This is a genomic window from Chloroflexota bacterium (assembly GCA_026706485.1).
Taxonomy (GTDB): Bacteria; Chloroflexota; UBA11872; order UBA11872; family UBA11872; genus JAJECS01.
Map to the genome: position 1 here is coordinate 1 of JAPOYR010000003.1, position 115,343 is coordinate 115,343.

Consider the following 115,343-nt stretch of genomic DNA (forward strand, 5'->3'; position numbering starts at 1 on the left):
GGCAGCCCGTGGCCTTCCGCCCCACGGCAATCGACGGTCGCTGGACCATCCACTTCCTGACCGATGAACTGGACGTCGTGGACCTGCGGGATCCCGCCTAAATGTGTAAACGATGTCTCCGAACACCCGTAAACCATCTACCCGGTCTAAACAGGAGAGGGAGTCAGACGTTGCTCGTTCGGCGCCGGTCCGGTCCCTTCTCCCCTGGTGGCAGAAGGCTACGATGAGGGGGATTCGGGAACGGCCGAAGGGATTCGCACAGGCTTCCCTTTCTGGGATTGACGAAAGGATCCGGCCGCCCACAGATGAACTGCGAATCCCCGCCGAGCAACCACTCCGCGCGGACCATCATGCTGGTGATGGCGGACCAGCTGTCGGCGCGCTGGGTGGAGGCGTGTCTGGCTGACGCGGCGCAATCTACGCGACCGGCTGCTCGAAATGCTGATCGAGCAGGACTACCTACACTCGCCGCGAGGGAGTTCTGCCTATGGCGTGCTCTGACGGATCGTCCGTGATCGAGTACCGCGAGACCGCGGAGGGCCTGGAGCCTCGCCAACTGGTGGGATTCTTCGTCGATTGGCTGCGGATGCCGACGCCCGAGGCGCATCTCGAAATTCTGCACGGGAGCGCGAACGTCGTGGTGGCGATCGACCAGGAGTCGGATCAGGTGGTCGGGTTCGTCACGGCCATCAGCGACGGGATCCTGAGCGCCTACATCTCGCTGCTGGAGGTGCTGCTGGACTATCAGGGTCGCGGCATCGGCTCGGAGTTGATGCGGCGGCTCCTGGACCAAACCAAGGATCTGTACATGGTGGACACGCTCTGCGATGTGGACGTGCAGCCCTACTACGAGCGCTTCGGGATGAAACGGGCGACGGGGATGCGGATTCGGCGGTATGACCGGATTCCGAGTGGGGAGACGGGCGGGTAGGTCGGACGGGCCGGTTTGAAACCGGCCCTTACAGTCAAGCAGGGCGCGTCACGACGTGGCGTAGCCCTAGTCTCGAATTGCGGACTCGGGTAGGGGCGGGTCTAAACCCGCCCGCAGGTTTCAATCGTGCGCGGCGAAGCACGGGGCCAACACACTGCCGTCCGACAGTTGAGGCCTGGATTCCGGCTCCCCGCCTGCGCGGGGACAGGCTCCGCCGGAATGACAGACAGGTCCGTTCGCCCTGAGCGACGTCGAAGGGCGCCTCACGAACAGGCCGTGTCGGTCGTGGTTCGACAGGCTCACCACGAACGGACGTCGGTGTGCCATTCCTGAAGAGATTGGCAGCAATCCAGGTGGGGCGCTCAGGCTAGGCCGGCGCTCCGAGGATCACGGGCAGCGTGAGGCCCACGACAAGCACGAGCGCCCAGAGGGCCGGGGCGGCGCTTTGCAGGGCCTCGCGGCGGCGTTGCAGGCGGGCTTCGTCGGCCTGGCGGCGGGCGATCCACCAGGGGTTGTGGCGCGTTTCAAACCAGTGATAGGTCAGCCCGAGCCCGGCGCCGTAGGCGAGGTGACCGACCAGGCTCGCCGTCAATGAGGCGGCGCCGGCCGCGGACCACGCCGGCGTGGCGCCGAGCAGCATGGGCATGAGGATCTGCGGGCCGAGAATCCACAGGAAGAAGCCGTAGGAGACGCCCCAGCCCACGGCTGAGCCTGCGTCGTAGCTCTGGCGGCGAAACAGCAGGCCGTAGGCCGCGCCGAAGAGCATGGCGATGACGAGATGGATCGCGAGTCCCGCAATGTCCGACTCGCCGCCCATGAGGCCGGCCACGCCGCGCAGCGCCCCGACCTGGACCATGACAAAGGTAAAGAGCAGGCCGCCGACCACCCCGGCGGCGATGCCGCGGCCAAGGGCGCGCAGACCGCGCGTCCCCACGCCTTCCTCGTCGTCCGCGCCGCCCACCTCGTCGAACAGCACGCGCCAGAACCCGCGCAGCCACTGATAGCCCACGCCGAGAAACCCGCCAAAGACGAGATAGGCCAGCAGCGCGGGGTAGGCGTCCGCGGCGGCGGCTACCGACCAGGCGAGATCCCCGTCCAGGACGAGCGGCAGGATCGTGAGCCGCACCACGACCCAGAGTAGGAATCCGTACATCGCGCCGCGCACCAGTCCGGCCCCGGCGCTGTCGCTGGGGCGCTGGGCCAACGCCGCAAATCCCGCCCCGGCGACCGCGCCGATGAGCAGCGCGGCCAGCCAGGCCAGCAGACCGGCGGAGTCGGAAGGCAGCGCGGCGAACGTGGGCGTCTGGCCCTGATCGTTCAGCAGACCGGCCGCGATGGCGCCCGCCGCGAGTCCCGCCGCAGCCCCGAGACCCAGGCCGGTCAGCGAGGGCCGGCGCACGACCGGCCGGCTGAGGACCAACAACGCCAAGCCCGTCGTCGCGCCAAACAGCAGGAAGCCGAGCAGCAAGTCGAACGACGATTGCGCCGCGGCCAGCGACCAGGTGACCGGCTGGCCGGACGTGAGCGGGTAGAGCGTGAGGGGGTCGAGGAACCACACGACCGCGCCGTAGGCCAAGCCCCAGAAGACCAGGGCGTCGTTGCGGCGCGCCTGGTTGCGCACGAGGGCCGCGAACAGCACGCCGAAGACCGCCGACAGCGCGAAGTGCACCACTAGCCCGACACCCAGCGACTCGCGGGCGGTGACGATCAGCGCCATCGAGGCCATCATCCCGAGCTTCAGCATGGCGAGGGCCAGCACCACGCCGCCCACCAGCCCGGCCACCGCGCCGGTCAGCAGCCACGCGGCGAGGCGCTCGGAGCGGATCATCGGGCGGATTCTCCTGGCGCGACCGGCTTGGGTTTCGGGCGGGAGCTTGGCTCGGCAGCCTCGAACGGTCCGGGCAGCAGCACGATGTCACGCGGGAACAGCAGGTCGATGGCCCAGTCCAGCGCCACCCGCACCTTGCGGTCCATGCCCGGCAGCTTGGTGAAGTAGATCGTGCGCCACATGACCCAGGCGACGAAGCCGGAGAATTTGCGGCCGGCCACTTCGGCGGCGGCGGTGCGCGATCCGAGCGCGACCAGCGAGCCGATGGCGCGGTAGCTGAACGGCTTGGGCGCCTGCCCGCGCGCGACGGCCACCACGTTGTCGGCCACGGCCTTGCCCTGGCGGATCGCGTGCTGCGCGGTGGGCGGGTGAAAGGCGCCGGGCCGGTGCACGTCGGGCACCTGCGCGCCGTCGCCCAGGGCCCACACGCCATCGAGCCCCGGCACTTGCAGGGTGGTTTCAACGACGAGCTGGCCGCGCCGGTTGCGCTCGCAGGGCATCCCGCGCAACAGCGGGCTCGGCTGGTTGCCGGCGGTCCATACCAGCGTGCGCGTCGGAATCCGGGAGTCGTCGTCCAGGGTCACGCTCATGGCGTCGGCGGCAGCCACGCGCTGGCCGAGCACGAACTCGATGCCGCGGCGCTCTAGCCTTTCGCGCGCGTAGTCGCCCAGCTCCCGGCTCAGCTCGGGGATGATGCGGTCGCTGGAGTGCACCAGCACGAACCGCGGCTCCTCGCGCCCGATACCGGGGTAGTAGCGCCGCACGCTGCGCACGAGGTCGAAGAGCTCGGCGATAGCCTCGGTGCCGGCGAACCCGCCTCCCGCCACGGCGAACGTCAGCAGCGCCTCGCGCGCGGGACCGTCGGCCTGCTGCTCCGCGGTCTCCAGCGCCGTGATGACGTGGTTGCGCAGGCGGGCCGCGTCTTCGAGGGTCTTGAGGGTGAAGGCGTGCTCGGCGAGCCCCGGGAGGCCGTAAAACGCGGGCACGGAACCGACCGCCACGATCAAGTGGTCGTAGGCGATCCGCTCGGTCCGATCGGAGCCGATGGGGACGGCGGTGATGCACCTGGCGTCGGCGTCGACCGCCTGGACATCGGCGTGGCGAAATCGCGTGTGCGGGCAGGCGACGCGGATCGGGGCGGAGATGGCCTGGGCGTCCAATCCGCTCGACGCCACCTCCGCGAGCATCGGGGTAAAGAGCAGGAAGTTGCTGCGGCTCACCAGGGTCACGTCGAGCGGCACGTCCCTGCGATGCAGCTCTTCGAAGCGCTGCGCGGCCCCCAGGCCGGCAAACCCGCCGCCCACAATCACGACGCGGACGGGCTGGTCGGACACTCGGGAGGCGGCTGGAGCTTCAGCGCCCTGGCCGACCCCCACGCGAGTCGCCAACGCCAGCAGCACGCCAAGTCCCCCGCCGAACATCAGGTGCGCGATGAGGCTGGGAAAGTGCCGCGACGCGGCCTCGACCGACCAGGTGGGGGCGTCGCCGTCGAGCGCCGGACCGATGGTGAGCGGACCGACGACCCAGAGGATCAGCCCCGTCATGAGGGCCAGCGTGATGCGCGAGGCGTGCTCGCCGCGCCGGCGCAGCGGAATCACGCGCGCATAAATCGCCCCCGTCGCGGCCCCGATGACTAGGTGCACGGCCAGCAACGCGTCGTCGACCGGCGAACCCAGCAGTCCGTCGAACCCGCCCATGGGCGACGCCGGAACCAGGAACACGAGCGCCGCCGCGGCGCCCGCCAGGGCGCCGATCAGCACAGGCTCACGCGCGAGGCGCGTCACCAGGCGACCGGCGCGCCGGCGGCGCACGTTACGCGGGGAGGGTCGCGGTCGCGAACACGACGTGGAACGGCACGCAGTAGATGACGACGCTGTTGTACGTCGACAGGTCGGTGCCGGCCGGGATCTCGTAGTTCTGGTTGCCGATGTTGCCCTTCAACGCACCCACGTCGATGTAGTCGCCCAGCTGCTGGCTAGACGCCGGCGCGGGCGCCGACGACAGCAGCACGCTCAGCGCCGGACCGTTGGTGACCATAAAGTCGGTGAGGCGCAGCACCAGCTTGTCGTCGGGCGTGCGGAAGATGGTGGCGGTTCCGGAGCCGCGGTGAAAGTCGTCGGCGCCGCGGAACTGGCCCTCGCGCAAGAGCTCAGGCTGCGGCGCGGCTTCCGCCTGCGGCGTGGCCTCGGGCTTCGGCGTGGCCGCCGGCTCTGGCATGGCGGGCATCGGCTCGTCCATCATGGTGTCGGGCATGGCGGCGGCCGCCTCCATCACCCGCTCCTGGACCACCATGCGGTCCGCTTCGGCCAGCTCCTCGATCTCCATCAGCGTGGGGACGGCGGCCTCGAATTCGGCGGCCATCTCCTGCTTCTCTTCCTCGGTCATGGTCTCCATGGCGGCGGGTTCCGGAAGCTCGAAGGGGAACGCCTCGTCAACCACGGTGTCACGAAAGAGCGGCGAGATCAGCCACCAGGCAATCGCCACCGCAACGATGATTCCGACTAGTCCACCGCCGATCAGCACTCGTCGTCGAGTCATGTCAGCCTCCTTCGTACCGCCCTACGTTCGGCTGCCGCGGGCAGATTCCGTTGGACGTAGTGTGTACCTCCGACACCATACGCTGCCAGCCGCTAGGCGACGGTGTCTCCCACCACACTCAGCGCCAGATCGAGGCGCGACGTCGTGAATTGGTCCACATCGCATTCGATGGCTCGTGCGATGGCTGTCGCGTCGTTCACATTGGCGCCGTGCACCTGCATGCCCGCACCGTGCAACCGTCCGACGAAGTCCGCGTCGATCATGCCGATGGGCAGATGCGCGATTCGAGCGCCGGCCAACGACATCAGCTCCATGACCTGTCGGTGGCCCAACTCCGGTCCCATCCACTTCGGCCACGGGTCAACGAAAAACATGCCGGTGGGAATGCGCGGCTCGCGGCAATGCATGTGCCACAAGAGCGGCCGGTGCCCGGTCGTCAACTCCACCGAGCCAACGGCGTCGGCGGCTCGGATGGCTTCGAGCACCCGCTCCAGGAACGCCAGCGTGGTCCCCTTGAGCTCGATCTCAAGGCGCACGCGCCCGGCGGCGAGGCTGAGCACCTCCTCGAGCGTGGGAAGGCGCTCGCCGGCAAACGCCTCGCCGAACCACGCGCCGGCGTCCAGCGCCCGCAGCTCCGCGAGGGTGTGGTCAGTGACGAGCCCCGCGCCGTTGGTGGTGCGCGCGAGGTAGTAGTCGTGGTGGACCACCGGCGCTCCGTCGCGGCTCGGGTGGACGTCCAGCTCGATGCCGTCCGCCCCGGCGTCGATCGCGGCGGCGAAGGCCGGCAGCGTGTTCTCGGGACCCGCCGCCGTGTCGCCGCGATGCGCGATGACCAGCGGCTTGCGGGGCGCCATGCGCTTGCCGCCCTCGGATCCCGGTACGACTAACGGTTGCCGGCCGCCTCAGCCCCCGCCTTGCGCGGACGGCGTCGGCGTCGGTTGGACCGGGGTGCGCGGCCGTTTGCGCCGTTGGCTTTCGCCTTGCCGCCGCTCAGGCGTTCGCCGGGCATCACGCGGCGACCGTTGGCAGCCGCGGGTGTTTCGGCGGGTTCGTCGTCAGCCGGCAGAAACTCGGTCTTGATTTCGTCCCAGTAGCGACGCGGGATACGGCGCTCGAGCGAGTACTCGATCGAGGCCAGCCGGTCGAGTCCGGCGCCGCTGACGAGGGTGACGGAACGACCCGCGCGGCCCATGCGGCCGGTGCGGCCGGTGCGGTGGGTGAACATGTCGGGGTGATCGGGAATGTCGTAGTTGATCACCTGGGCCAGACCCATGATGTCCAGGCCGCGGGCGGCGACGTCGGTGGCAATCAGCACATCGATCTCTTCTTGGCGGAACCGATCCATCACGCGCTGCCGCGAGGGCTGGGGCATACCGCCCTGAATGGCGTCCACCCTAAGACCGCGGCGGCGCAAACGGTCGCGCAGAAGGTCGACGCCGCGGCGGGTGCGACCAAACACAATTGTGGGCACGCCGGGCGACTGCTGAAGGATGCCCTCAACTGCCGTGGCTTTTTCCATCTCGGGCACGACCCAGATCTCGTGGTCGATTTCGGGCAGATCTTCGGGCCGGGTGTCCAGCGCCACGTGCTCGGGGTCGCGCAGGTGGCGCAGGGTGAGCCGCGCAACCCAGCCCGGCACGGTGGCCGAGAACAGCGCCGTCTGCCGCGAGGCCGGCGAATAGCGCAGGATCGACTCGACCTGGGGCGCCATGCCGATGTCGAACATGCGGTCGGCCTCGTCGATCACGAGCACGCGCAGATCGTCGACATTCAGGTCGCGGCTTTCGATCAGGTCCAGCACGCGTCCCGGCGTGCCCACCACGACCTGCGCGCCCTGGGCGAGCGCGCGGCGCTGTGGGGTGTAGCTGAGCCCACCGACGATGCGCACCGACGGCGGGGCGCTCGGACCGAGCAAGGGATCGATGACGGTGCCGATTTGCTCGGCAAGCTCGCGGGTCGGCGCCAGCACCAGGGCCTGGACGCGCGGCAAATCGGGGTCAAGGCCTTCGACGAGCGGGATGGCGTAGGCCAGGGTCTTGCCGGAGCCGGTTCGGGCTTGCCCGACGACGTCGCGGCCTTCGAGCAAGTGCGGAATGCAGGCGGCTTGGATGGGGGTGGGACTGGTGATCTCGTCGGCCGCCAGCGCGTCGACGAGATCGGGTCGAACGCGCAGCGCGGTAAAACTCTCGATAGCGGGGGCCCTTCTGCTGCAACTGGCGCCCGCGGTGGGCCGATCGTTATCTGCGGCCCGCGCCCTACGTGGTGCGCTGGGCGCCTCTAGCTTTCTCAACCATACACAATCGCCAGCCCGCCGCGCAGTAGTATCGTGGCACCGGCGCGCCACCCGACGGACACGAGGGCCCTGCGATGACCGTGCCGCCAATGCCCGCCGCGGATGTCGAAGCGCTGTTCAAGGCCTCGATGGCGGCCCTGGCCTCCGGCGTCGCGGTGGTGACGGGCGCGACCGCCGACGGCTCGCCGCGCGGGCTCACCGTCACGTCGATCGCGTCGTACTCCGCCCATCCGCCCTCGGTGATTGTCTGCGTCGACGAGACCTGCAACAGCTATACCGCGCTCACGACGGGGAGCCATTTCGCGGCGCATCTGCTGCAGGCGGAGCAGGCCGACGTGGCCGCGCTGTTCGCCTCCAGCGCCATCGATAAGTTCGACCGCGTGTCGTGGAGGCTCTGGGACGACCGGCTGCCCGTCCTGCGCGACGTGCTGGCGGTGGTGATCTGCCGCCGCATCAGCACCACGGTGCTCGGGGACCACGCGATCCTGGTGGGCGAGGTGGTGGACGGGTCGATGCAGGACGCGCAGCCGCTGGTCTACTGGCGCCGCGGGTTCTACGAGGGGCCGGGCACGCCGATGGACGGCGGCTAGGGGGATTCGCACGGGCAGCCAAAAGGCTGCCCCTACAGGGACTTCAGCGGGGAGCGGGAGCAATGGCTGCAACAGCGCGTGATCTTTTGGCCGACCGAGGCTATGCGGCGGATCCCATCTATCTGACCGATCTGGACCGCGTCACGCCGGCCTCGGCGCTGGCGACCGAGCTGCGTCCACGCACCTGGCAAACGCTGCCCTACGAGACCGAACATTTGCGCGGCGTGCTGCTGTGGGCGGGATTCGAGTCACAGGCGCCCGCGGTCAGCTATCCGCTCGATCGGCGCGGCTGGCACGCCATCAGCGTGGGATTTCACCCGACCACTGAGGACCAGGGCTGGCTGGAGCAGGTGCTGGTGAAGCTGAGCGGCGATGACACCTACTCGATGCTGCGCTGGGAGCCGCCGCGGGGGCTGGACGGGCATGAGCGCCGGCTCCGGTTCGAGGAGCTCTTCTGGCGCGTAGCCAAGCTCGACGGCCAGGACCTGGTGTTCGAGCAGATCACCCGGCGCCTGGCGGCGGGCGACGGCCCGGGGACGGTTCAGGGCGAGTCGACCAAGATCGCCTACGTCAAGCTCGTGCCGCTCTCGGACGCCGAGGCGGCGGCGCACGAGCGGGACCTGCGCGACGCCTCCACCCGCCGGCTGTTTGGACACAACGACGCGTTCTATCCCTACACCTATCGCACGACGACCGCCGAGGAGATCCGGCGCGAGGTGGAGCCCTACCGCGAGACGGACTTCGGGCGCATCTATTGGGAGGTCGGCGGCGGCGACAAGCTCTACTACGACACCGCCGTGGGGCGCAATCCGGCCGATCTCGACCTGCAGGGCTACAGCCGGCTGGGCGAGCGCTTGCTGGTGGAGAGCTTTCGCGAGTTCAGGCGCAAGGGCATCGATCCGGTGGACGTGGCGCTGCGGCACACCCACGACCTGGGGATGGAGTTCCACGCCAGCTACCGGCTGGCGGCGTGGACCTATCCGCCGACCACCATGGAGGGGTATTTCACCGGCGGGTATTTCGAGCGTCACCCGGAGCTGCACTGCATCGACCGGCAGGGACGAATCCTGCCGCGGCTGTCATACGCGTTTCCGGAAACCCAGGAGTTTTGCCTGGCCGTGCTGCGCGAGATGGCGGCCTATCCGGTCGACGGCGTTGCGCTGCTGTTCAACCGGAGGCCGCCGTACCTGGACTACGAGGCGCCGCTGGTCGAGAGCTTCACGCGCGAGTTCGGCGAGGACCCGCACGACCTGGACGAGCGCGATCCCCGCTGGCTGGCCCACCGCGCCGCCGTGCTCACGGCGTTCATGCGGCGGCTGCGCGCCGAGATGGACGCCGCCAGCGCCGCGCGCCAGGGCAAGCGGATCGGCATTTCCGTGTGCGTGCTGGGCACCCAGGCCGACAACGACTTCTTTGGCCTGGACGTGGCCACCTGGGCGCGCGAGGGCCTGATCGACACGCTGATTCCCTACAGCCCCGCGCCGCTGGCCCTGCCGGTGGCCGAAGACACGTGGAATTCGGGCGAGCAGATCCAGCCGTTCGTCGAGGCGGTGCGCGGGACTCCCTGCCTCATGGCGCCCAACCTGATGCCGCGCGACCTGAGCGCCGAGGACTACCGCCGCATGGCCTCCATGCTCTACGGCGCCGGGGCCGAGCATCTGTTCGTGTGGGACTGCGCGGGCTCGTGGTTCCGCGCCAACCACCAGTCGCACTGGAACGCGCTGCGCCGGCTGGGTCACCGGGACGAGATCGAGGCCTGGCGGCAAGGAGGCGAGCCCAGCCTGGCGAACCCCACCATTCCCCTCCGCACCCTGGGCGGCTGGGACATGACCACCATCGCCCCGGGCTAAACGGTGTAGGGGCTGAGTGGTGTAGGGGCGGTTCGCGAACCGCCCGTCCTATCCGTCATTCCGGCGGAAGCCGGAATCCAGGTCGGGACTTGTTAGCGGCCACAATGCGTCGGCAGAGGATGTCGGCGAATTCCGGTGGCAGAGCTCTAAGCGGGCTGCTGGCTCCGCCCCAATCCGTTCGCCCTGAGCTTGTCGAAGGGCCGGTCATGGTTCGACAGGCTCACCACGAACGGGATGCGTAGCCCTCCGACGCAGGCTCCAACTGCCGCTACTCACCCCGCTCCGGATGCAGCGCGAGCTCCCGCCCGCGGTCGTCGATCGCGCGCAGCGCGAAGACCCAGGATCCCCACGCGTGCCGGGCCAGCCCGTCATCGGGGTTGTCGAGCTTCACCTGGAGCCGATTCCAGCCGGCCCGCAACGCCAGCCGACGCTCGCGATTGCGGAAGTAATCGTTTCGGCCCAGCGACGCCCAGGGGCCGTTGCCGATGCGCAGGCGCAAGTCGTTGACCCAACCGGCTTGCAGCGTGACGGCGGCGTCAGCCTCGACGTACAGCCAGGTTTGCGCCAGCCCGATCGCCGGATAGGTGAGCGAGTTCTCGGGTCCAATGGGGCGGAAGGTCAGCGAGAAGTCCACGAAGCCGTTGATGTCGGCGGCCGGCGCCCAGCGCGCGACGTGCCGATCGCCCCGGCGCCAGGGTGAGTCGGGCGAGTAGCCCATCTCGGCGAAGCGCTCGGCGGCATCGGCACGGTCGGCGGCAGCGTCCAACGCCGCTTCGTGATCCGGATGGAACGGGCCCATCAGCTGCCAGCGCGGTTCCGGCTCCGCGGCGCCGGTGGCGTCGTACGGCAGCTCCGATCCGAGCAGGAGTTGGTGCCAGTCCGGCATGCGGACGAACGGCCGGTGCGGCGGTTCCTGGTACCAGTACGCCGTGCTGCAAATGTCGTTGGCCATGGAGCCGAAGCGCACCTGGAGCGATTGGCCGAAGGGGATGGCGTCCGCCTCGAAGAAGCGGTAGGCCGCCAGCGTGTGCCGGGCGAGGGCGGGACCGAGGTCCTCCTGGGCGTAGTAGGGCACGCCCTGATCGAAATGCGTGGAGGGCCGGTGCAGCACGCCGCCGTTGGAGGCGCCAAACGCGTCCTCGCCGCCCGCGCCGCGCAGATGGGCGAATGGCCCCTCGGGCGCGTCGGCGGAATTCGTGACATAGATGTTCTCGGCGCCCGCGTGGGACCAGCGCGCCCGGTCGTCGCGCACGGCCACGCCGTAGTTGAAGCCCAGGAAACGACCGCGGCCGACCGCATCCAGCACCAGGTAGTTCCGTCCGAAGGCCTCGCAGGGGTTCTCGCGCCGGAACTGCGCGTGGAAGCGCAGCGGCTCCGTGAAGGATTCCGGCGGGTAGGCGTGCCAATCGGTCTGCAGCAGAATCCCGTCGTCACCCACGTCCGGGCCTGCCACGGCCTCGATGCGCGCCCCCTCCTGAAAGGGCATGGGAAACGTGGCCGTGTATCCGGCGTGGGCCTGCATGGTGAGGTAGCGCGAGTCGAGCGAGTAGGGCGGCAAGCCGTGGAGTTGGCCGAAGAAGTCGCCGAGCGGCGCCTCGACGGCAGGCGCGTCCGCGCCGTCCCAGAACATGCGCAGCACAATCTGGCGCTGGTGCGCCGGCGTCGGATGGCGCACGCTGGCGGCCCAGATGCGGCGGATGCAGCCGGGGCCGTCGAGCCGGGCCAACGTGACGGGAGTGTCGGGCGGCAGGGCCTGGTACGTGGTGACGCGCGAGGGTACGAAGTGGTCGGGCAGCGTTAGCCACGCCGGTTCCATCGACGGCATCACGGCGCCTCGGCAAAGGGGCCTTTGTGGCTAGCGTATATGGCCTCGCACAGCCGCATGGTCACCAGGGCGTCCTCCAGCGTGCTCCAGGGGCGGCGGCCATTGAGGATGCAGTCGGCGAAGTGGCGCGTCTCGTTGAAGTGCGGGCCGCCCTCGGGCGCGAGGTCGAGCGGCGCTTCGTAAGGATCGCCGTCGGCGAAGAGCTCAAAGGTGTCGGGCCGGTGCGCCTCTTCGGGCGGGCTCATGCGGGTGAGGTCCATGTAGGCCGAGAAGTCCTCGGCGTGCAGCTCGGCCCGCTGGATGCGGGTGCCCACGCCAAAGTGCGACATCAGCACGGCGCGCGCGCCGTTGGCGAAGGTGATCACGGCGTTGTGCCGCTCGCGCGCGGGGCTGGAGCGGTAGGTCTCGGCGTGGACATGGGTGACGACGCCGGTCGTCTCCATCGTGTCGCCCGCCAGCCAGCGCAGCAGGTCGACGTGGTGGATCGAGTCGCAGATCAACGCCGGCGGCATCAGGCCGCGACGCATGTTCTCGACTACGCGATCGCTCGGGTTCTTGTTGTAGGTCGCGGCGGCGTGCACGGGGCCGCCGCGGGCAAGCGTGAGTCGCTTCACGGCGAGGATCTGCGGAAAGTAGCGCCGGTTGAAGGAGGCGATGGCCATGGCGCTGCTGGCGGTCTCGGCCTCGATCATGGCCGCCGTGTCCGCGCTGGTGTTGCCCGGAGATTTTTCGACGGACGTGTGAATACCGCGCTCCAGGCACTCGCGCACGATGGGTAGCAGCTGTCCGGGCAGGGTGACCACGTAGACCACGTCGGGGCGCGCGCGGTCGAGCATCTCGCGGTAGTCGGTGACGGCGACTTCGGGTTTGTGTACAGCCGCCGCGGCCAGTCGCTGCTCGTCGAGGTCCGCCACGCCGACGAGTCGCATCTCGGGTTCGTCGGCAATCATCTGGAGGTGACCGCTGCCGTGATTGCCGGCCCCGATCACCGCCGCCTTGAGGGAGGCCATGGCGCTCGCTCCTCATATCTACAGGCCGTAGTGAAAGGCCATTGACGCATAATGGCGCGATTTGCGCCGCCGCGGGGAGCCTCCGTGTAGGGGCGTCCTTCCCGGCCCTGCGGTGATACCGTTCGCCCTGAGCTTGTCAAAGGGCCGTTCATGGTTCGACTGAGCCTGTCCTGAGCCTGCCGAAGGGCTCACCACGAACGGCTTGCGTGGGCGCCCGGCCGCAACCGACGCCGGGGAGGTAAAACCGATGACCGACTCCGATCGCGAACGCCTGCGCCTCCGTGTAGGGGCGTCCCTTGTGGGCGCCCCGCCGTACTCGGCGTCTGGGGGGTGAGACTCATGGCCGACTCCGATCGCGAACGCCTGCGCCGGATGCTCCAGGAACGCTCCTTCATCTCGGGCACGTTCAAGCTCTCGTCCGGCCAAACCAGCTCCTACTTCTTCGACGGCAAGCAGGTCGTGCTGGACCCTGTCGGCGCGCACCTGGCCGGCAACGCCGTGCTCGAGCTGATTCGAGAGCGGGCGCCCGAGGCCAACGCCGTGGCGGGCCCCACCGTGGGCGCGGACCCCATCGTGACCGCGGCCATGCTCCTGAGCGCCGGCACCGACCAGCCGCTGGCGGGGCTGTTCGTCCGGAGCGAGCGCAAGGACCACGGCACGGAGCGCATCATCGAAGGCCCGCTCCAGCGCGGCATGCGGGTGGTCATCGTCGACGACGCCGCAACCACCGGCGGGTCGCTGGTTCACACAACCCGCTGCCTGCGCGAAGCCGGCCTGGACCTCGAAGTCGTCCTCGCCATCGCGCTCGTCGACCGCCTGGCCGGCTACGAGGCCGCCATGAACGAAATCGGCGTCCCCGCGGCAAGCGTGTTCACCCTCGACGACTTCACGCCGCCGGAGGCCGCGAACTCGCCAGAGCCCGCGGAAACCAGTCGTTAGGTAGGCAACGGAACTATGGCCAGGCGAGCCGAGGCGGAAAAAGCCGGCGTATACGCGGCTGCACAGCAGTGGGTTGACGCCGCCCTTCGTAGCGACGACTCGCTCTTTACGCCCGGTGAACCGGTCTGGACACTTCAAAACATCGATGACATTGGTCACCGATTCTCCGCTCCTGATGCCGGGCAAGGTGGATTCTGGTATCGCCTTGAACAGCAGCTCAAAGACGCACCACCGAGAGCCGTCCAATTGGTCGCTGAGTCATTTTACGTCCGTCTCCTAATCGACGACGCAAGACTCAAGAGCACCACTAAGCGAGACCAGATCAAGCGGATTCTAGGTTGGGCTGACGCAGGAATCGTTCTTCCTGACCAACTTAGTCAGGTGCTTGATGTGGGCATTTGCGATCCTGGCACAGCATTTAATATGCGTGTCCATCACGGTTTGCAACTGATAGTACATCTATCCCAAAACCTCAAGCAGACGTCACAAGATCACCGAGATAGTGTGCTTGCCGGTCCGTGGGAGTTCCAGAATGCACTGCTCAAGATCACAACCTCTGCGTATTACAATCAAGCATCGGCACTGTTGCACCTCGTATATCCAGATACATTCGAGCGCATCGTCTCAAGAGACCACAAGGATCGAATCGTAAATGCCTTCGCCGATCACCTGAACAAGAAAACCAACGATCACGACCGCGATTTGCTTGCGATCCGCGGGGTGCTATCGGAGATCTATGGACGAGATTTCGACTTCTACGACGATGACGTTTGGCCTGTGTGGGATCACAGTCGTCAACCTGACACATCAAAGTGGGCACCAATCATTCGCTGGGCTAAGCCATTCGTCGAGCATCCTGACTTCGACCGACGAGAGCGCGACTACAAGCTCACAATTGCAGACAATCTTAAGAGAGCTCGATCAGCAGTTGAAGACAAATTGGATCATTGGCCGCGTGTGCTGCAACAGGCATTGCGACCTTCCAGCATCACCCCTGATCGGTCAGTCGAGGAACGGGTGCGCACAACAGCACAGCTCTATCGTGAAGAACAGAATCGCCTCACAGCGCTTGGACGGCGTCGAGAGGCCAAAGAATATGCCAGCCGAGCCAGTTTGCTTGAGACTACGATCGCTCCAATGGAATCGAGAGGCACGTTCCGGCGGGCGGCAGGCGGGCGCTGGCAATGCCGTGTGTGGTCACAGCGGCTGGGGCGGCAGATTGGCGCGACGGCCGATACACGCGAAGAGGCGCAAAGCCTAGCCCACAGACGCCGAGCGGAGCTTGAAGCCGACACAATTGCGGAGGGTGTATCTCCTGACAATGACCTGGTCCACCTTGCAGTAGTTGACCCCTTTCTCTTGTGGAGCGACGAACATCCGTCAGAGGCAAGAACCGCGCTGCTCGAGCTCTGGAGCGAGCCGAAAGATTTTGAAGAAGCAGTGCGCGGCTTTCTCCATCGTCTTCCGGCAGATGTTGTTGGTGAATCCGGTGCGAGGACAAATCTTGCCTCATTCTTGGCAATGGCCGTCGATCCCCGCCGCTACCCTCCATACCGAGAAATGCCGTACGCCACTGGATACAAGCTGACCGGGCATCCAACGTTGGGCGAAGGTGCCGATGAAGCCGCTACTTACCGCCACGCTCTGGGGTTCTTGGATAGCCTCATCGCGGAAGCATCGGCTCGCGGACTCGCGCTCCGGGATCGGCTGGACGCGGAGTCTGTGCTCTGGTCAATGTTTGCTTCAGGTGACTGGTACAAGGAAGTCCTTTCCAGAGATGAGCACGAAGCCTTCGCCGACCTTCTGAAGCGGGGTCGCGTGATGGATCCTGAGGAAGGAGTTGAGCCGCCGCCCATAACTCTTCACGACCTCGCTAGCGAGTTGCTCTGGGACGTCAGCTACCTCGAAGAAATCGAGCGGTTGCTGGAGGACAAGCACCAAGTGGTCTTCTACGGCCCGCCGGGTACGGGCAAGACCTACGTGGCGCAAGAGCTCGCGGAGTATTTCGCCGGCGAGCACGGCTCACTCGATCTGGTGCAGTTCCACCCGTCCTACGCCTATGAGGATTTCATCGAAGGCTTTCGCCCGGCCCTAGTCGACGACCAGCCGGGCTTCGAGCTCAAAGACGGACCTTTGAAGCGGATCGCTGACCGCGCGCGAAGCGAGCCGAACGCGAAGCACGTGTTGGTGATCGACGAGATCAATCGCGGCAATCTCGCCAAGGTCTTCGGCGAGCTGTATTTCCTGCTTGAGTACCGCGACCGTGAGATTTCGCTCCAATACGCCGATGAGCCGTTCACGCTGCCCGAGAACCTGTGGATCATCGCGACGATGAACACGGCCGACCGCTCGATCGCGCTGGTGGACGCGGCGCTGCGGCGGCGCTTCTTCTTCGTGCCGTTCTTTCCCGACGAGCCGCCAGTGGAGGGCCTCCTTCGCCGCTGGCTCTTGGAAGAAAAGCCCACAATGCTCTGGGTCGCCGACGTAGTGGACGCGGCAAACCAGATTCTCAAGGACTTGGACAAGCGGGACATGGCCGTCGGTCCCAGCCACTTCATGAACAAGAAGCTAGACGAGGAGTGGGTGAGACGAATCTGGAAGCACTCAATCCTGCCCTACGTCGAGGAACAGCTCTTTGGGCAAACCGATCGCATCGGGGAGTTCGAGCTCGACAAGCTCCGCGCCGCAGTTCAACGGCCGACTGCCGCCGAGGAAGAAGCGGCTACTGCCAACGGGCAAGCCGATGCAGCGCCTGAGCCTGCCGACGCCTAGATTCCCGCCTTCGCGGGAATGACGGATGGGGCAATGCAGCCAATGGCGCGACTTTTTCTCACCGAGTACGAGCGAAGGGAGCGCGTCCGGCTAACGCGCGATCAACTCGACGCGCTGCAAGGCATGGACCCGTCGCCCTCGATCGACGTGCGGCCCACGCCGGGCGAGCAGGGCGTGTACGACCTGACGCCGGGATCGATGGTGGGGGTGGTGCGCCTGCCGGACCTCACGATTGAGATCGCACCCAAGGTATCCGTCCAGCAGGTGATCTTCCTGATCTCTTACGCGCTCGGACAGTTGCACCTGCTTCCCACGCGCGTTGACGTCGGGATTGCCGATCTGGTGGAGGCCATGGTCCGCCTGTTCCACGACCGAGTGCATCGGGCCACGCACCGCGGACTCTTGCACGGCTACGAGACCCGCGAGGAAGCGCTGCACGTCGTGCGCGGGCGCATCCGCATCGACGACCAGCTGCGCCAGCGATTTGGCGTGGCGGTGCCAATCGAGGTGAGCTACGACGAATTCACCCCCGATATTCCGGCCAATCAGCTGCTCAAGGCGGCGGTGCGCCGTCTGGCGCGCCTGCCCCTGCGCTCGCGAGAGTCCCGTCGGCTGCTCGGCGCCATGCGGGCCGTGTTCGTCAACGTCTCGGACATCGAGTATCGGCGCTCGGACACCCTCCCCGATCCACCGCTCAACCCGCTGAATGCGCATTACCAGCCCGCGTTGGGCCTGGCCCGGCTGATCCTCAAATCGACGAGCTTCGAGTTGGCTCAGGGCAAGGTACGCGCGGCGTCGTTTCTCATCGACATGAACAGGGTCTTCGAGGACTTCGTGGTCGTTGCCCTGCGCGAGGCGCTGGAACTGACGGCGGGCGTATTCCCCCAAGGAGCGCAGAATCGCAGGCTGTGCCTCGACCGGGAGGAGCGCGTGAGGTTGGAGCCCGACATTTCGTGGTGGGAGAACAGCCGCTGCACCTTCGTCGGCGACACGAAGTACAAGCGCGCGTTTGGGAACGACGCGCGCAACGCCGACATCTATCAAGTCCTGGCCTACGCCATGGCCGCCAGACTCCCCAGCGCGTTGCTGATTTACGCCGCCGCCGATGACGCGGACGAGGAGGCAGGCGCCGTCTACCGCCTCGTGGACGGACGACTCGTGGAGCAGGCGGTGCTGGACTTGCGAGGCGATTCGGATCAGGTGCTCAATCGCGTCACGGCGCTGGCCGCCAAAGTCCGCGAGCATCGGGCGCGGGCCAGTCTCGTGAATCGTGCGGCCTGACGGCGGCTGAATCGCTCCGGCGGCGCTGGTTCGTTTTGCCCGAGGCTGGACGCCGAGACAAACGCGCAATCCAAGCAAACTGTTTGTTTGACGGAGGAAAGTTCATCTGACAATTTAACTGTTGTCAGGCAGATTCTCCTCAAATCCGGGAGCCTTGCTGATGGCGACGCACGCCTACGACTACGAACGGCAGCCTGCGGAGCAGGTCGTTGTCGGCCTGACGACCAAGTCCGACAAGATCCGCGCGCTGTTTCGCGCCGGTTACAGCCGGTCGGAGATTGCCCGCAGCCTCGGCATCCGCTACCAGCATGTCCGCAACGTGCTGGTGCAGTCGGGCTATATGGAAACCCAGTTGAGCCGACCCTTGCCGGACGAAGACGCGGCAGCCGCGGCTTCGGCGCCTGAGCAAGTCCTAGCCACGATCGGAGCGGGAGGGAGGGTGGTGATCCCGGCGGCATACCGCGCGTCCCTCGGAATCAAGGACGGCGACGCTGTGATCTTGCGGTTGGAAGGCGAAGAGCTGCGCCTCGTGAGCTACGACACCGAAACCCGTCTGATTCGCGAGATGATCGCCCGTTATGTGCCCGAGGGTGTGAGCCTGGTGGACGAGTTAATCAAAGAGCGCCGCCGTGAGGCCGCCGCCGAGGAGTCCATGTGAGCCGCGCCGTGCTGGATGCGTCGGCGATGGTGGCCTTCATACGCGGCGAACCGGGCGATGAAATCGTGAACGGATATGTGGGCGACGCGCTGGCCTCGGCGGTGAACGTCGCCGAGACCGCCGCCCGGCTCGTCGATCTTGGCCTTTCGCTCACCGAAGTCGAACGCTCCATCGCCCACCTGTTCTTGGACATCGTCCCTTTCGACGAGGAACAGGCCCTTGCCACCGCCGCCACCCGCCGCACCACTCGCCACCGCGGGCTCTCGCTTGGCGACCGGGCCTGTCTGGAATTGGCGGCGCGCCGGCGGCTGCCGGCGGTGACGGCGGATCGGGCTTGGGCGGAGCTCGACGTGGATGTCGAGGTGCGGCTGATTCGCGGGGCATAGGCCGGGCACAAGGCCCGCCCCTACACGGATCTTGCGTTCCGCGGCCGAGATCGAACGGCTGGGATTCCTCGCTGGCGCTCGGAATGCCAAAGAGGGGGCGCTCGGAGTGACGGAATGCGCGCGCGGGTGCCACGATGGGGCCGTGCCTGGCGCAGCTCGGGGGTGAGGCCGATGTCGTCGAGCAATCGCGCGCAGCTGATGCGCGATGGATATCTGGTCAAGCGCGACGTGATCCCAGAGGACCAGCTGGCGTCGCTGCGCGTGACCTTCGAGACGCTGCTCGATCGTCAGCGCGCGGTGTGGCGGCGCGAGCGCGGGCCCGACGACCCGCCGGGCGGCATCTGGGACAGCGCGATGCAGCCGCGGCTGAGCAATACCGAAACGTTCATCGACGCGGATACGGCCGAGGCGGTGGAGATTTGGGTCTCGGAGCCGATTCGCGGTCTGGCCGCGGAGTTGCTCGACGACGAGCACGCCGGAATCAGCGCGATGCAGATGATGTGCAACCCCACCTTTGACTACGGTCCGGCGCCGTGGCATCGCGACATTCACCCCATCGACATGGGGCCCATGCAGTCGATGCAGGACAGCCTGGTGGAAGACGGGCCCAACTACATGCAGTGGAACATTCCGCTGTACGACGACAGCGTCTTCTGGATCGTCCCCGGCAGCCACACGCGGATCAATACCGAGGCCGAGAATCGCAGCCTGTTGGAAAACGCCCGCGTGCCGATTCCCGGCGGCGAGCAGGTCGAACTGCGCGCCGGCGACGTGCTGGTCTATGTCAACTATTTGATCCACTGGGGCAGCCGCTACATGAGCGAGCCCACGCGCCGCACCCTGCACGGCGGACACACCATCTATCCGCACTGGGAGGACCTGGACTTCACGCAGCATCTCTCGGCCGAGGCGCGCGGCTGGTTCGAGCTGTGGGCCGCGCGCACGGCCAGGCTGAAGGACGACACCGAGCGCGCACTGCGGGCGGTGCTGGACCGCGACGGGGATTCCTATTCGAAGGCGCTGGAGGCGCTGCGGCCCGGCGCGGGCGCCGCCACCAAGCTGCAGCTGACGATCTGGCTCTGCAAGGCCGCCATGCACATCCACAACCTCAAGCGGCCGGACTACGCCAGCCTGCCGGCCGAGTTCCGCCGCCGCGCTGAATACAGTCACGGCATCTCGCTCAACTGGGGGCCGGCGTTTGCGGAGCGGTTCACCAAACCCGAGGCGGACGCGATTTGGCAGCGGTTCGGCGCGCTCGAGGACCATCTGCTGGCGCCGGGCGGCGAGGACTACGTGCCCGGCTACCAGTCGGGTCCGATTCCCTATTCCCTCGAGCGGATGCACGCCGGCATCACCGTCGGCGAGTTCATCGCCAGTTGGGGGCACGCGGCGTAGGAAGGGCCGAGCACCCTCACCTCAATCCTCTCCCATCAAGGGAGAGGAGGCCGGACGGGGCGGGGTGATCCATCGGGCGGCCACGAGGGCCGCCCCTACGCGGAATCAGAGCCGTTTCCGTACTCTGCAACACATCCGTGCCGGGGTGGCGGAATGGCAGACGCACGGGACTTAAAATCCCGGGACTTCGGTCGTGTGGGTTCGACTCCCACCCCCGGCACCGGCGTTGTCGCGGCGAAGCCCCCGCTCGGTCGATCCCAAATCGGCCGGCCCACGGCTGCGCGCGTCCAATGCGTCCCTGGCAATGTTCCGGCAGGTGGATCGACCGTCCCTACAAGGGGTCAGTCTGGGTCGGCTGGGGTAGGGTAACGGAGACCAACTTGGCGGCCCAAGAGGCGGCCGAGGGAGTTCAGCGGATCGCAATACGGATGAACTACCGATGACGATGCCGTACAGCGACGACCTGATCCGGCGCCAATTGCGCTTGGGTGAGGACAACGGGTGGGAGTTCAAGGAGGTCGACTTCAGTAGCGCCCGACGGATCCGACAGCGGCGGGACGACTGGGCCGATGAGATTGCCGCATTCGCAAATGCCCGTGGCGGTGTGCTCCTGCTCGGCGTCACCGATGGCGGTGAGGTTCCGGGAATGTCCCGCGAGCGTCTGGACGAATTGGAACGACTCGTAGGAGACATTTGCAGGGATTCCATAACGCCGGCGATCCGAGTCGAGGCCTACCGTCGCGAGCTGGATCAGCGGTCGTTCCTGCTGGTCTCGGTTCCCGAGGGCCATTCCCAGCACGACAGCCCCGGCGGGAGCTATGTGCGCGTTGGCAGTTCGAAGCTCCCAATGACGCCCGACGAACGGATGCGTCTCGCGCAACGGCGAGGCCAAGCCCGCTACGCCGGCGTCGACAAGCAGACGGTTGCCGCCACCGGGTTTGCCACGCTTGATGAGCGGCTGTGGAAACCATTGCTCAGTGCCGAGAGCTTGGCTGCTCCGGAGGTGGGACTGGAGAAGCTCGCGCTGCTTGGCACAGACGTGCATGGCGCTACCCGGGCCACGGTAGCCGGTGTGCTGCTCTGCACCGAGAACCCTGCACAGTTTCTCCCAAACGCCGTCATCACGGCCGTGCGTTACCGAGGCACAGACCGCGCATCTGGGCAGATCGACGCGCAGGAGATCAGCGGGCCGATCAACCGCCAGATCACGCAGGCACTCGCATTCGCTACACGCAACATGCGCGTCGGTGCGCGCAAGGCTCCCGCCCGTGAAGACTTGCCCGAATACAGCGCCCGTGCGCTGTTCGAGGGCTTAGTGAACGCGGTCGTGCACCGCGACTATTCGATCAGAGGGAGCCGAATCCGGCTGTCGATCTTCGCCGACCGCCTCGAACTCCGCTCTCCAGGCGCTCTCCCAAACAACCTGACGATCGAGAGCATGGGCGAACGGCAATCGACCCGAAACGAGGTGCTGACGTCGGTGCTCGGCAGAATGGACGCCAGCGGAGTCGAAGGCGCGGGAGGCAGGCAGTATTTCATGGAACGGCGCGGCGACGGCGTCCCTATCATTCGCCGCGAGACGAAGGCACTCACCGGGAAAGAACCGACGTTCCGGCTGATTGACGACGCGGAACTCTGCCTCACGTTACCGGCTGCCGAGCTTGACTCCGGACCTGCGACCGTCACGATCACGGTGCGCCGGGACAGTCGACCGCTCGCAGGCGCGGACGTGCTGGCGCTGTTTCCAAACAAGACATGGAAGCGAACGTCCACGGACAGCCACGGCGAAGCGCGCCTCGAACTGCATTCAACTCATCTGCCTATGACAGTGTTCGCGGCCGCCGACGGTTCCGTCGCATACGTCGAGCGGGAATGGGTCCCGGCGGAACGAGCGCTCGCCATTGAACTAACCCCGCTGCCTGGCGGCGGTTCGGTCGTGTTCGCTGAAGAGACAGGTTGCGTCCCCGGACTTGTGGGCCGCCTGAATCCAATCCTCGATACGAGCAACAGAACGTATCTCTACGCATCCAACATCGCCATAAACGGAGGGCGCCAACAGCCGGTCTCGTTCGTCCCAGGCGTGGAAGACCTGCACTTGATGGACGCCAACGGCAACGATTTGCTCGTGCGCGTGGCAGCGATTGTCGGACGGTCATCGCTCCTCGAGTACCGCCCGATCGAGGTGAAGCCGGGGTAGAAGAGAGCCGCCGGCGTCGCGATCAACTCGAATGTCGCAGGCGGAACGTGCTACCCGCCCTTACGCAATTCAGACCGCTTCACCTCCGAATTCGCGATTGACGCGCTCGTACTCGTCGGGGCTGCCGATGTCGAACCAGCGCCCGTGAAACGCCTGGCCGATCACCCGGCGCCGGGTGTGGAGCCACTCCATGACCGACCCGAACTTGTCGGTGCTGCCGCCGTCGGCCAGGTAGGCGTCGAAGTCGGCCAGGTTGGCGCGCGGGAAGCCGTAGATGCCGGTCGCGGCAAGCGTCGAACGCGGCGCCTCCGGCTTTTCGACGAACGAGACGATCCGATCATCGTCGTCCAGTTCGACGATGCCGTAGCGCGTCGCCAATTCCAACGACTCGACGTCGTACAGCCCCACCACGATGTCGCTGACGGCTCGCGCCGCCAGCGGCCGCAGGTCGAAGTCGAACACGTTGTCGCCCAGCACGATGATGAGATCGTCGTCGGGGTGCGCGGTGTCCAGGAAGTATTTGATGTCGCCGATGGAGCCCAGCTTGGTCGCTTCGGTGGTGGTCTGATCGTTGTGCAGCGTCAGGCGCGGGGCCAGGTCGTGCGCCGCGGCCCAGTCGACGAACTGGGGGAAAAAGACATCGTGGGTAATGACGTGGACCTGCTGCATGTCGTCGACGGCGGCCAGTCGCTCGACCACGAAATCCAAGCTGCAGCGCGTGCCGATGGGCAACAAGTGCTTGGGCGTGGCGCGGGCGAGATCGCCCATGCGCGTGGCCCAGCCGGCGGCGAGGATCAACGCTTGCATGCCGCCGATGATAGCGCCGGCCGCAAGCGCGGACGCGTGCGCCGCTATACTCGGCGACACCGCGAACGAGACTCCGCGCCGACATCCCGCTGCGGATGGGCTACGGGGATGAGCCGCCAGCCGGGAGAGTGGCGCGCGTGACCGATGCACGCCGTGAATTGATCTTCGGAGCGCTCGGTCTCGCCATTCTCGCGGTCGTGGCCGTGGTCCTGGTCACACAGGCTTCCGATAGCTTCCCCGGAACGGGCGGCGAGTCGCCTTCAGACGAAACTTCCCCTGGGGTGACGGTGCCGCCGCTGCCTTCGCCGACGCCCACGCCCACCCGTGTCCCAACCCCCACGCCCACGCCCCTGCCGCAGACCTACACCGTGCAAAGCGGGGACACGCTGGCGCTGATCGCCGAGCGTTTCAACGTCACGATCGAGGATCTGGCCGCGAAGAACGGGATTCTGGATCCGAACAACATCTTCGCGGGGCAGAAGCTCGAGCTTCCCCAGCCGGACGAGCGGGTGACGCCCGCGGCGCCAACGGGATCCGACGACGAGGTCTACGTCGTGAAGGCCGGCGACACGCTGTTCGCCATTGCGCAGGAGCTGGGGGTGACCGTGGAAGACCTGGCTGATATCAACGAGATCGCCGACCCGTCGCAGCTCTTCGTCGGCCGGCCGCTCAGGATCCCCGAGCGCCAGATCACGCCCCCCACACCCCGTCCATCGCCCTAGTCGCCCCGGGGGCGATGACGGTTGGAGCGCAGCGCCGATGTCCGGATGACCGAGAGAGCGCGACCCCGGACTGAACCGGGCCGCCTACCGAGGCTGAACCGCCGCTCTCTATAATCGGGCGTCGCCAGATTCGCGCTACCGGAACCATGTCAATCACGTCAACGGTCATCAAGCGCGCCGTCCGCCAAGCTCCGACGGAGGCGTTGACGCTCGTCGAGCGCGCGGTCAAGCGGCCGCTATTCGGCTGCCAGATGTGCGGGCACTGCATCCTGCAGGACACGGCCTTCATCTGTCCGATGGCTTGCCCGAAGGGGCTGCGCGACGGGCCATGCGGCGGGACCGACATGCACGGCATGTGCGAAACCGATCCCTCGATGCCCTGCGTGTGGCTGCGGATTTATGAACGCGCGGAGCGCCTGGGGCGCGTCGACCGGCTGATGAAGCTGCAGGACGATTTGGACTGGCGCGGCCAGGGCACGTCGTCGTGGATCAGCCTCGTGAAGCGGGCCGCCGATCGCATGCATCCGGCGGCGCGGGAGAAGTCCTAGCGAGCAGATTCGCGGCGGCGGAAGATGCGCCGCCGGAGTCGGAAGATCGCGAAAGCCAAGAGCACAACGCCGGCGACTACCGCGAGGCTGACCCCAATGCTCACGTTCTCCTCGATGGCCTCGACCAGAAGCTCGTATTCATCGCCGAGCGCCCATCCGAGGCCCACGAATATGCAGGCCCAGATGGTGGCTGAGATGGCCACCGACGGCACGAACAGCCGAAAGTCAACGCGCGACACGCCGCACACCAGCGTCAAAATGACGCGGAATCCCGGGACCAGGCGAAGCAAGATCACCGCCCAGAACTGGTAACGGCGGAGCCAGACCTCGATTCGCTCCTGGCGTTCGTGGCTGAGGCGAAAGATGCCCCGCAGCCGGTTGATGAGCCGAGTGCCGAAATATCGTCCGAGCCAGTATTGAATGGACGCCCCGAGGGTGGCCGATCCGACGGTGACCAGCAGCACGAGCAGCGGGTGCGCCTCGCCGCGGGATATCTGATAGCCCATGAGCACCAGCAAGGTATCGGCCGGCACTGGAAAGGGAATGCCGACCTCTTCGATGCCCACATACAGGGCTAAGCCCAGGTACTGGCTGACACCCAGAAAGGCCGACAGGGCCTCGCGGAAGGCATCGAACCCTTCACCCATTCAAGGCCCCAACCCGGCGAACGGACGTCTCGATCAGCATGCGCGCGCCTGGCGCCGACCCACCCTGGGTGAGGGCGCCTGGCCGGCGCCAACCGGCCGGAACGCGATTCGATCTGATGGGTCACGGGCGACGCCCCGCTCTCTCGACTTCCGCCACACCACGGGCGATCTCCTGCCGTTGCGCGCGTGCATGGCGTCCGGGACGCACGCTGCTGGGGTGAGGCCGCTTAGTCTACGCGCGGCCGCCGCGACGGGGACATTCTAGGCGGCGCGTCCGGCCGCTCCATACCTGCCGAGGGTAAACCGGATCCGAATGCGCACCAGGTCCCGCAGGACACCGAAGGCAACGAGCGTGGGCCGGAGACGCGATCCGGGATGGTCCCGCCAGGCGACGGGGATCTGCGCCACGCGGTAGCCGCGGTGCACGGCGAGCCGCAGCACCTCGACATCGAACACCCAGCGCTCGATCAGCGTGCCGCCGAACAGATCCTTGGCCGCTTCCCGACGAAAGAACTTGAATCCGCACTGACTATCGGGGAATCCGCGCAGCCCGGCGATCGTCGGCGTAATGGCGCGAAACATCCGGGCGCCGACCCGCCGGGCCGCGGTCTGGGCGCGGAGGGTGCGACTGCGAGGCATCGCGCGCGAACCGATGACGACGTCGTAGCCGCGGTCGAAGGCTTCCAGCGCCCGGGGCAGTTCATCGAGCGGGGTTGACAGGTCCGCATCCACGAAACCGATGACGTCCGCGTCTGCGGCCAGCATCCCCGCACGCACGGCCGCACCCTTGCCCCGCTGTCCCGGAAGAGTGATGACATCCACGGGGCGGTCTGACACCGCGTGGCTCAGGGCGACGTCGGCGGTGGCGTCGGCGCTGCCGTCATCCACCACGATGACGTTGGCGTCGATTCCGGCCTGCGACAGGTAAGCCGCCATCGTGTCGAGGGTGTCGCCCAGGCGCCGCGCCTCGTTGTACGCCGGGATGACGAGGGTCAGCGTGGGCATCAGCGACACGCCAAGGCGAAGCGCGTCCGGCTCGCAGCGGCCAGCAACGCGAAAGCGGTGGACATTAAGACCCTGCCTCAAGACGCGGCGCGACCGCGATCACTGTATCGAGCCGAACAACCGTTCCTCGGGCGTGCGTGCGGACTCCGGGTCAGCCGCCTCGAGCGAGCGATCGACGGGCGGCAATTGTGACCGCGCCCGCCGCCATGCGTCCACCACGTCGGGCGACTCGCCGCCGTGGGGCGTGAGCCGCGGACGCACGCGACACAGCACCGTCGTGTTGACCGCCGCCCCCGCCACGATGGCCTGTCCTTTGCTCAGCGCCGGCAGCTCGGCCAGCAGCTCGCGTCCGGCGCTCTCGACCGCGCCCGCAATGGCCTGCTGATCGACGGGATTCACCACGCGCAGGATGCACTGGGTCATGCACTGGCTCAGCACATCCTGGTCGAGCTTGCCGGGACGCTGCGAAATCAGTCCCACGGCAAACCCGAACTTGCGGCCCTCGGCCAGGATCTGCTTGAGCAGGTTGGTGGTGGGCACCTCCTCGCTAGCCGGCGCGAAGTGGTGGGCTTCCTCGACGAGGGTGAACACCGGCGCCGGGAGGTGCTGCTCCTCGCCCGAGCCGATGCGCCCCTTGGCGGTGCCCACGCGACCGTCGAACGAGCGCCGCAGCAACGTGGCGGCGATGACTTGCTGCTCCTCGCGCGGCACTTCGTTGAGTTGCACCACGGTGCACTGTCCGGGGCGAATCAGCTCCTGCAGCGACGTGTGCTCGTAGTCGTCGAAGATGCCGTCCTGGCGGCCCAGGGTGGCGTTGAGGCGCCACATCAACGCGCGCTTGACGAGCATGTAGTCGGCGCCCTCGTCGCCGGCGTTGCGCGGGCCGCCGCTCAGCTCGACGTCGTTGACGGCTTCCGTGAGCTGCCGATACGTCCAGCGGAGTCCGCGGTCGATGCCAACGGCTCGCAGCGCCAGCCTGAGGACCTCGCGCTGCGGTCCGGACAGGCCGTGGGTCGAGCCGACAAGCTGATAGATGTCGCTCGGGTGCAGGAGGTCGCGGCGGATCTTGATCTGCTCCGGGCGCACCACCAGCGTCCGCGCGCGATAGCCCTCACCGCGGAAGCCCGGGTGGTTGGCAATCTCCTCGAGCGTGCCGTACTCCCCGTGGGGGTCGACGATGACAACCGCCGCGCCCACCGATGGCTGCATCAACTCCTCGACGATCACGCCCGCGAGGTAGCTCTTGCCGGCGCCGGTGCCCGCGATGATGGCCAGGTGCGTGCTGGCGAACTCGTTCATGTCGAGCGTGATGGGCACGCGATCCCTGGCGCGCGTGAGCAGACTGCCGACATGTGCCGCGCCAGGCTTTCCATGCGGATTCCGGGAGAGCGCGTGCGCCAGGTCGTCGTCCGGCACCAGATAGACGGGCCGTCCGGCGCGGGGCGCGACCCGCGGATTCACAAAGCCCAGCGCGTCGTCGAAGTAGCCCAGGACGGCGACGTCGAACTCATACAGCTCCGGCGTCGCGTGATCGAACCCGATAAGCTCCGCCACCCGGCTGGGCGGCACCTGCGGATCGGCCATGAAGGCGTCGGGATAGAGCTTGAGCGGGCGGCGCGCGTCGATGCGTCCGAGCACGGAGCGCAACTCTCCATCGACACGAGCGTCGTATGCCACGAACTCACCGATCTTGAGCTGGTCGTCGGCGTCAGGGGCGACCAGGGTGTAGGTATGCGGGGACTCACCCGGTCCCTTGGTGGTGCCGACGGGCACGGCGCCGCTCATCCGGCCGCCTCGATGCGCGTGCGCCAGGCGATGGAATCCCGCAGCACGGCCACCGCGCCCGCGTGAGCCGGAAACGCTTCGACCAGGCGCTGGGTGATCGCCAGGGCCAGCTCCGAGGTCAGCGGGTGTCCGTGGGCCAGCAGCAGCGGCAGATAGGCCGCCCGCAACCCGTTGTCCGCGCTATGGAAGGCCTCGAACTCGGCATCGTCCAACCGGTGAACCGCATCCCCGACGCTGAGGGCATGGGCCACCACGCCCTGGGTGACCTCGCCGGCGGCGGACCGCGAGCCGAGGAGCAGCACCCCGATCAGGGTTGCGGTTTCGGGCAACTGGTCGGGGGCGAGCGTTTGCAGCTCGGTGCTGGTGGTCAACCGGGGCCCGAGCGCGCCAAACTCGGGGTTGACCAGCGTGGCGTCGAACACGACGCCGATGGCCGAGTCGCCGGCGGACCGCGGAACGGCCACGAAGGTGCCGAAGGCGTAGTCGCCGGGCTCGGGTGCGACATCGACCTCGCCGGGGCGATCAACCTGCGCCACGTACTCCACGTGCGAGTTGGATTTCACGATCCTCGCGAGCTTCATCGGCGCCGCCGCTTGCTCGCCGATTTCCCGGACAGATAGGCGTCCAGGCCGTTGCGGTCGGCGAACTCCTGGAACAGCGCGTGGAACCGGTCGCGGTCGGCCTGGGTCAGCACCGCCAGCGCGTCGGCAGTCTCGGCGGCATAGGGGTAGCCGTCGGCCTGGGCCACGATCTCGGCGCGGACGACGTCGGTCATCCATTCAGTGCGGTCGGCCTCGACCACCCAGCGGGGAAACTCGAGCCGCGCGGGGCGGCGGCGGGACGAGGCGCGCAGGTAGAGAAAAGCCACCGACCGCTCGTGCTCGCCATAGCCTTCCAAGCCCGTGTCGCGCGCGCTGATGAACGCCGGCGTGCGCGCGCCCCACGGGGCGTGCGGCAGCCAGACACCGTCGGTGACGCGGCGCGGCGGCTCGATGTTGCGCGCCGCCGCCACCATGGCGCCCAGGTCCCGCGCGCGGCTGGCGTCGATATATCCCACCACCGGCACCGCAAACGTTTCGGAGGCTTCCAGCAAGCGCACCACCGCCGCCACGTAACGCCGGCGCAGGTCAGGGTTCCTGACGAACGAGGCGATCAGACTGCCGTCGAAAATCGCTACCCGCTCCGACTCCGCGCCGGAGTCTTCGATCCACTCGGTCAGGGCCGCGCACTCGGCCTCGAACCGGCGCAGGTCCACGAGCTCGCGCGGATGGCTCTCCTGGTTGTCGGCGCCGTAGAGGTCCGTGGCCGGGATGGCCTCGAAGTGCAGGTCCTTGGAGTAGGCGTCCTTGGCGTGACCGTTCACGAAACGGCCGATCTGCACCGCGCCCACGTCGATCGACCACTCAGAGGATGGGTAGATCTGGCTCCCGTCCACGGCGCAGGTGGTGACGCCGGTGAGCGTGCGCATGGCCCAGGCGCGCCAGGATTCATGGGTGTCGCCGGCGTTGGCGGTGAATGGCCGCCACCACGCGCCGCCGGGCGTCGTGTCCCATTCATGGGTGGGATAGGCGCCCTCGGCCTCATCAAGGCCCCCGAGCGCATCGCCAAGCGCCTGGGCCGTGAGGCCGCGCACAACTCCCGCGCTGCGGCGCAGGCCGCCAAGCTCGTGCGCAAACGCCTGGTCGAGGGTGAGGAAGTCATCGCGCCGGCTCTCCAGCGCCTCGATCACTTTGGTCCGCGACAGCGTCATGCGACTTCGACCCGACTCTCGCCGTTGACCTTGCGCACGTGAATCACGTGGTCGAGCATCCGCTCGAAGCTGTCGTCGTGGGTGATGACCACGAGCTGCTTGAAGCCGCGCACGCGGAGGATCTGCTCGGCCAGGTTGGTGCGGCGGGTGTCGTCGAGATTTTGCGTCGGCTCGTCGAAGAAGGCGACGTCAATGTGGAGCAGCTCGCGCAGCAGCGCCAGCCGCACCGCCAGTGCGGCGGTCATCTGCTCGCCCCCGGAAAGCTGGGTGAAGCCGCGGGTGTGCCCGCCGCGCTCCAAGACGATGTCGTAGTCGGGGGTCCAGCGAAGGCGTCCGGCACGGTCGCCGAGCACTTCGCCGAAGATCTCGTCCGCCGCCTCGCTCACGTCGGCCAGCAACGCCTCGGTGACCAAAGGGCCGGCAGTCCGCAGCACGCCGCGCATAAGCTCCGTGCGCTCGCGCAAGGCCTTCGCTCGGGCGACCGCACGGTTCTCGACATCCAGCCGGCGCGCGACTTCCAAGAGTTTGTCCAGTACCTCTTGGCGCTCGGCTATCCGATCGGCGAGGGTCTTGGATTGGCGGTTGAGGTCCGCCACGTATTCAATGGCCGCCTTGTGAGCTTCGCGCGCCGACTCCCGCGCCGCGGGATCGGCCAAGGCGCCCAGCCTGGCCGCCACGCCCCAGGCGTCCGCCGTGCTGGTCACAGCGTCGCGGACCTGCGCCTGGATTTGCCGGAGGCGCTCGGCGCGCCGCTCGGTCTCACCCGCCAGGCGCTCGTGCTGGAGATAGCGCTCGTGGCCGGCGCGAGATGCGTGCAACTTCCGTTGGGCAGCCTGGACCTCCGCGAGGCGCGGTTCGAGCTCGCGCAGCGCCGCGTCGGCGGCGACCCGCGCCGCACTGGCTAGCTCGGCCGCTGCGTCCGCTTGCTGCGCGGCCTGCGCTCTGGCGTCCCGCTCGCCAGCCAGCGCCTGGGCCTGGACCAACCTGCCCTGAGCGCCGACATGGGGCTGGAGGGCTTGCTCCGCGTCCGCCAGCTCGCCGGTCAGCCGCGCGGCCTCGTCGGCGGCTTGCCGGAATTCCGCCAGCGATTCAAGCGCGCCGAGCAGTCGCCGAGCCGCGCCGAGCAGGTGATCGGGCCGCACCTCGGGCGGCAACTTGATTTCAGCCGATTCGGTGGCCGCGGCGAGCGCCTCCGCGTCCTCCCCCTGGGCCGCCGTCGACACCGGGCCCAGGGCCTCGAGCACGGCCTGCGCCGCGGCACGGTTGCGCTGCGCGGCTTCCAGGGCATCGTGGCGCGCCGGCAAATCGCCCATGCGCCGCTCGGCATCCTCGGCGTCGCGCACCGCCGTCTGCGCGGCAGCCTCACCGTTCGCCAACTGCTCGAGGCGGCGCTGGTGGCTCGAGGCGCGCTGCCGGAAGACCAGCGCCACATCCGGAACATCCGCCAGATTGCGGCATTCGGAGTCGAAGAAGGGACAGACGCGCGTTTGTTCCAGCAGCGCCGCCGCCTCGTCGTCAGCCTCCATGACCGCCGTCACGCTGGCGCGTTGGGCTCGCACCTGCTGCAGGGCCTCATGCCGCGTGGCGAGCTGATCGACGAGCGGCTTCAACCCGGACGCCTCGTCCCACTCGGCTTCGAGTCGTCGGACCTGCGCTTGCGCTGTCTCGACGTCCGCGGCGAAGCGCCTGAACCCCTCATCGAAATCGACTCGCGCTTCTGCAACCTGCGCTTGTGCGCGGTCGGCGCTAGCCGCGGTCGCTCGCGCCACCGCGAGGCGACCGTTCAGTTCTTGGACGGTTGCCGCCGCTTCCGTCTCCGCGGCGGCGGCATCGGCAAGCGCCCCTAGCCCATCGGCGGCCGCCTTGGCCTCTAGCAGCGACTGCCGCGCCTGATCGCGGGCAACCGAGGCGCGGGTTTCGTCCGCCTGCAGCGACGAGAGCCATTCGCGCAGGACATCGCGCTCGCCGCCCACGTCCCCCAGCTTCCTGATCTCGTCCTGCGCCGCGGCATAGGCCGCATGGTCGGTGCGGGACGCGTCGACCTCGTCCGCCGCGCGTCGCGCCTCGGCCACCTGGCGCTCGGCGTCGCGCGCGGCCTGCTGAAGCATCAGGAGCTGCGAGTCGGCAAGCTCGGCCGCTGCGAATCCGGCCTTGGCCGCGTCCGCATCCGCGTCATGTCGCTGCGCGGCCGCTTGGGCCTGGTCCAGCTTGCCCTGGGCTTCAGTGCGCTGCTGTGCGACGTCCCGGCCCTCGCGCTGCGCTTCGGCCAGCGCCGATTCCGCCTCGGGCCGGCGCTGCAATTGGAGCTCGAGTTCGTTGGCCGTGGTTTCGTGCGCGACGCGCCGCTTGTCGAAGTGGTTGAGCAGCGGGCGAAGGTCATCGACCGCCCGCTTGAACTCGTCGACGCGCAGGATCGGGTCGAAGCGCTCGCGGCGCAGGCTCGGGGTATCCAGGAAGTCCGCGGTGAGCCGGCCCTGCGGCACGCCGACGACGCGGTCGAACACCTCGTCCGGCCCGGTGAATCCCGCCACGCCCAGATGCTGCGCCAGGAACGCCTCCACGTCGTCGGCGCGTTCCTCGAACACGCGTCGCTGCTCGACGTCGAAAATCTCCGAGTCCATCGACGCGTGGGGCGACAGCGCCCCGGTGCCGCGGGCGCGCGTGCGGTGCAGACTGCGGGTCACGCGGTAGCGCCGCTCGTCCAGCCCCGAGGTGAACTCGATCGCTATCGAGGCATCCGTCGCGCCATGTCGCATGACGCTGGCAAGGGGGCGTGGGCGGGCATCGAACACGCCGAGTCCAATGGCCTGGAGAATCGCCGTCTTACCCGCGCCGTTGTCGCCCACGATGGCGGTGAGGCCGGACGCCATGTCGATGACCGCCGAGGCGAAGCTCTTGAAGTTGGTGAGTTCGATGCGGTGGATCAGCATGTCAGGGCAGCGTGGCCTCCACGATCGACGCCAGGGCCTCCTCGTCTTGCCCCTCGAGGACCGTGCGCTTGAGCTCCAGCGTGCGCTCGGCCAGCGTCTCGGCCTGGGCCGCCACAGCCGGCTCTTGGGCCAGCAGCTCGCGCACGACGTCACGCTCAATCTGTTCCCGCGACCCGCTGCCGACGCGCACCCCGGCGCCCAGCGTGCGCTCAACGTCCAGGGTCACGCGGGCGTGCAGCGGATCGAAGTGCTCCTGGACGAGCTCTAGCAGCGCCGCCTGATCCAGCGCCGCCCGCTCAAACCCCAGCTCCCCGCGCAGCACAATTTCGACCATCGGACGAGGTCCCGAGGTCGCCGACGGCGGATCGAGGGCCACGGCGACTCTCTCCCGCAGCGCCGCAGAGCTTTCGGCGCCGGTGACGTCGATGGCGAGACGCACGAACGGCCGGCGCTCGACCACGTCGTCGCGAAACCGCGCGTCGACTCGCGGGCGATCCCCAAATTCCACCGTGACGTCGTACAGCCCGCGCTCGCGTCCCGCGCCGGCCAAGCCTGGCTCGCCCATCAGCCCTTCCGTGACGCTGTGGGCCTCGAGCGCGCCGGGGTTGAAGATCCAGGGATCCGCGACGGGAACCTCGTAGCGGTAGTGGATGTGCCCCAGGGCCAGGTGGTCGGCGACGCCGCGCAGTTTCAGCACGTCGGCGGCGCCGACGCCTCCCTGACCGCCTGGCGACTCTTCATCCACCCCCGTGTGCAGCACGCCGACGCGGAACTGCACGCCGTCCGCGGGCGCCGCCTGCGCCGCCTCGATCACCCGGGGCAGGTGGTCGGCCAAACGCGCGCCCAGGTATTCCACGCCGAAGATGCGCACCGGCCCGATGTCCGTATAGGCCCCGTGACCGCGCTCGGCGGTCCAGGGCCGCCACTTCAGCCCTTCGCGCTCCGGATCGACCTGCTGCAGCAAGCGGAGCCGGTTGCTCCGGCTGAGTTGCCAGAGCCAGGAGCGCTCGCCGCGGCGAAACCAGCGCTCGTGGTTGCCCTCGACGGCGACCACCGGGATCCCGTCGTGCGCGAGCAGGGCCAGGCCGGCGTCGGCGTCGGCATAGGTTCGCGGATCGATGGACTTGGAGTCGAACAGGTCGCCGGCCAGGATCACGAAGTCCGGCCGCACCTCACGGCAATACGCAATGACGCTGCCAAAGGCGCGGGTGAAATCCTCGGCGCGCTCGGCCAGGCCGTATTGCCGAAAGCCCAGGTGCACGTCGGCGAAATGGACGAATCGAACCTGCATCCCGCGCTACGGTATCACGCCGAACATAAAACGAACGCCACGCCGCCGGGAGCACGCCGACAGCCGGCTGGTCGCCCCGCGAAGGCCGGACCCGCGGCTCTAGCCGCGGTCGATGACACCGCAGGCGACGCGGTCGCCGGCGCCTGGGTCTTCGCCATAGCTGTCCGGCTTGGCGTGAACGATGATGGCCGAACCGTCGTCGTCCAAGATGGACTTCAGCGACGCCTGGGTGTTGAAGACGTTGGCGCGCGCGGTTCCGTCGGCCCCCGCGTAGATGTTGGGCATGTCACCGGGATGGTTGGGGCCGTGGAGAAAGCCGTGCCCCTTGTCGTCGGGATTCAGGTGCCCGCCCGCCGCCGAGAAGTCCGGCGCGCAACTGCCGGTCTCGTGAATGTGGAAGCCGTGCCAGCCCTCGGTCAAGCCGCTCAGGTCCGCCGAGACCAACATGCCGTTTGGCCCCTGGGTCAGCGCGACGGAGCCCATGGAGGCGCCGTCCGGCCCGCCCATCGCGGCGACCACGGTGACACCGAGGTCCGCTTCGTCGACCGCCTGGCCGTCGCAGGCAGTCAGCGCCAGCAGCGCGATGCCCAGGGCGAGGATGAGCCAAGCGCCACGCCATGCTCGGGGCTGTTTCCGCAGGTCACCCATTGCGTGTCTCATCTCCAAATCCGCTTCGCGCCCTGCCCGCAGGCAACTCTCAATGCCCAGTCTATGCGGCCGGTCGGAGCCGATTCGGGATTAGGCGTATGCTGCGCGGCGTGTGAGGCGGGCCGCCGATGGGAGAGGGCCTATGCAGCTTCCCGTGCGCTATCACGTGATGGAGAGCGTTGGCCCCGACGACAATTCCGAGGCCAACATCACGCACGCCGCCGAGACCGTCGAATTGGACGTGGCCGAGGTCGCCATCGTGCTCGTGGACACGTGGGCCGGGCATCCGATGCCGTCGCACCTGGAACGCACGGGCGCAATCTGCCGCACGCGCATACGTCCCATGCTGGACGCGGCGCGCGCCGCCGGCGCCACGGTGATTTACGCCCCGTCGCCGCGGGTCGCGCCGGATTTCGAAGCTCTTCGCCAAGACATCCGCGAGTCCGCGCCGCCGTCACCGCCCGTCGACGACTGGCCGCCCCAGGAGTACCGCGACACCACGGGTCGCTATGGCTCGCTGCGAAAGCGCCCCGGCGAGCTTCCGGAGGACTACGACGGACCCATTCCCGACTGGTTCCCCATTCATGGCATCGACCCGTCGATCTCGCCGATGCGGGGAGACGTGGTGGTGGCGACCGGCGCGGAGCTGCACGCGGCCTGCAAGGCGCGCGGCCTGGTGCACCTGATCTACGCGGGCTTCGCCACCAACATCTGCATCCGGTTCCGCGACTACGGCCTGCACGCCATGCGCGATCGCGGCTATGCGCCGATCCTGCTGCGCGACGCCACCAGCGCCATCGAGACGCGGGCCACGATCGGCAGCCTGAGCCTCACGCGCGCCGTAATTCTCGACCTCGAACGCTGGTTCTACACCGCGCTCACGGACGACCTGATCGCGGCGTTGGGCGAGGGGTAGTCGGCTCCTGCCACTCCGAGCCGCGCCTGCCCGTCATTCCGAGCCTCCCCTTTCTGTCATTCCGAGCCGCAGGCGAGGAATCTAAGGGGCGTGGAGCCTGCACCAACGTACCTAGATTTCTCACTTCGTTCGAAATGACATAGGGGTGCGTTCGAAGTGACGCGGACGTGCGAAACGACTTGGGAATTCAGGTGCTGGCGCACTACCCCTCGCCGCCGTTCGAGGCGAACTCGGCTTCGAGCGCGTTGAACCTATCGAGCCCGATGAGCGTCTTGAACTCCTCGAGACCCGTCATGGGGCCCGCGCCGTTCGTCGTGCCGGTGGCGTGCAGCGCGTCGTAGACGCCGCGCAGCACAGCGGCGCTGGCGAACAACCCGGAGAGCGGATAGACCACCATGCGAAAGCCGAGGTCTTGCAGCTCGGAGGCCGACAGGAACGGCGTCGCGCCGTCCTCGATCATGTTGGCGAAGAGCGGCACGTCGGGTGGGAAGGCGTCGCGAATCTCGCGCAGCTCGTCGCGTGAGCGCGGCGCCTCGATGAACACCACGTCGGCGCCGGCCGCGCGGTAGGCGCGACCGCGGTCGATGGCGTCGTCCATGTCGTTGACCGCGCGGGCGTCGGTGCGCGCGATGATGACCAGGTCATCGTCGCCGCGGGCGTGCACAGCGGCGCGCAGCTTCTGCACGTGGTCGTCGCGCGGGATGACCCGCTTGCCTTCCAGGTGCCCGCAGCGCTTGGGCCACTCCTGGTCCTCCAGAATCATTCCGGCAATGTCGCCCTGCACGCACTCGGTCACCGTGCGAATCACGTTGAGCGGGCTGCCGTAGCCGGTGTCCATGTCGGCGACCAGCGGAATGTCGACGACGCTGGCGATGCGCCGGGAGCGCTCGATGATCTCCGTTTGCGTCAGCAGTCCGATATCGGGCACGCCGAGGGTGCTGGCGGCCAGACCAAACCCGGTCGTGAAGAACTGCTCGAACCCGGCCTGCTCGATCAGGGTGGCCGAGAGGGCGTCGTAGGCGCCCGGCAGCACGATGATCTCGTCGCGGTCGAGTCGCCGGCGCAGGCGGGTGGAACGACGCATGCTGGTCTCCGGTCGGGGAAGCGGCTGTTGCCCCGATTGTGCCGAACCGGCCACCGTTCGTGGTGACCCGGCCACCGTTCGTGGTGAGCTCGTCGAACCATGAACGGGGTCGCAAAACCCTCCGGTGGCCCGCCCTGTCCGGTGGCCCGCGCTGCGTGCAGCGTGGGACCGGCCGCGGTTGAATCTCCCAGGCTGCACGCAGCCTGGGCCACCGGGCTCGTCGTGAATTCAATTCTCGGATTCGAGGGGCGCTGAGATTCCCGCCTGCTCCTTAGATTCCTCGCTGCGCTCGGAATGACACTCGGGGGCGATCGGCCGGGCGCCGGGTGCTGCCGCTAGGCCGTTTCCTCGGCGGCGCGGGCGGGTTCGGGCGCCTGGGTCACGCGGATCAGCTCCGCGTCGTCGTTGACCGCCTCCGGCGTCACGACGACGGTGCGCACGTTGCGCTCCGACGGCAGGCTGAACATCGGCTCCAGCAGCAGCTCCTCCAGCGTCGTGCGGAGGCCGCGGGCGCCGGTCTTGCTCTCCAGGGCGCGCTCGGCGATGGCCTCCAGCGCCGCGTCGGTGAATTGCAGCTCGACCTTGTCCATCGAGAACAGCTTCTGGTATTGCCGCACCAGCGACGTCTTGGGCTCGGTGAGGATCCGCACCAGGTCCTCCTTGTCGAGCGCGTCGAGCGCCGCGGCCACCGGGAGTCTGCCGACGAACTCCGGGATGAGCCCGTATTTGAGCAGGTCGTCGGCGATCACCTCGTGCACCACGTTTTCGGCCTCGCCCGTCTTCTCGCCGTCGGCGTAGCCGATCCGCGGTCCGCGACCCAGCCGGCGGCTGATGATGCGGTCCAGGCCTTCGAAAGCGCCGCCGCAGATGAACAGGATGTCGCGCGTGTCGATTTGGATGAAGTCCTGGTGGGGGTGCTTGCGCCCGCCCTGCGGCGGCACGTTGACCACCGCGCCTTCGATGATCTTGAGCAGGGCCTGCTGCACGCCCTCGCCGGACACGTCGCGCGTGATCGACGGGTTGTCGGCCTTGCGCGCGACCTTGTCGATCTCGTCCACGTAGATGATGCCCGTCTGGGCGCGGGCGATGTCGTAGTCGGCGGTTTGAATCAGCCGCAGGAGGATGTTCTCCACGTCCTCGCCGACATATCCCGCCTCGGTGAGCGCGGTGGCGTCCGTGATGCAGAAGGGCACGTTGAGGAGGCGGGCCAGGGTGCGCGCGATCTCGGTCTTGCCGACGCCCGTGGGCCCAACGAGCAGCACGTTGGTCTTCTGCAGCTCGACGTCGTCCGCCATGGGGCCGGCGGCCACGCGCTTGTAGTGGTTGTAGACGGCGACCGACACGATCTTCTTGGCGCGGTCCTGCCCGATGACGTATTCGCTCAGCTGCTCGAAGATGCGCTCGGGCGTGGGAATGCCGCCGGTGAGCGGCCGCGGCCCGGGGGTACGCGCCTGCTCGTCGTTGATGATGCTGGTGCAAAAGTCCACGCACTCGTTGCAGATGTAGACGCCGGCGGACCCGGTGATCAGCCGGCGCACTTGCTCCTGGGTCTTGCCGCAGAAAGAGCAGCTATAGCTGGTGCGGGGCGTGCGGCCGCGGGCCATTAGGGTTTCCCGTGCGGCCGAGGGGCGCGCCTCGGCGATGCGCTACTCGGCACCGTCGGCGGAAAGCTCGGCGGCGGCTTCGCGCGGCGCCATGATGTCGTCGATGATCCCGTACTCAACCGCTTCGGGCGCCGTCAGGTAGTAGTCCCGGTCGGTGTCCTGGTGGATGCGCTCCTTGGGCTGCCCGGTCGCCTCAACCAGAATGTTCTCCAGCCGTTCGCGCACCTTGATGATCTCGCGCGTGCGGATTTCCAGATCGGTGGCTTGCACGAAACCCTCGATGCCCTGCGCGGGCTGGTGGAGCAGCATGGTGCTGTTCGGCAGCGCGTAGCGCTTGCCCTTGGCGCCGCCCGCCAGGATCACGCACCCCATGCTGGCGGCCAGGCCGATGCAATAGGTGGATACCTGGTTCGGCACGTGCTGCATGGTGTCGTAGATGGCGAGGCCGGCCGCCACGCTGCCGCCCGGCGAGTTGATGTACATGTAGATATCGGCCTCGGAGTCCTCGCTGGTCAGCAGCAGGAGCTGGGCGATGACCGTGTTCGCCACCGCGTCGTCGATCGGCGTCCCGAGGAAGATGATCCGGTCCCGGAGCAAGCGCGAGTAGATGTCCATGCCGCGCTCGCCGCGGTCGGTGGTCTCGATGACGTAGGGGACGAGAAAACCCATTCCGGTAACTCTTTCTGTTGCCGTTGGCTAGGGTGTCGCGGATTCCGACTCGGCGGCTTCGCCCGGTTCGGCTTCCGCCGCCGCGGCGTCCGCCACCGCTGCAACGTCGGGGTCCGGCTCGTGCGCCGACTGATGGTCGTGCGCGGGCCCGGCCTGGCCGGTCACCGCCTCCACAAGCTTAGCTAACGCCTTGCGATTTCGAATGGCGGATTCGATCCGCGCCCGGCCGTCATCGCGGGCCAGCGAGCGGCGCACGGTATCGCGTCGAGCCTCCGGGTAGCTGGCCGCCACGCGATCGGTTTCCTCGGCGACTTCGTCGTCGTCCGCCTGAATCTCCTCGGCGTCGGCGTAGTGCTCCAGCACGACGCCGCGATTCACGCGCAACACGGCCTGCTGGCGCCAGTGTTCCTCCCATTCGGACCGGGTCTGGCCGATCGAGCCAAGGTAGGTATCGACCGCAATGCCGCGCGACACCATGGCCTGCGTTTCTCGTTCCATGAGCGCCCCGTGCTCCTGCTCCACCAGCACGGCCGGCACCTCGAAGGTGGAGGCGCCGACGAGCGCGTCGAGCACGTCGTCCTCGAGCTTGCCCTGGACCGCGAGGCGGCGTTGCTCCAGCAGCCGCTCGCGGATATCGCCGCGCAGCGCGTCCATGGTGTCCAGCCCCGCCATGGTCTGGGCGAAGGCGTCGTCCAGGTCCGGCAGGCGCGCCTCGCTGACGCTCTGCACAGCACCGCTGAACGTCACGCGCTGCCCGCGCAAGTCCGGGTTGGGATCGTCGAGCGGAATCTCGCTTTCGAAGGCGAACTCGTCGCCCGCCGAGGTGCCGGTGAGCTCTTGGTCGAACTCAGCCGGAAAGCCGTTTTGGCCCAGCCGCACGGAGTAGACCTGCGGTTCGCTTTCGGGGACGCCGGGGGCGTTGATGGAAATCTCGACGCCGACCACGTCCTCGAGCTGCGCCGGCCGCTCGACCGGGTCCCAGGTGGTGCGCATCTCCCGCAGCTCCGCCACCTGGGTCTCCACGTCCTCGTCGGACACCTCGGGCGTTTCGGCCTCAACCTCGAGCGCGGCCACGTCGCCCAACTCGACCTCGGGCGCGACGGCGACCTCGGCGGAGAATACGAGTGGCGCGTCCAGGGACGGCACGTCGGGCAGGTCGAGCTCGGGCTGATCGAGCGGCTCGACGCCCGTCTGCTCCACGGCGTCGGTGTAGGCCCGCGGAACCACGTGCTCGACCATCTCACGCATGACCGCCTCGGCCCCGACGTAGCTCTCCACGATCGGGCGCGGCGCCTTGCCGCGGCGGAAGCCGGGAATGCTCACCCGACCCGAGACGCGACGGATGGCGCGCGCGTATTCCCGCTGGAGGTCCTCGGGACCTACCTCAACATCAAGCCGGACGCGACTGCCTTCGAGCTTGCTGGCGGTGGCCTGCATGGGTGCTCACACGCTCCAACGCGCCCCGCGACGGGCGGCGGGGTGCTCAGGTGGGGAAGGAGAGACTCGAACTCTCACGGAGAAATCTCCACGTGATCCTAAATCACGCTCGTCTACCAGTTCCGACACTTCCCCGCTCGACCCGAGCCGTACGAGGGCTGGATTCTGGACCGGGGCGTGTGCACGGCACCGCGGCAAGTATACGGGCGCCGCGCAAGTTTTCGTGCATCTGTATCGGCAGGCTACGATTGGTCACCATTCGCACCGCATCCGACCCGCTTTGGGTCCACGTGCCCGCCTGGCGAGGAGACCCGCATGGCCTATGAACTGCCGCCGCTGCCGTATGCCTTCGACGCGCTGGAGCCGCATATCGACGCGCGGACGATGGAGATCCATCACGATCGACACCACGCGACCTACATCATGAACGCGAACAACGCGCTGGCCGACCACCCGGACCTGGCCGCGATGAGCGCGGAGGACCTGATTTCTAACCTGAGCGCAGTGCCGGAAGGCATCCGCACCGCCGTGCGCAACAACGCGGGCGGGCACGCCAATCACAGCCTCTTCTGGACGGTGCTCGGCCCGGGCGGCGGGGCGCCCAGCGGCGCCCTGGCCGCGGCCATCGACAGCGCCTTCGGGAGCTTGGACGCGTTCAAGGAAGAGTTCGCCCAGGCTGCGACCACCCGATTCGGCTCCGGCTGGGCCTGGCTGGTTAAGCAGGCGGATGGCTCGCTGGCCGTCACCAGCACGCCGAACCAGGACAGCCCGCTGATGGACGGCTCCGGGACGCCGATCCTGGGGCTGGACGTGTGGGAGCACGCCTACTACCTCAACTACCAGAACAAGCGGCCGGACTACATCGCGGCGTGGTGGAACGTCGTGAATTGGGACGAGGCCGCTCGCCGCTTCGGCGGCTGAGGCGGACACTCGGCGGCGCGGGGGCAACATCTTGAGTTGCCCCCGCGCGCCGCGCCTTTCTATGCTCCCCGCGCGGCGCCGGCCGCCTCCGCCCCTGAATCGACAGGCCTAGTTCGTGTTTGCGCTGTTCCGGCGGCTTCCGTGGATCTACCAGATCGTCCTCATCGTCGTGCTGGTGGCCGCGCTGGTGATCTTGGGATTCCTGGCGCTGCAGCAATTCCAGGCGGGGGCGATACCCGAGGAAGAAGAAGTCTCGGCAACCGTTGACGTTGGCGGCCTGCCGCAGTTCTTGCCGCCGGAGCAGCCGCAGGGTGTGCACGTCGTCGGCGTGGGGGAGCTGGTGCGCACGCCGGATTTGGCCATCGTCGTCTTCAGCGTCGAGGCCAATGCGGCCTCGGCCGCCGCCGCGGCGGGCAATGCGGAAGAGGCCGCGGGCGCCGTGGTGGAGGCCATCAGAGACCTCGACGACCTCGGCCTCAACGACCATGACGTGCAGATCGGCGGCGTCGCCCTTACGCCCACCTACCAGGCCGGAGAGCGCGCAGGCGCGCCGGCCGGCTACGTCGGCACGACGACGACGAGGATTCGCGTCGCGAAGCTCGATCGCGTGGCGGATGTGGTGGACGCGGGATTCGCGGCCGGCGCCGACGCCTTGCACTCGCTGACCTACACCCTGGCCGACGAGGGGGCGCACACCGAGGACGCGCTGCGTGTGGCAACCATCGCCGCCGCCAACAAGGCCCGGGCCATCGCCGAGGCGCTGCAGGGCCGGGTGGCGGGCTTGATCAACATTCAAGAACAGGTCGACGTACTCCCGGCAACGGCCAAGAAGGTGGATCCGGCGCTCGCGAAGCAAGCCGCCACGGCGCAGCCCGGACAGGTGACGATCCGAGCCGTGGTGCGGGCCAACTTCGCCTTCGAGTAGACGGCGCGCGCTTCGCCGGGTACGCACGGCGCGCCACGAGCCGGTCCACCGACGCCTCTCTCGCCGGCATTCCAGAGACGCCGCGCGCTAAACGGCGCATCATGGTCCGGCGCGAGACATCATGCGGACCGTGACAGCCGCTACCCGGCGTCGGATTTGGGGGTGGGATGAGCCTTAGCCGTCGCGGCGCGCCCGGGATCCCCGAGCCCCTGGGGCTGTCGGATCGCGTGGTCACGCTGCGTCGCCGGGCGACGCAACGCCTGCAAGGCGGCAAGCGCGCCCGCGCGCCCGGCACCGCGCGGCCGGGCGTGACCCTGGCCGCGGGCTTTGCGGGCCTGATCACCGTCGGCACCGTCTTGCTGATGCTGCCCTTCGCCAGCGAGAGCGGCGGCACCGACCTCATCACGGCGCTCTTCACCGCCACCTCGGCCGTGTGCGTGACGGGTTTGACCGTCGTGTCCACCGCGGATCATTGGACCGCCTTCGGCGAGGGCGTGATCCTGGTGCTGATCGAGGTCGGTGCGCTGGGATTCGTGACCGGCGCGGTGGTGATCCTGACGCTGGCCGGGCGGCGCACCTCGTCGCGCGAGCATCTGCTCTTCGGTCAGCCGTTGGGCCTCGACCAGCCCGGCGGACTGCTGGGGCTGATCTGGCGCGTCGCCGCGTTGACGCTGTTCGCCCAGGCCGTGGGGTTCGGATTCGTGCTGTGGTACGCGACCGGCGACACGGCCATCGAGAACCCCCTGTGGTGGTCCGCCTTCCACGCCATCTCGGCCTTCACCAACGCCGGTTTCAACGTGGAGCCCGGTACCGCCAGCATGGGCCGGCTGGTGGAAGCCACGAACGTGCTGGCTGCGTTTGGCGTCCTCAGCGTCCTCGGCGGCGTGGGATTCACCGTGATCTTCGACGGACTGCGCCGGCGCTCGTGGCGCCGCCTCTCGCTGGAGAGCAAGCTCGTGCTGACCACCATGCTCGTCGTGTCGCTGGTCGGGTTCGTGGTCTTGTGGATCCTCACGCCGACCTTTGGCGGCGCCATCGCCGACGACGACCTGGGCGGGCGGACGGTCACGGCCGCCTTTCACACCATCAACCGCACCGCGGGCCTGACGACGGTCGATTTGGGCGCGCTGGGATTGGACGCGTGGACCGCCATTATGTTGCTCATGTTCATCGGCGGGGCCTCCGCGTCGGTGGCCGGCGGCGTCACGCTCAACACGGTGGGCGTGCTGGCCGTGGCCGCCGTCTCCCACATTCGAGGACACCGCTCACCCACGGCGTTCGGTCGCACCATCGCCACGGTTTCGGTGACGCGGGCGCTCACCGTGGTGCTGCTGTCGGCGATGGCCGTGTTCCTCGCCACGCTGGTGATGAGCGTGGCCGAGCGCGAGTCGGGCCACCCACTGGGCAACCTCCTCTTTGAGTCGATCTCGGCCTTTGCGGTAGTGGGATACTCAACCGGAATCACGCCCGACCTCTCGGTCGTCTCGAAGACGGTGCTCGTGATCGCCATGTTCGTCGGCCGGCTGGGCGCGCTGACCCTGGCGCAGGCGCTGGTGACGCGCGAGCGGCCCGAGTTGATCCGGTTTCCGGAAGAAACGATCAAAGTTGGCTAGCCACCCGCGAGCGGTATCCGCATGCACATTCTCGTAACCGGGCTCGGGCGGTTCGGCCGCAACCTGGCCATCAACCTCACGCGCCTGGGTCATGACGTGATTGCGATCGACCAGGACCAGGGGGAGGTGCAAGACATCGCCCCCGACATCGAGTCCGCGGTCACCGGCGACGCCACCGACGAGGACGTCCTGCTTGAGATCGGGGCGCCGGACGTGCAGCTGGCGATCGTGGCCATGGCGGAGGTCGAGGCCAGCGTGCTGATCACCACGCATCTCAAGAACCTCAAGGTGCCGATGGTGTTTGCCAAGGCGTCGAGCGACGTGCACCGCACCATCCTGGAGCGGGTCGGGGCGGACCGCGTGATCTTCCCCGAGCAGGAGATGGCCGTGCGCCTGGCCCAGTCCGTCGAGGCCCCGCGCGCGATGGACTATTTCGAGCTGCTGCCGCACCTGGGCATCGCCCAAATCCCCGCCGCGGCTTTCGCCGGCCGCACCCTGGCCAGCATGGACCTGCGCGGGCGCTACAACGCCGCCGTGCTGGCGATCAAGCGCGGCAACGAGTTGGTGGTGATGCCGGAGCTGACCGACCGGGTGCAGGACGACGACGTTCTGGTGGTGGTGGGTCGCGACGACCAGCTCGCGGAGATCGTGGACGCCAGCGCCGGCGACGATTAATTCCTCAGGCCTGTGGATAGCTGGTGGACGGCCCTGGACGGGCTGTTAGGCGCCTAGTCGCGCTCACGGGCGCCGCTTCAAGTCCGATACGAGCGTTGCTGACCGTGCTCGACCAAACGCTCCCCATTTCTGGTGACAGAACCATGTCCACAGCGTGGACGCACCATATATAGGTCGCGATGCGTTAGTGCACCTAGATGTTGTGCACTATTGGCCGAAGGCGGTAGCATACGCCCTACCGAGTCGCATCTTGCGGCCGGCGCGGGGGGCAGTCGCGCCGTAGGCGTAGTGAAAGGCGTGGGTTTTCGTCTCGGGCATGCAGCCGGGGCGTCGGGGCAACCATGATTCAGATCATCGGGGAGATGCACAAAACGCGTGACGGGCGATCCTTCTTCATCGATTACGCCGAGTTCATTCCGGAGGCCGGGGCCTATGACCTCGTGCTCTTCGGGCTGCGGCGGGATGAGCAGGATTTCTCGATGACGGTGGCGTTCCCCGAAGAATCGATGAGCGCGTGGGGCGCGCGCGACTTCCTCGTCCGCGAGGGGCTGGCGCACGTCCGCGCCCAACTGGATCACGGGGTCGAAGAGGACGGCTCGTTGATCGAGGCGCCCTCGGCGGCCAGCGGACCGACGTTTCGGATTTCCATGCCGCGACGCCCGCACCGGGCGTAGTTCGTCATTCGGTAGGGGCGCTGCGGAGGCAGCGCCTTTGTTGTCCACAATGAAATACAGGGAAGCGGGCGACGCTTCCGCCGGAGCAGGGTCTCCGGTCGAACGGGGGAGAGGGAAAGGATGCTAGAGACAAGGGCTACCGCTCCGACCACGCCGCAGAGCGCCGCGGCCTGGCCAGCCTTGTCCGACAACGCTCTCGCGGTGCTGAAAAAGCGCTATTTCCTCAAGGACCGCGTGGACCATCCCATTGAAGATGTCGACCAGTTTTTCGAGCGCGTGACGCGCGGCGTGATCGACATCGAGCGTGAGCGGGACTGGGTGGACGACGCCAGCCATCGCGAGCTCTTCGACGACATGTACGGGCTGCTGCGCGGGCTGCGGTTCGTGCCCAACAGCCCCTGCCTGATGAACGCGGGCAAGCCCGGCGGCTACGCCCAGCTGGCGGCGTGCTTTGTGCTGCCGATCGACGACGACCTGCGCAGCATCAAGACCACGGACATGAACGCCGCCATCATTCACCAGACGGGCGGCGGCACCGGCTTCAACTTCTCGCGCATCCGGCCGCGCGGCGACTTCGTCCGCAGCTCGGGCGGCGTGGCCAGCGGACCGGTGAGCTTCATGTCCATGATCGACTACTCCTGCGGCGAGATTAAGCAGGGGGGCACGCGCCGGGGCGCCAACATGGGCATCCTCAACGTCGATCACCCCGACATCGAAGATTTCATTCGCTGCAAGACCAGCGACGGGCGGATTGCCAACTTCAACATCTCGGTTGGCGTGACCGACGCCTTCATGGCGGCGGTCGAAACCGGCGGGGACTACGACCTGGTGAATCCGCGCACGGGCGCGACGCACGTGGACCCGGCCACCGAGACGCCCGCCCGCGCCAGCGCGCCCGACATCTGGCACAAGCTGGTGGACGGCGCCTGGCTGAACGGCGAACCCGGCATGATCTTCCTGGACCGGCTGGAGCGCACCAATCCCACGCCGTCGGTCGCGCGGCAGGACACGACGAATCCCTGCGGCGAGCAGCCGCTGCTGCCCTACGAGGCGTGCGTGCTCGGCAGCCTGAATCTCACCAAGCACCTGACCGCCGACGGCGCCGCGATCGACTGGAGCGCGCTGCGCCGCGACGTGCAGCTGTCCATCCGCTTCCTGGACGACATGGTGGAGGCTTCGAACTTCCCGATTGAGGACATCGACGCCATCGTCAAGCACGGCAACCGCCGCGTGGGCCTGGGAATCATGGGCTGGGCGGACATCCTCTTCACCCTGGGCATCGCCTACGACAGCCCCGAGGCGGAGGAACTGGGCGAGCGGGTGATGCAGTGCATCAACGACGAAGGCCGGCGCGCCTCCGAGGCGCTGGCCGAGGCGCGCGGCGCGTTCCCGAACTTCGAGGGCTCGCTCTGGGACTCGCAGGGCCACGCCCCGCGCCGCAACGCCACGGTCACGACCATCGCGCCCACCGGCACGATCAGCATGATCGCGGACTGCTCCAGCGGCATCGAGCCGCTCTTCGCGCTGATCTTCTGGAAGAACGTGATGCGCGACGGCGACGACAACGCAGCCACCTCGCTGCGCTACGTCAATCCGCAGTTCGAGCAGTATGCCCGCGCGCACGGGTTCTACAGCGACGCGCTGCTGGACGCCATCACCGACAACCACGGCAGCTTGCGCATCACCGAGCACACGCCGGACTCGGCGCGGCAGGCGCTGGAGACGGTGCCCGAGGAGGCCCGCCGCCTCTTCGTGACGGCGCACGACGTGACGCCGGATTGGCACATCCGGGTGCAAGCGGCGTTCCAGCGTCACACCGAGAACGCCGTGTCCAAGACCATCAATTTCCCCTATGAGGCAACGCGGGAAGACGTGGAGCGCGGCTATCGCCTCGCCTACACCCTGGGCTGCAAGGGCGTGACGGTCTATCGCGACGGCAGCCGTGACTTGCAGGTGCTGACCACCAGCGACGCCGGCGACAAGACCCGGCGGGACGACGCTCCGGCCGAGGAGGCCCCGGCAGTGGTCGAGGCGGCCACGAACGGTCACGCCGCCGCGCCGGCAGAGGCGTCCAACGGGCATCCCGCGCCCGCGCCGCCGGCCGCCGCTCCCGAGCCGCTGCCGATGGTTGCGGCGCAGGAACGCGAGCGCCCGGACCAGATCCACGGCACCACCACGCGCATCCGCACCGGCTGCGGACCGCTGTTCGTCACGGTGAACGACGATGAGCGGGGGTCCCCGTTCGAGCTATTCGCCACGCTGGGCAAGGCCGGCGGGTGCGCGGCGGCGCAAACAGAGGCCATCGGGCGGCTCGTCTCGCTGGCGCTGCGCTCGGGCGCGCCCGTGGACGTCGTCCACAGCCACCTGCGCGGCATCACGTGTCACCGGCCAACCGGATTCGGGCCCACCCGCGTCCTGTCGTGCGGCGACGCCATCGCGCAAGTCGTCGCGCTGCGCATGAGCTCGCAGCCCGAGGGCTACGTGCCGATGGTCGACCTGCAGGGCGAAGGCACCTACGCCCCGCCGAGCGTGACGCTGGAGGGCGACCGGTCGGAGCACGTGCCGGTTGCCGCCGCCACGCCGGCCCCGCCGGCAGGTCCGGCGGCCATGGGACACGCCGAAGCGCAGCCGACGATGTCGGCGGCGGCGGGAATGTCGTTCGCCGGCGCCTGCCCCTCCTGCGGCAGCAGCCACCTGGTGTCGGCGGAGGGATGCCTCAAGTGCATCTCATGCGGCTACAGCGACTGCGGCTGACCTCGACCAGCGGCGGCCGCACCGCGGCGTAGGCCGATGGACGACGCGACGCTGCGTCTGCTCGTCAATCGAATGGTCCGCGCGGCGAAGCTCCAGCGGGGTCTCTATGCGGAGGTCGCGGCGGACATCACGGCGACGCGCCAGGCGGTGGCGGTCGTCGTCATCACGGCCCTGGCGGCGTTCATCAGCGATCAGATCGGACCGCCGGACCTCTCGTGGCTTGGCATCCCGGCCGAAGCTGACGGCGGGTCGTCCTTTGGCATTCTGCTGCTCATCATCGGCCCCATCCTGGCCATCGTTGCGTGGCTGGCGTGGTCGGTCGTCGCCTGGTACGTCGGCACGCGAATGATCGCCCAAGACAGTCAGGACGTGCAGTTCCTGGAGGTCGCGCGGGCCATCGGATTCGCGCAGACGCCAAGCGTCCTCGGCGTGACGCTGTTCATCCCCGTCCTTGGACTCATCATTCAAGTCGGCGTGCTGTTTTGGGTGTTGGCAACCGGCTTCATCGCGATCCGCGAGTCCATGCGACTCACCGATGGCCAGGCCGCCGGGACGATGGTCGTCAGCGTCATCGCTTTCTTCGTCATGACCGCCATGACAACCGCGATCGTCGGCCTAGCGATCCCCTGAGCGCCCTCAGCTCCCCGGCAGTGCGGCCTTAAGCGCTGGACCAGTGCGAGCCCCGCGATGCCGCGGCGCGGTATAGTACCGGAGTGTGGCCAGGGGATCGGGCGGCCGCCTGCTAGAGTCGCAACGATCCCGCTGGCACACACTCCGGCGCGCCCAGTCTAGCCAGGGAAGGCGCGCGCTTTGGGCCTCGTTCTCGCTTCATAGTTCGCGCGAATCCTGCTTGCGCCGGTATGGCCGCGGCCTTAACGCTTCGAATGGCGCGCGGGGCGAGGGCGGAGGCGTCGGGCCTTAGACACCCGCCGGAGGCTCCGCCGCCAACACCTCCGCCGACACGGTCGACGCGAAGGGCTGGAAGGCCTCGCGCATGCGCCGCGCCAGCTGCACGGCCTGCGCGTCGTAGCGGGCGGAATCGGCCCACTGCCCGCGGGAATCCAGCAGGTCGCCGGGGACGTCGGGACACACCGTGGGCACGCGCAGCCCGAAGACCGGCTCGACGGCATCCGGTACGCCGTCCAGGGCGCCGCTGAGCGCGGCGCGGATCATCGCCCGCGTGTGCGGCAGCTGCACCCGGTCGCTCTCGCCGGCGGGGCCGCCCAGCCAGCCGGTGTTGACCAGCCACACGCGCGGCTGGTGCTGCTCGAGCCGCTCGCCCAGCATCGCCGCGTAGGTCGGCGGCGGCAGCGGCAGGAACGGCGCGCCGAAGCAGGCGCTGAACGTCGCCTGCGGGTCCGTGACGCCGCGCTCGGTGCCGGCCACGCGCGCGGTGTAGCCCAGCAGGAAGTGATACATCGCCTGCTCGGTGGTCAAGCGTGAGATCGGCGGCAGGACGCCGAACGCGTCCGCCGCCAGCAACACGATGTTACGGGGATGTCCGGCGATGCCGCCGGGGACCACGTTCTGCAGGTGCGAGATGGGATAGGCCCCGCGGGTGTTCTCGGTGATCTCGTCCGAATCGAGGTCGAGCCGGCGCGACTCGGGGTCGAGCGGAAGGTTCTCCAGCACCGTGCCGAAGCGCCGCGTGGTCTGGTAAATCTCCGGCTCGTTCTCGGCGGACAGGCGGATGGTCTTGGCGTAGCAGCCGCCCTCGAAGTTGAAGATGCCCGTGTCGCTCCAGCCATGCTCGTCGTCGCCGATCAAGGGACGCTCGGGATCGGTCGATAGCGTGGTCTTGCCGGTGCCCGAGAGGCCGAAGAACAGCGCCACGTCGCCTTCGGCACCGACGTTGGCCGAGCAGTGCATCGACAGCACGCCGCGCTGCGGCAGCAGGTAGTTGAGGATGGTGAAGATGGATTTCTTCATCTCCCCGCCGTAGGCCGTGCCGCCGATGATGATGAGCCGCGCGGCGAAATTGACCACGATGAACGTGCCGGAGTTGGTGCCATCCTCGTCCGGGTTTGCCTGAAAGCCCGGCATGTCGATGACGGTGAATTCCGGCTCGTGGTCGGCAAGCTCGTCGGCGGTGGGGACGATGAAGAGGTTGCGCGCGAAGAGGTTGTGCCAGGCCAACTCGTTGATCACCCGCACCGAGAGCCGGTAGCGGGGATCGGCGCCGGCGAAGCAGTTCTGCACGTAGAGATTGCGACCCTGCATGTAGGCGCGGAGCCGCCCGAAGAGCCCATCGAAGCGCTCGGGATCGAGCGGCTTGTTGTGATTGCCCCACCACACGGCGTCCGCGCGCTCCGCGTCGCGCACGACCAACTTGTCATTTGGCGACCGCCCGGTGTGGGGAACGGTTCGCACCACCAAGGGGCCCAGATGCGCGATTTCGCCTTCGCCCGCGCGCACGGCGTGCTCGTAGAGCTGGCTCGTGGGGAGATCCCAGAAGACCTGCCCGTGATTCGTGATCCCGAGCGCGGCCAGCGAGCCCGATCGAGGGTCGTTATCTGCATCCGACACGAAGCGGCCTCCTGAGTTCGGTGGCGGGCGCCCCATCGGCCCCCAGGGCCGTGCGCCACAACCGGACGAAGCTACCGCCCGGCCCACCGATGGTACAGATTCGCGCCGCGCGGCGACGGTTGCCGCTGGATGAGGCGCTGGCCACAATGCGGGGCGGCGCGTTCGACGGGAGCCCGTGCATGCCGATTCCCCTGAGCCGGATCGACGGGATGCCCCCGTCGTCGCCCTACTTTCCGCGTCCGCCCGCGCGCTATCGCGGGATGCGCGCGCAGACGGTGCTGTTCCGCGCGGACCCAGGCCGCGTGGCCGATCTGCTGCCCGAGTGCCTGACGCCGGCGCCCGACGGCGCCTGCGCCGCCATTGGCGTGGACGCGCCGTGGTCGAGCCACTACGGCGCGTTTCAGGCCATCGTCGTCGCGGCGGGCTGCCAATTCGAGGGACGTTCGGGCTACTACGTCGTGGTGCAGTACGTGAACTCGCGCGGGAGCATTCCGGCGGGCCGCGAGATTTGGGGCACCCCCAAGGTCTGGGCCGACATGCGCGTGGAGCAGGCGGAGCGGGTGATGGCCACCACCGCCTCGGTCGGCGGGGTGGATATCGCCGCCGTGCGCTCGACGGCTTACCTGCCGTGCGAGCCCGCCGATCTGCCCAACCTGACGCCGATGTGGCGTCTCAAGGTGATTCCCCGCGCCGACGGCAACGGGCTGGACGTGCTGCAGCTGGTGTCCGGCGGTCGCCAGGGTGCGGACACTGTGGTCCACGTCAGCCGCGCGGGCGACGGGGTTGTCGAATTCCGCCCGTCGCCGGTGTTCGACGTGATGGGGCTGCAGCCGCGGGAGTTCACGGGGGCGTTCTACGCGGAGTCCGATTTCACCGAGGACTTTGGGGTTGTTGATCGGGACTTTCTGCAGGAGCCGTGGGACGGGGGCCCGGGAATGACGGACTCAACGTAGCCCCCTTCCCGCACGTCGCCGCGTTCGCCTGTTCGGTATTTGTATGGTATCCTCACGTACCGTGTGAGGAGGTCCCGCGCGCGGTGGCTGCGTCGTCGCCCCGGCAGGCTGGGCGTAATCCCCTGCCATCGCCGCCTGCGAGAGCGACGCGAACCGCCGGCATCGCTGCATCCGCCGCGTCCGCGGGGCCTCTTCCGCGCGGTTCGGATCCCGCGGACTCCGCGCTAGCCGTCGGCCTCGTGACGCTCCATCAGCGCCCAAAGATCCTTGCTCTCCGGCCACTCGAGCGAGTGCCGCCCCACGAACACCTCACGCACGATGCCGGTGGGATCAATGAGGACCACGGAGGGCCGCGCCATGTTCCACGACTCGAAGTTGATGCGGACGTAGACGCCGTAGTCGCGGACCATTCGCCGCTCGGGATCGACCAGCACCGGGAACGGAAGCGCTTCACGCTCGGCGAAGGCGTCGACAACCTTGAGGCCCTGCGCAAAGACGAAGGCCACAGCCACGTCCCGCCTCGTCCACTCGTCCAGCTCGACCTCGAGCCGCGCCATGTAGCCATGGCAGCTCAGTCACCAGACATGCCGCAGAAAGACCAGGTAGAGCCAGCGGTCGGCAAAATCCTGCAAGACGGTGCGCTTGCCGGTTCCGGCGATATGGGCGTGGAAATCGGGCGCAGGTTCGCCGATGGTGAGTGTCGTCGAGCCCTTGGCGCGCGGCATTTCGAGCTCCTACGTCACGATGTCCCGGCGTCGAAATAGTACGACCGCCAGGCCGGTAGCGACGACGGCGGCTGCCGCCAGCACCACCGCTTCCGTCCAGGCGAACTCCCCGGTGGCGAATTGCTCGAGGGGCCGCCAGTAGCGAAACAGCGACACGTAGCCCAGCCACTCCAGCGGTTCGACCACCTCGGCAACCAGGTAGATCACATACATCGCCACGACGATGAGCGCGCTGACGCCGTAGGTGCGGCCCGGCTCGAGCAGCACCGTGGCCACCACCGCGGCAATTCCCGCGCAAGCCATGGCGATCAGCCAGAGCTGCACGTGCACCAGAACGATGTCGCCGGTGGGAATGGGCGTGTCGCCGGCCCAGGCGGCCACGCCGAGCAGCAGACCGACCATCGAGCCGGCGACGATGATCGCGGCGCCCAGCGCCACCGCCGACAGCCGCGTGAGCAGAAACCGCTCGCGTGTGATCGGCTGGGCCAGCAAGACGTCGAGGGTGTGGCGGCCGTAAGCCCGGGCAATCGTGCCGCCGCCGGCCCACATGCCGAAGTAGGCGGCGAGAATCGGCAACCAGGTGGTGAGCTGCGAGCCGAGATATTGGAGGAAGGCGCTCTGCTCGATGGCGGGACTGTCGAAGCCCCGGCCCAGGAAGGCGGCACGGGCCGCTTCCGGCATGGTTTCGAGGAACGCGTCGAGATCCAGGTCGCGCGACGATGGCCAGAGCGCCATAACCAGGAGCGCGAGAATGAACAGCCCCACGGTGAACCAGAAGATGGCCAGACGCCGATGCCGCAGGGTGTGCAGCAGCAGGTGAAGCGTCACGTCGCGGCCTGCTGGTCGTAGTAGCGCAGAAACGCGTCTTCGAGACTGGGCTCGTCGACGGTGAGGTCGGCGACCTCAAAGCGCGCCAGCGTCTTGATCACCCGGTCCACGGACCCGGTGACTTCGAAGCTGATCTCGGCGTCGGTGCGTGACACCACCGCGGCGCCCTCGAGATCGTCATCGGTGGGCGTCGGTCCCGCGAAACGGGCGTGGAAGCGTCGCACCCGGCTTTCGGTCAGCACGTCCACGCGCTCCACGGCCACGAGCCGCCCCTCGCGCAGGAGACCCACGCGGTCACACAGATGCTCGGCTTCGGACAGGATGTGGGTGGAGAGGAAAATGGTGCGGCCCTCATCGCGGTATTCGGCCAGGATGCGGCCAAACTCCTGCTGCACCAGCGGGTCGAGGCCGCGCGTAGGCTCGTCTAGGAGATAGAGCGGCACGTCCGCCTGGAGCGCGCGGACGATGGCCACCTTCTGCCGGTTGCCGGTCGAGAGGGCCTTTATCCGGCGCGAGGTGTCGAGGTCCAGCCGCTCGATCAGCTCATCGGTGCGGTGCACCGGCACGCCGCCCATGCGCGCGAAGGCCCGCAGGTAGGCCGCCACCCGCGTGGACTCATAGAGCGCATCGGCGCTGGGCTGGTAGCTCACGGAGCGCCGGGCCGCGGGACCCTCCGCATGCACGTCCGTGCCGAAGATGCGCGCCGAGCCGCTGGTGGGCCGCATCAAGCCCAGCAGCAGACGGGCCGTGGTGGTCTTGCCGGCGCCGTTGGGTCCCAGGAAGCCGAAGATCTCCCCGCGCTCCACGGTGAGCGACAGATCGGTCAGCGCCCGCACGCTGCCATAGGACTTCGACAGCGCCTCGGTGACGATGGGCGGCGCGTCGGTCATGGGCGGCGAGTCCCTCGATCAGGCCGGTGGCGGCGTAGTCCGAAGGCGACTCTACACGGCGCCGCTGCGACGTGCAGCCGTAGCCGGACCGGACACCAGGCGCCACCCCTACTCGATTGGAAGTTCCCCACGGAGCCATAGCGCACCCCGCTGGCGGATCAGCCCAGCCTGGAGCGCCGCCGCGGCGCTTCCGAGTTGCCCAAGAGTCCGAGGGCCGCTCCCGAGCCGCACCACCAATAGCGCCGTTCCACCGCGGATCGCCTCCGCCATACGGCGGCCACACCAGGTGCGACCGAGAGCAATTTGCCCGGTACTCGGACTGGACGGCCATTGCGCTGGACAGGCCGATCGCCGGCGAGATTCGGGCGCGGCCGACGCCGTCACCGGGCGATCACGCAGATGCCTGAGCTGGGGTCCGACCGAGGGCGTGCGCAGGTGCACTTGCAGTACTATTGAAACAGCCCTCTCGCATCCTTCGACCAAGGCCACCAGAAATGATGGGGCAAGCTGGTCTGCCGCATGCTCAGGCCTCACGCGGCCTCTTTGCCCTTAGGCACCCATCCCCGAGTCCGAGGCAAGGCGACCGAACAGCCATCGCGAGGCGAGCCGGAGCCAGATCTGGATAGCACCGCGGTGGCAGCGCGCCAAGCAGTTGGTGCGGGTTCGCTGCCCAGCACGCCGTTCGGACGCCAACGCATGCGCGGAGTTGCCGGGCGAAATTGGGACCAACCCCAGGTTGTATGAGTGACCGTTGATCCAACGGTAGTTCAGGGCCTGCTACTCCTGGCGGCCGAGTTGATCGTGCTGGCCGCCGTTGGATACGTCGTCGTCCGGCTGGCGTTGCGGCAGGCCGACGAGCGCGTCGCCCTGGCGCAGGGTCTGGTGGTCGGCCTGGCGCTCTGGGGTCTGATCGTCAACTTCGTCATGTACGCCGTCCCTGGGCTTGCCGGCGCGATCGTGGGTTGGGGCGTCGTGCTGGCGATTGGCGCGGTGCTGGTGTGGCGTGCGCCCCACCCCATTTGGCCGCAACCGCGGGTGGCGGCGGGGTTTGCCGTGGCCTTGCTGGTGCTGCTGTGGATCGCGCTGGCCAGCCGGCAGTTGCTGTCCATTCCTGATCCGGGAGTTCGTCTGGGGCTGGCGGCCTCGATCCGCGCCGGCATCTTTCCGCCGGAGCTGTCCTGGAACCCTGGGACGCCGGTGTTCTATCACCACGGGGTGCCGCTGTTGGCCGGGCTGCTTACGCCGCCGGTTGGGCCCGATTTGGCGTTCGTGACCGAGCTGCTGGGCGCCTACGCCTGGGCGAGCTTCGCCTTGGTGGTTACGACGATGCTGTGGCAGCGCTCGTCGAGATTCGCCGCGACGGTCACCGCTCCGCTGTTGCTCGCCGCCGGCGCCTGGACCTTCACCTGGGTGGGCGACGGCCTCGTGACGGCCCCGGTCCCCGTGGGCCTACCGGCAGCCGGCCTGCGCACTTCCTTGGCAGACATCTATTGGCCGTCGGTGGATCTTTCATGGGCCGTCTACGTCTGGGAGTTTCGCGAAACGGCGCTTGCCAACATCTGGAAGCCTGGGTTTCTCCTGGCCTACGCGCTGGTCCTTGTCGTGCTGGAGCGGGCCTCGCGGGCGACCGACGGGTCGTGGCGAGGCGAGCTGACGCTCGCAGGGTTGGTTGGCTTCGTCGGCCTCTTGACGACGACGCTGGCCCCGGTGGCGCTGGCGCTATGGACCGGATTGAACGCGGTGAGCCTCAGCCGCGGCAAACGCGTCGGGATGTTGGCCCCGGGCGTCGTCCTCCGGTCCGGAGCCGGACCCGCGCTCGCCGTTCTCCTGCTGCTCGGCAGTGGCGGAGTGCTTGCCGGGACTCTTTGGGGTGACGCGTCACCGAGCTTGGCCTTGGCGTGGAACGCGCACCAACAGGGCGGGCAACTCTTGGGCCAACTGGACTCACGGCCCGGCGGAGTGGGTCTGCTGGGCGTGGGGCCGGTGGTCTTGGCGGGCGCCGCCGTGCTGCTGGCTCGCCGCGACCGCTTGGTGCTCACGCTGGCCATCGGAACCGGCGTGCTGGCGGTCGCCTACATGGTGCTGGACCGTCCACCGGCGTCCCATGACACCGGTCGCTTGGCGGGACACGCCCGCAACCTGGCGTTGGCAGCTCTGCTGCTGGCGCTGAGCGTCCGCCTGGCGCGCTTGCCACAGCGGTGGCGCTATGTCGCAAGCGGGCTGCTGATCGCCCTGGTTGTCTGGCCGACGATCGCGGGGCCTCTGCGCCACCTGGGCGGAGCGGTCTCGCAGGGAACCGAGGTGGCGAATGCTGCCCGCGAGCCTCGCGAGTGGATGCAGGGGCGATATTCGCTCGACAGCCGTTTCCCATCCGACCAAATCGCGACCTATATCCGGAACCACACGCCCGTGGATGCGCGCGTGTTGACGATCGAGCCGCCCTATACGGCCGTGGCATTCGCCACCGGCCGCCCGAGCGGGGCCGGGTTCATCGGGCATCTCCACTTCGACACGAAACCGGGCCCTGAGTATCTTGACGCCGTACGCCATCTCGAGCCAACGGCCCTGCGCCGGCTGAGCATTGCCTACGTGCATGCCACGGATGCGTGGATCGCCGAGCTGACGGATCAGGCCGCAGGTTGGCTCAATGACCCGCGGCTGTTCGAGCCGCTGATTCGCAGCGAGGGCGAGGCGCTCTACCGCGTGCGGCCGGCGTTCGTGGACCTGGCGGCGGTACCCGCGCCGGCGTCGTTCGAGGCGCTGCGTCAGGCGGTGCCCGCGTCCGCGTCGGCCTACTTTCCCGCCGAATTCGCGTCGCCAGCGCAGCATCGCGTGGCGGCGGCGCTCGCCCACGCTCGATTGCTCGGCGACATTGATCCGCGTGTGCTGTATTTGCTCACGCCGTGGCCCTCCGAACCACTCGGCGACCGAGTGTCGGACCTCGTAGTCCTGCCGCTGTCCGTCGAGCCGTGGATGCTGCCGCCCGAGGGCCGGCAACCCATCTGGTGGAATGCGCAGGATGGCATCGCGGTGTACGCGCCCAACGGGGCCGTTGCGCCGATCATGGCGCCGCCCGCCAGCATGCAGTCGCCAGAGCCATCGCCGGTCGGCGTGCAGGTGTCCGACGTTGGCACGACCGATGGCCGGCTCACCTTCACGGTGACGATCGACGACCTCGCCCCGGACCAGTGGAGTGGGCAAGACTGGCAACTCCTCGCCGGCGAGGAGTCGCCCTGGGCGATCCCCACCGAGCTTGAGCCGGACGGCCGCACGCCCGTCGTCGCGCAGTGGTTCGCCGGCCAGATGGCGCCACGGCGGGACGTGACCACCTACCAGTACGTCTTCGACCCACGGACACCCCGTCTGGCGGTCGGTGAGCGCGGTCAGGCGACCGATGTCGCATCCGCGGGCGACGGCGTTGGCGAGGGGATCTGGATGCTGTCCCTGCGGCTGATCCAGGAGGTGGATCGAGGCACCTACGTGGCGCAGGAGGACATCGCCGTCATTCCCCTGCTGCAGATCGAGATATCGGAGACCGGTGACGTGACCGTGTTCGTCTACGACGACGCGCGAGGAGTCGACGCGGAGCCAGCGGTCAAGCCCTAAGGCGCGGCACTCGATCGCGCTTCGCTGCGGGCCGGTCGCCGCCCAGGGTCGCTAGACTCAACCATGCAGTTGGACCTGTTTCCCCTCCACACGGTGCTGTTTCCGCACATGCGGCTGCCGCTGCATATCTTCGAGCCGCGGTACCGCGTGATGATTCGAGCCTGCATCGACGAGGAGCGCCCGTTCGGCGTGGCGCTGATCCGCTCCGGAGATGAGGTTGGCGGGCCGGCGGAGCCGCATCCGGTGGGGACCACCGCGCGCATCACGCAGCACGAGACGCTGCCCGATGGCCGCATGAACATCGAGGCGGTGGGCGAGCAGCGCTTTCGCATCGATGCGCTGGAGCAGCAGGAGCCGCACCTGACGGCGTCGGTGACATTGGACGCGATGCCAGTGACGGATCCGCGCAATACGGCATCGCTGGCGGCTAGCGTGCGCGAGGACTACCGCCAGGCGCTGCGGCTCACGCTGGAGCTGCAGGGCGCGTTCGGCACCCACGAGGAACTGCCGCGCGATCCGGAGCGCTTCGCCTATTTCACCGCGTCCGCCCTGCCGGCCACCGCCAGCACCCGCCAGAACCTACTCGAATCGCCGAGCGTGGAGGAGCTGCTGGCCCGCGAGGCCAAGCTGATGCAGCGGTTGCTGCGCGACCTCAGGGAGCTATTGGAGACGCGGCAGAACTCGCGCCTGAATTAGGCCGTGGGCATCCGCGCCATGGTCACCGCCTCTACACTGGCCGCATCGTGCCTTGTGAACGGGCACCGCAACGAAGCGAGGGCTGACGCATGGTCAATCCATCCCCCTATCCGGTGAACATCACCGCCGAGTACCCGGAGCGCAGCTCGCGATTGCTCGCCTTCTGCGGACTGACCTTCCTGATCAAGGGGCTATTGCTCCTCCCGCACCTCATCGTGCTTTACTTCCTGTCGATCGTGGCGGTGTTGGCCCAACTGGTGGGTTACGTCGCCATCATCATCACCGGCTGGTATCCGCGGGGGCTCTTCGACTTCCAGGTCGGCGTGCTGCGCTGGAATCTGCGCACGAGCGCCTGGTTCCTCTCGATCGTCGACGAGTACCCGCCGTTCCGGCTGCAGGATTAGGGCAGGCGCTACCCTGACCTAGGCCCGTCCGCCTAACCGGCTGCCCCGTGTTCGCGCGGGGACGCCGCTCGCGTCCATGCTTGCGTCCGATCTGTCCGCCGACCGTCTTGAGCTGCCCGAGATCCTGGCGCAGGCCAGCACGTATGCCGGATTCGAGCCGGGTCGCGCCCATGTCCGCGCGCTCCGACCGACCACCGATCATGCCGAGGCGCGCGCCCGGCTGACGGCCACCGCCCAGGCGCGCTGGCTGCTGGGCGAGGCGCCTGGATTCAGCGTCGGCGGCGCGCAGGACGTTCGCGCGGCGGCCGATGCGGCCGCCCGAGGATCGCGCCTCAGCCCCACGGACTTGCAGGCCGTGGCCGCGCAGCTTCGCGCGGTGCGCCTGACCCGACGCACCGTGGAGACCCACCGCGCGGACGCGCCGGCGCTCTGGCGCATCGTCGCGCCGCTGGCGGACCACCCCGAGCTGGGCTCGCGCATCGACGCGACGTTCGACGAGCAAGGCCGGGTCGCCGACGCGGCCTCGCCTGAACTGCAATCGCTGCGCCGCCAGCTGCGTCAGGCCACGGCGGCAGTGCACGCGATCATGCAGCAGCAGCTCCGGTCGCCCGCCGCGCGCGGCGTGCTGCAGGAAGCCCTCATCACCGAGCGCGCGGGGCGCCAGGTGGTGCCGGTCAAGCAGGAGCACCAGGGCAGCTTCCCCGGCATCGTGCACGACACCTCCGCCAGTGGCGCCACGGTGTACATGGAGCCGCTGGCGGCCGTGCCGGCCAACAATCGCGTGCGGGAGCTCGAGGCGGCCGAGCGACACGAGATCGACCGGATTCTGCGGGCGCTGAGCGCCGACGTCGGCGCGCTGAGGCACGAAATCGTGGCGGGAGTCGACGGCCTGGGGGTGCTCGACGGCCTGCTGGCGCTGGCCCGGTTCGCGGATGCGCACGAGGCCGTGGAGCCAAGCATCGCGCCGGACGCGGGGTTCCAACTGAAGGAGGCGCGGCACCCCCTGCTGGAAGGCGACGTCGTACCCATCGACATCGAGATTCCAGCCGGCGGATCGCAGGCGATCGTGATCACCGGTCCGAACACCGGCGGCAAGACCGTGGCGCTGAAGACGGTGGGGCTGCTGCACCTGATGGCGGCCTGCGGCCTGCACGTGCCGGCCGCCGGCGCGCGGCTTGCGGTCTACGACCCCGTGCTGGCGGATATCGGCGACGAGCAGAGCATCGAGCAAAGTCTCAGCACCTTCGCCTCGCACATGCGCAACTTGGTGGCGATGGTGCGTGCGGCGGGACCGCGCGCGCTGGTGCTGACCGACGAGCTTGGCGCGGGCACGGATCCCACCGAGGGCGCGGCGCTGGGCCAAGCCATCCTCGAACGGCTGCTCGACGCCGGGGCCGTGGCGGTGGTGACCACGCATCATCCCGAGCTCAAGCTGTTCGCCCACCGGCACCCGCGCGCCCGAAACGCCAGCGTGGACTTCGATGCCGCCACCCTGCGTCCGACCTATCGCCTGCTGATGGACGTGCCCGGTCGCAGCAATGCCTTCGACATCGCCACCGGGTTGGGGCTCGATGCGGAGATCGTCGAGGCCGCGCGGGCCAAGCTCTCGGCGGAGTTTCGCGACGTTGAGGGGTTGATCGGCGCGCTGCAGCACGAACGACGGGAGCTGTCGGAGGCTCGGGCAACCGTGGCCGACGAGTTCGCACGGCTCACCGCGGCGCAGCACGACCTCGACGAGCGATTGGCGGGTGTCGACGCCGAGCGTGAGCGCGTGGTGGGCGATGCCCGGCGCGAGGCTCGCGCGCTGCTGCGGAAAACTCGCGCCGCGCTGCGGCAGGCCGAGCAGGCGGCGCGGCAGACGCCCGGCGCCTCGACCGATGTCGCCCGCCAGCGCATGCGGAATCTCGAAGCGAAGCTCGATGCGGCGAGTCCGCCGGCCGAGCTGCCGCGCGCGGCGCCCCTGCTCGAGATTCGGGAAGGGGACCGGGTGCGCGTGGAGGGCTACAGCCGCGAGGCGGTGGTGGTGGCGGTGGAAGACACCGAGGCAGTGATCGGCGCGGGCAACGTGCGCGCCCGAGTGCCGCGAGCGCACGTGCAGGAGGTGCTCGCGCCGCAGCCCCGACCCCGACCGCGGGCGCGCCGACGCGGTTCGGCGCTCCCAGCCGAGGTCCACGTACGCGGCGAGCGCGTGGTCGACGCCTTGGAACAGGTGGACCTGGCCCTAGACGCCGCCGTGCTGCACGGCGCGTCCGCCCTGCGGGTGGTCCATGGGGTCGGCACCGGGACGTTGCGCCGAGCAATCCGCAGCCACGTGGGCGACCATCCAAGCGTGCTGGACCTCTCCGACGCGGATCCCACCGCGGGCGGCGCCGGCGTCACCGTCGTCGCGCTGGCCGGCGGCTAACGACCGGCGCGCCCGCGCTCAGCAAACCCACCTCCGTTCGCCCTGAGCGAAGTCGAAGGGCGTCGTGCGTGGTTCGACAGAGCCTGTCCTGAGCCTGCCGGAGGGCTCACCACGAACGGGTTGGTCTGTAGGGACAGGTCTCAAACCCGCCCGAAATCCACCACGAGCGGAAGCGGCGCTACTGCTGCAGGATCTCGAACTCGACCTTGGGCTCGCGGCGCAGGAGCCAGCGTGCGAGGGCGCGGCGCACCGATTGATGGCGCGCGGCGAAGGCCAGGACCGACGCGGTCACGCCCAGGGCGCCGCCCACCACCAGCCCCATGCCGAGTCCGGTGCCGAATCCTCGCGACATGCGCCCTCCCGCGCCTACTGCAAGCGAGCCACGACGGGGGCGTCGCTCCAGAGCTCGTCCAGCCGATAGTACGCCCGCGCCTCGGGGGCGAAGACGTGAACCACCACGCCCCCAAAGTCGGCGAGCAGCCACCCGTCCGTCACTTCACCCTCGAATTGCGGATGCGATGCGGACGGGGGAACGGGTTCGCGGTCGAGGGCATCGCGGATGGCGCGCATCTGGACGGTGCTGCCGGCGGTGCACACGACGAAGTAGTCGGCAATGATCGTGAGCCCGCGCAGGTCCAAGAGGGCAACATCCGTGGCGCCCCTTTCCGCCAACACCTCGACCACACGGCGCGCGCGCTCGAGCGGGATCAGCGTGCGCAGTGCTCAGGCATCATGAGGTGCCGCGATTATATCCGACCCTCGGCGGCGTCCCCATTCGCGTAGAGCCCGTGTCGTTGAATGTAGTCGGCCACCGCGCCGGGCACGAGGCCTTCGAGCGACTCCTCAGCCGCGATGCGCCGCCGCACGTCCGACGCCGCGATGTCGCTGGCCGCGTCGTGGAGGATGCGAACCCGCGTCGCGGCCGCGGGATGGTCGTGGAGCAGGTCGTCGGGCAGCTCCGCGGCGTAGCCGGTCCGAGCCACCGCGACCACTTCGCTGATGGCGAAGATGGCATCCGTGTCGCGCCATGCCGCCATGGCCTCCAAGGCGTCCGTCCCGACGATGAGCGTGAACACTGCGTCCGGATGGGCCTTGGTGAGCGTTCGCAGGGTGTCAATGGTGTAGGAAGGAGCGGGTCGCGACAGCTCCAGGTCCCGAGCCTCCAGCCATGAGCAATCCCGCACCGCCAGGCGGCACATGGCGAGGCGATGGTCGGCGGACGCGTGCGGCGCGCCGCGAAACGGGGAACGGGCGGCGGGGATGAGCCAGACGCGGTCGAGCGCCCAGGCGTCCTTGACCTGCCGCGCCACGGCCAGGTGCCCGCAGTGCACGGGGTCGAAGGTGCCGCCGAAGAGTCCGATGCGCATAGTCCGCTACCGCACGACCAGCTGGCGCGGCCGGCCGCTGCCCACCGTCGCAAGCGCGGCGCGCACGAGCGCCGCCGTGCGCAGCGCGCCGGAAAGGTTGGGCGTCTCCGGGGTCGCCTGGCCGGTGCGGACCGTCTGCACCAGGTCGCGCACCGCGTCGGAACGGCCGTCGGAAGGACGCCAATCCGCCGTCACCACTTGCGAATTCCCCACCGCCCGGAATGCGTGCTTCGTGTCCGCCGCGTCGATCTCGGCGTCGTTGAAGCCGTCGAGCGCGGCCGTGGTGAAGCCCTCCGTCAGCATCACCATTCGCCGGCCGTCGGTGAGCTGCACGACGGCCGCGAGCCCCTCGTCAGGCCCATCCAGTCGGCTGACCGCGAATGCGGCGCTGCCATTCGGACCAAACTCCAGCGTGCCGGCCACGGTCGATGGCACGCCGGGATCGGTTGACGTCCCAGGCCCGGATTCGGCGTACACGCGATTCGGCGGCCGACCCATCAGGTGCGTCAGGATATCGAGCGTGTGGAAGGCCGCCGCGGGCAGAGAGTCGACGCCCGGCATCGTGACGTGCGCATGCATGAACTTGGGCGTTGGGAGCAGCCGTCGCGCCAGGCGCACGACGGGAGCGCTTCGCCAGGACAACGCGGCCAGTGCCGGCGTCGGCATCGCGCGCAGCGCCGCCCGCGACGCGGGGGTGGCGCCGAGCGACACCAGCGCACTGGGATCGATGAGCATGGGGAGGCCGGTTGACGCCGGCTCCGGCAGAGCTGCGGCCTCGGCAACGACGAGCGCTTGGGCCTTCGAGGGCTGGACGAGCTCCGCGTCCGCCACGGTCGCCGCGGCAACGGCGTAGCGCCCCGCCACGGGGCCTTCGCCCACCACAGCGACGCGCACGGGGCGATCCATAGCTATCGAATCTGCGTCCAGACCGGCGTCGCGTCAACCGCGCTACGATGCGGCGGGCAGCACAGCGAGACTCGCGGAGCGCACATGGCCACCGAAGCCCTGCGGCTGGAGGGTTGGGCTCTCATCCTGGGAGCGTCCAGCGGATTCGGCGCCACCACGGCGCGACACCTGGCGCGCTGCGGCATGAACGTGGTGGGCGTGCATCTCGACCGCCGCAACACCCAGCACCTCGCCGATGCCGTGCGCGACGACATCGAGGCCGCCGGAGGCCAGGCCAGGTTCTTCAACGTGAACGCCGCCGACGCCGATGCGCGCGCGCGGGTGCTGGACGAGGTCGCGCCCGAGCTGACGGCGCATCAGCCGCCGGTGCGCGTGGTGCTGCACTCGCTGGCCTTCGGCACGCTGCGGCCCTTCGTCGGCGAGGACGGCGAGCCCGGGATATCGTCGCGGCAGCTGGAAATGACCCTGGACGTGATGGCGAACTCCCTGGTGTATTGGACCCAGGACCTGGCGGCGCGGGACTTGCTGGGCGACGGCTCCCGCATTCTGGCGATGACCAGCGCCGGCTCCGACCGCATCTGGCCGGGATACGGCGCCGTGGGCGCGGCCAAGGCCGTCCTTGAAGCGCACGTGCGCCGGCTGGCCGTGGAATTGGCCCCGCGGCAGGTGACGGTGAACGCGCTGCGCGCCGGCGTGACGGACACTCCCGCGCTGCGCAAGATCCCGGGGCACGAGGAGCTGGTGGCCAACGCCCAACGGGCCAATCCCGGTGGAAGGTTGACCCGAACCGAGGACGTCGCGCAGGCCATCGCGGCTCTGGCGCTGCGCGAAACGAGCTGGATTTCGGGCAACGTCATCGGTGTCGACGGCGGCGAAAACCTCGCCGGCTAGCCCCGACCGGGCCGGCGCCGCACGCCGTCCGCCAAGTGGTTATGCTATGCCCCGAAATCGACGCCGGCCGCTTCCCGGCCGGTCGGGGGGCTTGACCATGTGACGATGCCGCGGGGCCGACGACGATTCCCCCGCGAACCTGTGGGAGCCCCCATGAGCAGCCGCGGCTGGTGCTCCCCCATTGTCTGCGCGGCAATGGCCTGTGACCCGAGCATCGGCGCTGGGTCGGAAGCGTCGTTTACTTTCACAGGAGCGTTTGCCCTATGACATTGCTCTGGTCGCGCGGCCAGCCCCGCTGGGTCGCGACCTTCCGTATCCTCGCCGCCCTTGCCATGGCGCTGGCGGCGTTTCTCATTGTTCGCGGCGTCGTCCTGGCCGCCGGCGATCCCGCCGGGGACGCCACCCTTGCGGCCGACCACGACGCAGGCGTCAACTTCGTCTGGACGCTGACCTCCGGCGCGTTGGTGTTCTTCATGCAGGCCGGGTTTGCGCTGCTCGGCGCCGGCCTCATCCGCGCGAAGAACACCGTCAACTACCTGACGAAGAACATCCTGGACTTCGCCGCGGCCGGACTCTCGTTCTGGGCCTTCGGCTACGCCTTCATGTTCGGCGGCTCGGGTCTGCCGGGAATGGCCGAAGGCAACGCCTTCATCGGCTTTTCCGGGTTCTTTCTGGTACGTGACGCCTATGACGTGCAGACGACCAGCTTCTGGTTCTTCCAGATGGTCTTCGCCGCCACCACGGCCACGATCGTGGCCGGTGCGGTGGCCGAGCGCACCAAGGTGACGGCCTACCTGGCCTACGGCTTCCTCGTCACGGCCCTGGTCTACCCCATCTACGGTCACTGGATGTGGGGCGGCGGCTGGCTCGGCGGCGAGCAGCTCGAATCGTGGGTCGGCGCCGCCGCGGTGGACTTCGCCGGATCGGGCGTGGTGCACACCATCGGCGGGGTTCTGGCCCTGGCCGGCGCGGCCACCGTGGGCGCGCGGCTGGGCAAATACGGGCCCAACGGCGAAGTGCGCAGCATTCCGGGCCACAACATGGTCTATGTGGTGATTGGGATGTTCGTGCTGTTCTTCGGCTGGTTCGGCTTCAACGGCGGGAGCACGGTGGCGGGGAATGACCTGCGCATCGCGGTCATCATCACCAACACCTTCCTGGCCGGAGCCACCGGCGCGGTTACGGCTGCCTACCTCGGTCTAGTGCGCACGGGTCGCATCAGCGCGGCCAGCACCAGCAACGGCGCCCTGGCCGGGCTGGTGGGCATCACGGCGCCCTGCGCCTTCGTGGCGCCCTGGGCCGCGGTGATCATCGGCGCCGTCGCGGCGGTGCTGATGCTGGTGAGCGTCCACGTCGTCGAGCACCGGCTGAAGATCGACGACCCGGTGGGCGCATCCTCGGTGCACGGCACCGCGGGCGTCTGGGGCCTGCTGGCCGTGGGCGTCTTCGCCGATGGGACCTACGGCGGCGTGAGCGGGTTCATCGCCGGCAACGGCTCGCAGTTCGTGGCCCAACTCATTGCGGCCGTCGTGGCCGTCGCCTGGGCGCTGACGACCGGTCTGCTGCTGTTCAACGTTCTCAAGCGGACGGTTGGCCTGCGCGCCTCACGCGAGGAGGAGCTGAGCGGCCTGGACCTGCCGGAGCACGGCGAGTCGACGTATACGCACGACGACGCCGAGCCCGAGGCGGAACCGGCGCCAGAGCCAGCGACCTAGTCGCGGATCGTCAGTCGACGGGAAAGGGGCGGGCCCTCCGGGGTCCGCCCCTTCGCGTCGGGAGAAATGCGCGGTATCCGGCCAGGCTGAATCGCGCCAAGACGCCCGCCTCTGGAGACCTTTGCGTACCCTTCGTCAATCCCGCGAAGGCGGGAATCCACCCTTCATTGAACCTGGGGGCGGACAGGATGCGCCCGGTCATCCCCAAGCCCGGCCGGATGTTGCCGAGGTCTCTCTTTGCGGGGATGGCGACCGGTGACGCGACCGACGGCTATTCCGCCGGCCACATGGCGCCGGGATTGAGACGCTGATCGGGATCGAATGCCCGCTTGAGCGCGCGCATGGCATCAAGCGTGGGCGGGGTCATGGCCTGGGCCGTGAACCCACGCTTGACCCGGCCGAGCCCGTGCTCGCCCGACAGCACGCCGCCGGCGGCCAGCCCCACGTCGGCAATGACCCCAAGCATGGCGGCGGCGGCCTCGCGCTCGGCAGGGTTTTTTGGGTCGTACAGCATGTTGGGATGAAGCGTGCCGTCGGCGGCGTGGCCAAAGATGGCAACGGGGACGCCACGGCGGTCGGCTTCGCCGCGGATGCGCGCGTAGGTGTCGGCCAACGCGCGACGGGGCACGCAGATGTCCTCGCCGATCTTGGCGGGCCGGATGCGGCTCAGCGAGGCCGTGAGTCCGCGCCGCGCCGCCCACCAGCGCTCGGCGACGGCGGCGCCGACCACGTCCACCTCCGCGCCCTGCCGGGCCAAGACCTCGAGAAGCAGTCGCTCGTCCGCCCGCACCGCCTCGGGCTCGCCGTCCAGCTCAACCAGCAGCACGGCGCCCGCGTCTTCGGGAAGACCGCGGGGTCGCGCCCGCTCGATGGCCTGAATCGTCCGTGCGTCCAGAAACTCGAGCTTGGCCGGCACGAGGCCGGATTCCAGCAATGCCGGCACGACGGCCAGCGCGTCCGTGGGCGACTCGAAGGCCGCCGCGCGCACCGCCCGTGCCGCCGGCGGCTCGATGAGGCGCACCTCGATCTGGGTCACGATGCCGAGCGTGCCTTCCGAGCCGATCAGCGCGTCGACCACCGGGCCATCGGCCGGGCGGGCGGCCTCGATCACCTCGCCTTGGGCCGTGACGGCGCGCAGGCGCGTGACGAAGTCCCGCGTGACCCCGTATTTGAACGCGCTGGCGCCGCCGGCGTTGGTGGCCACGTTGCCGCCGAGCGTGGACCCGGCCTCGGAGGATGGGTCGGGTGGATAGCAGAGGCCGTGCGCCGCCACGAAATCGCGAAAGGCATGAGTGACCACGCCGGGCTGAACCACTGCCAAGCGACCATTCGCATCGAATCGTTCGATGTCCTGCATGCGATTGGTGTCAATGACCAGGGATTGCGGCGGCGGCACGGCGGAGGCGGCGAGGCTGGTGGCGCCGCCGCGCGCCAGGCAAGGAACGTCGGCGGCAGCCGCCGCGCGAACGAGCTGCCGGATCTCCGCCTCGCTGTTGGGGAACGCGACCACGGCCGGCTCTCCGCGATAGCCCATCGTGGCGTCGTAGGCATAGGTCCACAGGGCATCGGGGTCGTCAACGACATTGGCGGCGCCAACGACGGCGCGGGCGCGGTCGGCCAGGGTCACGGGCTGCCGCCGCGATCGGAGTCCTGACAGCAAGCTATCCGTCCCGCCGCCACCTCCGTGTCACTCCGAACGAACGTGAGGAATCTCAGGACGTTGGTGCAGGCTCCGCGCCCCTTGGATTCCTCGCTGCGCTCGGAATGACAGCTAGCGGTGCTCAAATGACATCGGTGAGTCGGAATCCACGGGACTCGAACGCGCGACCGAGCATCCGGCTGGTAGACGACAATGTTCGTCTTTTGTACGGTATTGCCGTGCACACCCATGGGATTTCCCGCCGGCGAATCAGCCAGATGGCCGCGCGGCTCCGCTTCATGCCCGGCGGGTCGGGCTGGGCCCCAATCGTGGACGTGGCAGACTACGCCGCCCAGCGTCAACTGGTGCGGCCGATCACGCTGCCGCTGCCCGCCGGACTCGAGGCCGCCCTGGTGCCGCGGCGCGCGCGTTTGCCGCTGTTGCTCTTGGGCGCGCACGTCCTTCCCGCCTGGAGAAACGTCAGCGTGGCGCACGAACTCGGCCACCTGACCCTGCACCAGGGACCGGCCGGCGTTCCTCATCCTCGGTCCGCCAGCCGGCGGACGGAGTGGGAAGCCGACCGATTCGCCATGGAACTGCTGTTGCCGGACGTCCTCGTCACGCGCTACGCGCTGAGTGCGCGCGGAGGCATCGACGACGTGGCGGCTCGGCTGGTCGTGCCTCCGGCCGTCCTGCGGCGGCGTCTCCGTGAACTCGGTGCGGCTAGGACGCCTTCTTGAGCAGCGGCAGGCCGGTGCGCGGATTCTCCGAGACTTCGTAGCCCGCGGGCAGCGCGTCCAACACGCCGTCCTTTTCGGTCTGCGCGAAGAAATAGATGGTCTGCTCGCGACCGCCCCGCAGCGTTACGTTCCGCGAGTGTAGGTAGTACGTCTTGCCCGATTTCTGGCTCACTACGCTGTACGCCACTGGCGTTCCCCCCAAATCTTTGTCGGCTTCAAGGATTCTACAAATCGGACCGGAGCATACTTTGTAACGCTCTTTGCAGAAAGTCCGCCAGTGCCCCAAGACCATGCATCCGACTCCTCAACCGGGCCGGACGACCGGTCTGTCCTGAATGCGGCGCACGTTTCCGCCGAGCTCCGGCGGCGCGGCCACGATGTCGATGTGCGGTGTCATGAGGTGGTGGACTCCACGCAGGACGTAGCGCGGGAGGCCGTGCGTGAAGGGCCCGGTGGGCCGGTGCTGGTCGTCACCCGCCGCCAGTCCAGCGGCCGCGGTCGCCGCGGCCGACGCTGGCTGCTCGCGCCGGGCGGGCTGGCGTTCACGCTGGCCATTCAGGCTCCGCCCGACGCTCCGGCCGCCTGGCCCACCATGGCCGCGGCCCTTGGGGCAGCGCGTGCGATCGAGGCCCACGCGGGCATCGCGCTCGGCATCAAGTGGCCCAATGACCTGGTGCATGGCGGACGCAAAGTCGGCGGCGTGCTGGCCGAGGCCCATGGACCGTGGTCGCTCGTGGGCGTGGGACTCAACGTCAACAGCTCTCCGGGAGTGGCGAACGATACTCCAACGGCCTGCCTGGCGGAGATCCGCGGCGGCGCGCTGGACCTGTCGGCGCTGCTGATCGAGCTGGCGGCGGCAATCGTGGGCGCGTTGGTGGCCGACGCGACCTCGCGACAGGCGCTGCAGCAGCCCTGGAATGAGCTGTCGGTCGTCCTGGGCGAGCGGGTATTCGTGAGCGGGCCGGACGGCCACGTCTATGGCCGCGTCGAGGCGCTGCCGGCCGACGGCAGTCTGCATCTGGCGCTGGGCGACGGATCGCGCCGCGTGATCACGACCGGAGACGTGTCCCTGCGCCTGGATCGGACCGGATGAACCACGTGCGCGCGCTGCATTGGCTCGCGCTGGCGGCGGTGACCGGCCTGGCGCTCGGCCTGCGGCTGTTTGGCCTGGACTGGGATCAGGGTCACCACCTGCACCCCGACGAGCGCTTTCTGAGCATTGTGCTCACCCAGATCCACCCGCCGACCGACCTGGCGATGTATTTCGACCCCGCCGCATCGCCCTACAGCCCGTTCAATCAAGGGATCGGCTTTTTCGTCTACGGCACGCTGCCCGTCTTCCTGGTCGACTGGCTGAGCCGGCTGCTGGGCATGCAGGGTTACGACCAGGCCTACCTGGTGGGACGCGCGGCGTCGGCCATTGTGGACACCGGCACGGTGGTGTTGGTCTATCTGCTGGGACGGCGCCTGCTGGGGGCCTGGCCGGGGCTGCTGGCAGCCCTGCTGATGGCACTGGCGGTGCATGCCATCCAGCTCTCGCACTTCTTCACAGTCGACACGTTTGCGACCTTCTTCAGCACCGCTGCGCTGTGGCTGCTCGTGCGCGCGGCCGACAAGCCGCGCTGGCTGGATCTCGGCTTGCTTGGGCTGGCCATCGGGCTGGCCCTGGCGAGCAAGCTGAGCGCCGGGCTGCTGCTGGTCCTGGTAGCGGCATGGTGGGGGGTGCGGGGCTGGCGGGGCCGGCACTTGCGGTCGGGTCGGACCGCCGCGGCGGCCTGGATCGGCCGAGGCGTCCTGGTCGCCGTCGCGGCGGCGCTCGCGTTTCGGGTCGCCCAGCCCTACGCCTTCGCGTCCGCGTCGCCGCTGGACTGGCGGCTGGGCGAGCCGTTCCTCGACGCCGTGTCCCAGCAGCAGGCGATTCAAACCGGGACCTACGACTGGCCGCCCGGCGTGCAATGGGCCGGCACCGCTCCCTACCTGTACCCGCTGAAGCAAATCGTGCGCTGGGGCGTGGGGCCGGCGTTCGGCGTCGCCGCCCTCATCGGCATCGGCGCGTCCGCGGTGATGCTGTGGCGCGGCCGCCGTCACCCCCTGGCCCTGCCCCTGGCCTGGGCGGCGCTGACGTTTGGCTACGGCGGGGCCCTGGTGCTCAAGACCATGCGCTATTTCCACCCGCTCTACCCCGTGCTCGCCCTGGTGGCGGCGTGGGTGCTGGCCGAGCTGTGGCGCCGTCGCGACCGCATCCCACACATTCCCACCAGATTCGCGTCCCCCGCCATCGTGGTCGGCGGAGGTCTCATGGTTGCCGCCACGGCCGCGTGGGCGGCCGCCTTCATGCAGGTCTACGCGCGCGAGCATCCGCGCGTGGAAGCGTCCGCCTGGATCCACGCCAACGTGCCCCCCGGCGCCCACGTGCTCACCGAGCACTGGGACGATCAGCTCCCGCTGGGGCTCCCCGGGCTGCCCCACGACCGCTACGCCTTCAGCCAGCTGCGCGTCTTTGACCGAGAGAACGTCGACAAGCGGGGCCACCTGATTCGAGCGCTCGACGCCTCCGACGTGGTGGTGCTCTCCAGCGACCGCGGGGCGGCCACGATTCCCCGCATGCCGCAGCGATATCCGCTGGCAGGCCGCTACTACGACGCTCTCTGGGACGGGACGCTGGGGTTCCGGCTGGCCGCGCAGTTCGAGTCGCGGCCATCGCTCGGTCCGTGGCCGATCGACGATGCGAGCGCCGAAGAGGCGTTCACGGTCTACGACCACCCGCGCGTCTCGGTGTTCCTCCGCGACGCGCCCAACGTCGCCGCACGGGTGGCGGCGAGCCTGGCGGAGGTCGACGAGCGCGGGGCCGTTGCGGTGCTGCCCAAGGATTCGCAGTCGGCCCCAATCCTTTTCACTCCGGAGGCCGCCGCTGCGGTGCAGCGCGACGCCGGTTGGCCCGACGTCTATCGCACACGTCCGCTCGAGGGCTGGGCCGCGGTGCTGGCCTGGTACGGCGCGGGCCTGGCACTCACGCTGGCGCTTTGGCCGCTGCTGGCGCGGGCGCTGGGGATGCTGCCCGATGCCGGCTACGCCGCCGCGCGCGTGCTGGCGCCGGCCCTGGCGGTGCTGCCCGCCTGGTGGCTGGCCAGCGTGGGGCTGGCGCGCTTCGACGCGCCGAGCATCGTCGGCGGCGCCGGGGCGCTGGTGCTGGTCTCCGCCGCGGCGTGGTCTCGCGGCGGAAGGCCGTGGTCGGCGCTGCTTCCGCGTCTACGCACCGCGCTCATCGTCGAAGGCGTCTTCCTCGTCGCGTGGGCCGGATTTCTGGCGCTGCGCGCGGCTAATCCCGATCTGTGGCACCCCGTGTTCGGCGGCGAGAAACCCATGGACTACGCCCATCTCAACGCCATCATCCGGACACCGACGTTCCCGCCGCACGACCCGTGGTACGCCGGGGGCCATCTGAACTACTACTACTTCGGCCACGTGCCGACGGCCGCGCTGAGCAAGGTCCTGGGCGTGCCGCCGGGTACGGCCTACAACCTGGCGCTGGCCGGCTATGCGGCGGCCATGGTTGCCGGAGTGTTTGCCGTGGGTCACGGCGTGTGGACCTTGCTGCGGCGACCGGGCTGGCGGGCCGTGGCCGTAGGCGTCGCGGCGGCGCTGTTGGTGGTCGTGGCCGGCAACTTGCAGTCGGCCGTGCAGCTCGTGGAAGTCGCACGCAACCACGCCGCCGACCCGACGTCCGGGTGGAGCGTTCTGGCGCAGATTCCGGCCGCCATCGGCGGCGATCTGGCGGCCGACTACGACCTCTGGGCGCCCACGCGGGTTATTCCGGACACCGTCAACGAGTTTCCGTGGTTCACGTTTACCTACGGCGATCTTCACCCGCATCTGATGAACCTGGCGGCAACGGCCACGGCGCTCTTGGGCGCGCTGGCCCTGGTGGCGCTGGGCGAGCACCGGCGGACGGGCGGGACCGTTCGCTGGTCCTCATGGGCAGCCGTTCTGGCGTTTCAGGCGCTCGTGCTGGGGCTGCACCGGGTCACCAACCCGTGGGACTTTCCGACCTATCTGGTCGTGACGCTGGCCACGCTGGCCTACGGACTCTGGCGCGCGGGCGAATTGGGCGGGCGAACCGTCATCGCGCTGACGGCGGGGGCCGGTGCGGGACTCGTGGCCGCGAGCCAGCTGCTGTTCCTGCCGTTCCACCGGCACTACGTCGAGTTCTACGGGGGCGTGATTCCCACCCCGCAAACCACGTCGGCGGTTCAGTGGCTGCTCATCTTTGGGCTGCCGACCGCCGTCGTGCTCACCCTGGCGGCGCGGACGGTCACGCCGGCGTTGGCCGGTCGTCGTCGCAGGAGTGGTCGCGGCGTTCCCACCGTGGCCGCCGCCGTCCCGGCCCTGCTGGCGGTTGGCGCGTTGGCGGCTGCGCTGGTCTGGGGGGCGGAACCATGGTCCGCGCGTCTGTTGCTCGCGGGTCTCGTGGGAACGGTCGGCTTGGCGGCCTGGCGCGTGCGCGACCGGCCGCACGTCCTCGTTCCATTGGCCCTGTTCGGCGCGGCGGTGCTACTGACGGCGATTCCGGAAGTGGTGGCCGTGCGGGACGACATCGGCCGGCTCAACACGGTCTTCAAGTCGCACCTGCAAGCCTGGGTGCTGGCCGGGCTTGGAGCGGCGATCGCGCTGCCGCAGGTTGCGGAGGCGCTTTGGCGGGGGCAATCGCCATTGACCCTGCCGTTTCGCGCGGGCTGGGCCGTCGTGCTCGCCGGCCTCCTTGCGGTGGCCCTGATCTACCCGGCGGCCGCGACCCCGCACAAGCTGAATCTCCGCATCCAGCCGCTGCCCGCCACGCTGGACGGCGAGGCCTTCATGGACGGCGGCGAGATCCTGGACGAGGGCAAGCCCGTGAGCCTGACGCCCGACTCTCGTGCACTGACGTGGCTGCGAGAAAACGTAACGGGCGCGCCGACCATCGTGGAAGCCCCAACCACGATCTATCGCTGGGGCGGTCGCGCGTCCGTCTACACCGGCCTTCCCACGGTTGTCGGGTGGGATTGGCATGCGCGGCAGCAGCACTGGGGCTACGTGCACGCGGTGGACGCGCGCATCGACGACGTGCAGGAGCTGTTCGAGACGCACAGTCCGTTCCGCGCGCGCGCGCTGCTGGATCGGTATGGCGTGGACCTGATCTACGTCGGGCCGCTGGAGCGCGCGCATCACGACGGTCCGGCTCTGAGCAAATTCGACGCCATGGGCGACCTGGGCGTGACGCCGATCTATGCCGACGACGGCGTCACGATCTATCGCGTGAGGCCGGTGCCCGAGCGCCCCGTGACCGGACCGCGGGGATAGGTGCTCCGCAGCGGCTAGAATTCGACCCGACGCCAAGGAGACCTCATGGCCGCATCGTTTCTAACCCGCGCCGTGCTGCAGCAGATCACGCAGCGGGTGCTGGCCAACGTCATCGAGCAGCTGCCCCAGCGCATGGCGTCCGGGACCGAGCCGGGGACCGCCGGTGACCGGGAGGCCGCGGAGCTGCCGCGGCTCAACGCGATGGCCCTCTCGCAGCTGCAAACGCGTCTGGCGGAGTACGAGGCGCACTTCGAGGCCATGAGCACGCGCATGGCCCGCATCGAGCGCGAGGTGGGATGGCGAACGACCGTGCGCATCGCGGGCGTCGGCGTGCTCGGCTTGGGATTGGGCTTCTTGATCGCCGTTGCGGTCGGTGCCCTGGGGTGGATCGGCTAGGCCGGCTGCGCCGCCCGTGATCAGCCCTCGAGCGGCTCCCGCAGCCACGCCGGAACGTCGCGCGCCGCGTGCAGGACCCTCCAAACGTCGATGTCCGCCTCTCGCTCAACGTAGAAGACGAGAAAGGGAAGTCCACCCACGACCCACGAACGCAGGCCGGGGATATCCAACTCACGTGCATCGCGGGGCGAACCGGTTGCCGGAAACTCCCCCATGCGGCGGAAGGCTTCCTCCAGCGCGTCGATGAAGGCCAGCGCGACTTCCGACCGCGCCTCGGCCAGGAAATGCTCGACAGCCTCGTCCACATCGCGTCGCGCCCGCTCACGAAGGACAACGGGCTTGTTGGTCACCCCTCGCCGGCGTCGCGCACCCGATCGCGCAGCCGGCCGAAGTAGTCCGAATCGGCGGTGACCGCCGGCGGCGACGCCGCGCCTTCGAGTAGCAGGTCGTGCAGGCGCTGGAGATCGTGGTCTTTGCGGATCAATTCGCGGACGTATTCGCTCGACGAGCTGTAGCCGCGCGACCTGACCTGCCGGTCCACGAAGGACTTGAGGGCCTGGGGAAGCGAGATATTCATCGTGCTCACAAGGCAACACTATGGCCATTGGCAAAAATTGGCAAGATTCAGCCGACGGCAGCCGGCGAGCCTCCGGCCTTGAAGCCACGTCCGGGGCGGGTGGACCCCTAGCCGGCCGGCGGAGGCAGCGAGACGCTGCCCGCCTCGGCCGCGTCCTCCGTCGCCGGCGCGATGAGTTCGACCGTCACCACCAGCAGCAACGGATCGTCGGGATCGGTCGCGTCGACGCGATAGGCAATCCGCACGACCGCGCCCGGCTCGACGCCGTCCGGCACCAGATCCGCCGCGTCGTCCGGAATCCAGAACTCCACGCCGCCAACCCGGAGGACATTCTCCGCAACGCTCTGGACGATGCCGCGGAGCGTTGCCAGGCGTTCCACCTCGACCTCTGATCCGTCGTCGTCGTCCGGGGTCGGCTCGGGTGAGACGGTTGGTTCGGGCGTGGGGGTGGGTTCCGGCGTTGGCGTCTCGCTGGGGGCCGGAGTCTCCGTCGGCTCTGGTGTGGCCTCGGGTGTCGGAGACACGGTTGGTTCTGGCGTCGCCGTGGCTTCCGGTGTGGGCGTCTCCGTCGGAGCCGGGGTCTCGGTCGGTTCCGGCGAAGGCGTGGCCTCCGGGGTCGGTGACTCGGTCGGTGCCGGGGTTTCCGTTGGCTCCGGTGACGGCGTAGCTTCCAGCGTCGGGGTAGTCTCCGGCGTCGGCGTCTCGGTCGGCTCCGGCGTAGGCGTGGTCTCCGGCGTCGGTGACGCGGTGGGCGCCGGGGTCTCCGTGGGCTCCGGCGTGGCGGTCGCCTCCGGCGTCGCCGTCTCCGTGGGTTCAGGCGTGGCGGTCGCCTCCGGCGTCGGCGCGGCTTCCGGCGTCGGCGCGTGACCCAAGTTCACCAATCGCAACTGGCCGTCGCTGTCGAGGACGGCCACGACCTGGACCCAGTCGCCAATCGCGATGGCCAGGTCAACCTGGGCGGCCGGCTCGTCGGCGCCGGGGAGGCGCACCGCGATCCCCGAAACCAAGAGCCGGGCGTCGTCTTGCGCGTCAAGTCGCCCAACCAGCACCGCCTGCTGCTCGGCCACGGCGACCTGATCCGACGACGGCGGCGACGATTCGGTCGGCGCGGGCGACGGCGTCTCCGCGTCTGGAGTAGCCGTAGGCGCCGGCGGCGTTGCGGTTGCCTCAGGCGGCGTGGTAGGCGCCGGCGACGGCGAGGGCGCGGCCGTTGGGGGCGGCGGAGCCGGAGCGGCCGTCGTCGCCGGTGCCGGGGACGGCGTCGGCAGCTCGGCGGACTCAGCCACCACCCCCGGAGTCGCGGTGGGCAGCAGCGCCAGGTTGGGTCCCCGGCGTGCGTCCAGGAGTCCCTCGTCAGCCGACTGGCTGGCCACGGCAATCGGCTCGCGGACATCGGGCGCCAAGGCCTCGGTCAGGCCCTGGAGCCGCGATTGATGGTCGCGCAGCCGGCTCCTGAAGTCAGCCACGACCGCCGCAGCGTCCTCCCGGTCGGCGGGACCGGCAGCCGCGCTGGCGATGCTCAACGCGCTCACGCCCTTGCGCAGCGAGTCCCGATAGGCATCAATGGCGTGCTGGACGGCGGTTCGGTCACCGGCGGGCGCCGTCTGCTCGATTTCGCGCAGCCGCGCCTCGGCGTGCTCGAGGTAGAGAGTTGCGCGCTCATCCTCGGACACGAAAGCGACGCGCAGCTCCTCGAGGGATAGGCGATATCCATAGAGCGCGCTGCCCGGACCGCTGTTGACGGCGGCAAGCGTGACCCCGCCATAGGCCACGAGAGCCACCGCCACCGCGGCCACCACGCCGGCCAGGCGCACCGGCGCGAGGGGCGGTAGGCGCGGGATCAGGCGATCCCACAGTGAGGCGATGGGCCGAGGCGGTGCGGCGGCGCGCCGCTGCAGCTCTTGATCGATCAGAGCGAGTCCACGGGCCATCTCGGCCGGCGTCATCGGCGGCGGCGTCATGGCCTGCAGGTCCAGCGCGACCACCAGAAGCTCGCGCAGGTCCGCGGCCATTTCGGGGTAGTCGCGGAGCACCTGGTCGAGGGAAGCCTCGCCACGCTGCACGCGGTCCAGGCTCTCTTCGAAAGCAGCCTGGAGTTCCTGGCTCATGCCGAGTCCCCTTGCAAAACGTTGCGCAGCGTGGCTATCGCCCGAAATTGCAACGCGCGCACGGCGGGCTCGTTACGGCCCATCAGCCGGCCGATTTCGGCGTGGCTCAGACCTAGGGCAAATCGATAGGTGATGACCTCGCGTTGATCGTCGGTGAGGTGGCGCATGGCTTTGCGCAGCTCTTCCCGCCGCGAGATGGCGTCGAACTGCGAGTCCAACGTGTCGGACGGGTTGGCCAGCAGGCCCTCTTCGAGGGGCACCGTGTCGCGCGCGGCGCGCCAGTGGTCGACCACCACGTTTTTCGCAATGCGATAGAGCCAAGCCGTGAACTCGCCGGTCGAGCGGTGTTCGTAGCGCGCGATCGCGTCCATGGCTCGGATGAACGTCTGGTTGGTGAGGTCCTCGGCCAACACGCGGTCATGGGTCTGATAGGCGATGAATCGCTGGATCTTGGGCGCGAAGAGGCGGTACAGCTCACCAAACGCCTCACGGTCGAGACGCATGGAGGCCTCAATGAGCGCTTCGAGGTGCTCTTCCGGCGATGCGGTATCCACGTCCAGGGCGGCGGTCCTGCCAGCGTCGTAACGCGTGGCTCGATGGAGCGTTATGCGGGGCGGCGAGGCCGCCTATTCCATCATAGGGCCGGACTCGGCCGCACTTCAGGCACGGTCGGCGAACCAGGCGCGCGTCCGCGCCAGCCCCGCGGCCAGATCGACGCGCGGCGTCCAGCCAAGCGCCTGACGGGCCAGCGCCGCGTCGCCGATGTAGCGGGCGACCTCGGCCTCGGGATGCGGGTGCGGCACGTGGCGGACCCGCCTGGGATCGCCGGCGATCAGGGCCGCAAGCTCCGCGATCGACGTTTCGGCGCCGGAGGCAAGATTCAGCGTGCGGCCGACCGCGGACTCCGTCGCCGCGTCGACGATGCCACGCGCGCAGTCGTTCACGTAGACGAAGTCGCGCGTCTGCGCCCCGTCGCCGTGCACCTCGAGCGACGCTCCGGCCAGGTTGCGGCTCAGGAAGCGCGCGACCACGCCGCCCTCCGCGTCGTCGCGCTGCCAGGGTCCGTAGACGTTGAACGGGCGCACGGTGGTCAGCCGCAGGTCATAGGTCCGCGCGTAGCTCTGCGCGATGACTTCGGCGGCCAGCTTGGAGGCGGCGTAGGGAGAGGCGGGGATCGCCGCGGCGTCTTCCACGAGCGGTTCGTTGGCCGCGGCGTAAACGTGACAGGTGCTCACCAGGACGAGGCGCAGGTCCCGGCGGCGGGCGGCCTCGGCCACGACCAACGTGCCCAGCACGTTGGTCCGCATGGCGCCGGTCGGATCGCGCACGCTCGCGCCGACCGCGACGTCGGCGGCCAGGTGATAGATCACGTCCACGTCTGCTGCCGCGGTGTTCACGGCGTCGGCGTCGGTGACGTCCGCCTGGACCAGCCCGCAATAGGCCGGATCGCCTCCAAAGTCATCCAAGCTCGCGTCGCGGCTGCGCGACAGGTTGTCGAGCACACGCACCGGCTCCCCGCGCCGTAGCAACTCGGCCACCACGTGCCGCCCGATGAAGCCGGCGCCGCCGGTGACGAGCGCGCTCAGGCGTCGACCTCCCGCAGCCAGTCCGCCATGCGCGCGATGCCCGTGGCCAGCGGCGTCTCGGCGCGCCAGCCCAGCTCGCGCTCGATGCGGCCGGTGTCGGCGCACAGCGCCGGCAGGTCGCTGCGCCGCCCCGGCATCACCTGCACGGCGCTCGTCGAGCCGGTCGCGCTCACGATCAACTCGGCGAGGTCGCGAATCGAGGTTTCCTGTCCGGTGCCGATGTTGAACACCGAGCCCGCCAGGCGCGGACCGGCGGCAAGCACGCGCGCATATGCGTCGACCGCGTCGTCGATGTACATGAAGTCGCGCGTCTGGGTTCCGCCGCCCTCCACCCGCAGCGGCTCACCGCGCAACGCGCGCACGATGAAGGCGGGGATGACGGCCGGATAGCCGACGAGGTTCTGATGCGGGCCAAAGGTGTTGAAGTTGCGAATCACCACCACCGGATGCCCCCACCAGCGGTGGATCGCCAGGCAGTGCATCTCGCCGGCCACCTTGCTCGCGGCGTAAACCGACCGCGGCTGGAGCGGATGCCACTCGTCCATCGGCACCCGCACCGGCGCGCCGTAGACCTCGGGCGATGAGGCGTAAACCAGCAGCGGCGGCCGCCGCATGCCGGCAATGGCGTGGGCGAAGCGAAAGGTCCCCTGCTCGTTGGCGGCGAAGTAGCCGGCCGGGTCGTCCATGGACTCCGGCACCGAGATTCGGGCCGCGTAGTGCACCACGGCGTCGGGCGCCAGGTCCTCCAGGCGCTCGGTGGATAGGTCCGCGAAGTCGCCCGCCACGACCGTCAGCCGATCGCAACCCGCCGCCTCGACCGTGAGCGGGTCCGGGCCGGGATATTGGCGCGAGAAATCGTCGACGCCGATCACATCGGCGTGCGGATCGTCGGCCAGCAGGCGGCGCGTGAGGGTGATGCCGTACATGCCGGCCGCGCCCGTGATGAGCACCCTCATGCGAGCGTCAGGCCCAGCGACGCACGGCAGGCAGTGGCGAGTGCGTTCACGGAAGCCAGAGTATATGGCGCGCCGGAGCCGTAAATTGCGCCGACCGCAGGCCAGTCTTGTTCCGTCATTCCGGCAGAGCATGTCCCAGCGCAGGCGGGGAGCCGGAATCCAGCCCTATCCCACCTGCGGCCGAATCAAGGGCGCTGGCGGGCTATCCCGGACGACGGGTCGCCATGCCGACACCCGATTGCAAGACGACCCACCAACAGTCAACAGTTTTGGGTTGCAAGAAAAGAAACGCGGCGCACCGTGCACGGCGCGCCGCACCTAGCCAGCTAACCGACTAGGGTGGTCAAATACATCTTCTGAACACACCCTGTTCCTGTCAATGCTAGTTGCCGAGTTGTCGGAGATCCGGCCGTTCCTCGTTAGGCGTCCGACTCTGTGCCCGCAATGACGATCAAGCGATCTTGTGCGGACCAGCGTGCCGGATGATCCGAGCGGCCGATCTCTTGCCGTGCCAAGCCAGGCTTCGCCCGCGTGACACACTAGGCGCCGGCATCCGGCACGAGACTCGCACCTGAGCCCATGGCCTCGCTGAAGCTCGCACTGGTGACCGACCAGCAGGCCGATCATGTGCATCGCGCCCTCCAAGACCTGGCCCGCGGACTCACCGACGCCTTTGCCAGTCCAATTCCCGGTGATGCGGAAGACCAGCTCAAGTCCCACCTGCGACCATTCGTCGAGGCTGCGGCCACGGCTCTCGGGAGTCGCGACGTCGTTGTGAAGACTGAGTCCCGCGTCGCCGCCGTTCGCGGCCGGCCCGACTTCGGCGTTGGTCGGGTCAGCGGTCTCACCGGACACATCGAGTTGAAAGCCCCCGGCCGCGGGGCCAATCCAAACCGATATACCGGTCGAGACGGCCGGCAGTGGGACAAATTCAAGAGCCTCCCCAACCTCATCTATACCGACGGCCACGAGTGGACGTTGTTCCACAGCGGCAAGCGCATCGACGGCGCACGGCTCAGCGGGGACCTGACGACCGATGGTCCGAGCACAGTCGCACTGTCTGACGCCCGGCAGCTCGGCGACCTGCTGCAGACCTTCTTCAGCTGGCAGCCAATCGCCCCCGCCACGCCTAAGCGTTTGGCCGAAACCCTGGCCCCGCTAGCCCGCCTGCTGCGGCGCGACGTGCTGGAGGCGCTAAGGGACTCGAACTCAGCCATCTCTCAGTTGCGGAGGGACTGGCGATCGGTCCTTTTCGCCAACGCCGACTCGAACCAGTTCGCCGACGCATATGCCCAAACGCTGACCTATGCCCTGCTGCTTGCCCGGCTCGGCGGCCTCGACACCGCGGGCGCCAATATCGCGCAGGACACGCTCCGCGAGCGCGGCCATACCCTGCTGGCAGACGTGCTGCGTACATTGGCCCATCCTCAGGCACAAGACGAGACCGAGACCTCCGTCAAGCTGCTGGAGCGCGTCATCGGCGCGGTCGACGTCGACCGGCTGCGCCGCGGCGGAGCCGATCCCTGGCTCTACTTCTACGAAGACTTCCTGGCCGAGTACGACCCCAAGCTGCGAAATGACCGCGGCGTCTACTACACCCCGGTCCAGGTCGTCCGGGCGCAGGTTCGCTTGGTGGGCGAACTGCTGAGGCGGCGCTTCGGCAAGGAGTTGACGTACGCCGACGACGGCGTGGTCACGCTGGACCCTGCCGCCGGAACCGGCAGTTATCCCCTGGCAGTGATTGAGCATGCCCTGACCGCCGTCGCTGACCGAATGGGCAATGGCGCGGTCCCCGGCCATGCCTCGGCGATGGCCCGCAACGTCCACGCCTTCGAGCTGTTGGTCGGGCCATACTCTGTGGCCCATCTGCACGTGTCGGAGCGCATCGAGGCCCATGGCGGCGCGCTGCCCAACGACGGCGCCCATGTGTATCTCACCGATACCCTCGAATCGCCCCACGCCGCGACGCCCGGCCTGATGCCGCTTTCGCTGCGCACGTTGGGTGACGAGCACGAGCGTGCCAGGCGGATCAAGGCCGAGACTCCCATTCTGGTCTGCCTGGGCAATCCACCCTACGACCGGCAGCAGATTGACCTCGGCGACGAGGAAACGCAGCAAAAGGGTGGCTGGGTGCGCTTTCGTCTAGCCGACGCCGAGGAAGCGGCGCGCCCGCTGCTGGACGACTTTCTTGATCCGGCTCGGCACGCCGGCGCGAGCGTGCACCTCAAGAACCTCTACAACGACTATGTCTACTTCTGGCGCTGGGCGCTGTGGAAAGTCTTCGATAGCACGCAAGGCCCCGGCATCGTCTCATTCATCACCGCCGCCTCCTACTTGCGTGGGCCGGGGTTCGTGGGGATGCGCGAAGTCATGCGGCGCACCTTCGACGAGCTCTGGATCCTCGACCTGGAAGGCGATTCGCTGGGCGCGCGCAAGACCGAAAACGTCTTCGCCATCCGCACCCCGGTGGCCATCGCCGTCGGGATACGACGCGGCATTCCAAAGCCCGACCAGCCGGCAGTGGTCCGATACGCACGCCTGAGCGGCTCCGCTGACCAGAAGCTAGCGCGGCTGGATCGGGTGCACGGTTTTGATGATCTCGAATGGCAGCCGTGCTTTGACGGTTGGCAACAGCCGCTGCTGCCCCAAGGCAGCGGGAACTACTTCGCTTGGCCGACGCTTTCCAACCTGTTTCCGTGGCAGCAGTCGGGCGTGCAGGCCAAGCGGACATGGCCCATCGCGCCGGATTCAGAGACCTTACAGCGACGCTGGAATGCGATTCTGGTCTCGTCGGATCAGCCTCACGCCTTTCGGGAGACTCGAGACCGGCGCATCGACAAGACCTACGCCGACTTTCGTACGCGCAAGAGTCTCAAGGCGCTTGCAGACCTCGACTCCGATTCCCCATGTCCACCGGTGGAACCGTATGCCTACCGCTCGTTCGACCGGCAGTGGCTGATCGCGGACAGCCGCACGGCCGACTTCATCCGGCCAGTGCTCTGGTACGCGCAAAGCGACCGGCAGGTCTATCTCACCAGTCTGCTCACCGGAGTGCTCGGGCCAGGCCCGGCGGCGACCGTGTCCGCGCATGTCCCAGACTTGCATCACTTTCGTGGCTCGTACGGCGGCAAAGACGTAATTCCCTTCTGGCGCGATGCCGACGTCACCGAGCCGAATGTCACGGCGGGGCTGCTGGAAACGCTAGACCAGGCGCTGGGACGCACAGTCCCTGCCGCTGAGATATTCGCCTACGCCTACGCGCTGCTGGCCTCGCCTGCCTACGTGGACCGCTTCAGCGAAGAGCTCACCGTCCCCGGCCCGCGATTGCCTCTCACCAAGGATCCCGAGCTATTCCAGCGCGCCGCCACGCTGGGTGCCGAGCTCATCTGGCGGCACACCTATTGTCAACGATTCACTGGCCCTGGCCGAGGCTATGGAACAGTCCCTCAAGGAACCGCCCGCTGCGAGAATCCAGTCGGCGAGAGCCTGGATGACTACCCCAGAGGCTTCGAATACCACGCTACTACGCAAACCCTGATGGTCGGCCCCGGCCGCTTCGAGCCGGTCCACCCGCGGGTCTGGGAGTTCTCCGTCTCCGGCTTTAGGGTCGTTCGCTCCTGGCTCCGCTACCGCATGCGCCAAGGCGCCGGACACCAGTCCTCACCTCTCGACGCAATCCGCCCCACCCTCTGGACCGCCCAATTCACCGACGAGCTACTCGAGCTTCTCTGGACTCTCGAAGCTACCCTGGACCACTACCCAGCCCTCGCGGACCTCCTCGACGCCATCACCGCCGGCCCCACCTTCACCGCCGACGAGCTTCCTCAACCATCCAACCAGCAACGCCAAGCGCCCAAGATCGACCGCGAATCATCACGCGGCAGCGAGTACGCCCAGTCGGGCATGGAGTAGGGCAGTGGCCGCGAACTCATGTCGCGACAAGAGTGCTCCCGGAACTGTCTAGTGCCGGGATGAGCCAATGCCAGTAGACTTAGGTGCCTGCACGAGAGCGACCCTCTCGCACGGGTAAGTTAGTGGAGGGCCGGGGTATCGAACCCCGCAAGCCTCGGTACCAACCCGCGCTCGGGACCACTCCGCCCCCCATGAAGCGATTTAGACCGGAGGTCGTTGCCGCGACCTCCGGTCTTGCTTAGTGCCCTGCCTCCTTTTCCAGGAGCCGCTCAATGCGGTCCATAAGTGCATCCTGCTCATGATCGGGCGAGCCGACTTGGCCGATGAGCTTGCGAACGTATTCCAACCGAACCTGCTCAACTGAACTCGGCGGCGACGGTGCCTCCGAGGTTGGCGGACTCTCACTCGCCTCATCAGCGTCCTCGTGGTTGTCTTGCCCTCCGATGTCTGGCGGATCTTCGTCGTCCTGAATCAACGGCCTGATGAGGTGCGAGCGACCGCCTCGGGCCTCGAAGAAGTGAGCCTGTTCGGCCGAATCCATCAGGATTCGAAGAACCTTCTGCGTCTGTGCATCGGGAATGCCGTGCTCATTCCGTAGATGGTTCTGCATCCCAGAGTCGGGCGGTAGCTGCATGCCCTTGAATTGCTCGTAAACCTTGCGAAATATAGGAATGTTCAGGAATGCCTCAACGCGGGCAGCTTTCGCGTCTTGTGGGTACGTGGGAGCTACGACACGTTCGCCGAGCGGCGTTGTGGAGAGGTCATTGCCACGCCCCTCAATGACCCCAAAGAGACGCGCGGCCGCAAGACGCATATTGAACGTCCCGCTCTTACTCGACTTGTAGAGGAGGAACGACGCGAGGTGATCTCGGTTTGTCCGACCACCCCCCTCATTGCGAATGGCTTCTGCGACCCTGATTGACGAGTCGAGGTCGAAAGCCGGGAATTGGCCTCGCGGCGCCGCTGCCTGCCGCGCTCCGGCCCCCGTCTCTTTCTTGTCTACTGCCCTGTCGGCCATTTTACTGCCTCCGTACGGTATGGTGCCTGCGGCACCGGGAGTATATACGGTCGGGAAACGTAGTTGCAATTACCGGAGAATATTACCATACAAACTGCCGGCCGCGAGTAGAGCATAGCATCTTCCGTAGGTGGGTTGTGGCGCAAGCGATGCTGGCCGGTTCGAGGATTTCCGTACTTCGGTTGAATGGAGCGAGCCTCAACTAGGGCATTCCCGCTAGTGAATCGAACGGCCGGTCGTACGGCCAGGTCCTATTTGACTGGAGGTCACGGAACCACCTCTCATTCCGCCACAGCACCTCGTGCCAGTCGGGTCGGCGGGGCTCAACGCCGTGCTCCTGGATCAAGTGCCAGACGACCTGTTCCAGCGTGATCCGCCGCGTCGGGAGATGCAGCCGCGGGAACGGCTTTCCGAGTGCGTAGCCCGCCGGTGCGGCGTGCACATGCAAGTGACAGCGTGGATAGCCCGACTGTGAGTTTCGCTCATAGTGGTATTCGAAGACCGGGCGCGGGTCGTCTAGGTCGGCGCCAGCTTGGTAGGTGAACGTGGCGGCCGTCGTTTCAAGTCGCGTGGGGTTTCGGGTCACTTGGAGCGCCATCTGCACGTTCAGATACATCCCGTTGCTGAGTGGCACTGGCCGGCCGAGATAGGGGGGCCGCGCCACTCGGTAGCCAACGACCAGCACCCCGGAGCCACCCGGCCACGCATGGCCGAGTTCAGCCGCTGCGACAAGCCTGTAGACCTCGCGGATGCGAAGCAGGAAGTCTCCGGCGGCCCGCTGGGTGCTAGGTCTCGCTCGGTTCGGCAAGGAGATATGCGAGATAGGTCAGCGAGCGAAACACCGGATCGCCGTGGTATTGCTCCGGTGGATCCCGGTAGATCGCGAGAAACTCGTCGCCGGTCAGCTTCAAGAGGCGCTGGGCTTCTTTGTCCAACTCCTCCCGAATCTCCTCACGCGTCACTTGCACGTGCTCGTACTCATCCGGCAGCCAATCGGGCCGCCCATTGACGGATGTGGTCATGGCTCGGCGAACCCTCTCGAAAACACGCGCGCTGCGTGCACATTAGCAGGCTCGCATCTGCCCGGCGCAGGCGCCAAGCGCCGTGCGTTCGGTTCGTTCCTAGGCGAGTTGGGGGTGGATTCCCGCCTCCGCGGGAATGACCGAGGGGGCGCGGAAATGGCACACGATGTGTCACGGACGCGGCCATCGTGACCCGCAATCGGCCCTGCGGCTTGGCGGGGATTCCCAGGGCGGCGACACTGGGGAGCCGAGACTTGCCGGGAGAAGGCACATGGCGGTGATTGCCGACGCCGAGATTGCGCAGCGGCTCCTCGACCATCCGGGATGGGCGTATCGGGACGGCGCGCTGGTGAAGAAGTTCGAGTTGCCCGGGTTCATGGACGTGGTGCGGCTGGTCACCGACGTGGCCGGTCCGGCCGAGGCCGCCGACCATCATCCGGACATGTTCATCAACTATCGCCGGATTACCTTCACGCTGGTCACGCACGATGCGGGCGGGGTGACGGAGAAGGACTTTGCACTGCTGGAGGAGATCGAGCAGGCCGCAGCGGGATAGGCCGGAGCCGGTCGTCTCGATGCCGTGGCTCGTCGCCGCGTGTCTCGCCATCACGCTGGCGCTGACGCCGCTGGCCGCGTGCGGGATGTCCGTGGGCGATGAGCAATCCACCTGGGGCGGCCAGGGACCCGCGCCGCTCGTGGCGACGCCGACGGCGGAATCGTCCGGCGATGGGAAGGCCCCTTAGGCAACGCCTGCGCGGCACGGGCGGTTCGCGAACCGCCCCTACTCCAGGAGTACGGCGCGCCTTCTGGTTCGACCAGGCTGGACTCGCTCGATTTACAAACGAAGCGCAACACCTGCTAAGGGTCCGGTCTGGCGGCAGGTATACGGAGCGTCCCATTTCGTTCGGAGTCGAAGTTAAACGCCGAACGTGTATAAAAACCCCCGACTCCAAGGTGTAGCGACCGGGTGCGGCGCCTACGGCGCGTGCCCACATTGGTCGTTTTTCCGGCTCTGATACGGAGTCCAAGCAGCCTGAGGCGCCGTGCCTCTTCCCCGCCCCTTGGATTCCTCGCCTGCGGCTCGGAATGACAGGAAGGGGGAGGGACCGAGACTAGGATTCCTAGCGCGCGCCTCCGGCCACGCGGCCGCGGGCCATGACGAAGTACTGGTCGGTGGTGGCGACCTCGACCCGGTCGCAGACCAGGCCGAACAGAAACCGCAGGTCGATCGGCGACCAATAGATCTTCCAGATGTCGTAGGCGCTGCCGTCCTTGAGGTTGCGGCGCTGCTGCTGGACCCTCGGCCCCACCACTCGCTGGCCTTGATGGCCGCTGGTGCGGCTTTGGGCCGAATCGAGCAGCCAGAGCTCACCGCCCGGCCGCACCACGCGCCGCGCCTCGCGCATGAACTCGACGGCCCGGCTCACCGGCACGTGGCTGAGCCAGAAGCCGAAGAAGCAGGCATCGACGGCGCCCTCGGCGACCGGTAGGCGATAGGCGTCGGCCCGGCAGCGCTCGACGGCGTCCGAGGGACCGGCGAGGCGTCGCGCGCAGGCGATCATCTCGGGGGCGTAGTCGGTGGCGATCACGCGATTGCGGGGCGCCAGGCGCCGGGTCCACCAGCCGGTGCCCGCGGCCACTTCCAGGACCGAGGAGTTCTGGAGCGGCTCGATGAATCGCTCCATCTCGCCGACCTCGCGATGCCACGCGGCGTCGGCCTCGGGGCTGTGCTGGTAGCTGCCGCGACGCCGATACCAGTCCTCGAACTCATCGGCGCGGGCGCGGTAGTAGTCGCGCGTCTCGGCCTCGACCTGCGCGACATCGCGGGAGGGCATCTCGGACTAGCGCCCAGTCGCCAGCTCAGCCGCCACGTCGCAGATTACGTCGGCTGCGTAGCGCACGTCGGCCTCGCTGACCTGGTGATGCGTGACGGCGCGAACGCTCGGGGTGCCCTCGAAACCTATCAGGCGAACGCCGCGAGCCTCGGCGCGTTGGGCGAACTCGACCGCCGTCGCCATGACCGGGTCCACGTCGAAGAAGACGATGTTGGTTTCGAGGTCGTCCAGCTCGACCGTGAGGCCGGGCGCATTGCTCACGATCTCGGCCAAGAGTCGCGCGTTGGCGTGGTCCTGCGGGAGCTTGGGCGGGGTCTCCTCGAGGGCGACGAGGCCCGCCGCCGCGATCACGCCCGCCTGCCGCATGCCGCCGCCCAGCATCTTGCGGACGCGCCGAGCCTCATGGATGAAGGCCTCGGAGCCGACCAGGACGGATCCGACAGGCGCGCCGAGCCCCTTGGAAAGGCAGAACTGCACGCTGTCGGCCTCCCTGGTGAGGTCGCTGACCGGCGTGCCGAGCGCCGCCGCGGCATTGAAGATGCGCGCGCCGTCCACGTGGACCAGCAGGCCGTGCGCGCGAGCGGCGCGGCCGATCTCGGCCATGTTCTCGGGGGTGATGTAGACGCCCCCCGCGCCGTTGTGGGTGTTCTCGACGCAGACCAGGCGCGTCGTGGCCAGGTGCACGTCCCGCGGCTTGACGGCCGACTCGATGAGCTCGGCGGTGAGCACGCCGCGCGGGGCGTGCACGGTGGTCATGGTGACACCCGCCAACGAGGCCCAGCCGCCGACTTCCCACATCACCAGGTGGGCGCGTTCTTCGGCGATCACGTCGTCGCGTGGGCGGCAGTGGGTAATCAGGGCGCAGGCGTTGCCCTGGGTGCCGCTGGTGACGAAGAGCGCGGCCGGCTTGTCGAACAGCTCGGCGACGTATGCCTCGAGCCGGTTGACCGTGGGGTCCTCGCCGGACACGTCGTCGCCCACCACGGCTTCGGCCATGGCCCGGCGCATGGAATCGGTGGGCAGCGTCATGGTGTCGCTGCGCAGCTCGACGGGTTTCCGGGTCATCGGTCCTCGCCTATGCGGCGCCGGGGCTCGGCGACGCTGATCGTAGCTCGCGGGGAGCTAGACCGATTCCAGGTAGCGCGCCAGCTCATCGCGGGCGAACGTGGGCAGGGGATCAGCGGCATCGTCTGACGTGAATGTCGTTCCGGCGTCGCGGTCCACGATCCACCCGATCCGCGCCGCTTCGATGCCCGCGTTCTGGAGCCTGGCGAGTGCGTGACCGGCGGCGGCGGAATCGACCGCGGCCAGGAGGGCGCCGGACGCGATAAGTCCGAGCGGGTCAACGCCCAGAGCGTCGCAGACGGCCCGGCACTCGGGGTAGATGGGAATGGCGTCAGGGTCGATTGACAGCCCCACCTGCGCGGCCTCCGCCAGCTCGTGCAACGCCATGACCACGCCGCCCTCCGTCGGGTCGTGCATGGCGTGCACGGCCGCACGCTCTTGGAGCAGCACTTCGGCCGCCCGGCGCACCGAGATACCCGGTTCGTCGCGCAAGCGGGCGGCAGCGGCGATCACATCCGGCGCCATACCACGCGCCCGGAGCGCCGGCGCGTGATCCTCGGCGAGGATGGCGGTGCCCTCGATGGCGATTCCGCCGGTGAGGATCACCACGTCGCCGACGCGCGCGCCCGAGGTCCGCACGACGCCGTCGCGTGGCACGGTGCCAAGCAGGCATCCAATGGCCAGGGGCCGGTCCAAGCCCACCGTGATCTCCGTGTGCCCGCCGACCAGCGCCACGTCGTGCGCCCTGGCCGCCTGGGCCAGGTCGTCCAGAAGCCGGCGGGCGCCGTCCGCGTCAATGCCTTCCGGCAGCAGCAGCGTGGTCACCAGCCAGCGCGGACGCGCGCCCGTGGTGACGAGGTCGTTTTCGTTGACGGCGAGCAAATCGCGGGCGAGCTGGGCGCTGCCGAAGGTGATCGGGTCGGAGGCGGCGACCAGGAGCTCGTCGCCGCCCAGGTCGAGCACGGCGGCGTCTTCTCCAATGGCCGCGCCGAGGACCACGTCGGGCGGCGGGGCCGGTACCCCGCGCAGGAATTGCCGGAGCAGGTCGGGAGGGAGCTTGCCGGCGAGGAGGTTCACGGGTGACGGATCACTTCGCGGAACCCGTTCGGTCGAAAGATGCCTGCGAGAACTCCGCGCACCCCGTGGTTGGCTGGAGGGTGGATTCCCGCCTCCGCGGGAATGACGGACCTTTACGCAAAGCTCTCGATTCGCGGGAGTGTCGGGCCCGCTGACATCCACTTCCGATTCCCGGCCGACCGGCGTGGGCGCTAGGATTCGACAGGGGGAGCCCATGCGCGATGCCCAACGAACCGGCGCGGGGGGCGCCATGGCGGAGGAGCCCGCGGCGCCGGCGCACGACACCCGCAAGAGCGCACGCCTTCGCGAGGCGCTGGTTCAGAAGCTGTCGCATGAGGCCACGTTACGCGATCCCCGCATCATCGCCGCGCTCCGAGCGGTGCCGCGGCACGTGTTCGTGCCGGAAGCCAGCCTGGAACATTCCTACCAGGACACGGTGGTGCCGGTGAAGTATGCGGACGACGAGTTGCTGAGCACCCTCTCCCAGCCTTCCGCGATCGTGGTGATGCTGGAGCAGTTGCAGGTCGGCGAGGGCATGCGCGTGCTGGAGATCGGCACCGGCACCGGCTACAACGCCGCGCTGCTGGCGGAGTTGGTCGGACCGAACGGCCAGGTGACCACCGTGGACATCGACGAGGACCTCACCCGGCGGGCCCACGAGGCGCTGCGAAGCGTCGGCTACGGGGCCGTGAACGTCCACACCGGCGACGGTTTCGACGGCGCCGCGGAAAGGGCCCCGTACGACCGGATCGAGCTGAGCGCGGCGACGCCGGTCATATCGCCCTCGTGGACCGAACAGCTGGTCGACGGCGGGTTGCTGGTGGGTCCCGTCGACGTCAAGGGGCTGTCATTCCTCACGCCGGCGTTCCGCAAGCACGGGACGCGCCTGGTTGCCGAATCGATGCGCGCGTGCAGCTTCCTGTCGCTGCGCGGGTCCGCCGCGGCCGCGAGCGCCGTTTTTCGATTGCCGGTGCGGCCCAAGCTGCGGTTCGTGTGGGAATCGCCGGACGAGTTTCCCGCCGGTGTGCTGACGCGGGTGTTTCGTCAGAAGCGCCAGGTGCGGGACGAGGTGCCCATTGCCTGGGGAGCGGCGGCCTACGTGCTGCTGACGAACGGCGATGCGTTTGTGACCGAAGCCGGCGACGGCCGGGTGCGCGGCATTGCGCTGCTGGACCGCCAATCCGAGTCGCTGGCGATCATCATGACCTCCAGCGACGGGTGGGGCACGGCGGGCGTGGTGGTTTACGGCGGCGACGGCGCCTACACGCGCCTGGCCGCGTCGATCGATGAATGGGCCAAACGCGGCCGGCCGCCCGTCGAGGCCCTGCAGCTGACCGCGGTGCCCTCCCCGGGGCCCGAGCGACTGGGACCCGGCGAATACCTGGTCCGCAAGCCCTACTACGACCTGATTGCTAGCTACGACACGCCGCGCTAGGGCGCCCGAAACCTCGACGTGGCGGATGGCGGCCGTCGGCGCCGTCCCTCCGCTGCGGGACTGCGCGTCGAACTTCGCCGACTTGCCGCACCTGGCCGTGCTCGACGGTGGCCCGGGCGCCAACGGACGTTGGACCTATCTGGCGGCCGATCCGGCGCGATGCATCTGGTGGGATGCGGACGCCGGCGACGGCTTCGCCGGGCTCACAGCCCTGCGTGGACCCGACGACCGTCACCCGGACTGGCCGGCGCCGTTCAGCGGCGGGGCCATCGGCTACCTGGCCTACGACGCGGTATTCGCCCTGGAGACGCTGCGCGTGCTGCCCGCGCCGGCGCCCGCGGGCTATCTCTGGGCCGGAATCTACGACCGGGTGATCGCGCGGGACGAAGCCACCGGCGAGGGATGGGTGACGGCCACGAACCACGGCGGGCGAGATCCGCGGCAGCTCGTGGACGAGGCCCGCGCGCGGCTCGCGACGCCGCCCGCCAGACCGCGGGAGGTGCGCGCGTCCGGGGTCACCACGAATTTGGACCGCGCGGCCTACGGCCACCGCGTGCGACGAGTCCTGGACTACATCGCGGCGGGCGATTGCTACCAGGTCAACCTGGCGCGCCGCCTGACGCTTCAGTGCCAGGCATCGAGCCTCGACGTGTATCGACAGCTCGTCGATCGGCACCCGGCGCCGTTCGGCGCGCTCATTCGAGCGGGGCCGGTCGACATCGTGAGCGCCTCGCCTGAGCTCTTCATCCGCAGCAACGGCCGGCGGGCGGTGGCGCGTCCCATCAAGGGAACCCGACCTCGGAGCCGGGATCCGGCGGAAGATCGGCGCCGGGCCCGTGCGTTGCGCGTCAGCGCCAAGGACCGCGCCGAGAACGTGATGATCGTGGACGTGATGCGCAACGACTTCGGGCGCGTGTGCACGCCGGGAAGCGTGCGGGCGCCGATCCTGTGGTCGGTGGAGCCGCACCCGACGGTCTGGCAGCTGGTGTCGGTGATTCGAGGCGAGCTGGCCGACGGGACGACGTCGGTCGACCTGCTCCGCGCGTGCGCGCCGAGCGGCTCGGTAACCGGCGCACCGAAGCTGCGCGCCATCGAAATCATCGACGAGCTGGAACCGGAGCGTCGCGGGGTCTACTGCGGGAGCGTGTTCCGGCTCGGGTTCGACGGCGCACTGACCGCCAGCGTGGCCATTCGGACGCTGCAGCTGGCGGACGGGCGCGCCAGCCTGGACGTGGGCGCGGGGATCGTGGCGGATTCAGATCCGGATCTCGAGTTCGACGAGACGTCCGACAAGGCGCGCGGGATCCTGGCCGCGCTTGGGACTCAGGAGTAAGCGCCGCCGCCAGTTACGCATGACGGGCGGGTTAGAAACCCGCCCCTACGTCCGATCGACTTCCTTCATCCTTCGGGAGCGAGTGCCCGTTAGGGGTCGAGATAGCGCGCCTGCACCCAGCCGTCGGGCTCCAACTCGACCCAGATGAGTCCATCCGAGGTTCGCTGTCGGCCGGTGAGCCGCACCTCGGTCTGGAAGAGCAGCACGCGAACGACCGCCTCCCGGACGGAAGGCTGGACCCGGACGTTGAGGCCGTCCTCGGCATTGACTCGACGGATGAGACTCGGCGTTGGGGTGGGCGTCACGGCGGGCGTCGGGGTTGGGGTGGGCGTGGGCGTGACCAGCGGCATCACGGTTGGCGCGCCTTCCGGAGGCGCGACGGCTGGCCGCGGCACGACCGGGGCGCTGACCGCGGGCGACACGGCTACCGCCGACAGGTCGATCGGCGGGCCGGCGAAGAGGAACCGCAGCACGATGATGCCCACCACCGGCACCGCCAGCGTGCCGACGACGCCCAGGGCCACTCCGAGATGGCCCCGCAGCCAGCCTGCCCAGCGCTCCACGCCGCTTCGCCACCTCTCGGCCGAACGTGCCGGCTAACCCTAGCGCACGGCCGGCAGCGGGCCTGATTCGGTGGCCCAGGCGGCGGGCCGCCTGGGAGATTCAGCCGCGACCGGTCCCACGCTGCACGCAGCGCGGGCCACCGAGCCCCTAGACGGCCGGACGGTTCGATGTAGGGACAGCCTTTGTGTCTGCCCTAATCGGCGCCGGCCTTAGTCGGTCTCGGCCTCGGCGCCCGGCCAGGGAGGCCAGTTGCCGAAGGCCTTGGCGGTTCGGCCTGAATAGGCGATGGCCAATGCGCCGCGCGCCTCGTCGCCGATGCCGATGAGCATGCCGTTGGCGCGTCCGCCGGCGCTGATGGCGATGACGCCCTGCGCGTCACCCCCGCTGATGGCGATGATGCCGCTGGCCGAACCCGCGCCGATGGCAACGACGCCGACGGCGTTGAAGAGGCTGACGGCGACCAGGCCGACCGCAACCAGCGGACTCATGGCGAAGGTTCCAACGCCCACCACGTAGGCGAGCGCCGTGCCCTCGACGACCACGCCTTCCATGTCGACGACGCCGAAGGCGCCGAGCAGCAGCACAACGACGGTGGCCACCAGCACGCCCACCGTGGCCAGCCCGGATACACCTCGCGCGACGTTGCCGACGGTTGCCTTGCCTGTTTCTGTCATACGCGCCACCTCCTGCGCCCCAGCGTGCGTCGTGGCCCATCGTTGGTCAAAGGGACTGGTGGGCCGACGCGCCGTTGCAGAAGCGGCGCCCCGCCGCCTACAATCCATGGCCGTCGAAGGACGGTGTCCGCACGGTGCCAAAGCTGGTGCCGCGGGCGGGATCGCGCCCATGCAGCGCTGCCGCTGCTGGGCGTTTTTTGTTTGGTCGAGCGCGGGGCGCCCGGCCAGGGAGGACAAGTCGAAATGGCAGACGCCTCACAAGCCGATCTGATCCAGGCGGCGCTTCGCAAAGCGCGGGACGCCGACTGCCGCATCGTGGACGTTCGCTTCACCGATATTCCGGGCACGTGGCAGCACTTCTCCATTCCGCTGGACAAGCTGGATGAGGACGTGTTCACCGAAGGGCTCGGATTCGACGGATCGAGCGTGCGGGGATTCCAGCAGATCCATGAAAGCGACATGCTGGTGATGCCCGACCCCACGACGGCGTTCGTGGACCCCACGCTGGAAGTGCCCACGCTGGTGCTCACGGGCAACATCCAGGACCCGGTGACCGGCGAGCCGTACTCGCGCGATCCCCGGCACGTGGCGCAGAAGGCCGAGCGGCACCTCATCGACAGCGGCATCGCGGACGTGAGCTATTGGGGTCCGGAAGCCGAGTTCTTCATCCTCAACAGCGTCCGATTCGACCAAAGCGCCAACGCGGCCTTCTTCTTCATCGACTCCGAGGAGGGCATTTGGAACTCGGGCGCGGACGACGTCCACGCGCCGAACCTGGGGCACCGCCCGCTGCACAAGCGGGGCTATTTCCCCGTCCCGCCCAACGACAAGCTGCAGGACCTGCGCTCGCGGATCACGCTGGAGCTGATGAACGTGGGCATCGATGTCGAGCTGCATCACCACGAGGTGGCCACCGCCGGCCAGGCCGAGATCGACATCCGCTACGGCCCGCTGACCAAGACGGCCGACCAGATGATGCTCTTCAAGTACATCATCAAGAACGTGGCGCGCCAGCACGGCTATACCGTGACGTTCATGCCTAAGCCGATCTTCGGCGACAACGGCTCAGGGATGCACGTGCACCAGAGCCTGTGGAAGGGCGGAGCCAACCTGTTCTATGACGCGGACGGCTACGCGCTGCTGAGCGAGACGGCCCGTCACTACATCGGCGGGCTGCTGCGGCACGCCCCGGCGCTGCTGGCCTTCTGCGCGCCAACCACGAACTCCTACCGGCGGCTGGTGCCGGGGTTCGAGGCGCCGGTGAACCTGGTGTACTCCCAGCGCAATCGCAGCGCGTGCGTGCGCATCCCGGCCTACTCACCGAGCCCGGCCGCGCGGCGCGTCGAGTTTCGCCCGCCGGACCCGAGCGCGAACCCGTACCTCGCCTTCGCAGCCATGCTGATGGCCGGCCTGGACGGCATTCGCAACCAGATCGAGCCGCCGGATCCGGTGGACCTCGACCTGTACGACCTGGAGCCCGAGGAGGCGGCGATGGTGCAGTCGGTGCCCGGGTCGCTCTACGAGGTGCTGGACGCGCTGGAAGCCGACAACGCGTTTCTGCGCGAAGGCGGCGTGTTCACGCAGGACCTGATCGACACCTGGCTGGACTACAAGCGCACCGTCGAAGCGGACGAGGTGAACCTGCGGCCGCACCCGTACGAGTTCATGCTCTACTACGACGTGTAGGCGCTCGCAGTGGGCGGTTTAGCCGCCCGCTGAATCCTCCGCATCGTCGTCCGGGAACGCCTGGCCCAGATCGACCAGGGCCTGGGAGTCGTTGGCAGACTGTCGCCGCGCGGCAAGGAGCCGGTTGACGAGCCGCGCCATGCGCCTGGTGCTGACGGGCGGCGGCGCATGCCGCGGCGGCGGGTCGACCGCGTCCACGTGCGCGCCGGCGAGGTCGTCGGGTGCATTGGCGGCGGCTGCCGCGGGCCTGAGCACGCGAAGGGTCGAAATGGCGGCTCCCGGGGGAGCCGCCGTCGGTCCCACGGCGACGCGCACCGTGCGCTCACCGTCCTCGGCGGCAATCACGACCCGCTGCCCGGCCTCTGGCCGAAGGTCGCCGGGGTCGAGCCATAGCAGGGGGCCGTTGTGGCGCAGGCGGACTCCGATGACATGGCGAATCGGCGGCGACGGACCGTCCGTCACCGCGGCGGGCCGTCGGCGGCTGGTCGGAGCGCGAGGTCCTCGAACACCAGCTTGGGGGTGACGTTGTGCTGGATGTGGACCTGGGCGGCGCGGGCCCGCAGCATGCGCGCCACCACGGAGCGGAGCGCCGCTCGCGTCTCGGCCGGCGCGTCGCTTGCGGCGGCGCGCAAGGCGGCGCGGAGTTCCGACGCCTGCGCCCGGCCGATGTGCCCCAACCACCCGTAGGCGCGCTCCGCTTGCTCGAGGGGCCGACCGCGGCCCAGCAGGTCATCCACCGCCATGAAACGCTCGGAGGGCGTCGCGCGCTCGAACGCTTCGGCCTTGGCCTGGCGCTCATCGAATTCCCGCCAGCGACTCGCGTCGCGCGCCATGCCGATCGCCCAGCCGGCGCGTCCACGCGCCGCGGCGGCAATGGCCTCGGCGGTCTCGGCATCGAGCCCGCCTGCGCCAACCAGGTGCGCGGCGATCAGGGCCGCCGGCACGGGCCCCAGGGCGATGTGATGGCAGCGGGACCTCAGAGTTGGCAGCACGCCGGTGGCTTGCTGGGCGATCAGGATGATCACCGCATGCGGCGCCGGCTCTTCGAGCGTCTTCAGCAGGGCATTGGCCGCGGGAACGCTCATCTCTTCGGCAGCGTCGATGATGGCGACGCGCGCCGGGCCGTGCGCCGGCTTGAGGTGAGTCTCGGCGGCAAGCTCGCGCACGCCACGGATTGGGATGTCGCGAAACCCATCGCGACGGCGCAACACGTGCACGTCGAGGTAGGCAGTGTGGACGTAGCCGGCGTCTCGCCGGTCGCGCGGCGGACGGGGATCGTCCACTTCGTCGGGATGGTCCCGCCGAACCGCCGCGTGCCAGAAGGGAGCGTCGGGCCCCACGGCGCGACACAGGCGGCACGTCTGGCACGGCCGCTCGGGCTGCGCGCAGCGCAGCGCCTGCGCCATGCGCGCGGCGAAGGTCCGCCGGCCGCAGCCGGGCACGCCCGTGATGAGGTAGGCATGTCCCAGGCGGCCGGCACAGTGGGCGCCCTGAAACGCCCGCACGGCCCGCTCGTGGCCCAGGAGGCCCCAGGGGCTCATGCCGGAACGGGCACGGTGGCGATGTCCCGGATGCGAATGCCCAGCTCCACCTGCTGGGCGAGGTCAAAGGTGTCGGTATTAAAGATGCTCACGGTGCCGCCGTCGCCGGTGCCGACGACCAGCGTGCGGCGGCCGACATCCACCGCCAGCGCGTGGGGGTTTCCCGCCACGGGCAACAGGAACGCAATGCCCAGGTCAGTTGGGTCCAACGCCGTGATGGTGTCGGCCCACATGTTGGCGACGAGCAGGGCCGATTCGTCCGGCAGCAGCGCCAGCCGATGTACGCCTTCCTCGAGGTCGCGCGCCGCCGAAATCTCCAAGGTGTCGGCGTCGAGCCGGGTCACGCTGCCGTCGCGAAGGCTGGCGACGAACACATTGCCGGCCCTGTCCACGGTGATGGCCTCCGGCCACGACGGCACGTTGACGGACTCTCGCTCCTCGCCGGTGGCGACGTCCACCAGGGCCACGGTCGAGAATGCGCGATTGGCAATGTAGACGGACTCTCCGTCGCCTCGCGGCACCACGTCGCCGACGCCGGCCCGCACCCGCCAGTCGTGCACGATGCGCCGCTCGTCGGGATCGATGACGAAGAGGTGCCCACGGTCGAGGTCGGACCCGGTCACGTAGAGCAGCCCGGAGACTGGGTCAACGGCCATGTCGGCCACGACAAGGCTGGTGGCCGGGGCCCGATCGTTGCCCGCCAGCAACTGCGGCTCGCCGCCATAGAACATCTGCGCGAAGTCCGAATCGAGGGTGACGGTAGCGTGCGCGGTTTCGTGCGGTTCGATCGTGACGGGATTCGGCGACTGGTGGACCGTGATGGGCCCCGCGGCCTCCGCCGTGCGACCGAGGCTTTCGGCACTCGCCGTCATCGCGCTCACCACGTAGGAGCTGCCGGCGATCAGATCGTCGAACACCACGACGCCCGACGCGTCGGTTTCGCGCGCCCGCACCAGGACTTCGCTCCCGCGAACGCTCCACAGCAAGTGGACCACGGCGCTGGCGGGAGGCCGGTCGTCCTCATCGCGCACCTCGACCCGGAGACTGAACGCCAGGGGAATCGGCGCGGCGATGCGACCGGTTCGCACATTGAACACGCGAATCTCGGTGGCCAACTCGTCGGCGACATAGAGGCGGCCGCGCGCGGGATCGGCTGCCAGCGCCCACGCCGCGCCGGCGGCGTTGATTTCCGCGTCCCGCACGGGCGCCAGCGACGGGAGATCGATGACGGCCAGGTTCCCAGACTCCGCCTCGCCGCGTCTGGGGACGCCGCCGACGAACACGGAGCCCGGCGCGGCGGCCGGGAGCACAAACGTCACTTCGCCCGGCGTTTCTACGCCGGCCTCGACCAACGGCGCACGCAGCGTTTCGTAGCCGGCGGCGCGCGCCGTGACCTGATAGGCCACATCGGAGGCCAAGCCCACGAAGCGAGCAAAGCCGTCGGTGCCGGTATGGCCGGCGGCCACCAGCTGACCCTGCAGGCCGCGAACCTCAACGAGGGTCCCCGGCAGCGGAGCGCGCGAGGCATCGGCCAGCACCTCAACATCGAGCTGGCCGGGAGCGGGCTCAACCAGGAAGGTCGTGCGGCCCTCGCCGGCCGGCTCGCCGCCGCGATAGGCCGCGGAGCCGAGGAACTCGATCTGCGTGCCCGGCAGCAGCGGCACGGTGGTCGGCAGCTGGGTCTCGATGGTGAAGGTCCCGGCGCGAGAGACGACGACCTCGCCCACATAGACGCCCGGCAACGGCTGCTCGACGGTCTCGATTTCCCCGCCAAAGGTGATCTGCGGCCGCGCGACCTGCACGACCATCTCCAGTCGCACCAGGGTGCCCTCCTCCCAGCGGCTGCCGCGGATGGTCAGCTCGCTGCCCGGAGGCCCGCTTTCCGGCTCGACACGCATCGCCGGCCCACTCTGGTCGACGAGCGGGAAGTCGCCGGTAACCGCCGAGCCGTAGAGACCGAGCGCCAGAATGATGATGACCGGCAGCAGCGCGATGGACGCCAGAACGGCGGCGATGGTGACGGCGCGACCGGTGGGCATACACGAACTCCGGGCCCGGCGGCCTACCTGACCGGGCGTCGCCATCCTCGCGGCCTCCGCCCAGATGCCTGACGTGCAGCGTCCGCGAGGATCCGGTAAGCCAACCGGGGATGCGCGGAATTGTAAGCCGCCGGCCGCCGGCCCACCCGGCGGCTAGCCGCGCGCGGTGAAGCAGCCGCTGCGGCGGGGTATGACGATTCGCCCGTGCGCATCCGCCGCGGCCGTGAGGCCGGCGCGCATGTGGGGCGCGAGGACGTCCGCCAGTCGTTCGCGATCGGCAGGCGGCATCCGATCCGGTGCGCCGCGCGCGAAGAGTCCGGCGCGGTAGACCGCAAGCGCCTGCGCCACGGAGTCGAACACCAGCGGGTCATCCCGCCAGCGCACCGACACATCGGCGAAGACGCGGCGCAGTTGGTCGGCGCCGTTCTCGAGCGTGAAGCGCTGGCGCGCGGTGGGGGCGAGGGCGCGCGCGGCCATGGCCTCCTGGCCGGCGCTGCGGCAGGCGTCCGCGTGCAGGTCCAGGAGGCGACGACCGGACCGGGCGCTGTTGGTGGCGGCGAGCAGCATGCCGCTCCGCGACAGCACGCGGCGGATCTCCCGCAGCCAGGGGGTGAGATCACTCGGGTAGTAGAGCACGTGACCCGCCACAACCAGATCAAACGATCCGCCGGGGTGCGGCAGGCGCGAAATGTCGGCCCGGGCTGCATCGACTCCGGTAAACGACCCGGTGGCGCGTACGGCATCACGGTCGAGATCAACGGCGGTTACCAGCGCGTGGGGCGCCAGCCGCCGACGCAGCGCCGCGGTCCGCGTCCCGTTGCCGCAGCCGGCGTCGAGCGCCGCATAGACCGCGTGCGGATCGACGGGCGCCAGCATCCAGGCGGAGTAGTCGCCGTCGCCAGGGCTCGGGCCGCAGGAGGAACGCATGAGAGCGCCAGCTGCCGTGCTAGGCGGCAAAGCGTCCCTCGACCGGGCCGCTTGTGATAAAATGAACAAGCCGCACGACGCGTGCATTCCTCCCCAACGACGGCTGTCACGCAGTGTGGCAGTTCACCAGGGCGCGGCCAGGCGCGACGACTTCCGCTCGCAGCCGGCGCAGAAAGGCATGGAGGCCGGTGCTCGTTCTCTCCCGTAAAGCCACCGAGACGATCGTCGTGGACGACGCCATCGAGGTAACCGTGCTGGAAATTCTTGGCGACCGCGTGAAGATTGGCATCAACGCTCCCCGTGACGTGCCGATCGTGCGGCAGGAGTTGCTGCAGCAAGCCCGCGACAATCATCGTGCCGCCGTACCGCCGGCGGAGTCGCCGTCTGCGACGACCGAACGCGACGCTTGACGCAGATCCGCGCCCGTTGACTCGCTCTTCTTCCCTCCGGATCGTGTTCCGTCGCACCAGGCGTGCACCGCGCGTGCACCGCGAGCGCGCGGAGCGTTGCGCATGAGCGACGCGCTCGACCAGCTGCGCGCGAGCTTCCAAACGCCGGCCATGGACGACCGGCCTCTGGCGCTATGGCTCTGGAATGGCGAGCTGCACGAGGCGCGAATCGGGCGGCAGATTCGCCAGTTGGCCGACAAGGGGATAGGCGGCGTGGTGATTCGCGCCAGCCGGGGGCTGCGCACGCCGTACCTCGGCGATCGCTGGTGGGACACCATCGAGTACGCGGTGGGAGCCGCCGCCAAGGCCGGGTTGTCGGTCTGGATCGGCGACGACTACCGGTCGCCGAGCGGGGCGGCGGGCGATCCCGGCGAGGCCGACGGTCAGACGCCGTCTCAGGTGCTCGCGTCCGGCCCGGAGAACCAAGGCAAGGCCCTGGTCCGGAGCGTGCTTGCGGTCGCGGGCCCAGCCGAAGTGTCGCTCGAAGGCCGCTACCCCGAGGGCGAGCCACTGGTGCGCGTGGCGGGCCGGGTGGATGCCGCGCAGGGCCTAGACCCCGAGAGCCTCATCGAGATTCCGGACGCCCCCACGTGGGAATGCCCGGACGGCGAGTGGCAGATCTTCAGCTTCGCCGTAGCTCCCGTCGACGATCGAATCGACTACCTGCGCCCCGCAACAGTGGCGCGCTTCATCGAAGCCGCCTACGCGCCCTACGCCGAGCGATTGGGCGACGCGATCGCCGGATTCGCGTTCGATTCGCCGCAGCTGGCCAGCCGACCCATTCCATGGACCGATGACCTGCCCGAGCAATTCGCCGCGCGCAAGGGCTATGCCTTGCCGCCGCTGCTGCCGCAGTTGATCGTGCGCGCCGGTCCGGCGACCACCCGGCTGCGCTGCGACTTCTACGACGTGCTGGCCTCGCGCTACACGGAGTGCTGGTTCGAGCAGCTGGCGGCGTGGTGCCAGGCGCGCGGCTACTCATGGATGGGACACACGGAGGAGCACATCGCGGCGCATCCGGCGCGCCAGGGCGACTACTTTCGCACCATGCGCGCGGTGCCATTGCCGGCCAGTGACATGCACGGCTTCCGCAACGCCCGCCCGCGCACGGTGCAACCGGCCGAGATCAAGCCTGCGGTATCGGTCGCCGCGCTGGCGGAGCGCCCGCGGGTTGCGGTCCGCGCGTTCGGCGGCGCCGGGTGGAGCGTGACCCTGGACGACGTGCGGCGGGGGCTGAGCCGCATGGCGGTGATCGGCGCCGACCTGCCGGTGATCCAAAGCTTCCACTACAGCATGGACCGCGCGGTCGCGGCCGACGATTGGCCCAACACGTTCTTCACCCAAAACCCGTATTGGCGCCAGTTCGGCGAGGTCACGTCGTATGCTGCGCGTCTCAGCGCGTTGGTGCGCCAGAGTCACGCGGCCACGACCGTCGGCGTGCTGGCGCCCTTGACCAGCGTGTGGGCAAACACGGCCGATGGCCGGCCCAATGCGCGCGCGCGGGCAATCGGCGCGGCCTTTGAATCGCTGGTGGACGGGCTGTATACGCGCCGCGTCGACGTGAATGTCGTTGACACCGCGTTCGTCCTCGGCGGCGAGCTTGACGGTGGGTCGCTGCGCCAGGGCCGTGTGGCCGTGACGGCGTTGATCATTCCGCCCATGCCGGTGATGGAACGTGCCGTGGCGGCGCGTCTAGCCGACTTTGTGAGGGCCGGCGGGCGGCTGATCTGGAGCGGCGAAGTTCCGAGCGCCAGCTCGGAGGCCGGCGCGAGCGACGAGGAGCTGCTGCGCCTGGTGAAGCCGCTGACCCCGGCCGGAGCATCGACCAAGCGGGGCAGCCGCATGGGCAAAGGCCGCATATTCACGCTCAAGGAAGACGCGGCGGACTGGCTGGATCGCCTGACGGCGCGCCTGACGACCGCCACCAGCCTGGCCTCGGACACGGACGGCGTCGCGCTCGCGGCCCGCCGGCTCGACGGCGGCGAGGTGGTGGTGGTCGTCAACGAAACGCCCGAGGAGCAGAAGGTCGCCGTAAAGAGTCGCGCCCGGGGCGCCGCCGAACTGTGGGACCCGGAAAGCGGCTCGCACCAGTCGCTCACCACCACCGGCGCGCGCACGCGGCGCACGGCGGAGTTCGTCATTCCGGGACACGCCGCGCGCGCCGTGGTCTTCGACGCCGACACCAAGCCCGCCCGCGCGTCGTCGAGCCGCCGGGCGCCGCGCGCGAAGCCGAGGGATCTGGGCTGCGAGTGGCAGTTTGCGCTGGAGACCGGCGTGCCTACCGGCCAGGGCACGGTGCGCCGCACCGAGCTGCCCGTGATGCGGTTCCAGGACTTCGCGCTTGGCGCGGGTCGTCTCGAACGGCTGCGGGACCCGGCCTATGACGACTCGACGTGGCGCGAGCTGTGGCTCACCACAGCCGACGCCAATGCCGTGGGCAACTGGCGCGCCTCGTGGATCACCGGCGTGCGACAGCCGGAGGGCTGGGTGGTTCGGCCGGATAGCGAGGCCCACGACCGGCTGCGGTTCACCAAGTCGCTGACGATCACCGACCCGCCGATCAAGGCCTGGGCCACGTTTGTGGGCGTCGAAAAAGCCACGGTCTACATGAACGGCACGGCGCTGGGCGAGTCCGACGACTGGTCCAACCCGGTGACCTACAACATCATGCCCTACCTGCGGCTGGGCCAGAACACGATCGTGGCGGACATCGCCAGCACCTCCGGCACGCCGCTATCGCTGCTGTTCGAGGCGCAGATCGATCTGCGCTCCGGGGAGTCGCTGGTCGTGGTGTCCGACGCGTCGTGGGACGTGCAGGCACCGCGCTCGGAGATGTGGACCGGCACCGCATTCGCCCGCGACGTGCCGACCGTGACGTGGGAGCGCGGGGGACCGCCCGTGCAGCCGTGGGGCCACATTGTGCTGCTGGGCGAGCCCGTGCAGTTCCCCCGCACGCTGATGTATCGCCAACGGCTGCCGACGGGCTGCGTGGGCATCGGCATTCCCTATATCAAGGGCGTGCACAAGGTCTACGTCGACGTGCGGGAACGGACGCCGGATATCAACGGCGTCTACAACATCACGACCGGCGGCGTGCTGAGCGTGGAGGTCCACGCGACGGACTTTTCCAATGGGGTGCTGGCGCCGCTGGCGTTGTTCATGCGCCCAACCACGATCAGCTTGGCGCCGTGGGGCGAGCTGGGCTATGGGTGGTACTCGGGCTCAGCGGTCTACGAGCAAAGCGTCGAACTCTCCAAGGCGGAGGCTGCGGGCACGGTTGTGCTGGATCTTGGGGACGTGCGCCACCACGCCGAAGTGATCGTGAACAACCGATCGCTCGGGTCACGCGTGTGGCCGCCTTACCGCTTTGACCTCACCGGCGCGGTGAACGCCGGATCGAACACGGTGCGGGTCCGCGTGAGCAATCTGGCCGCGAACGAGATGCGCTGGCGGCGCGACGAAACGCGCATGGGCGATCCCTGGCACCGCTATTGGCACGAGGGCAACATTGAGCCGGAGCGGCTGGTGTCCGGCCTGTTGGGGCCGGTGCAGCTGGAGCTGTCGCCCTAGCCGCCGCTAGGCCCCGCCGCCTCCCGGACAGAGCTCGGGTGCGGGGCGGCTGCCGGAATACCCACGGACGAAGTTGTAGACCTCGGCCTTGTCGTAGGCGTCCAGCCGCTGCATGACCAAAAGGGCCGTGAGCACCACTTCGGAGTCGCCCAAGCCGGCGTCGGGGTGCACGATCACGTCGTAGCCTTCCAGCTCGCGCGCCACGCGGTTCATCTCGGCCTCCAGCGCGGCGCCCCCAGACGGGTTGAAGTGGACAATCACGTGGCCCGCGCACAGGTTGGCGACCTGGACCTCGTCGGCAATGGTCGAGGCGTGGAACCCAAAGGCGGCGGGCTGAAGCGCCCGCGCGCCGGAGGTCGGCGGATCGGTGGCGTAGGCCTCGCGAGGCCCGCCGCTGTCGACGAGCGGCGATTCCTGTATCTCCTGCACGTCACCCGGGCCTTGATCCAGATTGCTGAGGCAGAACAGGTTGAGCGGAATGAGCACGGCCATCATGAAGGCAAAGTAGAGCCAGAATCCGCGGCCCAAGCCGGAGCGCGGCTGTGAGCCCGACTGCTGGCCGCGGCGTTGCCGCTTGGGCTTTTCGTCGGATTTGGCGGGTGCGTCGTCGGCTGCCGGAGCATCGGCCGGCCTACCGCCACGGGCAAGTTCGTCAGCCCGTGAGTCCGATGCGCGGCGGCGCCTGCGTCTTGCCATGGGGGAAGTGTGCTGCTGCTTTATGCCGTCCGCGATACTCGCGTCCGCGGACCTCTTGTAGCATAACCAGGTTTTGAGCCCGACTCGATCGCCCCGCGTGACGCCCACCACCCGCCCAGCAACGCGACGCCTGCCACGACGCCGCCTGCTGGCGGCAGGCGCGCTGGCGGCCGCCGGGCTGACGCTGGGCTGGCCGCGCGTCCGCGGCCTCGAACCCACCGGCGACGCGCGCGTCGTTTCCCTGCGGTACGAGCCGGAGCTGGGTCACAACATCGCGACGCTCACGGTGACGGCGGCAGGTGGGCATCACCTGGTCGACTTCCTGGGTCACTACTTCCGCACGGGCGGGCTGCGGCGGGCGGGGCTGGCCATCAGCGAACCGATCGTCGAGAACGGCGTGCTGTGTCAGTACTTCCAGCGAGGCGTGTTGGAAAGCCGCCTGACCGGCGATGGAGTGGTGATGCAGTGGCGCGACCTGTGGACCGTGCTGGGTGACGGCGAGGGCGCGGCGGCGATTGCCGACATTCCCAGCGAGTCATCGCTCACGAACCCGCACGCCGGCCGTGCGGTCGGGCCCTATGGGCACGTGGTGTCGAACCAAGCGGTCGACGGGACGCGCACGGGATTTCTGGAGCTCTACGACGCCGTTGGCGGCGAGCTGAGCCTCGGCGCGCCGCTGACGGCCGCGCGCCTGGAAACTGAGGATGACCCCGCCCCGATCATTCCGGGGTTGGCGGCGGACTTCGTGCGGCAGTATTTCGAGGCCGGCGTGATGGAGGTTCACCCGCAGACGCCCGGCGCCGCGAGTCTTGCGTTGGTGGGCGATGTCGCGCGCGACACGGCCTACACGAACTACACCTGGACGCTGGTGCAGAGCTTCGACGCCAGGCCCCCGCTCGCACCGGGACGGCGCATGCGCCTGGAGCGCACCGAGCGGCCCGCGGGCCTGATTCAGAGTGGATCGCCCATCGCCCCGCCGGGCTTCGAGCTTTCAGAATTCGCTGACACGCGGCGCCTCGGTTTCCCGGCGGTGCTTCGCTTCGCGCCGGACGGCCGGCTCTTCGTCGCATTCTCGAATGACCAGATCGTGACCATGCGCGATTCAACCGGCAATGGGCGGGCCGACGCGATCCGCACCTTTGCCTCGGGTGACGGCGTCAAGGATCCGCGGGGGCTGGCGTTCGTGGGCGACCACGTCTATGTCTCCGTCGAGGAGAAGATCATTCGGCTGCGGGACGCTTCCGGCTCGGGGGCCGCCGACGAGTCGGCGGACGTGGTCACCGGCCTGGAACTGGATACGAAGGTGCCGTTCCATCGCAACAACGGCATCGCCATCGGGCCGGACGGTCTGCTGTACATGACGCTGGGGAGCACGACGAATTCGGGCGAGATTCGCGAGCGTCCGCTGTCGGCCTCGATCTTGCGGTCGCGGTTGGATGGGACGGGACTCGAGAAGTTCGCCACCGGGCTGCGGAACCCGTTTGGCTTGGCGTTCAGCCCGGACGGGGAGCTGTTTTGCACCGACAACGGGCCGGACACCCGGGTGCGACGCAACGACGACCCGCCCGACGAGCTCAACCACGTGATCGAAGGCGCGGACTATGGGCACGCGCGATTCTGGGGCACGCCGCCGCCGGACTCGGGGACCCGCGGACCGGTGGCGAATCTGGCGGCCCACGGCGCGGCCGCGGGCTTGACCTTCTTCACCGGGCCGCAGGCGGGCGAGTTCGATGGAAACGTGTTGATCGCCATGTGGGGACCGGCGGGGGGGCGCAGCTCGTTTGCGCACAACATCCTGCGCGCGCGGCTGCGGCGACAGGGCGACACCTACACAGCGCAGGTGCGGCCGTTTGTCAGCTCGCTGACGCGGCCCACGGACGTGGTGGTGGGCCCCCACGGCGACCTCTACATCGCCGATCACGTGGGCCGCACGATCTATCGGCTGCGCCGCCGCGGCCTGGCGCCGTCGGTGTTGCGGTAGCACGGCGGGTCACCCGGCGGCCGGATCGCCGTCGGGCCGAGACCCGATGCCCTGACCGCGAGAGCGTGCATCGGCCCCTGGAGGACACGGGCTGCCGGTCGTGTCGGCGACGACCTCAGGCTCCGCGCGCGTCCCCATAGACCTCGAACGCCACCTCGCCGTCGTCGGCCACCTGAAGGCGCAGCACTGGGATGAAGGCAGCCTCCCGCCAAGATCCGGGCTCGTATTCATGCCGCAGGCGGATGACCAGCGCCCACGCGCCGGGCCCGAGGTCGCCGTCCGACGCCGGCAGCGGCACGAATGCTCCACTATCGCTACGCACGGCAAGGCTGGACGTCGCAACGTCGAGCTGGTAGCGGTGGGTGGTCGCTGCAGAGCCCGACGCCAGCAGCCCGTCAATCCACTTTGCGAACGCCGGTCCGCGCTCGTCGGGAAGAAACGCGACGGGGATGCCCAACGGCGATTCGAGAAGCCGAACCAGTATCCAGTCCTGGCTCGTCCAGCGTTCCGGCGCCCGCTCGCCGTAGCTGGCGGTGAAGGTTACGCGACTCTGGTCGAGGCGGGCATCGGTGACCTGGACGCTGACCGGAGGCGACTCATGGTCCGGCAGCGTCATGTTCGGCACCACCGTCCTTTGTGGCGCATAGATTGCAGCATCGTCGTTTCGCCAGATTGGGCGCCACTCATCGGGGAACATCCAGGGATCGACATTCGCAGGCACTACCACAAGGTCTGGCAGTTGCTCACCCTCCGGCTCTATCGGCCATAGGGGCGTCCGCAGATGCAGGCGCCCAATGTCGAGCGATCCCACCAGCCGGGCATCGGGTAGCACCGCGGCAATACGGATCCTGGCGAACCATGAGGTTGACGGGTGCAGGTAGGCCGTCAGAAATGGCGGCAATGCTCGCAGCGCCTCGAACGACGCGGGGTTCGGCGCGGCGTCGATCGCCGGGAAGGCCGGGCGCACGCGGTACAGCGCTTCTTCCTCATCGCGCGCCAGAAGTTCGAACAAGCGTGGATCGTTGAGCCAACGCGCAGCCCGTTCGGGTAGGGCGGCCTGCCACGCGTCCGTCGCATGGATGTATTGGAGGCCAAGCCGACGGAACGCCTGCGGTTCCAGAAAGTGCACGGCGTCGAGATACTCCGGGCCGAAGACGCGCTGCAGGTGGATTTGCCCCACAAATCCCGCCGCCTCGGGGCGTCCCGTGTTGAGGAAGACGCCGGCGCTGGAAGGCGGCGTGGCGAGCACGCGCGCGTTGACTGGCGTGTGGTCCTGAATATAGGTCGCCAAATGCTCCGAGATGGCGGGTAGTCGATAGCGCCGCGCGATCTCTGGCCTGCCCGGTTGGCTGGACTCGTGGTGGAGAGCGGCAGCATTCGCCAGTTGAATGCCATTTCCCACCGCAAGGCCGAGATAACGCGCGGGCGCCACGAGCGTGGGCCAGGCGATCAGTCCCACGAGTAGGGCGCCGCCGGCGTAGCGCCAGCGGGGTCGCAATTGCGCCAGGCGGGTACTCAGCGCAAGCAGCAGCGCCATCATGGCTAGATTGCGGGCGTGCCCCGCCACACGGCCCAAGTCATGCGGCGCCGGCGCGTGATACAGCCCCAGATAGGCCAGCGCACACACGCCGGCGGCCACCGCAAGCGCCAGCACCAATCGGTCGCGCCTCGCCAATACCGTAGCGACACCTGCCACAACCACAGGGCCCACGCCCAGCAGAGCGACACCGCCGGGCCGCTGGTCGAACGCGCCAAGCAAGGTCCAATGCTCCGCGCGGAGACTTGTGGCGATCGACAAGCCGGACGCCGGACCGCCTAGAAACCCCGTGAGCACGCCGCCACCGCCAAGGAGCAACAGCGCCGCGAGCGCCAGCCCGGCACCGCTTCTGACCACCTCTCCCGAGGTGAAACGTCGAGCCACCCAAATGAACCAGCCGTGTGCTGGACCGGGGCGCCGCGCGAGCGCTGATCCGTCGCGTCGAGATCGCGCCACGCGCACGGCTTCCAATCCAGTCCACAGGGCGAGTACCGCCGGAGCTAGCGTCGTTGCCAGGAGGCCGATGAATCCGACCAATCCCGCGAGCGTCATGGCGGCCGACCACGACCGGCGTTCGGAGCGGACGGCGCGCTCCAGCACCACAAACGCCAGCGCGTATCCCAGTGTGAAGGCGGGCTTCCAGATGTCCGGCAAGACCCTCTCCCAGGGATGGACGCCTTGGGACAGCACAACTGACGGCCAGTAGATATCGGCCATTGAGGCGCGCAACCCCGCCGCCGGCAATCCCGTCGGAACCGGGAATTCCAGAAGGCCATGGCCCACCCGGCCTTCCGTCCAGGCCCCATACGTGAGCAGCAAGGGCGCGACCAGGAGCATGGCAGGCCACGATCCGCGCCGCAGCACCGCCACTGCCATAACCAGCGTGAAGCTCGCCCAGGAGTAGACGTCGACCAACTCCGAAACGAAGGCCCGATCAGGGCCAATCGGCGGGGCCAGAAGTCCGACCAACAGCGCAGGCGCGTGGTGGTAGCGCACCGGCATGCCTGGATTCCAGGGCAATTCCGGTGGGAACGCGCCTGCCCGGATCGAAGCCGCCAATCCCAGATGGATGGACCAGTCCTGGATTGTCAAGAGCTGGCGGCTGGCCAGCGCTGCCCAGAGGGTCACCAGGAAGACGACGGCGAATCCGGCCACCAGGCGAGGCCGCGGACGGATTGGAAGGGGCTCACGCCAGACAAGTACCGCGCCCAGCGCAAGCATGACGCCCCAACCAATGGCCGCACCCGCCAATCCCGGAACGACGTTGAGCACGACATTGACGATCAGGCCCCACAGCGCGGGGCCGACGACCAAGCCCTGCGCCAGGGCCATGCGTTCGTCGTCCTGCCGCAGCACGGCGCGGACGATGACGTAGCCGACAGCGGCGAGCGCGGCGAGTTCGGCAACCAGCAGCAACAGGCCGGGAACTACCCCAGGGTCAATCGTCAATGCAGCGTGCTCCGTGTCCTGCCTCGACGCCCGCCGCGCAAGGCGCCGAGCTCGGCATTCGCAACATACTAGGGGGGTGCGAGCAGCCAGGTATGCGGACTATCGGGTGCACAGGCTCGGCGCCGCAGGCCTTAGGTTGTGGTCGACCTTGACATCGGAGCGCCGTATGGTTGCCCGGCGGCAGCGGGTAACCTCGATTCGTCGCTTGACCTGCGGGGTTGGATTCCGCCTTCGCGGGAATGGCGGACTCGATGTCGCCCACCGCCGGATCTTTTCGGGCGCTGAACGTGCGGTACACTCGGGCGAGTCATGAGCGGATCAGTTCCGCTCCGATCCTCGATGCGAGCGCCAGTGTTGAGCGCCCGTAATCCTCCTGGAGCCACCGTGGGTTTCGTTTCGCCCAAACGCGAGCAGGTCGCCGCGCTGCGTCTGCACAGCGACGACACGGGCTCGGCGCCGGTGCAGATTGCCCTGCTGAGCGCGCGGATCGAAGAACTCACCGAGCACCTGAAGCAGCACCGCGGCGACAAGCACACACGCTATGGGCTGCTGCGCATGGTGGGGCGGCGAGGCCGCTTGCTGAAATACCTGCGGCGCACCCAGCCCGAAACCTATCGCGAGGTGATCACCACCCTTGGTTTGCGAGTGCGCCAATAGTCGGCGGCTCTGGTTGCCCACGGCACACCGCGTCGGAAACCCTCTTCTCATGGTCCTTGGCCCCCGGTTCATCGCCGAAGCTGCACCGACGGGCCGCATGTACTTCGCTTCGGCATAGTTCGGCGGGTCGAATTTCGCGGACGAGCTAAGAAACGAGCCGGCAACTCCGGTTGCCCCCTCCTTTCTTCGCTTGTTCCGCCGGCCCGCCCGGGAGACGTGCGATATGCACAGAGTTGAAACCGAGCTGGGAGGGCGAACCTTCAGCCTGGAGACCGGCGAATTGGCCGGTCAGGCGGACGGCGCGGTCGTGGCGCGCTACGGCGACACGACCCTGCTGGCCACGGTGGTCGCGTCCAGCCCGCGTCAGGGGCTGGATTTCTTTCCGCTCCAAGTCGAGTTCGAGGAGCGGGCCTATTCGATCGGCCGCATTCCAGGCAGCGTGCTGCGCCGCGAGGGCCGTCCGCCGCTGTCGGGCATCCTGGCCGGTCGGCTGGCCGACCGCTGCATCCGGCCGCTGTTCCCCGACGGCATGCGCAATGACACGCAGATCGTCCTGACGCTGCTGACCCACGACGGGGAAAACGAGCCCGACGTGATGGGCATCGTGGCCGCCTCGGCCGCGTTGATGCTGACCGGGCTCCCCTTCGAGGGCCCCGTGGGCGCCCTGCGGGTGGGCCTGGACGGCGACGAGTTCGTGGCCAATGCGCCCGCCGACCCCGAGGGCGGAGAACCAACGCTCGATTTGGTCGTGGCCGGCACGCGCGAGGGCGTGGTGATGCTCGAGGCCGGCGCCCAGGTCGTGCCCGACGACACCGTCGTGCGCGCGATCAACTGGGGGCAAGAGCAGATCCAGGGTCTGATCGACATCCAGCGGCAACTACAGGAACTGGCCGGCAAGCCGGCGCGTGAGGTGGACATCATCAAGCCCGCCGACGAGCTGGTCGACGCGGTCCGCGAGCGCTACGGGTCGAGGATTCAGGATGCGGCGCGGGTGATGGATCGGGCGGAGCGCAAGGCGCTGCTTGGAGCCGTCGCCGCTGACGCGGAGGCGGAGCTTGGGGACGAGCACGAGGCCGCGCGGATCGACGATGCCTTGCACGACGTGGAGGCGGATGCCGTGCGCGCGCTGATTCTGAATGAGGGCATTCGCCCGGACGGACGCGATGAGTCCTCGCTGCGCAAGCTCTCGGCGCGCGTGGGCGTGCTGCCGCGCATCCACGGCACCGGCCTGTTTCAGCGCGGCGAGACGCAGGTGCTGGCGGTGACCACGCTGGGCACCCCGCGCGACGTGCAGCGCATCGGGCTGAGCGACCTGGAAGCCATGGTGCAGCCGAAGCGCTACATCCATCACTACAACATGCCGCCGTATGCCAGCGGCGAGACCGGCCGGCTGGGGTCGCCGAAGCGCCGCGAAGTCGGCCACGGCGCCCTCGCCGAGCGCGCCATTGCACCGGTGCTGCCGGACTTGAAGGACTTCCCCTACACGATCCGCGTGGTGTCGGAGGTGCTGTCATCCAACGGGTCCACGTCGATGGCGTCGACCTGCGGCAGCACGCTGAGCCTGATGGACGCGGGAGTTCCGCTCAAGGCGCCCGTCGCCGGAATCTCCATCGGCCTGATCGCCGGGGACGACGGCAAGTTTGTGGCCCTCACCGACATCCAGGGCGCCGAGGATCACTTCGGCGACATGGACTTCAAGGTGGCGGGCACGGCCGAGGGCGTCACCGCCGTCCAGGTCGACATCAAGATCAAGCATCTGACGCCCGAGATGATCGAGGCGGCGGTGCAGCGCGCCCGCGAAGCCCGGCTGCAAATCCTGGATGTGATGCGGGTGAGCATTGCCGAACCGCGCGACGACGTGGGCGAGTTCGCGCCCAAGATCACGCAGGTCTCGATCTCGCCTGACAGCATCGGCGCGGTGATCGGGCCGGGCGGCAAGATGATCCGCCGCCTGGAGGCCGAGACGGGCGCCAGCATCGACATCGAGGAGGACGGCACGGTGACCGTCGGCGGGGCCACCCGCGAGGGCACCGATCGCGCCGTCCAGATGATCAAGGACCTGACGGGCGAGGTCGAGATTGGCCGCACGGTTCTGGGCAAAGTGACGCGTATCATGAACTTTGGCGCGTTCGTCGAGATCGTGCCCGGCAAGGAAGGCCTCGTGCCCATCAATGAGCTGGCCGAAGAGCCGGTGGGTTCCGTCAATGACGTCGTGGCCGAAGGCGACGACATCATGGTGATGGTGGTGGAGGTCGATCACCTGGGCCGCATCAACCTGTCGCGGCGCGCCGTGCTGCAAGATCTGACACCCGCCGAGACCCTGGCCACGGCTCCGCCGCGGCCGGGGCGCGACGGTCCCCGTGGCGGCGGTCGCCGCAACGGGCCGGGAGGGCGCGGCGGCGGTCGTCGCGGACGCCCACCGCGCGGCGGTCGCAGGTTCGACTAGGACCGCACCATGCTTCGAGTAGCCGTGCTCGGTTCCAGCGGCCAAATGGGCCAAGCGGTCGTGGCGGCCGTGGAGGGCGCCGACGACCTCGAGCTCGTCGCCCGGATCAACCGGGTGCCGTCACCCGGGAGCTCCCCGTTCTTCACGGAGTTCGGGGCGGCCGTTCAGGCGACCTCGCCCGAGGTCGTGGTGGACTTCTCGGTGGCGGACGCCGTGGCGGACCATGCGCTGGAGGCGCTGGACGCCGGCGTGTCGCCCGTCATCGGAACGACCGGCATGTCGGAGGAGCAGGTTGGAGCCATCCGCCAACGCGCGGACGCCACGGGCGTTGGGGCGTTCATCGCGCCTAACTTCGCCATCGGCGCGGTGCTGATGATGCAGATGGCCGCCATGGCAGCCCCGCACCTCGACAGCGTCGAGGTGATCGAGCTGCACCACGACCGCAAGCGCGACGCGCCCTCGGGAACGGCGGCGCGCACGGCGGAGCTGATCGTGCGCGCACGCGACGGACGGCCCGCCCAAGACGCCGCCACCGAGGCCTTCACGCTCGAGGGCGTGCGCGGGGGCGTGCGCGACGGCGTGCGGGTGCACAGCGTGCGGCTGCCGGGACTGGTAGCGCATCAGGAAGTGATTTTCGGCGGGGAAGGGCAAACGCTCACGATCCGCCACGACTCGACGAGCCGGGAGTCGTTCATGCCCGGCGTTTTGCTGGCCGTTCGGCGGGTGCGCGGACTACGCGGCCTGGTGATCGGCCTGGAGCACTTGCTCGCAAGCTCCGAGGGAGAAGCCTAATGTCAGCGGGATATGCGGTGGGAGTGATCGGCGCTACGGGCGCCGTGGGCCGCGAGTTCTTGCAGGTGATGGAGGAGCGCCAGTTCCCGGTGCGCGAGCTGCGGCTGTGGGCCAGCCCGCGCAGCCGCGGGCGGCAGATCGAGTTCAACGGCAAGCCTCACACCGTCGAGGCGCTCGAGGACGCGGTGTACGAGGGCCTCGACTTCGTGCTCATCTCAGCATCGGGCGACATCAGCCGCGCCGAGGCCCCGCGCGTGGCGAAGTCCGGCGCGCTGGCCATCGACGACAGCTCGGCGTTTCGCTATGACGACGCGGTGCCGCTGGTGGTGCCCGAGGTCAACGCGGAGGACATCGCCTGGCACCAGGGCATCGTGGCCATTCCCAACTGCTCCACGACGCCGATCGTGCAGGTGCTGGCGCCGCTGCACGCGGTGAACCCGCTGCGGCGCATCATCGCCGACACCTATCAGTCGGTCTCCGGGGCCGGCGGGCGGGCCATGGAAGAGCTGGCCGAACAGACGGCCGCTCAGGCCCGCGGCGAGACGCCCGAGGTCGACCCGGATGTCTTCCCGCACGTGATCGCCTCCAACCTGATTCCGTCCATCGACTCGCCGCGCGACGATGGCTACTCGAAGGAGGAGTGGAAGGTCTGGGCGGAGTCGCGAAAGATCATGCACATTCCCGATCTGGCCGTTTCGGCCACCTGCGTGCGGGTTCCGGTGTTCCGGGCTCACGCCGCGGCCGTGCACGCGGAGTTCAGCGAGCCCTTCGACGCCGCCGAGGCGCGCGCCATGCTGGAGGACGTGCCGGGAGTCCAGGTGGTCGACGATCTGGCGGGCGACCAGTACCCCATGCCGTCGGACGCGGCGGGCAACGACACGACGTGGGTGGGCCGGATTCGCCAGGACATGTCCCACCCGAACGGCCTGGTGTTCTGGGTGGTGTCGGACAACCTGCGCAAGGGCGCGGCGACCAACTCGATTCAGATCGCGGAAGCGGCCATCGCGAATCACTGGCTGAAGCAGGCGCAGCCGGCGTAGCGGAGACACAGCCCACGTCGCGGGTACAATTCCGGGCGGGGTCGTGGGCGTGGTGAGCGCACCGCGCCTGAGGCGTGAATCAGCCTCGCAGGGGGGAATGCCATGCTGACCTTTGGTCGGCTCATCACTGCGGTGGTCACGCCGTTTCACGACGACGGGTCGGTCGACTACGACACCTTCGGTCGCATGGTCGACGGCCTGATCGACGCCGGCAACGACGCCGTCGTGGTCACCGGCACCACCGGCGAGTCGCCGGTGCTGACCGAAATCGAGCGCATGTCGCTCTACCGAGAAGCCCTGAGCACCGCCGACGGGCGCGCCCGCGTGATCGCGGGCACGGGCGGCTACAACACCAGCGAGAGCATCCACCTGTCGCGCGCGGCGGCGGACGTGGGCGTCGACGGCCTGCTCCAGGTGACGCCCTACTACAACAAGCCACCGCAGCCGGGTCTGTTCCGCCACTTCGAGGCCATTGCGGCGTCCACGCCGCTGCCCAACATCCTCTACAACGTCCCAGGGCGCACCTCGTGCAACCTCGAGGCGGCGACGGTGGCTGAGCTGAGCGCCATCGACAACATCATCGGAATCAAGGAAGCGAGCGCGGACTTCGAGCAGATCGGCCACATTGCGCGTTCGACGCCGGATGATTTCGCCATCTACAGCGGCAACGACGCGGACACCTATCTCATCATGGCGCTGGGCGGCGTGGGCGTGGTGAGCGTGGCCAGCCACGTGGTGAGCGGCGAAATCCGGGCGATGATCGATGCGTTCGTCGCGGGCGACCTCGACGGCGCGCGCACCCGGCACCTGCACCTGCTGCCCATCTCGCAAATCCTGTTCCCGGCCGGCTGGCCCAATCCGGTGTCGGTGAAGGCCGCGCTGGGGTTGGGCGGCTTCGACGTCGGCGTTCCTCGACTCCCCCTGGTCGATCTGCCCGACGACATGAAAGCCACCCTGCGAGCGGTGATGGACGCCTACGAGCTGGACGCTTACCTCACGCGAACGCCTGTGGCCGTCTAGGTGGCGGAGGCCCTCCCCACCTTCAGCGATCTGGCGGAGCTCGCCGACGCCGTCAAGGGCTGTACGCGCTGCCGCTTGGCGCGGGGTCGCACGAATGCCGTGCCCGGCGAGGGCGCGGCCGACGCGGCGGTGATGTTCATCGGCGAAGGCCCCGGCTATCACGAAGACCAGCAGGGGCGGCCCTTCGTGGGTGCCGCCGGGCAGTTGCTGGACGAGCTGATCGAGGGCATCGGCCTGCGGCGGCGCGAGGTCTTCATCGCCAACGTGCTCAAGTGCCGGCCCCCCGAGAACCGCGACCCGGCGCCGGACGAGGCGGAGGCCTGCCGGCCTTACCTGGACCGGCAAATCGAGCTGATCGACCCCAAGGTGATCGTGCTGCTGGGCCGGCACGCGCTGCAGGCGCACTTTTCCGACGCGCAGATCTCGCGGG

Annotated in this window: 97 protein-coding genes and 2 tRNA genes (1 of these 99 running past the window's edge); 47 read left to right on the top strand and 52 right to left on the bottom strand. The window is 68.7% G+C overall.

Annotated elements, in window-relative coordinates; genetic code table 11:
• The first annotated feature begins 487 nt into the window (after positions 1–487).
• A complete protein-coding gene (locus OXG79_02065) occupies positions 488–931 on the top strand; it encodes a GNAT family N-acetyltransferase (protein ID MCY3782551.1) in 444 nt (147 codons plus the stop codon).
• Positions 932–1,298: 367 nt separating this feature from the next.
• Here the strand turns inward: OXG79_02065 and OXG79_02070 are convergent, their stop codons facing one another.
• From OXG79_02070 to OXG79_02090, 5 genes are all read right to left on the bottom strand, one after another.
• Complete coding sequence (locus tag OXG79_02070; GenBank protein ID MCY3782552.1) at positions 1,299–2,759, bottom strand: hypothetical protein; 1,461 nt, start codon at positions 2,757–2,759, stop codon at positions 1,299–1,301.
• Positions 2,756–4,570 carry an NAD(P)/FAD-dependent oxidoreductase gene (locus tag OXG79_02075; GenBank protein ID MCY3782553.1) on the bottom strand — a complete coding sequence of 605 codons (1,815 nt, stop codon included), beginning with the start codon at positions 4,568–4,570 and terminating at the stop codon, positions 2,756–2,758. Before OXG79_02075 ends, OXG79_02070 begins: the two co-directional genes overlap by 4 nt.
• 1 nt (position 4,571) lies before the next feature.
• Positions 4,572–5,297, bottom strand: coding sequence for a DM13 domain-containing protein (locus OXG79_02080; protein ID MCY3782554.1), 726 nt, complete (start codon positions 5,295–5,297; stop codon positions 4,572–4,574).
• 92 nt (positions 5,298–5,389) lie between these two features.
• Positions 5,390–6,151, bottom strand: a complete 762-nt coding sequence (locus OXG79_02085) for a glycerophosphodiester phosphodiesterase family protein (protein ID MCY3782555.1) — start codon at positions 6,149–6,151, stop codon at positions 5,390–5,392.
• A 29-nt stretch (positions 6,152–6,180) separates the two neighbouring features.
• Positions 6,181–7,641 (bottom strand): DEAD/DEAH box helicase, encoded by a 1,461-nt coding sequence (locus tag OXG79_02090; GenBank protein MCY3782556.1) that lies wholly within the window; start codon positions 7,639–7,641, stop codon positions 6,181–6,183.
• Between the two features lie 23 nt (positions 7,642–7,664).
• On the opposite strand from OXG79_02090, the gene OXG79_02095 reads away from it, so the two are divergent.
• Both OXG79_02095 and OXG79_02100 read left to right on the top strand, forming a co-directional pair.
• Positions 7,665–8,180: a flavin reductase family protein gene (locus tag OXG79_02095; GenBank protein ID MCY3782557.1), complete on the top strand. Its 516-nt coding sequence runs from the start codon at positions 7,665–7,667 to the stop codon at positions 8,178–8,180.
• A gap of 62 nt (positions 8,181–8,242) precedes the next feature.
• Complete coding sequence (locus tag OXG79_02100; GenBank protein ID MCY3782558.1) at positions 8,243–10,030, top strand: family 10 glycosylhydrolase; 1,788 nt, start codon at positions 8,243–8,245, stop codon at positions 10,028–10,030.
• Between the two features lie 268 nt (positions 10,031–10,298).
• Here OXG79_02100 and OXG79_02105 read toward each other — a convergent pair whose 3' ends face one another.
• Entirely contained in the window at positions 10,299–11,855 is a 1,557-nt protein-coding gene (locus tag OXG79_02105) for a DUF2961 domain-containing protein (GenBank protein MCY3782559.1), read from the bottom strand.
• Positions 11,855–12,865: a Gfo/Idh/MocA family oxidoreductase gene (locus tag OXG79_02110; protein ID MCY3782560.1), complete on the bottom strand. Its 1,011-nt coding sequence runs from the start codon at positions 12,863–12,865 to the stop codon at positions 11,855–11,857. Before OXG79_02110 ends, OXG79_02105 begins: the two co-directional genes overlap by 1 nt.
• 339 nt (positions 12,866–13,204) lie before the next feature.
• Here OXG79_02110 and pyrE point away from each other — a divergent pair, with 339 nt between their 5' ends.
• The 8 genes from pyrE to OXG79_02150 all read left to right on the top strand — a co-directional run bounded on the left by pyrE (position 13,205) and on the right by OXG79_02150 (position 22,493).
• Complete coding sequence (gene pyrE / locus OXG79_02115; GenBank protein MCY3782561.1) at positions 13,205–13,804, top strand: orotate phosphoribosyltransferase; 600 nt, start codon at positions 13,205–13,207, stop codon at positions 13,802–13,804.
• Positions 13,805–13,819: 15 nt separating this feature from the next.
• Entirely contained in the window at positions 13,820–16,576 is a 2,757-nt protein-coding gene (locus OXG79_02120; protein ID MCY3782562.1) for an AAA family ATPase, read from the top strand.
• Positions 16,577–16,618: 42 nt separating this feature from the next.
• Positions 16,619–17,857, top strand: a complete 1,239-nt coding sequence (locus OXG79_02125; GenBank protein ID MCY3782563.1) for a hypothetical protein — start codon at positions 16,619–16,621, stop codon at positions 17,855–17,857.
• A 160-nt stretch (positions 17,858–18,017) separates the two neighbouring features.
• On the top strand, positions 18,018–18,515 hold the full coding sequence (locus OXG79_02130; protein MCY3782564.1) for an AbrB/MazE/SpoVT family DNA-binding domain-containing protein: 498 nt from the start codon (positions 18,018–18,020) through the stop codon (positions 18,513–18,515).
• Positions 18,512–18,901: a type II toxin-antitoxin system VapC family toxin gene (locus OXG79_02135; GenBank protein MCY3782565.1), complete on the top strand. Its 390-nt coding sequence runs from the start codon at positions 18,512–18,514 to the stop codon at positions 18,899–18,901. Before OXG79_02130 ends, OXG79_02135 begins: the two co-directional genes overlap by 4 nt.
• A gap of 171 nt (positions 18,902–19,072) precedes the next feature.
• Positions 19,073–20,296 (top strand): phytanoyl-CoA dioxygenase family protein, encoded by a 1,224-nt coding sequence (locus OXG79_02140; GenBank protein ID MCY3782566.1) that lies wholly within the window; start codon positions 19,073–19,075, stop codon positions 20,294–20,296.
• 139 nt (positions 20,297–20,435) lie between these two features.
• Positions 20,436–20,516 (top strand) — tRNA-Leu (locus OXG79_02145).
• A gap of 219 nt (positions 20,517–20,735) precedes the next feature.
• Positions 20,736–22,493, top strand: coding sequence for a putative DNA binding domain-containing protein (locus OXG79_02150; GenBank protein ID MCY3782567.1), 1,758 nt, complete (start codon positions 20,736–20,738; stop codon positions 22,491–22,493).
• Positions 22,494–22,562: 69 nt separating this feature from the next.
• On the opposite strand, the gene OXG79_02155 is transcribed toward OXG79_02150, so the two are convergent.
• A complete protein-coding gene (locus OXG79_02155) occupies positions 22,563–23,300 on the bottom strand; it encodes a sugar phosphate nucleotidyltransferase (protein ID MCY3782568.1) in 738 nt (245 codons plus the stop codon).
• Between the two features lie 137 nt (positions 23,301–23,437).
• Between OXG79_02155 and OXG79_02160 the strand changes: the two genes are divergently transcribed.
• On the top strand, positions 23,438–24,022 hold the full coding sequence (locus OXG79_02160; protein ID MCY3782569.1) for a LysM peptidoglycan-binding domain-containing protein: 585 nt from the start codon (positions 23,438–23,440) through the stop codon (positions 24,020–24,022).
• 146 nt (positions 24,023–24,168) lie between these two features.
• Positions 24,169–24,570, top strand: coding sequence for a methylenetetrahydrofolate reductase C-terminal domain-containing protein (locus tag OXG79_02165; GenBank protein ID MCY3782570.1), 402 nt, complete (start codon positions 24,169–24,171; stop codon positions 24,568–24,570).
• Here the strand turns inward: OXG79_02165 and OXG79_02170 are convergent.
• The 8 genes from OXG79_02170 to OXG79_02205 form a co-directional block, all read right to left on the bottom strand.
• Positions 24,567–25,217 carry a DedA family protein gene (locus OXG79_02170; GenBank protein MCY3782571.1) on the bottom strand — a complete coding sequence of 217 codons (651 nt, stop codon included), beginning with the start codon at positions 25,215–25,217 and terminating at the stop codon, positions 24,567–24,569. The genes OXG79_02165 and OXG79_02170 overlap by 4 nt on opposite strands.
• A gap of 261 nt (positions 25,218–25,478) precedes the next feature.
• Complete coding sequence (locus OXG79_02175) at positions 25,479–26,222, bottom strand: glycosyltransferase family 2 protein (protein ID MCY3782572.1); 744 nt, start codon at positions 26,220–26,222, stop codon at positions 25,479–25,481.
• A 99-nt stretch (positions 26,223–26,321) separates the two neighbouring features.
• The gene (locus OXG79_02180) at positions 26,322–28,007 is read right to left on the bottom strand and encodes an ATP-binding protein (protein MCY3782573.1); all 1,686 of its coding nucleotides are present in this window, start codon (positions 28,005–28,007) and stop codon (positions 26,322–26,324) included.
• On the bottom strand, positions 28,004–28,588 hold the full coding sequence (locus tag OXG79_02185) for a hypothetical protein (GenBank protein ID MCY3782574.1): 585 nt from the start codon (positions 28,586–28,588) through the stop codon (positions 28,004–28,006). The genes OXG79_02180 and OXG79_02185 overlap by 4 nt, the downstream gene beginning before the upstream one ends.
• A complete protein-coding gene (locus OXG79_02190; protein MCY3782575.1) occupies positions 28,585–29,757 on the bottom strand; it encodes a DNA double-strand break repair nuclease NurA in 1,173 nt (390 codons plus the stop codon). The genes OXG79_02185 and OXG79_02190 overlap by 4 nt, the downstream gene beginning before the upstream one ends.
• Entirely contained in the window at positions 29,754–32,687 is a 2,934-nt protein-coding gene (locus OXG79_02195) for an SMC family ATPase (GenBank protein ID MCY3782576.1), read from the bottom strand. The genes OXG79_02190 and OXG79_02195 overlap by 4 nt, the downstream gene beginning before the upstream one ends.
• Before the next feature lies 1 nt (position 32,688).
• Entirely contained in the window at positions 32,689–33,978 is a 1,290-nt protein-coding gene (locus OXG79_02200) for an exonuclease SbcCD subunit D (GenBank protein MCY3782577.1), read from the bottom strand.
• 99 nt (positions 33,979–34,077) lie between these two features.
• Positions 34,078–34,626: a superoxide dismutase family protein gene (locus OXG79_02205; protein MCY3782578.1), complete on the bottom strand. Its 549-nt coding sequence runs from the start codon at positions 34,624–34,626 to the stop codon at positions 34,078–34,080.
• A gap of 142 nt (positions 34,627–34,768) precedes the next feature.
• On the opposite strand from OXG79_02205, the gene OXG79_02210 reads away from it, so the two are divergent.
• Entirely contained in the window at positions 34,769–35,542 is a 774-nt protein-coding gene (locus OXG79_02210) for an isochorismatase family protein (GenBank protein MCY3782579.1), read from the top strand.
• Between the two features lie 202 nt (positions 35,543–35,744).
• Here OXG79_02210 and OXG79_02215 read toward each other — a convergent pair whose 3' ends face one another.
• The 5 genes from OXG79_02215 to OXG79_02235 all read right to left on the bottom strand — a co-directional run bounded on the left by OXG79_02215 (position 35,745) and on the right by OXG79_02235 (position 40,471).
• Entirely contained in the window at positions 35,745–36,626 is an 882-nt protein-coding gene (locus OXG79_02215; GenBank protein MCY3782580.1) for an oxaloacetate decarboxylase, read from the bottom strand.
• Positions 36,627–36,961: 335 nt separating this feature from the next.
• Positions 36,962–38,230 (bottom strand): ATP-dependent Clp protease ATP-binding subunit ClpX, encoded by a 1,269-nt coding sequence (gene clpX, locus OXG79_02220; GenBank protein ID MCY3782581.1) that lies wholly within the window; start codon positions 38,228–38,230, stop codon positions 36,962–36,964.
• Positions 38,231–38,272: 42 nt separating this feature from the next.
• The gene (locus OXG79_02225) at positions 38,273–38,899 is read right to left on the bottom strand and encodes an ATP-dependent Clp protease proteolytic subunit (protein MCY3782582.1); all 627 of its coding nucleotides are present in this window, start codon (positions 38,897–38,899) and stop codon (positions 38,273–38,275) included.
• Between the two features lie 27 nt (positions 38,900–38,926).
• Positions 38,927–40,336 carry a trigger factor gene (tig, locus tag OXG79_02230; GenBank protein ID MCY3782583.1) on the bottom strand — a complete coding sequence of 470 codons (1,410 nt, stop codon included), beginning with the start codon at positions 40,334–40,336 and terminating at the stop codon, positions 38,927–38,929.
• Between the two features lie 51 nt (positions 40,337–40,387).
• A tRNA-Leu gene (locus tag OXG79_02235) sits at positions 40,388–40,471 on the bottom strand.
• 180 nt (positions 40,472–40,651) lie between these two features.
• Here OXG79_02235 and OXG79_02240 point away from each other — a divergent pair.
• From OXG79_02240 to OXG79_02270, 7 genes are all read left to right on the top strand, one after another.
• Positions 40,652–41,257, top strand: coding sequence for a superoxide dismutase (locus OXG79_02240; protein ID MCY3782584.1), 606 nt, complete (start codon positions 40,652–40,654; stop codon positions 41,255–41,257).
• A gap of 115 nt (positions 41,258–41,372) precedes the next feature.
• Positions 41,373–42,182 (top strand): SIMPL domain-containing protein, encoded by an 810-nt coding sequence (locus tag OXG79_02245; protein ID MCY3782585.1) that lies wholly within the window; start codon positions 41,373–41,375, stop codon positions 42,180–42,182.
• Positions 42,183–42,349: 167 nt separating this feature from the next.
• Positions 42,350–43,795, top strand: coding sequence for a Trk family potassium uptake protein (locus tag OXG79_02250; protein ID MCY3782586.1), 1,446 nt, complete (start codon positions 42,350–42,352; stop codon positions 43,793–43,795).
• A 21-nt stretch (positions 43,796–43,816) separates the two neighbouring features.
• A complete protein-coding gene (locus OXG79_02255) occupies positions 43,817–44,470 on the top strand; it encodes a TrkA family potassium uptake protein (protein MCY3782587.1) in 654 nt (217 codons plus the stop codon).
• Between the two features lie 341 nt (positions 44,471–44,811).
• Positions 44,812–45,144 (top strand): hypothetical protein, encoded by a 333-nt coding sequence (locus tag OXG79_02260; protein MCY3782588.1) that lies wholly within the window; start codon positions 44,812–44,814, stop codon positions 45,142–45,144.
• Between the two features lie 180 nt (positions 45,145–45,324).
• Positions 45,325–47,898, top strand: coding sequence for a vitamin B12-dependent ribonucleotide reductase (locus OXG79_02265; protein ID MCY3782589.1), 2,574 nt, complete (start codon positions 45,325–45,327; stop codon positions 47,896–47,898).
• Positions 47,899–47,934: 36 nt separating this feature from the next.
• Positions 47,935–48,528 carry a YIP1 family protein gene (locus OXG79_02270; protein MCY3782590.1) on the top strand — a complete coding sequence of 198 codons (594 nt, stop codon included), beginning with the start codon at positions 47,935–47,937 and terminating at the stop codon, positions 48,526–48,528.
• Between the two features lie 288 nt (positions 48,529–48,816).
• On the opposite strand, the gene pckA is transcribed toward OXG79_02270, so the two are convergent.
• Positions 48,817–50,424, bottom strand: coding sequence for a phosphoenolpyruvate carboxykinase (ATP) (pckA, locus tag OXG79_02275; protein ID MCY3782591.1), 1,608 nt, complete (start codon positions 50,422–50,424; stop codon positions 48,817–48,819).
• Positions 50,425–50,513: 89 nt separating this feature from the next.
• Here pckA and OXG79_02280 point away from each other — a divergent pair, with 89 nt between their 5' ends.
• The gene (locus tag OXG79_02280; protein MCY3782592.1) at positions 50,514–51,377 is read left to right on the top strand and encodes an acetoacetate decarboxylase family protein; all 864 of its coding nucleotides are present in this window, start codon (positions 50,514–50,516) and stop codon (positions 51,375–51,377) included.
• 224 nt (positions 51,378–51,601) lie between these two features.
• Here the strand turns inward: OXG79_02280 and OXG79_02285 are convergent, their stop codons facing one another.
• Genes OXG79_02285 through OXG79_02300 form a run of 4 tightly spaced genes read right to left on the bottom strand, consistent with a single transcriptional unit; the run spans position 51,602 to position 53,820 of the window.
• A complete protein-coding gene (locus OXG79_02285; protein MCY3782593.1) occupies positions 51,602–51,934 on the bottom strand; it encodes a redoxin domain-containing protein in 333 nt (110 codons plus the stop codon).
• Positions 51,935–51,952: 18 nt separating this feature from the next.
• A complete protein-coding gene (locus OXG79_02290) occupies positions 51,953–52,102 on the bottom strand; it encodes a hypothetical protein (GenBank protein ID MCY3782594.1) in 150 nt (49 codons plus the stop codon).
• A 9-nt stretch (positions 52,103–52,111) separates the two neighbouring features.
• Complete coding sequence (locus tag OXG79_02295; GenBank protein MCY3782595.1) at positions 52,112–52,930, bottom strand: ABC transporter permease subunit; 819 nt, start codon at positions 52,928–52,930, stop codon at positions 52,112–52,114.
• A complete protein-coding gene (locus tag OXG79_02300) occupies positions 52,927–53,820 on the bottom strand; it encodes an ABC transporter ATP-binding protein (protein MCY3782596.1) in 894 nt (297 codons plus the stop codon). Before OXG79_02300 ends, OXG79_02295 begins: the two co-directional genes overlap by 4 nt.
• 744 nt (positions 53,821–54,564) lie before the next feature.
• On the opposite strand from OXG79_02300, the gene OXG79_02305 reads away from it, so the two are divergent.
• From OXG79_02305 to OXG79_02320, 4 genes are all read left to right on the top strand, one after another.
• A complete protein-coding gene (locus tag OXG79_02305) occupies positions 54,565–57,426 on the top strand; it encodes a hypothetical protein (protein MCY3782597.1) in 2,862 nt (953 codons plus the stop codon).
• A gap of 63 nt (positions 57,427–57,489) precedes the next feature.
• On the top strand, positions 57,490–58,122 hold the full coding sequence (locus OXG79_02310; GenBank protein ID MCY3782598.1) for an LON peptidase substrate-binding domain-containing protein: 633 nt from the start codon (positions 57,490–57,492) through the stop codon (positions 58,120–58,122).
• An 89-nt stretch (positions 58,123–58,211) separates the two neighbouring features.
• A complete protein-coding gene (locus OXG79_02315) occupies positions 58,212–58,526 on the top strand; it encodes a DUF4389 domain-containing protein (protein MCY3782599.1) in 315 nt (104 codons plus the stop codon).
• Positions 58,527–58,602: 76 nt separating this feature from the next.
• Positions 58,603–60,930 carry a Smr/MutS family protein gene (locus OXG79_02320; GenBank protein ID MCY3782600.1) on the top strand — a complete coding sequence of 776 codons (2,328 nt, stop codon included), beginning with the start codon at positions 58,603–58,605 and terminating at the stop codon, positions 60,928–60,930.
• A gap of 178 nt (positions 60,931–61,108) precedes the next feature.
• Here OXG79_02320 and OXG79_02325 read toward each other — a convergent pair whose 3' ends face one another.
• From OXG79_02325 to OXG79_02340, 4 genes are all read right to left on the bottom strand, one after another.
• Positions 61,109–61,282 carry a hypothetical protein gene (locus OXG79_02325; GenBank protein ID MCY3782601.1) on the bottom strand — a complete coding sequence of 58 codons (174 nt, stop codon included), beginning with the start codon at positions 61,280–61,282 and terminating at the stop codon, positions 61,109–61,111.
• Positions 61,283–61,296: 14 nt separating this feature from the next.
• Positions 61,297–61,614, bottom strand: coding sequence for a ribosome silencing factor (gene rsfS / locus OXG79_02330; protein ID MCY3782602.1), 318 nt, complete (start codon positions 61,612–61,614; stop codon positions 61,297–61,299).
• A gap of 62 nt (positions 61,615–61,676) precedes the next feature.
• On the bottom strand, positions 61,677–62,297 hold the full coding sequence (gene nadD / locus OXG79_02335; GenBank protein MCY3782603.1) for a nicotinate (nicotinamide) nucleotide adenylyltransferase: 621 nt from the start codon (positions 62,295–62,297) through the stop codon (positions 61,677–61,679).
• A 6-nt stretch (positions 62,298–62,303) separates the two neighbouring features.
• Positions 62,304–63,191 carry a hypothetical protein gene (locus OXG79_02340; protein ID MCY3782604.1) on the bottom strand — a complete coding sequence of 296 codons (888 nt, stop codon included), beginning with the start codon at positions 63,189–63,191 and terminating at the stop codon, positions 62,304–62,306.
• A gap of 96 nt (positions 63,192–63,287) precedes the next feature.
• On the opposite strand from OXG79_02340, the gene OXG79_02345 reads away from it, so the two are divergent.
• Positions 63,288–64,094, top strand: coding sequence for an SDR family oxidoreductase (locus OXG79_02345; protein MCY3782605.1), 807 nt, complete (start codon positions 63,288–63,290; stop codon positions 64,092–64,094).
• Between the two features lie 263 nt (positions 64,095–64,357).
• Entirely contained in the window at positions 64,358–65,809 is a 1,452-nt protein-coding gene (amt, locus tag OXG79_02350) for an ammonium transporter (protein MCY3782606.1), read from the top strand.
• A gap of 271 nt (positions 65,810–66,080) precedes the next feature.
• Here the strand turns inward: amt and OXG79_02355 are convergent, their stop codons facing one another.
• Positions 66,081–67,436: an FAD-binding protein gene (locus OXG79_02355; protein MCY3782607.1), complete on the bottom strand. Its 1,356-nt coding sequence runs from the start codon at positions 67,434–67,436 to the stop codon at positions 66,081–66,083.
• Between the two features lie 290 nt (positions 67,437–67,726).
• Between OXG79_02355 and OXG79_02360 the strand changes: the two genes are divergently transcribed.
• The gene (locus OXG79_02360) at positions 67,727–68,188 is read left to right on the top strand and encodes an ImmA/IrrE family metallo-endopeptidase (GenBank protein ID MCY3782608.1); all 462 of its coding nucleotides are present in this window, start codon (positions 67,727–67,729) and stop codon (positions 68,186–68,188) included.
• On the opposite strand, the gene OXG79_02365 is transcribed toward OXG79_02360, so the two are convergent.
• Positions 68,172–68,375: a hypothetical protein gene (locus OXG79_02365; protein MCY3782609.1), complete on the bottom strand. Its 204-nt coding sequence runs from the start codon at positions 68,373–68,375 to the stop codon at positions 68,172–68,174. The genes OXG79_02360 and OXG79_02365 overlap by 17 nt on opposite strands.
• Before the next feature lie 216 nt (positions 68,376–68,591).
• Between OXG79_02365 and OXG79_02370 the strand changes: the two genes are divergently transcribed.
• From OXG79_02370 to OXG79_02380, 3 genes are read left to right on the top strand one after another with little or no spacing between them, the layout of a single operon-like run.
• Positions 68,592–69,281, top strand: a complete 690-nt coding sequence (locus OXG79_02370; GenBank protein ID MCY3782610.1) for a biotin--[acetyl-CoA-carboxylase] ligase — start codon at positions 68,592–68,594, stop codon at positions 69,279–69,281.
• Positions 69,278–73,525 (top strand): DUF2298 domain-containing protein, encoded by a 4,248-nt coding sequence (locus OXG79_02375; protein ID MCY3782611.1) that lies wholly within the window; start codon positions 69,278–69,280, stop codon positions 73,523–73,525. The genes OXG79_02370 and OXG79_02375 overlap by 4 nt, the downstream gene beginning before the upstream one ends.
• Before the next feature lie 45 nt (positions 73,526–73,570).
• Entirely contained in the window at positions 73,571–73,921 is a 351-nt protein-coding gene (locus OXG79_02380) for a hypothetical protein (protein ID MCY3782612.1), read from the top strand.
• Positions 73,922–73,941: 20 nt separating this feature from the next.
• On the opposite strand, the gene OXG79_02385 is transcribed toward OXG79_02380, so the two are convergent.
• The 6 genes from OXG79_02385 to OXG79_02410 form a co-directional block, all read right to left on the bottom strand.
• Positions 73,942–74,271, bottom strand: a complete 330-nt coding sequence (locus OXG79_02385; GenBank protein MCY3782613.1) for a type II toxin-antitoxin system RelE/ParE family toxin — start codon at positions 74,269–74,271, stop codon at positions 73,942–73,944.
• On the bottom strand, positions 74,268–74,507 hold the full coding sequence (locus OXG79_02390; GenBank protein MCY3782614.1) for a type II toxin-antitoxin system ParD family antitoxin: 240 nt from the start codon (positions 74,505–74,507) through the stop codon (positions 74,268–74,270). Before OXG79_02390 ends, OXG79_02385 begins: the two co-directional genes overlap by 4 nt.
• Before the next feature lie 98 nt (positions 74,508–74,605).
• Entirely contained in the window at positions 74,606–76,606 is a 2,001-nt protein-coding gene (locus OXG79_02395) for a DUF5667 domain-containing protein (GenBank protein ID MCY3782615.1), read from the bottom strand.
• Positions 76,603–77,160, bottom strand: coding sequence for an RNA polymerase sigma factor (locus tag OXG79_02400; protein MCY3782616.1), 558 nt, complete (start codon positions 77,158–77,160; stop codon positions 76,603–76,605). Before OXG79_02400 ends, OXG79_02395 begins: the two co-directional genes overlap by 4 nt.
• 105 nt (positions 77,161–77,265) lie before the next feature.
• Complete coding sequence (locus OXG79_02405) at positions 77,266–78,297, bottom strand: GDP-mannose 4,6-dehydratase (GenBank protein MCY3782617.1); 1,032 nt, start codon at positions 78,295–78,297, stop codon at positions 77,266–77,268.
• Positions 78,189–79,148 carry a GDP-mannose 4,6-dehydratase gene (locus tag OXG79_02410; GenBank protein MCY3782618.1) on the bottom strand — a complete coding sequence of 320 codons (960 nt, stop codon included), beginning with the start codon at positions 79,146–79,148 and terminating at the stop codon, positions 78,189–78,191. The genes OXG79_02405 and OXG79_02410 overlap by 109 nt, the downstream gene beginning before the upstream one ends.
• Positions 79,149–79,727: 579 nt before the next feature.
• On the opposite strand from OXG79_02410, the gene OXG79_02415 reads away from it, so the two are divergent.
• Positions 79,728–83,060, top strand: a complete 3,333-nt coding sequence (locus OXG79_02415) for a DNA methyltransferase (GenBank protein MCY3782619.1) — start codon at positions 79,728–79,730, stop codon at positions 83,058–83,060.
• Positions 83,061–83,298: 238 nt separating this feature from the next.
• Here the strand turns inward: OXG79_02415 and OXG79_02420 are convergent, their stop codons facing one another.
• The 3 genes from OXG79_02420 to OXG79_02430 form a co-directional block, all read right to left on the bottom strand.
• Positions 83,299–84,078, bottom strand: coding sequence for a hypothetical protein (locus tag OXG79_02420; GenBank protein ID MCY3782620.1), 780 nt, complete (start codon positions 84,076–84,078; stop codon positions 83,299–83,301).
• A gap of 202 nt (positions 84,079–84,280) precedes the next feature.
• The gene (locus tag OXG79_02425; protein MCY3782621.1) at positions 84,281–84,712 is read right to left on the bottom strand and encodes a hypothetical protein; all 432 of its coding nucleotides are present in this window, start codon (positions 84,710–84,712) and stop codon (positions 84,281–84,283) included.
• A gap of 151 nt (positions 84,713–84,863) precedes the next feature.
• Entirely contained in the window at positions 84,864–85,100 is a 237-nt protein-coding gene (locus tag OXG79_02430; GenBank protein ID MCY3782622.1) for a hypothetical protein, read from the bottom strand.
• A gap of 271 nt (positions 85,101–85,371) precedes the next feature.
• Here OXG79_02430 and OXG79_02435 point away from each other — a divergent pair, with 271 nt between their 5' ends.
• Together OXG79_02435 and OXG79_02440 are read left to right on the top strand one after the other, a co-directional pair.
• Entirely contained in the window at positions 85,372–85,656 is a 285-nt protein-coding gene (locus OXG79_02435) for a 4a-hydroxytetrahydrobiopterin dehydratase (protein MCY3782623.1), read from the top strand.
• A 19-nt stretch (positions 85,657–85,675) separates the two neighbouring features.
• Complete coding sequence (locus OXG79_02440) at positions 85,676–85,843, top strand: hypothetical protein (protein ID MCY3782624.1); 168 nt, start codon at positions 85,676–85,678, stop codon at positions 85,841–85,843.
• Positions 85,844–86,221: 378 nt separating this feature from the next.
• On the opposite strand, the gene OXG79_02445 is transcribed toward OXG79_02440, so the two are convergent.
• The 3 genes from OXG79_02445 to OXG79_02455 are packed head-to-tail and all read right to left on the bottom strand — an operon-like array spanning position 86,222 to position 89,077.
• Complete coding sequence (locus OXG79_02445) at positions 86,222–86,935, bottom strand: class I SAM-dependent methyltransferase (protein ID MCY3782625.1); 714 nt, start codon at positions 86,933–86,935, stop codon at positions 86,222–86,224.
• Between the two features lie 6 nt (positions 86,936–86,941).
• Entirely contained in the window at positions 86,942–88,000 is a 1,059-nt protein-coding gene (locus OXG79_02450; protein MCY3782626.1) for an aminotransferase class I/II-fold pyridoxal phosphate-dependent enzyme, read from the bottom strand.
• Between the two features lie 57 nt (positions 88,001–88,057).
• Positions 88,058–89,077: an AIR synthase family protein gene (locus tag OXG79_02455; GenBank protein MCY3782627.1), complete on the bottom strand. Its 1,020-nt coding sequence runs from the start codon at positions 89,075–89,077 to the stop codon at positions 88,058–88,060.
• A 214-nt stretch (positions 89,078–89,291) separates the two neighbouring features.
• Between OXG79_02455 and OXG79_02460 the strand changes: the two genes are divergently transcribed.
• Both OXG79_02460 and pabB read left to right on the top strand, forming a co-directional pair.
• Positions 89,292–90,512, top strand: a complete 1,221-nt coding sequence (locus OXG79_02460) for a methyltransferase domain-containing protein (protein MCY3782628.1) — start codon at positions 89,292–89,294, stop codon at positions 90,510–90,512.
• 25 nt (positions 90,513–90,537) lie between these two features.
• Positions 90,538–91,845, top strand: coding sequence for an aminodeoxychorismate synthase component I (gene pabB, locus OXG79_02465; GenBank protein MCY3782629.1), 1,308 nt, complete (start codon positions 90,538–90,540; stop codon positions 91,843–91,845).
• An 89-nt stretch (positions 91,846–91,934) separates the two neighbouring features.
• On the opposite strand, the gene OXG79_02470 is transcribed toward pabB, so the two are convergent.
• Both OXG79_02470 and OXG79_02475 read right to left on the bottom strand, forming a co-directional pair.
• On the bottom strand, positions 91,935–92,408 hold the full coding sequence (locus tag OXG79_02470; protein MCY3782630.1) for an SH3 domain-containing protein: 474 nt from the start codon (positions 92,406–92,408) through the stop codon (positions 91,935–91,937).
• A 210-nt stretch (positions 92,409–92,618) separates the two neighbouring features.
• Positions 92,619–93,083, bottom strand: a complete 465-nt coding sequence (locus OXG79_02475; GenBank protein ID MCY3782631.1) for a hypothetical protein — start codon at positions 93,081–93,083, stop codon at positions 92,619–92,621.
• Positions 93,084–93,326: 243 nt separating this feature from the next.
• On the opposite strand from OXG79_02475, the gene glnA reads away from it, so the two are divergent.
• Positions 93,327–94,769 carry a type I glutamate--ammonia ligase gene (glnA, locus tag OXG79_02480; protein MCY3782632.1) on the top strand — a complete coding sequence of 481 codons (1,443 nt, stop codon included), beginning with the start codon at positions 93,327–93,329 and terminating at the stop codon, positions 94,767–94,769.
• A gap of 18 nt (positions 94,770–94,787) precedes the next feature.
• Here glnA and OXG79_02485 read toward each other — a convergent pair whose 3' ends face one another.
• The 4 genes from OXG79_02485 to OXG79_02500 form a co-directional block, all read right to left on the bottom strand.
• Positions 94,788–95,231 (bottom strand): hypothetical protein, encoded by a 444-nt coding sequence (locus OXG79_02485; protein ID MCY3782633.1) that lies wholly within the window; start codon positions 95,229–95,231, stop codon positions 94,788–94,790.
• Positions 95,228–96,310, bottom strand: coding sequence for a hypothetical protein (locus tag OXG79_02490; protein MCY3782634.1), 1,083 nt, complete (start codon positions 96,308–96,310; stop codon positions 95,228–95,230). Before OXG79_02490 ends, OXG79_02485 begins: the two co-directional genes overlap by 4 nt.
• Positions 96,307–98,349 carry a carboxypeptidase regulatory-like domain-containing protein gene (locus tag OXG79_02495; protein ID MCY3782635.1) on the bottom strand — a complete coding sequence of 681 codons (2,043 nt, stop codon included), beginning with the start codon at positions 98,347–98,349 and terminating at the stop codon, positions 96,307–96,309. Before OXG79_02495 ends, OXG79_02490 begins: the two co-directional genes overlap by 4 nt.
• Before the next feature lie 153 nt (positions 98,350–98,502).
• The gene (locus tag OXG79_02500; protein ID MCY3782636.1) at positions 98,503–99,276 is read right to left on the bottom strand and encodes a class I SAM-dependent methyltransferase; all 774 of its coding nucleotides are present in this window, start codon (positions 99,274–99,276) and stop codon (positions 98,503–98,505) included.
• Between the two features lie 188 nt (positions 99,277–99,464).
• On the opposite strand from OXG79_02500, the gene csrA reads away from it, so the two are divergent.
• Together csrA and OXG79_02510 are read left to right on the top strand one after the other, a co-directional pair.
• Positions 99,465–99,686, top strand: coding sequence for a carbon storage regulator CsrA (gene csrA, locus OXG79_02505; protein MCY3782637.1), 222 nt, complete (start codon positions 99,465–99,467; stop codon positions 99,684–99,686).
• A gap of 102 nt (positions 99,687–99,788) precedes the next feature.
• Positions 99,789–103,295, top strand: a complete 3,507-nt coding sequence (locus OXG79_02510; GenBank protein ID MCY3782638.1) for a glycosyl hydrolase — start codon at positions 99,789–99,791, stop codon at positions 103,293–103,295.
• A gap of 6 nt (positions 103,296–103,301) precedes the next feature.
• Here OXG79_02510 and OXG79_02515 read toward each other — a convergent pair whose 3' ends face one another.
• On the bottom strand, positions 103,302–103,991 hold the full coding sequence (locus OXG79_02515) for a DUF3105 domain-containing protein (GenBank protein MCY3782639.1): 690 nt from the start codon (positions 103,989–103,991) through the stop codon (positions 103,302–103,304).
• Positions 103,992–104,088: 97 nt separating this feature from the next.
• On the opposite strand from OXG79_02515, the gene OXG79_02520 reads away from it, so the two are divergent.
• Positions 104,089–105,972, top strand: a complete 1,884-nt coding sequence (locus tag OXG79_02520; GenBank protein ID MCY3782640.1) for a PQQ-dependent sugar dehydrogenase — start codon at positions 104,089–104,091, stop codon at positions 105,970–105,972.
• Between the two features lie 115 nt (positions 105,973–106,087).
• Here the strand turns inward: OXG79_02520 and OXG79_02525 are convergent, their stop codons facing one another.
• Positions 106,088–108,958 carry a hypothetical protein gene (locus OXG79_02525; protein ID MCY3782641.1) on the bottom strand — a complete coding sequence of 957 codons (2,871 nt, stop codon included), beginning with the start codon at positions 108,956–108,958 and terminating at the stop codon, positions 106,088–106,090.
• Positions 108,959–109,342: 384 nt separating this feature from the next.
• Between OXG79_02525 and rpsO the strand changes: the two genes are divergently transcribed.
• From rpsO to OXG79_02555, 6 genes are all read left to right on the top strand, one after another.
• Positions 109,343–109,615, top strand: coding sequence for a 30S ribosomal protein S15 (gene rpsO / locus OXG79_02530; protein MCY3782642.1), 273 nt, complete (start codon positions 109,343–109,345; stop codon positions 109,613–109,615).
• A 223-nt stretch (positions 109,616–109,838) separates the two neighbouring features.
• Positions 109,839–112,061: a polyribonucleotide nucleotidyltransferase gene (locus OXG79_02535; GenBank protein MCY3782643.1), complete on the top strand. Its 2,223-nt coding sequence runs from the start codon at positions 109,839–109,841 to the stop codon at positions 112,059–112,061.
• Positions 112,062–112,070: 9 nt separating this feature from the next.
• On the top strand, positions 112,071–112,853 hold the full coding sequence (gene dapB / locus OXG79_02540) for a 4-hydroxy-tetrahydrodipicolinate reductase (GenBank protein MCY3782644.1): 783 nt from the start codon (positions 112,071–112,073) through the stop codon (positions 112,851–112,853).
• Positions 112,853–113,893, top strand: coding sequence for an aspartate-semialdehyde dehydrogenase (locus OXG79_02545; GenBank protein ID MCY3782645.1), 1,041 nt, complete (start codon positions 112,853–112,855; stop codon positions 113,891–113,893). Before dapB ends, OXG79_02545 begins: the two co-directional genes overlap by 1 nt.
• A gap of 105 nt (positions 113,894–113,998) precedes the next feature.
• Positions 113,999–114,913 (top strand): 4-hydroxy-tetrahydrodipicolinate synthase, encoded by a 915-nt coding sequence (gene dapA, locus OXG79_02550; GenBank protein ID MCY3782646.1) that lies wholly within the window; start codon positions 113,999–114,001, stop codon positions 114,911–114,913.
• Positions 114,914–115,343, top strand: the 5' portion of a protein-coding gene (locus OXG79_02555; protein ID MCY3782647.1) for a uracil-DNA glycosylase. It continues 194 nt past the right edge of the window; the window shows 430 of its 624 coding nt (coding positions 1–430); the start codon lies at positions 114,914–114,916; its stop codon lies off the right edge, out of view.

Coding starts and splice junctions, on each gene's coding strand:
- OXG79_02065 (MCY3782551.1), top strand. CDS start 488: ATGGCGTGCTCTGACGGATCGTCCGTGATCGAGTACCGCGAGACCGCG.
- OXG79_02070 (MCY3782552.1), bottom strand. CDS start 2,759: ATGATCCGCTCCGAGCGCCTCGCCGCGTGGCTGCTGACCGGCGCGGTG.
- OXG79_02080 (MCY3782554.1), bottom strand. CDS start 5,297: ATGACTCGACGACGAGTGCTGATCGGCGGTGGACTAGTCGGAATCATC.
- OXG79_02085 (MCY3782555.1), bottom strand. CDS start 6,151: ATGGCGCCCCGCAAGCCGCTGGTCATCGCGCATCGCGGCGACACGGCG.
- OXG79_02095 (MCY3782557.1), top strand. CDS start 7,665: ATGACCGTGCCGCCAATGCCCGCCGCGGATGTCGAAGCGCTGTTCAAG.
- OXG79_02100 (MCY3782558.1), top strand. CDS start 8,243: ATGGCTGCAACAGCGCGTGATCTTTTGGCCGACCGAGGCTATGCGGCG.
- OXG79_02105 (MCY3782559.1), bottom strand. CDS start 11,855: ATGCCGTCGATGGAACCGGCGTGGCTAACGCTGCCCGACCACTTCGTA.
- OXG79_02110 (MCY3782560.1), bottom strand. CDS start 12,865: ATGGCCTCCCTCAAGGCGGCGGTGATCGGGGCCGGCAATCACGGCAGC.
- pyrE (MCY3782561.1), top strand. CDS start 13,205: ATGGCCGACTCCGATCGCGAACGCCTGCGCCGGATGCTCCAGGAACGC.
- OXG79_02120 (MCY3782562.1), top strand. CDS start 13,820: ATGGCCAGGCGAGCCGAGGCGGAAAAAGCCGGCGTATACGCGGCTGCA.
- OXG79_02125 (MCY3782563.1), top strand. CDS start 16,619: ATGGCGCGACTTTTTCTCACCGAGTACGAGCGAAGGGAGCGCGTCCGG.
- OXG79_02130 (MCY3782564.1), top strand. CDS start 18,018: ATGGCGACGCACGCCTACGACTACGAACGGCAGCCTGCGGAGCAGGTC.
- OXG79_02140 (MCY3782566.1), top strand. CDS start 19,073: ATGTCGTCGAGCAATCGCGCGCAGCTGATGCGCGATGGATATCTGGTC.
- OXG79_02150 (MCY3782567.1), top strand. CDS start 20,736: ATGACGATGCCGTACAGCGACGACCTGATCCGGCGCCAATTGCGCTTG.
- OXG79_02155 (MCY3782568.1), bottom strand. CDS start 23,300: ATGCAAGCGTTGATCCTCGCCGCCGGCTGGGCCACGCGCATGGGCGAT.
- OXG79_02165 (MCY3782570.1), top strand. CDS start 24,169: ATGTCAATCACGTCAACGGTCATCAAGCGCGCCGTCCGCCAAGCTCCG.
- OXG79_02170 (MCY3782571.1), bottom strand. CDS start 25,217: ATGGGTGAAGGGTTCGATGCCTTCCGCGAGGCCCTGTCGGCCTTTCTG.
- OXG79_02175 (MCY3782572.1), bottom strand. CDS start 26,222: ATGCCCACGCTGACCCTCGTCATCCCGGCGTACAACGAGGCGCGGCGC.
- OXG79_02180 (MCY3782573.1), bottom strand. CDS start 28,007: ATGAGCGGCGCCGTGCCCGTCGGCACCACCAAGGGACCGGGTGAGTCC.
- OXG79_02185 (MCY3782574.1), bottom strand. CDS start 28,588: ATGAAGCTCGCGAGGATCGTGAAATCCAACTCGCACGTGGAGTACGTG.
- OXG79_02190 (MCY3782575.1), bottom strand. CDS start 29,757: ATGACGCTGTCGCGGACCAAAGTGATCGAGGCGCTGGAGAGCCGGCGC.
- OXG79_02195 (MCY3782576.1), bottom strand. CDS start 32,687: ATGCTGATCCACCGCATCGAACTCACCAACTTCAAGAGCTTCGCCTCG.
- OXG79_02200 (MCY3782577.1), bottom strand. CDS start 33,978: ATGCAGGTTCGATTCGTCCATTTCGCCGACGTGCACCTGGGCTTTCGG.
- OXG79_02205 (MCY3782578.1), bottom strand. CDS start 34,626: ATGGGTGACCTGCGGAAACAGCCCCGAGCATGGCGTGGCGCTTGGCTC.
- OXG79_02210 (MCY3782579.1), top strand. CDS start 34,769: ATGCAGCTTCCCGTGCGCTATCACGTGATGGAGAGCGTTGGCCCCGAC.
- OXG79_02215 (MCY3782580.1), bottom strand. CDS start 36,626: ATGCGTCGTTCCACCCGCCTGCGCCGGCGACTCGACCGCGACGAGATC.
- clpX (MCY3782581.1), bottom strand. CDS start 38,230: ATGGCCCGCGGCCGCACGCCCCGCACCAGCTATAGCTGCTCTTTCTGC.
- OXG79_02225 (MCY3782582.1), bottom strand. CDS start 38,899: ATGGGTTTTCTCGTCCCCTACGTCATCGAGACCACCGACCGCGGCGAG.
- tig (MCY3782583.1), bottom strand. CDS start 40,336: ATGCAGGCCACCGCCAGCAAGCTCGAAGGCAGTCGCGTCCGGCTTGAT.
- OXG79_02240 (MCY3782584.1), top strand. CDS start 40,652: ATGGCCTATGAACTGCCGCCGCTGCCGTATGCCTTCGACGCGCTGGAG.
- OXG79_02250 (MCY3782586.1), top strand. CDS start 42,350: ATGAGCCTTAGCCGTCGCGGCGCGCCCGGGATCCCCGAGCCCCTGGGG.
- OXG79_02255 (MCY3782587.1), top strand. CDS start 43,817: ATGCACATTCTCGTAACCGGGCTCGGGCGGTTCGGCCGCAACCTGGCC.
- OXG79_02260 (MCY3782588.1), top strand. CDS start 44,812: ATGATTCAGATCATCGGGGAGATGCACAAAACGCGTGACGGGCGATCC.
- OXG79_02270 (MCY3782590.1), top strand. CDS start 47,935: ATGGACGACGCGACGCTGCGTCTGCTCGTCAATCGAATGGTCCGCGCG.
- OXG79_02280 (MCY3782592.1), top strand. CDS start 50,514: ATGGTACAGATTCGCGCCGCGCGGCGACGGTTGCCGCTGGATGAGGCG.
- OXG79_02285 (MCY3782593.1), bottom strand. CDS start 51,934: ATGGCGCGGCTCGAGGTCGAGCTGGACGAGTGGACGAGGCGGGACGTG.
- OXG79_02290 (MCY3782594.1), bottom strand. CDS start 52,102: ATGCCGCGCGCCAAGGGCTCGACGACACTCACCATCGGCGAACCTGCG.
- OXG79_02300 (MCY3782596.1), bottom strand. CDS start 53,820: ATGACCGACGCGCCGCCCATCGTCACCGAGGCGCTGTCGAAGTCCTAT.
- OXG79_02310 (MCY3782598.1), top strand. CDS start 57,490: ATGCAGTTGGACCTGTTTCCCCTCCACACGGTGCTGTTTCCGCACATG.
- OXG79_02315 (MCY3782599.1), top strand. CDS start 58,212: ATGGTCAATCCATCCCCCTATCCGGTGAACATCACCGCCGAGTACCCG.
- OXG79_02320 (MCY3782600.1), top strand. CDS start 58,603: ATGCTTGCGTCCGATCTGTCCGCCGACCGTCTTGAGCTGCCCGAGATC.
- OXG79_02325 (MCY3782601.1), bottom strand. CDS start 61,282: ATGTCGCGAGGATTCGGCACCGGACTCGGCATGGGGCTGGTGGTGGGC.
- nadD (MCY3782603.1), bottom strand. CDS start 62,297: ATGCGCATCGGACTCTTCGGCGGCACCTTCGACCCCGTGCACTGCGGG.
- OXG79_02345 (MCY3782605.1), top strand. CDS start 63,288: ATGGCCACCGAAGCCCTGCGGCTGGAGGGTTGGGCTCTCATCCTGGGA.
- amt (MCY3782606.1), top strand. CDS start 64,358: ATGACATTGCTCTGGTCGCGCGGCCAGCCCCGCTGGGTCGCGACCTTC.
- OXG79_02360 (MCY3782608.1), top strand. CDS start 67,727: ATGGCCGCGCGGCTCCGCTTCATGCCCGGCGGGTCGGGCTGGGCCCCA.
- OXG79_02375 (MCY3782611.1), top strand. CDS start 69,278: ATGAACCACGTGCGCGCGCTGCATTGGCTCGCGCTGGCGGCGGTGACC.
- OXG79_02380 (MCY3782612.1), top strand. CDS start 73,571: ATGGCCGCATCGTTTCTAACCCGCGCCGTGCTGCAGCAGATCACGCAG.
- OXG79_02395 (MCY3782615.1), bottom strand. CDS start 76,606: ATGAGCCAGGAACTCCAGGCTGCTTTCGAAGAGAGCCTGGACCGCGTG.
- OXG79_02410 (MCY3782618.1), bottom strand. CDS start 79,148: ATGAGGGTGCTCATCACGGGCGCGGCCGGCATGTACGGCATCACCCTC.
- OXG79_02415 (MCY3782619.1), top strand. CDS start 79,728: ATGGCCTCGCTGAAGCTCGCACTGGTGACCGACCAGCAGGCCGATCAT.
- OXG79_02420 (MCY3782620.1), bottom strand. CDS start 84,078: ATGGCCGACAGGGCAGTAGACAAGAAAGAGACGGGGGCCGGAGCGCGG.
- OXG79_02430 (MCY3782622.1), bottom strand. CDS start 85,100: ATGACCACATCCGTCAATGGGCGGCCCGATTGGCTGCCGGATGAGTAC.
- OXG79_02435 (MCY3782623.1), top strand. CDS start 85,372: ATGGCGGTGATTGCCGACGCCGAGATTGCGCAGCGGCTCCTCGACCAT.
- OXG79_02440 (MCY3782624.1), top strand. CDS start 85,676: ATGCCGTGGCTCGTCGCCGCGTGTCTCGCCATCACGCTGGCGCTGACG.
- OXG79_02445 (MCY3782625.1), bottom strand. CDS start 86,935: ATGCCCTCCCGCGATGTCGCGCAGGTCGAGGCCGAGACGCGCGACTAC.
- OXG79_02450 (MCY3782626.1), bottom strand. CDS start 88,000: ATGACCCGGAAACCCGTCGAGCTGCGCAGCGACACCATGACGCTGCCC.
- OXG79_02460 (MCY3782628.1), top strand. CDS start 89,292: ATGCGCGATGCCCAACGAACCGGCGCGGGGGGCGCCATGGCGGAGGAG.
- pabB (MCY3782629.1), top strand. CDS start 90,538: ATGGCGGCCGTCGGCGCCGTCCCTCCGCTGCGGGACTGCGCGTCGAAC.
- OXG79_02475 (MCY3782631.1), bottom strand. CDS start 93,083: ATGACAGAAACAGGCAAGGCAACCGTCGGCAACGTCGCGCGAGGTGTA.
- glnA (MCY3782632.1), top strand. CDS start 93,327: ATGGCAGACGCCTCACAAGCCGATCTGATCCAGGCGGCGCTTCGCAAA.
- OXG79_02490 (MCY3782634.1), bottom strand. CDS start 96,310: ATGAGCCCCTGGGGCCTCCTGGGCCACGAGCGGGCCGTGCGGGCGTTT.
- OXG79_02495 (MCY3782635.1), bottom strand. CDS start 98,349: ATGCCCACCGGTCGCGCCGTCACCATCGCCGCCGTTCTGGCGTCCATC.
- OXG79_02500 (MCY3782636.1), bottom strand. CDS start 99,276: ATGCGTTCCTCCTGCGGCCCGAGCCCTGGCGACGGCGACTACTCCGCC.
- OXG79_02510 (MCY3782638.1), top strand. CDS start 99,789: ATGAGCGACGCGCTCGACCAGCTGCGCGCGAGCTTCCAAACGCCGGCC.
- OXG79_02515 (MCY3782639.1), bottom strand. CDS start 103,991: ATGGCAAGACGCAGGCGCCGCCGCGCATCGGACTCACGGGCTGACGAA.
- OXG79_02535 (MCY3782643.1), top strand. CDS start 109,839: ATGCACAGAGTTGAAACCGAGCTGGGAGGGCGAACCTTCAGCCTGGAG.
- dapB (MCY3782644.1), top strand. CDS start 112,071: ATGCTTCGAGTAGCCGTGCTCGGTTCCAGCGGCCAAATGGGCCAAGCG.
- OXG79_02545 (MCY3782645.1), top strand. CDS start 112,853: ATGTCAGCGGGATATGCGGTGGGAGTGATCGGCGCTACGGGCGCCGTG.